This is a genomic window from Caulobacter sp. SRI_014 (assembly GCF_057586315.1).
Map to the genome: position 1 here is coordinate 217,666 of NZ_JBYCZQ010000004.1, position 109,793 is coordinate 327,458.

General features: G+C 68.3%; 109 protein-coding genes, 2 tRNA genes and 1 pseudogene (1 of these 112 running past the window's edge). 61 read left to right on the plus strand and 51 right to left on the minus strand.

The window, feature by feature from the left end; translation table 11 throughout:
* Window positions 1-982, minus strand: partial view of a glycosyltransferase family 4 protein gene (locus AC2YG9_RS12010; protein ID WP_487298207.1) — the 5' portion only. Its footprint begins 125 nt before the window's first position; 982 of the gene's 1,107 nt are visible here — the first part of the coding sequence; the start codon lies at window positions 980-982; the stop codon falls past the left edge of the window.
* A 243-nt stretch (window positions 983-1,225) separates the two neighbouring features.
* On the opposite strand from AC2YG9_RS12010, the gene AC2YG9_RS12015 reads away from it, so the two are divergent.
* From AC2YG9_RS12015 to AC2YG9_RS12040, 6 genes are read left to right on the plus strand one after another with little or no spacing between them, the layout of a single operon-like run.
* Window positions 1,226-1,834 carry a DUF4129 domain-containing protein gene (locus AC2YG9_RS12015; RefSeq protein WP_487298208.1) on the plus strand — a complete coding sequence of 203 codons (609 nt, stop codon included), beginning with the start codon at window positions 1,226-1,228 and terminating at the stop codon, window positions 1,832-1,834.
* Window positions 1,831-3,063, plus strand: coding sequence for a DUF4350 domain-containing protein (locus AC2YG9_RS12020; RefSeq protein ID WP_487298209.1), 1,233 nt, complete (start codon window positions 1,831-1,833; stop codon window positions 3,061-3,063). The genes AC2YG9_RS12015 and AC2YG9_RS12020 overlap by 4 nt, the downstream gene beginning before the upstream one ends.
* Entirely contained in the window at window positions 3,050-4,006 is a 957-nt protein-coding gene (locus AC2YG9_RS12025) for an AAA family ATPase (RefSeq protein ID WP_487298210.1), read from the plus strand. Before AC2YG9_RS12020 ends, AC2YG9_RS12025 begins: the two co-directional genes overlap by 14 nt.
* A complete protein-coding gene (locus AC2YG9_RS12030; protein ID WP_487298211.1) occupies window positions 4,003-5,316 on the plus strand; it encodes a DUF58 domain-containing protein in 1,314 nt (437 codons plus the stop codon). The genes AC2YG9_RS12025 and AC2YG9_RS12030 overlap by 4 nt, the downstream gene beginning before the upstream one ends.
* A 10-nt stretch (window positions 5,317-5,326) precedes the next feature.
* The gene (locus AC2YG9_RS12035; RefSeq protein ID WP_487298212.1) at window positions 5,327-6,337 is read left to right on the plus strand and encodes a stage II sporulation protein M; all 1,011 of its coding nucleotides are present in this window, start codon (window positions 5,327-5,329) and stop codon (window positions 6,335-6,337) included.
* On the plus strand, window positions 6,324-7,199 hold the full coding sequence (locus AC2YG9_RS12040) for an RDD family protein (RefSeq protein WP_487298213.1): 876 nt from the start codon (window positions 6,324-6,326) through the stop codon (window positions 7,197-7,199). The genes AC2YG9_RS12035 and AC2YG9_RS12040 overlap by 14 nt, the downstream gene beginning before the upstream one ends.
* A 255-nt stretch (window positions 7,200-7,454) precedes the next feature.
* Here the strand turns inward: AC2YG9_RS12040 and AC2YG9_RS12045 are convergent, their stop codons facing one another.
* Both AC2YG9_RS12045 and AC2YG9_RS12050 read right to left on the minus strand, forming a co-directional pair.
* The gene (locus tag AC2YG9_RS12045) at window positions 7,455-8,222 is read right to left on the minus strand and encodes an SDR family NAD(P)-dependent oxidoreductase (protein ID WP_487298214.1); all 768 of its coding nucleotides are present in this window, start codon (window positions 8,220-8,222) and stop codon (window positions 7,455-7,457) included.
* A 57-nt stretch (window positions 8,223-8,279) separates the two neighbouring features.
* Window positions 8,280-8,828: a pyridoxamine 5'-phosphate oxidase family protein gene (locus tag AC2YG9_RS12050; RefSeq protein ID WP_487298215.1), complete on the minus strand. Its 549-nt coding sequence runs from the start codon at window positions 8,826-8,828 to the stop codon at window positions 8,280-8,282.
* A gap of 66 nt (window positions 8,829-8,894) precedes the next feature.
* Here AC2YG9_RS12050 and AC2YG9_RS12055 point away from each other — a divergent pair, with 66 nt between their 5' ends.
* The 4 genes from AC2YG9_RS12055 to AC2YG9_RS12070 all read left to right on the plus strand — a co-directional run bounded on the left by AC2YG9_RS12055 (window position 8,895) and on the right by AC2YG9_RS12070 (window position 12,876).
* On the plus strand, window positions 8,895-9,212 hold the full coding sequence (locus tag AC2YG9_RS12055; protein WP_487298216.1) for an ArsR/SmtB family transcription factor: 318 nt from the start codon (window positions 8,895-8,897) through the stop codon (window positions 9,210-9,212).
* A complete protein-coding gene (locus AC2YG9_RS12060; RefSeq protein WP_487298217.1) occupies window positions 9,209-9,634 on the plus strand; it encodes an SRPBCC family protein in 426 nt (141 codons plus the stop codon). The genes AC2YG9_RS12055 and AC2YG9_RS12060 overlap by 4 nt, the downstream gene beginning before the upstream one ends.
* 61 nt (window positions 9,635-9,695) lie before the next feature.
* Window positions 9,696-10,700, plus strand: coding sequence for an acyltransferase family protein (locus AC2YG9_RS12065; protein WP_487298218.1), 1,005 nt, complete (start codon window positions 9,696-9,698; stop codon window positions 10,698-10,700).
* Between the two features lie 46 nt (window positions 10,701-10,746).
* Window positions 10,747-12,876, plus strand: coding sequence for a PQQ-dependent dehydrogenase, methanol/ethanol family (locus tag AC2YG9_RS12070; RefSeq protein ID WP_487298219.1), 2,130 nt, complete (start codon window positions 10,747-10,749; stop codon window positions 12,874-12,876).
* Between the two features lie 15 nt (window positions 12,877-12,891).
* Here AC2YG9_RS12070 and AC2YG9_RS12075 read toward each other — a convergent pair whose 3' ends face one another.
* Window positions 12,892-13,071, minus strand: a complete 180-nt coding sequence (locus tag AC2YG9_RS12075; RefSeq protein WP_487298220.1) for a hypothetical protein — start codon at window positions 13,069-13,071, stop codon at window positions 12,892-12,894.
* Between the two features lie 100 nt (window positions 13,072-13,171).
* Between AC2YG9_RS12075 and AC2YG9_RS12080 the strand changes: the two genes are divergently transcribed.
* Together AC2YG9_RS12080 and AC2YG9_RS12085 are read left to right on the plus strand one after the other, a co-directional pair.
* Window positions 13,172-14,071 (plus strand): LysR substrate-binding domain-containing protein, encoded by a 900-nt coding sequence (locus AC2YG9_RS12080; RefSeq protein ID WP_487298221.1) that lies wholly within the window; start codon window positions 13,172-13,174, stop codon window positions 14,069-14,071.
* A gap of 57 nt (window positions 14,072-14,128) precedes the next feature.
* Window positions 14,129-16,111, plus strand: a complete 1,983-nt coding sequence (locus AC2YG9_RS12085) for a TonB-dependent receptor (protein ID WP_487298222.1) — start codon at window positions 14,129-14,131, stop codon at window positions 16,109-16,111.
* Here AC2YG9_RS12085 and AC2YG9_RS12090 read toward each other — a convergent pair.
* A complete protein-coding gene (locus tag AC2YG9_RS12090; RefSeq protein WP_487298223.1) occupies window positions 16,101-16,628 on the minus strand; it encodes a CinA family protein in 528 nt (175 codons plus the stop codon). The two genes, AC2YG9_RS12085 and AC2YG9_RS12090, sit on opposite strands and share 11 nt — an antisense overlap.
* Window positions 16,629-16,728: 100 nt before the next feature.
* Here AC2YG9_RS12090 and AC2YG9_RS12095 point away from each other — a divergent pair, with 100 nt between their 5' ends.
* Window positions 16,729-17,721, plus strand: a complete 993-nt coding sequence (locus AC2YG9_RS12095; RefSeq protein WP_487298224.1) for an NAD(P)/FAD-dependent oxidoreductase — start codon at window positions 16,729-16,731, stop codon at window positions 17,719-17,721.
* A complete protein-coding gene (locus AC2YG9_RS12100) occupies window positions 17,721-18,890 on the plus strand; it encodes an acyl-CoA dehydrogenase family protein (protein WP_487298225.1) in 1,170 nt (389 codons plus the stop codon). The genes AC2YG9_RS12095 and AC2YG9_RS12100 overlap by 1 nt, the downstream gene beginning before the upstream one ends.
* Before the next feature lie 3 nt (window positions 18,891-18,893).
* Here AC2YG9_RS12100 and AC2YG9_RS12105 read toward each other — a convergent pair whose 3' ends face one another.
* Entirely contained in the window at window positions 18,894-19,616 is a 723-nt protein-coding gene (locus AC2YG9_RS12105) for an energy transducer TonB (protein WP_487298226.1), read from the minus strand.
* A 168-nt stretch (window positions 19,617-19,784) separates the two neighbouring features.
* Here AC2YG9_RS12105 and AC2YG9_RS12110 point away from each other — a divergent pair, with 168 nt between their 5' ends.
* The gene (locus AC2YG9_RS12110) at window positions 19,785-20,594 is read left to right on the plus strand and encodes a transglycosylase SLT domain-containing protein (protein WP_487298227.1); all 810 of its coding nucleotides are present in this window, start codon (window positions 19,785-19,787) and stop codon (window positions 20,592-20,594) included.
* Here AC2YG9_RS12110 and AC2YG9_RS12115 read toward each other — a convergent pair.
* Window positions 20,591-22,174: a hypothetical protein gene (locus AC2YG9_RS12115; RefSeq protein WP_487298228.1), complete on the minus strand. Its 1,584-nt coding sequence runs from the start codon at window positions 22,172-22,174 to the stop codon at window positions 20,591-20,593. The two genes, AC2YG9_RS12110 and AC2YG9_RS12115, sit on opposite strands and share 4 nt — an antisense overlap.
* A 96-nt stretch (window positions 22,175-22,270) precedes the next feature.
* On the opposite strand from AC2YG9_RS12115, the gene AC2YG9_RS12120 reads away from it, so the two are divergent.
* Both AC2YG9_RS12120 and AC2YG9_RS12125 read left to right on the plus strand, forming a co-directional pair.
* Window positions 22,271-23,536 (plus strand): hypothetical protein, encoded by a 1,266-nt coding sequence (locus tag AC2YG9_RS12120; protein WP_487298229.1) that lies wholly within the window; start codon window positions 22,271-22,273, stop codon window positions 23,534-23,536.
* 2 nt (window positions 23,537-23,538) lie between these two features.
* Entirely contained in the window at window positions 23,539-23,844 is a 306-nt protein-coding gene (locus AC2YG9_RS12125; RefSeq protein WP_487298230.1) for a hypothetical protein, read from the plus strand.
* Here the strand turns inward: AC2YG9_RS12125 and AC2YG9_RS12130 are convergent.
* The 3 genes from AC2YG9_RS12130 to AC2YG9_RS12140 form a co-directional block, all read right to left on the minus strand.
* Window positions 23,841-24,260: a DoxX family protein gene (locus tag AC2YG9_RS12130; RefSeq protein ID WP_487298231.1), complete on the minus strand. Its 420-nt coding sequence runs from the start codon at window positions 24,258-24,260 to the stop codon at window positions 23,841-23,843. The genes AC2YG9_RS12125 and AC2YG9_RS12130 overlap by 4 nt on opposite strands.
* A complete protein-coding gene (locus AC2YG9_RS12135) occupies window positions 24,257-25,450 on the minus strand; it encodes a CaiB/BaiF CoA transferase family protein (RefSeq protein WP_487298232.1) in 1,194 nt (397 codons plus the stop codon). The genes AC2YG9_RS12130 and AC2YG9_RS12135 overlap by 4 nt, the downstream gene beginning before the upstream one ends.
* A gap of 368 nt (window positions 25,451-25,818) precedes the next feature.
* Window positions 25,819-27,582, minus strand: coding sequence for an ATP-binding protein (locus AC2YG9_RS12140; protein WP_487298336.1), 1,764 nt, complete (start codon window positions 27,580-27,582; stop codon window positions 25,819-25,821).
* A 205-nt stretch (window positions 27,583-27,787) separates the two neighbouring features.
* Here AC2YG9_RS12140 and spbR point away from each other — a divergent pair, with 205 nt between their 5' ends.
* From spbR to AC2YG9_RS12155, 3 genes are read left to right on the plus strand one after another with little or no spacing between them, the layout of a single operon-like run.
* Window positions 27,788-28,936: a SpbR family protein gene (spbR, locus tag AC2YG9_RS12145; RefSeq protein WP_487298233.1), complete on the plus strand. Its 1,149-nt coding sequence runs from the start codon at window positions 27,788-27,790 to the stop codon at window positions 28,934-28,936.
* 49 nt (window positions 28,937-28,985) lie between these two features.
* Entirely contained in the window at window positions 28,986-29,393 is a 408-nt protein-coding gene (locus tag AC2YG9_RS12150; protein ID WP_487298234.1) for an SRPBCC family protein, read from the plus strand.
* A gap of 48 nt (window positions 29,394-29,441) precedes the next feature.
* Window positions 29,442-30,224, plus strand: coding sequence for an NUDIX hydrolase (locus AC2YG9_RS12155; RefSeq protein ID WP_487298235.1), 783 nt, complete (start codon window positions 29,442-29,444; stop codon window positions 30,222-30,224).
* A 213-nt stretch (window positions 30,225-30,437) separates the two neighbouring features.
* On the opposite strand, the gene AC2YG9_RS12160 is transcribed toward AC2YG9_RS12155, so the two are convergent.
* From AC2YG9_RS12160 to AC2YG9_RS12170, 3 genes are all read right to left on the minus strand, one after another.
* Window positions 30,438-30,929 carry an Hpt domain-containing protein gene (locus AC2YG9_RS12160; RefSeq protein ID WP_487298236.1) on the minus strand — a complete coding sequence of 164 codons (492 nt, stop codon included), beginning with the start codon at window positions 30,927-30,929 and terminating at the stop codon, window positions 30,438-30,440.
* A gap of 188 nt (window positions 30,930-31,117) precedes the next feature.
* Window positions 31,118-31,900, minus strand: a complete 783-nt coding sequence (locus tag AC2YG9_RS12165; RefSeq protein WP_487298237.1) for an NAD kinase — start codon at window positions 31,898-31,900, stop codon at window positions 31,118-31,120.
* A gap of 34 nt (window positions 31,901-31,934) precedes the next feature.
* The gene (locus AC2YG9_RS12170; RefSeq protein ID WP_487298238.1) at window positions 31,935-33,044 is read right to left on the minus strand and encodes a DUF2336 domain-containing protein; all 1,110 of its coding nucleotides are present in this window, start codon (window positions 33,042-33,044) and stop codon (window positions 31,935-31,937) included.
* 107 nt (window positions 33,045-33,151) lie between these two features.
* On the opposite strand from AC2YG9_RS12170, the gene glpK reads away from it, so the two are divergent.
* The 4 genes from glpK (at window position 33,152) to AC2YG9_RS12190 (ending at window position 40,149) form a co-directional block, all read left to right on the plus strand.
* Window positions 33,152-34,651: a glycerol kinase GlpK gene (glpK, locus tag AC2YG9_RS12175; protein ID WP_487298239.1), complete on the plus strand. Its 1,500-nt coding sequence runs from the start codon at window positions 33,152-33,154 to the stop codon at window positions 34,649-34,651.
* A 92-nt stretch (window positions 34,652-34,743) separates the two neighbouring features.
* Complete coding sequence (locus tag AC2YG9_RS12180) at window positions 34,744-35,520, plus strand: class II aldolase/adducin family protein (RefSeq protein WP_487298240.1); 777 nt, start codon at window positions 34,744-34,746, stop codon at window positions 35,518-35,520.
* Between the two features lie 265 nt (window positions 35,521-35,785).
* Window positions 35,786-36,913, plus strand: a complete 1,128-nt coding sequence (locus tag AC2YG9_RS12185; protein ID WP_487298241.1) for an efflux RND transporter periplasmic adaptor subunit — start codon at window positions 35,786-35,788, stop codon at window positions 36,911-36,913.
* Window positions 36,913-40,149: an efflux RND transporter permease subunit gene (locus tag AC2YG9_RS12190; RefSeq protein ID WP_487298242.1), complete on the plus strand. Its 3,237-nt coding sequence runs from the start codon at window positions 36,913-36,915 to the stop codon at window positions 40,147-40,149. Before AC2YG9_RS12185 ends, AC2YG9_RS12190 begins: the two co-directional genes overlap by 1 nt.
* A 10-nt stretch (window positions 40,150-40,159) precedes the next feature.
* Here AC2YG9_RS12190 and AC2YG9_RS12195 read toward each other — a convergent pair whose 3' ends face one another.
* The 3 genes from AC2YG9_RS12195 to AC2YG9_RS12205 all read right to left on the minus strand — a co-directional run bounded on the left by AC2YG9_RS12195 (window position 40,160) and on the right by AC2YG9_RS12205 (window position 42,967).
* Window positions 40,160-40,534 (minus strand): helix-turn-helix domain-containing protein, encoded by a 375-nt coding sequence (locus AC2YG9_RS12195; protein WP_487298243.1) that lies wholly within the window; start codon window positions 40,532-40,534, stop codon window positions 40,160-40,162.
* A 154-nt stretch (window positions 40,535-40,688) separates the two neighbouring features.
* Window positions 40,689-42,227, minus strand: a complete 1,539-nt coding sequence (locus AC2YG9_RS12200; protein ID WP_487298244.1) for a putative ABC transporter permease subunit — start codon at window positions 42,225-42,227, stop codon at window positions 40,689-40,691.
* Window positions 42,227-42,967: an ABC transporter ATP-binding protein gene (locus tag AC2YG9_RS12205; protein ID WP_487298245.1), complete on the minus strand. Its 741-nt coding sequence runs from the start codon at window positions 42,965-42,967 to the stop codon at window positions 42,227-42,229. The genes AC2YG9_RS12200 and AC2YG9_RS12205 overlap by 1 nt, the downstream gene beginning before the upstream one ends.
* A 169-nt stretch (window positions 42,968-43,136) precedes the next feature.
* Between AC2YG9_RS12205 and AC2YG9_RS12210 the strand changes: the two genes are divergently transcribed.
* Window positions 43,137-45,491 carry a transketolase gene (locus AC2YG9_RS12210; protein ID WP_487298246.1) on the plus strand — a complete coding sequence of 785 codons (2,355 nt, stop codon included), beginning with the start codon at window positions 43,137-43,139 and terminating at the stop codon, window positions 45,489-45,491.
* Here AC2YG9_RS12210 and AC2YG9_RS12215 read toward each other — a convergent pair.
* The 9 genes from AC2YG9_RS12215 to AC2YG9_RS12255 all read right to left on the minus strand — a co-directional run bounded on the left by AC2YG9_RS12215 (window position 45,488) and on the right by AC2YG9_RS12255 (window position 49,884).
* Window positions 45,488-45,856 (minus strand): nuclear transport factor 2 family protein, encoded by a 369-nt coding sequence (locus AC2YG9_RS12215; RefSeq protein WP_487298247.1) that lies wholly within the window; start codon window positions 45,854-45,856, stop codon window positions 45,488-45,490. The two genes, AC2YG9_RS12210 and AC2YG9_RS12215, sit on opposite strands and share 4 nt — an antisense overlap.
* Window positions 45,849-46,202 carry a nuclear transport factor 2 family protein gene (locus AC2YG9_RS12220; protein ID WP_487298248.1) on the minus strand — a complete coding sequence of 118 codons (354 nt, stop codon included), beginning with the start codon at window positions 46,200-46,202 and terminating at the stop codon, window positions 45,849-45,851. The genes AC2YG9_RS12215 and AC2YG9_RS12220 overlap by 8 nt, the downstream gene beginning before the upstream one ends.
* A 10-nt stretch (window positions 46,203-46,212) precedes the next feature.
* Window positions 46,213-46,725 (minus strand): c-type cytochrome, encoded by a 513-nt coding sequence (locus tag AC2YG9_RS12225; RefSeq protein WP_487298249.1) that lies wholly within the window; start codon window positions 46,723-46,725, stop codon window positions 46,213-46,215.
* A 79-nt stretch (window positions 46,726-46,804) separates the two neighbouring features.
* Complete coding sequence (gene arfB, locus AC2YG9_RS12230; protein ID WP_487298250.1) at window positions 46,805-47,230, minus strand: alternative ribosome rescue aminoacyl-tRNA hydrolase ArfB; 426 nt, start codon at window positions 47,228-47,230, stop codon at window positions 46,805-46,807.
* A gap of 53 nt (window positions 47,231-47,283) precedes the next feature.
* The gene (locus AC2YG9_RS12235; protein ID WP_487298251.1) at window positions 47,284-47,691 is read right to left on the minus strand and encodes a DUF805 domain-containing protein; all 408 of its coding nucleotides are present in this window, start codon (window positions 47,689-47,691) and stop codon (window positions 47,284-47,286) included.
* 101 nt (window positions 47,692-47,792) lie between these two features.
* Window positions 47,793-48,212 carry a DUF805 domain-containing protein gene (locus AC2YG9_RS12240; RefSeq protein ID WP_487298252.1) on the minus strand — a complete coding sequence of 140 codons (420 nt, stop codon included), beginning with the start codon at window positions 48,210-48,212 and terminating at the stop codon, window positions 47,793-47,795.
* Between the two features lie 78 nt (window positions 48,213-48,290).
* The gene (locus AC2YG9_RS12245) at window positions 48,291-49,094 is read right to left on the minus strand and encodes a hypothetical protein (RefSeq protein ID WP_487298253.1); all 804 of its coding nucleotides are present in this window, start codon (window positions 49,092-49,094) and stop codon (window positions 48,291-48,293) included.
* Between the two features lie 50 nt (window positions 49,095-49,144).
* The gene (locus tag AC2YG9_RS12250) at window positions 49,145-49,606 is read right to left on the minus strand and encodes a YaiI/YqxD family protein (RefSeq protein ID WP_487298254.1); all 462 of its coding nucleotides are present in this window, start codon (window positions 49,604-49,606) and stop codon (window positions 49,145-49,147) included.
* Window positions 49,607-49,809: 203 nt separating this feature from the next.
* Window positions 49,810-49,884 (minus strand) — tRNA-Thr (locus AC2YG9_RS12255).
* Between the two features lie 73 nt (window positions 49,885-49,957).
* Between AC2YG9_RS12255 and AC2YG9_RS12260 the strand changes: the two genes are divergently transcribed.
* Entirely contained in the window at window positions 49,958-50,278 is a 321-nt protein-coding gene (locus tag AC2YG9_RS12260; RefSeq protein WP_487298255.1) for a polyhydroxyalkanoic acid system family protein, read from the plus strand.
* A gap of 13 nt (window positions 50,279-50,291) precedes the next feature.
* Here the strand turns inward: AC2YG9_RS12260 and AC2YG9_RS12265 are convergent, their stop codons facing one another.
* From AC2YG9_RS12265 to AC2YG9_RS12285, 5 genes are all read right to left on the minus strand, one after another.
* Entirely contained in the window at window positions 50,292-50,711 is a 420-nt protein-coding gene (locus AC2YG9_RS12265; protein ID WP_487298256.1) for a hypothetical protein, read from the minus strand.
* 16 nt (window positions 50,712-50,727) lie between these two features.
* Window positions 50,728-51,531, minus strand: a complete 804-nt coding sequence (locus tag AC2YG9_RS12270; protein WP_487298257.1) for an ABC transporter permease — start codon at window positions 51,529-51,531, stop codon at window positions 50,728-50,730.
* Window positions 51,528-52,436 (minus strand): ABC transporter permease, encoded by a 909-nt coding sequence (locus AC2YG9_RS12275; RefSeq protein WP_487298258.1) that lies wholly within the window; start codon window positions 52,434-52,436, stop codon window positions 51,528-51,530. Before AC2YG9_RS12275 ends, AC2YG9_RS12270 begins: the two co-directional genes overlap by 4 nt.
* Entirely contained in the window at window positions 52,433-53,560 is a 1,128-nt protein-coding gene (locus tag AC2YG9_RS12280; RefSeq protein ID WP_487298259.1) for an ABC transporter ATP-binding protein, read from the minus strand. Before AC2YG9_RS12280 ends, AC2YG9_RS12275 begins: the two co-directional genes overlap by 4 nt.
* A gap of 74 nt (window positions 53,561-53,634) precedes the next feature.
* Window positions 53,635-54,750, minus strand: coding sequence for a polyamine ABC transporter substrate-binding protein (locus AC2YG9_RS12285; RefSeq protein ID WP_487298260.1), 1,116 nt, complete (start codon window positions 54,748-54,750; stop codon window positions 53,635-53,637).
* 113 nt (window positions 54,751-54,863) lie between these two features.
* Here AC2YG9_RS12285 and metG point away from each other — a divergent pair, with 113 nt between their 5' ends.
* Window positions 54,864-56,573, plus strand: coding sequence for a methionine--tRNA ligase (gene metG / locus AC2YG9_RS12290; protein WP_487298261.1), 1,710 nt, complete (start codon window positions 54,864-54,866; stop codon window positions 56,571-56,573).
* Between the two features lie 3 nt (window positions 56,574-56,576).
* Here metG and trpE read toward each other — a convergent pair whose 3' ends face one another.
* Both trpE and AC2YG9_RS12300 read right to left on the minus strand, forming a co-directional pair.
* Window positions 56,577-58,124 carry an anthranilate synthase component I gene (gene trpE, locus AC2YG9_RS12295; RefSeq protein WP_487298262.1) on the minus strand — a complete coding sequence of 516 codons (1,548 nt, stop codon included), beginning with the start codon at window positions 58,122-58,124 and terminating at the stop codon, window positions 56,577-56,579.
* The gene (locus AC2YG9_RS12300; RefSeq protein ID WP_487298263.1) at window positions 58,121-60,100 is read right to left on the minus strand and encodes a peptidyl-prolyl cis-trans isomerase; all 1,980 of its coding nucleotides are present in this window, start codon (window positions 60,098-60,100) and stop codon (window positions 58,121-58,123) included. Before AC2YG9_RS12300 ends, trpE begins: the two co-directional genes overlap by 4 nt.
* Before the next feature lie 159 nt (window positions 60,101-60,259).
* On the opposite strand from AC2YG9_RS12300, the gene tpiA reads away from it, so the two are divergent.
* On the plus strand, window positions 60,260-61,009 hold the full coding sequence (gene tpiA / locus AC2YG9_RS12305) for a triose-phosphate isomerase (protein WP_487298264.1): 750 nt from the start codon (window positions 60,260-60,262) through the stop codon (window positions 61,007-61,009).
* 280 nt (window positions 61,010-61,289) lie between these two features.
* Here the strand turns inward: tpiA and AC2YG9_RS12310 are convergent, their stop codons facing one another.
* The 3 genes from AC2YG9_RS12310 to AC2YG9_RS12320 all read right to left on the minus strand — a co-directional run bounded on the left by AC2YG9_RS12310 (window position 61,290) and on the right by AC2YG9_RS12320 (window position 63,889).
* A complete protein-coding gene (locus AC2YG9_RS12310) occupies window positions 61,290-61,946 on the minus strand; it encodes a DsbA family oxidoreductase (RefSeq protein WP_487298265.1) in 657 nt (218 codons plus the stop codon).
* Window positions 61,943-63,268: a diguanylate cyclase domain-containing protein gene (locus AC2YG9_RS12315; protein ID WP_487298266.1), complete on the minus strand. Its 1,326-nt coding sequence runs from the start codon at window positions 63,266-63,268 to the stop codon at window positions 61,943-61,945. Before AC2YG9_RS12315 ends, AC2YG9_RS12310 begins: the two co-directional genes overlap by 4 nt.
* Before the next feature lie 105 nt (window positions 63,269-63,373).
* Window positions 63,374-63,889: a GNAT family N-acetyltransferase gene (locus tag AC2YG9_RS12320; RefSeq protein WP_487298267.1), complete on the minus strand. Its 516-nt coding sequence runs from the start codon at window positions 63,887-63,889 to the stop codon at window positions 63,374-63,376.
* A gap of 119 nt (window positions 63,890-64,008) precedes the next feature.
* Between AC2YG9_RS12320 and secG the strand changes: the two genes are divergently transcribed.
* The 5 genes and pseudogenes from secG to rpmF all read left to right on the plus strand — a co-directional run bounded on the left by secG (window position 64,009) and on the right by rpmF (window position 67,162).
* Window positions 64,009-64,446, plus strand: a complete 438-nt coding sequence (gene secG, locus AC2YG9_RS12325; protein ID WP_487298268.1) for a preprotein translocase subunit SecG — start codon at window positions 64,009-64,011, stop codon at window positions 64,444-64,446.
* A 68-nt stretch (window positions 64,447-64,514) separates the two neighbouring features.
* On the plus strand, window positions 64,515-66,164 hold the full coding sequence (pyrG, locus tag AC2YG9_RS12330; protein ID WP_487298269.1) for a CTP synthase: 1,650 nt from the start codon (window positions 64,515-64,517) through the stop codon (window positions 66,162-66,164).
* Window positions 66,165-66,185: 21 nt separating this feature from the next.
* Window positions 66,186-66,311: pseudogene (locus tag AC2YG9_RS12335) on the plus strand (hypothetical protein); the annotation flags it as partial.
* Window positions 66,307-66,843 (plus strand): YkgJ family cysteine cluster protein, encoded by a 537-nt coding sequence (locus AC2YG9_RS12340; protein ID WP_487298270.1) that lies wholly within the window; start codon window positions 66,307-66,309, stop codon window positions 66,841-66,843. The pseudogene AC2YG9_RS12335 and the gene AC2YG9_RS12340, both read left to right, overlap by 5 nt.
* Window positions 66,844-66,979: 136 nt before the next feature.
* Window positions 66,980-67,162, plus strand: a complete 183-nt coding sequence (gene rpmF, locus AC2YG9_RS12345; protein WP_487298271.1) for a 50S ribosomal protein L32 — start codon at window positions 66,980-66,982, stop codon at window positions 67,160-67,162.
* Window positions 67,163-67,239: 77 nt separating this feature from the next.
* Here the strand turns inward: rpmF and AC2YG9_RS12350 are convergent, their stop codons facing one another.
* Complete coding sequence (locus AC2YG9_RS12350; protein ID WP_487298272.1) at window positions 67,240-68,013, minus strand: enoyl-CoA hydratase; 774 nt, start codon at window positions 68,011-68,013, stop codon at window positions 67,240-67,242.
* A gap of 121 nt (window positions 68,014-68,134) precedes the next feature.
* Between AC2YG9_RS12350 and eno the strand changes: the two genes are divergently transcribed.
* The gene (eno, locus tag AC2YG9_RS12355) at window positions 68,135-69,415 is read left to right on the plus strand and encodes a phosphopyruvate hydratase (RefSeq protein ID WP_487298273.1); all 1,281 of its coding nucleotides are present in this window, start codon (window positions 68,135-68,137) and stop codon (window positions 69,413-69,415) included.
* Between the two features lie 18 nt (window positions 69,416-69,433).
* Here eno and AC2YG9_RS12360 read toward each other — a convergent pair whose 3' ends face one another.
* Window positions 69,434-69,814 carry a hypothetical protein gene (locus tag AC2YG9_RS12360; protein ID WP_487298274.1) on the minus strand — a complete coding sequence of 127 codons (381 nt, stop codon included), beginning with the start codon at window positions 69,812-69,814 and terminating at the stop codon, window positions 69,434-69,436.
* 72 nt (window positions 69,815-69,886) lie between these two features.
* Between AC2YG9_RS12360 and AC2YG9_RS12365 the strand changes: the two genes are divergently transcribed.
* On the plus strand, window positions 69,887-70,639 hold the full coding sequence (locus AC2YG9_RS12365; RefSeq protein WP_487298275.1) for a LytTR family DNA-binding domain-containing protein: 753 nt from the start codon (window positions 69,887-69,889) through the stop codon (window positions 70,637-70,639).
* 21 nt (window positions 70,640-70,660) lie between these two features.
* Here AC2YG9_RS12365 and AC2YG9_RS12370 read toward each other — a convergent pair whose 3' ends face one another.
* The gene (locus tag AC2YG9_RS12370) at window positions 70,661-71,149 is read right to left on the minus strand and encodes a CinA family protein (protein WP_487298276.1); all 489 of its coding nucleotides are present in this window, start codon (window positions 71,147-71,149) and stop codon (window positions 70,661-70,663) included.
* Between the two features lie 83 nt (window positions 71,150-71,232).
* Between AC2YG9_RS12370 and AC2YG9_RS12375 the strand changes: the two genes are divergently transcribed.
* Window positions 71,233-74,061: a fused MFS/spermidine synthase gene (locus tag AC2YG9_RS12375; RefSeq protein WP_487298277.1), complete on the plus strand. Its 2,829-nt coding sequence runs from the start codon at window positions 71,233-71,235 to the stop codon at window positions 74,059-74,061.
* Here the strand turns inward: AC2YG9_RS12375 and AC2YG9_RS12380 are convergent.
* On the minus strand, window positions 74,000-75,145 hold the full coding sequence (locus AC2YG9_RS12380; protein ID WP_487298278.1) for a bifunctional 2-C-methyl-D-erythritol 4-phosphate cytidylyltransferase/2-C-methyl-D-erythritol 2,4-cyclodiphosphate synthase: 1,146 nt from the start codon (window positions 75,143-75,145) through the stop codon (window positions 74,000-74,002). The two genes, AC2YG9_RS12375 and AC2YG9_RS12380, sit on opposite strands and share 62 nt — an antisense overlap.
* Window positions 75,146-75,195: 50 nt before the next feature.
* Between AC2YG9_RS12380 and AC2YG9_RS12385 the strand changes: the two genes are divergently transcribed.
* Window positions 75,196-76,512 carry an MFS transporter gene (locus AC2YG9_RS12385; protein WP_487298279.1) on the plus strand — a complete coding sequence of 439 codons (1,317 nt, stop codon included), beginning with the start codon at window positions 75,196-75,198 and terminating at the stop codon, window positions 76,510-76,512.
* Here the strand turns inward: AC2YG9_RS12385 and AC2YG9_RS12390 are convergent.
* On the minus strand, window positions 76,499-77,935 hold the full coding sequence (locus AC2YG9_RS12390) for an alpha/beta fold hydrolase (protein ID WP_487298280.1): 1,437 nt from the start codon (window positions 77,933-77,935) through the stop codon (window positions 76,499-76,501). The genes AC2YG9_RS12385 and AC2YG9_RS12390 overlap by 14 nt on opposite strands.
* Window positions 77,936-78,050: 115 nt before the next feature.
* Between AC2YG9_RS12390 and AC2YG9_RS12395 the strand changes: the two genes are divergently transcribed.
* From AC2YG9_RS12395 to AC2YG9_RS12465, 15 genes are all read left to right on the plus strand, one after another.
* Window positions 78,051-79,457, plus strand: a complete 1,407-nt coding sequence (locus tag AC2YG9_RS12395; protein ID WP_487298281.1) for a LytTR family transcriptional regulator DNA-binding domain-containing protein — start codon at window positions 78,051-78,053, stop codon at window positions 79,455-79,457.
* 85 nt (window positions 79,458-79,542) lie between these two features.
* Window positions 79,543-80,547, plus strand: coding sequence for a tRNA dihydrouridine synthase DusB (gene dusB / locus AC2YG9_RS12400; protein WP_487298282.1), 1,005 nt, complete (start codon window positions 79,543-79,545; stop codon window positions 80,545-80,547).
* Window positions 80,544-81,653, plus strand: coding sequence for a two-component system sensor histidine kinase NtrB (locus AC2YG9_RS12405; protein ID WP_487298283.1), 1,110 nt, complete (start codon window positions 80,544-80,546; stop codon window positions 81,651-81,653). The genes dusB and AC2YG9_RS12405 overlap by 4 nt, the downstream gene beginning before the upstream one ends.
* Window positions 81,650-83,071 carry a sigma 54-interacting transcriptional regulator gene (locus AC2YG9_RS12410; RefSeq protein WP_487298284.1) on the plus strand — a complete coding sequence of 474 codons (1,422 nt, stop codon included), beginning with the start codon at window positions 81,650-81,652 and terminating at the stop codon, window positions 83,069-83,071. The genes AC2YG9_RS12405 and AC2YG9_RS12410 overlap by 4 nt, the downstream gene beginning before the upstream one ends.
* Before the next feature lie 92 nt (window positions 83,072-83,163).
* Window positions 83,164-85,404, plus strand: coding sequence for a sensor histidine kinase NtrY-like (locus AC2YG9_RS12415; RefSeq protein ID WP_487298285.1), 2,241 nt, complete (start codon window positions 83,164-83,166; stop codon window positions 85,402-85,404).
* Entirely contained in the window at window positions 85,394-86,785 is a 1,392-nt protein-coding gene (ntrX, locus tag AC2YG9_RS12420; RefSeq protein WP_487298286.1) for a nitrogen assimilation response regulator NtrX, read from the plus strand. Before AC2YG9_RS12415 ends, ntrX begins: the two co-directional genes overlap by 11 nt.
* Complete coding sequence (locus AC2YG9_RS12425) at window positions 86,785-87,648, plus strand: D-amino-acid transaminase (RefSeq protein ID WP_487298287.1); 864 nt, start codon at window positions 86,785-86,787, stop codon at window positions 87,646-87,648. Before ntrX ends, AC2YG9_RS12425 begins: the two co-directional genes overlap by 1 nt.
* A gap of 111 nt (window positions 87,649-87,759) precedes the next feature.
* The gene (gene hfq, locus AC2YG9_RS12430; protein WP_166576241.1) at window positions 87,760-88,005 is read left to right on the plus strand and encodes an RNA chaperone Hfq; all 246 of its coding nucleotides are present in this window, start codon (window positions 87,760-87,762) and stop codon (window positions 88,003-88,005) included.
* Entirely contained in the window at window positions 88,002-89,318 is a 1,317-nt protein-coding gene (gene hflX, locus AC2YG9_RS12435) for a GTPase HflX (RefSeq protein WP_487298288.1), read from the plus strand. Before hfq ends, hflX begins: the two co-directional genes overlap by 4 nt.
* Window positions 89,315-89,875, plus strand: a complete 561-nt coding sequence (locus AC2YG9_RS12440) for a GNAT family N-acetyltransferase (protein ID WP_487298289.1) — start codon at window positions 89,315-89,317, stop codon at window positions 89,873-89,875. Before hflX ends, AC2YG9_RS12440 begins: the two co-directional genes overlap by 4 nt.
* A 58-nt stretch (window positions 89,876-89,933) precedes the next feature.
* On the plus strand, window positions 89,934-90,329 hold the full coding sequence (locus AC2YG9_RS12445; RefSeq protein WP_487298290.1) for a hypothetical protein: 396 nt from the start codon (window positions 89,934-89,936) through the stop codon (window positions 90,327-90,329).
* Between the two features lie 136 nt (window positions 90,330-90,465).
* Complete coding sequence (locus AC2YG9_RS12450) at window positions 90,466-90,834, plus strand: BlaI/MecI/CopY family transcriptional regulator (RefSeq protein WP_487298291.1); 369 nt, start codon at window positions 90,466-90,468, stop codon at window positions 90,832-90,834.
* Complete coding sequence (locus tag AC2YG9_RS12455; RefSeq protein WP_487298292.1) at window positions 90,824-92,305, plus strand: M56 family metallopeptidase; 1,482 nt, start codon at window positions 90,824-90,826, stop codon at window positions 92,303-92,305. The genes AC2YG9_RS12450 and AC2YG9_RS12455 overlap by 11 nt, the downstream gene beginning before the upstream one ends.
* A 57-nt stretch (window positions 92,306-92,362) precedes the next feature.
* Window positions 92,363-93,898 carry an FAD-dependent oxidoreductase gene (locus tag AC2YG9_RS12460; protein ID WP_487298293.1) on the plus strand — a complete coding sequence of 512 codons (1,536 nt, stop codon included), beginning with the start codon at window positions 92,363-92,365 and terminating at the stop codon, window positions 93,896-93,898.
* Window positions 93,898-94,230 (plus strand): hypothetical protein, encoded by a 333-nt coding sequence (locus AC2YG9_RS12465; protein ID WP_487298294.1) that lies wholly within the window; start codon window positions 93,898-93,900, stop codon window positions 94,228-94,230. Before AC2YG9_RS12460 ends, AC2YG9_RS12465 begins: the two co-directional genes overlap by 1 nt.
* 125 nt (window positions 94,231-94,355) lie before the next feature.
* Here the strand turns inward: AC2YG9_RS12465 and mazG are convergent, their stop codons facing one another.
* From mazG to AC2YG9_RS12480, 3 genes are all read right to left on the minus strand, one after another.
* A complete protein-coding gene (gene mazG / locus AC2YG9_RS12470; RefSeq protein WP_487298295.1) occupies window positions 94,356-95,165 on the minus strand; it encodes a nucleoside triphosphate pyrophosphohydrolase in 810 nt (269 codons plus the stop codon).
* Complete coding sequence (locus tag AC2YG9_RS12475) at window positions 95,140-96,552, minus strand: MFS transporter (protein ID WP_487298296.1); 1,413 nt, start codon at window positions 96,550-96,552, stop codon at window positions 95,140-95,142. Before AC2YG9_RS12475 ends, mazG begins: the two co-directional genes overlap by 26 nt.
* A gap of 124 nt (window positions 96,553-96,676) precedes the next feature.
* Window positions 96,677-97,153: a hypothetical protein gene (locus AC2YG9_RS12480; RefSeq protein WP_487298297.1), complete on the minus strand. Its 477-nt coding sequence runs from the start codon at window positions 97,151-97,153 to the stop codon at window positions 96,677-96,679.
* A gap of 139 nt (window positions 97,154-97,292) precedes the next feature.
* On the opposite strand from AC2YG9_RS12480, the gene AC2YG9_RS12485 reads away from it, so the two are divergent.
* From AC2YG9_RS12485 to AC2YG9_RS12495, 3 genes are all read left to right on the plus strand, one after another.
* A complete protein-coding gene (locus tag AC2YG9_RS12485) occupies window positions 97,293-97,565 on the plus strand; it encodes an HU family DNA-binding protein (RefSeq protein WP_166576253.1) in 273 nt (90 codons plus the stop codon).
* Window positions 97,566-97,696: 131 nt separating this feature from the next.
* A complete protein-coding gene (locus tag AC2YG9_RS12490) occupies window positions 97,697-99,070 on the plus strand; it encodes an amidase family protein (protein ID WP_487298298.1) in 1,374 nt (457 codons plus the stop codon).
* Between the two features lie 38 nt (window positions 99,071-99,108).
* Complete coding sequence (locus tag AC2YG9_RS12495; protein ID WP_487298299.1) at window positions 99,109-99,387, plus strand: hypothetical protein; 279 nt, start codon at window positions 99,109-99,111, stop codon at window positions 99,385-99,387.
* Window positions 99,388-99,477: 90 nt separating this feature from the next.
* Here AC2YG9_RS12495 and AC2YG9_RS12500 read toward each other — a convergent pair whose 3' ends face one another.
* Genes AC2YG9_RS12500 through AC2YG9_RS12525 form a run of 6 tightly spaced genes read right to left on the minus strand, consistent with a single transcriptional unit; the run spans window position 99,478 to window position 103,826 of the window.
* The gene (locus tag AC2YG9_RS12500; protein WP_487298300.1) at window positions 99,478-99,765 is read right to left on the minus strand and encodes a DUF1330 domain-containing protein; all 288 of its coding nucleotides are present in this window, start codon (window positions 99,763-99,765) and stop codon (window positions 99,478-99,480) included.
* Window positions 99,762-100,574, minus strand: coding sequence for an MBL fold metallo-hydrolase (locus tag AC2YG9_RS12505; protein WP_487298301.1), 813 nt, complete (start codon window positions 100,572-100,574; stop codon window positions 99,762-99,764). The genes AC2YG9_RS12500 and AC2YG9_RS12505 overlap by 4 nt, the downstream gene beginning before the upstream one ends.
* Window positions 100,571-101,353, minus strand: a complete 783-nt coding sequence (locus AC2YG9_RS12510; protein WP_487298302.1) for a TatD family hydrolase — start codon at window positions 101,351-101,353, stop codon at window positions 100,571-100,573. Before AC2YG9_RS12510 ends, AC2YG9_RS12505 begins: the two co-directional genes overlap by 4 nt.
* Window positions 101,353-102,348: a DNA polymerase III subunit delta' gene (locus tag AC2YG9_RS12515; RefSeq protein WP_487298303.1), complete on the minus strand. Its 996-nt coding sequence runs from the start codon at window positions 102,346-102,348 to the stop codon at window positions 101,353-101,355. Before AC2YG9_RS12515 ends, AC2YG9_RS12510 begins: the two co-directional genes overlap by 1 nt.
* Window positions 102,341-102,979: a dTMP kinase gene (tmk, locus tag AC2YG9_RS12520; protein ID WP_487298304.1), complete on the minus strand. Its 639-nt coding sequence runs from the start codon at window positions 102,977-102,979 to the stop codon at window positions 102,341-102,343. The genes AC2YG9_RS12515 and tmk overlap by 8 nt, the downstream gene beginning before the upstream one ends.
* A 34-nt stretch (window positions 102,980-103,013) precedes the next feature.
* Entirely contained in the window at window positions 103,014-103,826 is an 813-nt protein-coding gene (locus AC2YG9_RS12525) for a septal ring lytic transglycosylase RlpA family protein (RefSeq protein ID WP_487298305.1), read from the minus strand.
* 117 nt (window positions 103,827-103,943) lie between these two features.
* Between AC2YG9_RS12525 and AC2YG9_RS12530 the strand changes: the two genes are divergently transcribed.
* The 3 genes from AC2YG9_RS12530 to AC2YG9_RS12540 all read left to right on the plus strand — a co-directional run bounded on the left by AC2YG9_RS12530 (window position 103,944) and on the right by AC2YG9_RS12540 (window position 105,929).
* Window positions 103,944-104,033: transfer RNA gene (locus AC2YG9_RS12530), tRNA-Ser, on the plus strand.
* Window positions 104,034-104,074: 41 nt separating this feature from the next.
* Window positions 104,075-104,986 (plus strand): alpha/beta fold hydrolase, encoded by a 912-nt coding sequence (locus tag AC2YG9_RS12535; protein WP_487298306.1) that lies wholly within the window; start codon window positions 104,075-104,077, stop codon window positions 104,984-104,986.
* A gap of 22 nt (window positions 104,987-105,008) precedes the next feature.
* Window positions 105,009-105,929 carry a hypothetical protein gene (locus AC2YG9_RS12540; RefSeq protein ID WP_487298307.1) on the plus strand — a complete coding sequence of 307 codons (921 nt, stop codon included), beginning with the start codon at window positions 105,009-105,011 and terminating at the stop codon, window positions 105,927-105,929.
* Here AC2YG9_RS12540 and AC2YG9_RS12545 read toward each other — a convergent pair.
* Entirely contained in the window at window positions 105,914-107,320 is a 1,407-nt protein-coding gene (locus AC2YG9_RS12545) for an ankyrin repeat domain-containing protein (protein ID WP_487298308.1), read from the minus strand. The two genes, AC2YG9_RS12540 and AC2YG9_RS12545, sit on opposite strands and share 16 nt — an antisense overlap.
* A gap of 174 nt (window positions 107,321-107,494) precedes the next feature.
* Between AC2YG9_RS12545 and AC2YG9_RS12550 the strand changes: the two genes are divergently transcribed.
* Genes AC2YG9_RS12550 through AC2YG9_RS12560 form a run of 3 tightly spaced genes read left to right on the plus strand, consistent with a single transcriptional unit; the run spans window position 107,495 to window position 109,426 of the window.
* Window positions 107,495-108,142, plus strand: a complete 648-nt coding sequence (locus AC2YG9_RS12550) for an FABP family protein (protein ID WP_487298309.1) — start codon at window positions 107,495-107,497, stop codon at window positions 108,140-108,142.
* Window positions 108,143-108,146: 4 nt separating this feature from the next.
* Window positions 108,147-108,668: a DinB family protein gene (locus tag AC2YG9_RS12555; RefSeq protein ID WP_487298310.1), complete on the plus strand. Its 522-nt coding sequence runs from the start codon at window positions 108,147-108,149 to the stop codon at window positions 108,666-108,668.
* Window positions 108,665-109,426, plus strand: coding sequence for a prepilin peptidase (locus AC2YG9_RS12560; RefSeq protein ID WP_487298311.1), 762 nt, complete (start codon window positions 108,665-108,667; stop codon window positions 109,424-109,426). Before AC2YG9_RS12555 ends, AC2YG9_RS12560 begins: the two co-directional genes overlap by 4 nt.
* 13 nt (window positions 109,427-109,439) lie before the next feature.
* On the opposite strand, the gene AC2YG9_RS12565 is transcribed toward AC2YG9_RS12560, so the two are convergent.
* A complete protein-coding gene (locus AC2YG9_RS12565) occupies window positions 109,440-109,730 on the minus strand; it encodes a hypothetical protein (protein ID WP_487298312.1) in 291 nt (96 codons plus the stop codon).
* Window positions 109,731-109,793 lie beyond the last annotated feature (63 nt).

Consider the following 109,793-nt stretch of genomic DNA (forward strand, 5'->3'; position numbering starts at 1 on the left):
CGACGGCCGAGAAGCGCAATTCGAAGCGGGCCCGGATGGCGGCGCGGTCGAGGGCGCGGGCCTCTGGGACGGCGGCGACGGCCTCTTCCAGGCTGCTCACCAGATAGCCGGTCTCGCCCGGTTCGATGACCTCGGTGGTCGAGCCGTTGCGCCAGGCGATGACCGGGGTTCCGCAGGCCATGGCCTCGATCATCACCAGGCCGAAGGGTTCGGGCCAGTCGATGGGAAAGAGCAGGGCCTCGGCGCCGCCCAGGAAGACAGACTTCTGCTGCTCGTTGATCTCGCCGATGAACTCGATGGAGGGGTCGTTCGCGATCAGCGGTTCGATGACCTCGGCGAAATACTGTTTGTCGGCGCCGTCGATCTTGGCGGCGATCTTGAGCGGCAGGCCGGCGGCCTTGGCGATGGCGATGGCGCGGTCGGGGCGCTTCTCAGGAGAGATGCGGCCGAGGAAGGCGAGATAGCCGCCGCCGCGTGGCGAGAAGTCCAGCAGATTGGCGGGCAGACCGTGCTGCACCGTGCCGGCGTAGTTGGCGAAGGGCAGGCCGCGGCGCTGGTCGTCGGAAATGGAGACCATCGGATACATCGGCCAGCGCTCGTAGACGGCGGGCAGGTCCTTTAGGTCCAGGCGGCCGTGCAGGGTGGTCAGGGTGCGATGCGCCATGTCCTCGAACAGCGGGAACTGGATCATGTCGGTGTGGAAGTGGATCAGGTCGAACTCATGGGCCCGGCGGCGGACCTCGCTGAGCATGGCCATGTGGGCGGCCAGGTCGGATTTCAGGGCGGCGGGGTCCAGGCGGATGGCCTGGTCTCGCCCAGGACAAAGGGTTGCCAGGGTCTTCGACTCGCCGCTCGCGAACAGGGTGACCTCGTGGCCGAGCTCGACCAGGGCGTCGGTGAGGTAGGCGACGACCCGCTCCGTTCCGCCGTAGAGCAGAGGGGGAACGGCCTCGTAGAGAGGGGCGACCTGGGCGATTTTCACTGGGGTTACTCCGTACGCAGCCGCCGAACCGGCCAAGGACTGCAATCGGCGACCCGGGGCATTGGTTCCGTCACGTTTTCACAAAACGGGTCGTGTCGTTGACAGCACGCGAAACGGGCAATCGGCGCCTTTCTATCGGGCGAAGCGAGGCCTGCGGTTGTGTTGCCGCGCCAGTCCCCTAGTATCGCCCCGGGGATGGTTCAGCCGACAAATTCCGTACCGAGCGTGCCAGCCGACGGGTCCATGGACCCGGCGGGGTTCGACCGCGCGCATGCGGCGATGATGGCCGACAAGACCCTGCAGCACAGTCTGCCGGCCGTGACCCCGCCCAAGCCACCGCCGGACTGGCTGAAGCCCCTGCTGGAGGCCCTGGGCGCCGCGGGAACGCCGATCAGCATTGCCGTCTGGACGGCCATCGGCATCGGCGTGGCGGTGGTCATCTTCTTCATCGTGCGCGAGCTCTATGGCGTGCAGCTGGGCTGGAAGCGCGACAAGACCGCCAAGAAGACAGGCGTCACCGACTGGCGGCCGGACCGCGAGAAGGCCCGCATCCTGCTGCTCGACGCCGACGCCCTGGCGGCGGAGGGTCGATTCGACGAGGCGGTGCACATGCTGCTGCTGCGCGGGGTGGCCGACATTACCGCCAGGCGTCCGCGCCTGATCGGCCCGGCCCTGACCAGCCGTGACATCGCCGCCCTGCCGGACCTGCCGGAGGCGGCGAGGCCCGCCTTTGCCCTGATCGCCGAAATCGTCGAGCGCAGCTTCTTCGGTGGCCGCCCGGTCGACGAGGCCGGCTGGCTGCAGGCGCGCGAAGCCTATGAGCGGCTGGTCTTCTCGGGGACCTGGTCATGACCCTCGTCCCCGGCCGTCGGACCGCCAAGCGCAGCATCAACCCCTTCTCGGCGGTGCTGGTCGTCTGGCTGCTGGTGATCGGCGTGCTCGCCTTCATCGGCAGCCTGGTGATGGGCGCCTTCGGCGACGATTTCAACAAGGGCGACAACGGCGGCTCCCACGCCCTGTCGCGCTCGGCCATCGGCTATGCCGGGATCATCGAATTGCTGCGGGCCAGCGGGGTTGAGGTGACCATCGACCGCACCGGCTACGGCGCCGACGGCGGGCGTCCGCTGCTGGTGCTTGCCCCGGAACCCTACGCCTCGACCCAGGCCCTCGACGAGGTCGTGTTCGAGGCCGAGCGCCTGATCGTCTTCCAGAAATGGGCGTCCGGCCGGCATGACACCCACCGGGGCTGGGTGCGCGGTCGCGACCTGATGCCCGGCGACATGGCTATCAGCGTCCTCGAAGAGATCACCAAGGACACCCAGCTGGGCCAGGACCGGGAAAACAAGCCCCGTCGCCTGCTGCGCCCGGACGGCAGCGTGTTCGCCACCACCGGCAAGATCGAGCACCTGCGGATGTTCAAGCTGGGCAAGGGCTGGCAGGCGGTGCTCACGGCCGACCAGGGCGGGGTGGTGCTGGCCCGCAAGGGCAACACCTGGCTGCTGTCCGACCCGGACCTGATCAACACCCACGGAATCAGCGACAAGGCGACGGCCCTGGCCGGGCTGAAGATCCTCAACATGGCGCGGGGTAGCGGCAGCGGGATGGTCTTCGACGTCTCGATGAACGGCCTGGCCAACCGCAAGTCCATGCTGGAGACCATGCTCAAGCCGCCGTTCCTGGGCGTCACCCTGGCGCTCGGCCTGGCGGCCCTGCTGCTGGCCATGCAGGCCATGGGCCGGTTCGGGCCGCCGATCGAGAAGGCGCGGGCCATCGCACTGGGCAAGCGCGGCCTGGCCGACAACACGGCCGCCCTGATCCGTCTGGCCCGGCGCGAGCACCGGATGGTCGAGCGATACGCCCTGTGGGTGCGGGCCGAGGCGGCCCGGGCCGTCGGGGCGCCGCACGCCCTCGGCGACGACGAGCTGGAAGCCCTGCTCGACCGGCTATCGGTTCAGGCCGAACTGACCCCCTTCACCCAGCTGCGCGCCAAGGCGGCCGCGGCCAAAGACATCGGCGAGGCGCTCATCGCGGCTCGCCAGCTGTATTCCTGGAGACTGGAGATGACCCGTGAACGTCGCTGACGTGCAAGGACTGGCGGCTCGCATCCGCGCCGAAATCGCCAAGACGGTGGTCGGGCAGACCGACACGGTCGACCTCATGCTGATCGCCCTCCTGGCGAAAGGCCACATCCTGCTGGAGGGACCGCCTGGAACGGCCAAGACCCTGCTGGCGCAGACCTTCGCCCGGACGCTGGGGGTGAGCTTCGGCCGCATCCAGTTCACGCCGGATCTGATGCCCGGCGACATCGTCGGGGCCAACATCTTCAACTTCCAAACCAGCAGCTTCACCCTGACCCGGGGGCCGATCTTCTGCGACCTCCTGCTGGCTGACGAAATCAACCGCACGCCGCCCAAGACCCAGGCCGCCCTGCTGGAAGCCATGCAGGAACGCACGGTGACCCTGGACGGCAAGCGTCATGAGCTGGGCGAGCGGTTCATGGTCGTAGCCACCCAGAACCCCATCGAGCAGCAGGGCGTCTATCCTCTGCCCGAGGCGCAGCTGGACCGTTTCCTGTTCAAACAGTCGCTGAGCTACCCCAGCGCCGAGGAAGAGAAGGCCATTGTCGCCCGCTTTGGCGGTCGCACCGGCCAGCCCGACCCAACCCAGATGGGCGTCCAGAAGGTCGTCGATGCGCCCGAGCTGGCCGAGGTCGAAGGGCTGCTCAGCAGTATCCGCCTGACCGACGAGATCGGCGCCTATGTGGTCGACATCGTTCGGGGCACCCGCGAGTCGGCCGATTTCGAGACCGGGGTGTCGCCGCGCTGCGCTGCATCCCTGGCGACGGCGGCCCGGGCCCGCGCCGTGCTCAACGGCCGTGACTACGTCATTCCCGACGACATCAAGGCTCTCAGCCTGCCGGCCCTGCGCCACCGGGTGATCCTGTCGCCGGCGGCGGAAATCGAAGGCCGTAAGGTCGATGACGCCCTGAACACCTTGATCGCCCAGATCGAGGCGCCTCGGTGATCTATCCGACGCGCACCGCTGTTGTGCTGACCGCCATGGGTGCGCCCCTGGCGGCGGCCGCCGGCGTGTTCGCGTCGAACTACTGGGTGCTGGGCGTCGGCTGGTCGGGACTGATGGTCCTGCTGATGCTGCTCGACGCCGGCCTGACCCGCCTGCGGCGCGCGCCGGAAATCGTTCTTGATGCGCCAGGCAGTCTGGCCATCGGGGCGGAAGGCGAGGCGAAGGCGGGCGTGCTGTTCAACAGCATCTTCACCCCGACCCGCGTCGAGATGATGCTGGAGGGCAACGAGATCGTCGCGGTCGCCCCGCGCCGGGCGACGGTCGAGGTCACCGCCAATGAAACCGCCGCCGCCTTCACCCTGACACCGCATCGCCGGGGCGAGGCGGTGCTGGAGAAGCTGTGGCTGCGCTGGCGAGGGCCGTTGGGCCTGGCCTGGTCCCAGATTGTCCACCCCCTGGACTACGCCGCTCCGGTGACGCCGAACATCGCGGCGGTGAAGGAAGAGGCCCTGCGGCTGTTCTCCCGCGACGCCCTGCACGGGCTGAAGGAGCAGATCGAGACCGGGGAGGGGACCGAGTTCCACGCCCTGCGCGACTTCGTGGCCGGGATGGACCACCGCACCATCGACTGGAAGCAATCGGCCCGCCACGGCAAGCTGGTCGCCCAGGAGCGGCGCACCGAGCGCAACCACACCATCGTCATGGCCATGGACACCGGCCGCACCATGGCCGAGCCGCTGGAGGGCCTGCCGCGCATCGACCGGGCGATCAATGCCGCCCTGCTGATGGCCTATGTCGGGCTGGCCACCGGCGATCGCATCGGGATGTTCGCCTTCGACGCCCGGCCGCGCCTGTCCACCGGCGCGACCAGCGGGGTGCAATCCTTTCCACTGATCCAGCGGCTGGTGTCGCGCCTCGACTACTCGGCGGAGGAGGCCAACTTTACGCTGGGCCTGACCACCCTGGCCGGCGACCTGGACCGCCGCAGCCTGATCGTCATGTTCACCGAGTTCACCGACAGCATCGGCGCCGAGCTGATGATGGAGAACCTGCGCCGCCTCCTGAAGCGCCACCTGGTGCTGTTCGTGCTGATGCGCGACGAGGAGCTGGAGACCCTGGCCCGGGCCGAGCCGGTCGACACCATCGACGTTTCCCGGGCGGTGACCGCCGCCACCCTGATCCGCGAGCGCGAGGTGGTGATGATGCGCCTGCGCCGCATGGGAGTGCAGTTGGTCGAGGCGCCGGCTGGCGCGGTCGGCCCGGCGCTGATCAACGCCTACCTCGACATCAAACGCCGTAACCTGCTGTAGGAGGAGAGACATGGCCGCCCTGCAGCTCAAAAGCGCCAAGTTCCGTGAGGAGCGCCAGCATGACTGGAGCCGGCTGTCGGGCCTGCTCGAGAAGGTCGAGTCGCGTGGCGCCCGGTCGCTGACCGACGATCAGCTTCTGGCCATTCCGGTGCTCTATCGCTCGGCCCTGTCCTCGCTTTCGGTGGCCCGCGCCACCTCGCTGGACCAGAGCCTGGTCGAATACCTGGAAGGGCTCTGCGCCCGGGCCTATTTCGTCGTCTACGGCACCCGGCCCTGGATCGGCCAGCGGCTGGGGAACTACTTCGTACGGGGCTGGTCCAACGCGGTCCGGGCGATCTGGAAAGAGACCCTGGCCTCGTTCCTGATCGTCGTCTGCAGCGTCCTGATCGGCTACTTCCTGGTGCGCCAGAACCCCGACATCTACTTCACCTTCGTCTCGCCAGAGATGGCCAGTGGCCGCGACCCGACGGCCAGCTATCAGATGCTGCGAGACACCATCTACGGCAACGGGGACCAGGCGGAGAAGGGAGCGTTCGCCGCCTACCTGTTCCAGAATAACGCCACGGTTTCCCTGTTCGCCTTTGCCCTGGGCTTCGCCTTCTGCGTCCCCACCGCCATGCTGCTGATCGCCAACAGCACCTCGCTCGGCGCCATGCTGGCGGTGTTCGCGGCCAAGGGGCTGGGCTGGCAGTTCGCCGGCTGGATCATGATCCACGGCGTGACCGAGATGTACGCCATCATCCTGTCCGGGGCGGCGGGCTTCAAGATCGGGTTGGCCGTCGCCTTCCCCGGAGACAAGACCCGGCTCGACGCCGCTTCGGAGGCGGGCCGGGCCTGCGGCGGGGTGATGGCCGGGGTGGTGCTCATGCTGGTCGTGGCCGGGATGCTGGAGGGCTTCGGCCGACAGCTGATCAACTCCGACGCCATCCGCTATTCGATCGGCATCGGAACGGGCCTGATGTGGATGGCCTATTTCTATCTGCCGCGTCGTCAAACGGGGGCCGCCGATGTCCGCCTATGACGCCAACGCCCGGTCGGAGGCGGCCCTCCGCCGCTCGCTGATCACGCCCGAGGGTATCGATCTGAACCTGCGGATCGGCGACGCGGGCCAGCGGATCGGCGCCTTCGTGATCGACTGGACCCTCCAGATCATCGCCATTGTCTTCTTCTGGTGGGCCATGGGGGCCACCTGGGCGGCGATGGGCGGCAAGAAGACCGAGCATATCGCGATCATTTTCTTCCTCGGCACATTCCTGCTGAACAACGGCTGGTTCATCGCCTTCGAGCTGTCGCCCCGGGCGGCGACCATCGGCAAGCGGATCATGGGGCTGCGGGTCGCGGCGCGAGACGGCGGCCGACTGACGGCCGAGGCGGTCATCACCCGCAATGTCATGCGCGAGATCGAGTTCGCCATGCCGGTCCGACTGATGCTCGCCGCCGCCTTCACGGGCGGGGCCGGCGGGCTGATGTATCTCTTCGTCGCGATCTGGATGGGGATTTTCCTGTTCTTCCCGCTGTTCAACAGGGATCGGCTGCGGGCCGGGGACCTGATCGCGGGCACCTGGGTGGTGCGGACGCCCAAGCGCACCCTGCTGCCCGATCTGTCGAACAACGAGGCCAGCGGCCAGTTCAAGTTCACCGACGCCCAACTGGCGGCGTACGGCATCAAGGAACTGCATGTGCTCGAGCAGGTGCTGCGCACCCGCGACCGCAAGACCATGACCGCCGTCGCCGACCGTATCCGGCGCAAGATCGGCTGGACGCCCGACCAGTACGAGAGCGACGAGCAGTTCCTGCAGGCCTACTACGCCGGCCTGCGCGCGCGGCTGGAACAGCGGATGCTGTTCGGGCACCGGCGCAAGGACAAGTTCGATACGGCATAGGCCGCAGGCCCTATCGAAGCGGCCATTATAGCAGAGCGGGACGTTGGATGGGGATTATTGTGCTGTAAATACAGCGCGATATGACCAACTGATAACCTTCTGGAGCGCCGCCTAGATACACCCTGCAGACCGCTTTGGCCCACAGTTCGACCTACCCGAAACCTATCCCGAACCAGCCGGATGGCTTGGCGCCGTGGCGCCGCGCCGCAGGCGCGTTCGACCGGGGCTTTGTATTTTCACCGGGTATAATTATTGTCAGATCGACTGGCCGTCATCGACGGTGACGACACTGCCGGTAACCGACTTCGAGGCGTCGGAGGTCAGCCAGCTGATCACCGGGTCGAGGTCCTCCTGGGACATCAGGCGGCGGCGCGGGAAGCCGGCCACCTGCTTCTTGCCGCCCTCGCTGGCGAACCAGTCGCTGTTGATCTCGGTCTCGATGTAGCCGGGGCAGACGACGTTGACGTTGATGCCCTTGTTGGCCCACTCGCGGGCCAGGGTCTTGCCCATGTGGGCGACGGCGGCCTTGGAGGCGCAGTAGACGGCGAGACCCGGCAGCACCTTGTGGGCGCCGATCGAGGCGATGATGACGATGCGGCCCCGGCCGGTGTCCTTCGAGCCGGCGGCCATCATCCGCCTGGCGCCCTCGCGCACCGTCAGGAAGGCCCCGGTGACGTTGATGTCGAGCACGGTGCGGAAGTCCTCGACGGGCAGGTCGACGGCCATGCCTTCGTTGTTCATGCCGGCATTGGCGATGACGGTGTCGATGGGGCCGAGTTCGGTCTCGGCGGCCTGATAGGCGGCGATGACGCTGGCCTCGTCCTGGACGTCCATGGCGTAGGCGGAGGCCGTGCCGCCGGCGGTGCGGATCTCGGCGACCAGGTCGGCCAGGCGGTCGGTGCGGCGGGCGCAGACGGCGACCTTTGCGCCCGAGGCGGCCAGCATCACGGCGAAGCGGCGGCCGAGGCCCGAGGAGGCGCCGGTGATCAGGATGGTGCGGCCGGCGTGGGTCTGGTCGGTCATCGGAGTCTCCTGGTTCGGAATGCCCTGTGCCCGCCTTCCGCAACGTCCGGCAAGGGGTCAGACGACCCCGGTCGGCAGGCCGTCGATGCTGACGGCGTTCTTCTCGGCGCGGTAGTCGACCAGGCCGTCCTCGCCCTTGGCCTCGGCCCAGCGGATCAGGCTGTCGCGCTCGCCCTGGTAGTCGTAGAGCGGCACGCCGAAGCCGCAGGAGGTCTGCACCAGGTCGACGGCAAGCCGGATGATCTGGCGTGCGCCGGGCGGCTCCTTGCCGTCGAAAGCCGAGGCGAGGAGGGCGGCGTAGGCGTCGGACCCGCGCGGCAGGATTTCGCCACGGCCGTACATCCGCAGGATCAGCGGCGGGCCCTGGAAGGCGCAGACCATCACCGTCAACCGGCCGTCATGGCGCATGTGGGCGGCGGTCTCGTGTCCGCTGCCGGTCAGGTCCAGCCAGCAGACGCTGTGCTCGTCCAGCACCCGCAGGGCGTCGAGGCCCTTGGGAGACAGGTTGATGCGGCTGTCGGCCGTGGCGCTGGCGGTGAAGAAGATGTGCTGCCTGGCGATGAAGTCGGCGTGCTGGGCGCTGATGTGGTCGAACTGCTTGGCCATGCCGCATCCTGACATAGGTGTAGCCGGTTGTTGACCCACGGCATTATTCACCCATATGGTTGAATAATGAAGCTCGACGCCACACTGACCGCGCTCGCCGATCCGACCCGCCGGGCCATCCTCAGCCGTTTGACGCTGGGCGAAGCGCGGGTGACGGAGCTGGCTCGGCCGTTCGATCTGTCGCTCAACGCTGTCTCCAAACACATCCGCATGCTGGAGCGCGGCGGGCTTGTGCGGCGGCGAAGGGCAGGGCGGGAGCACATCCTCGCCCTCGAGCCGACGGCGCTCGACGCGCCGGCCGACTGGATTGCCGCCCAGAAGGCCGCCTGGAGCGCCCGTCTGCAGCGGCTCGACGATATCCTGCGTGAGGAAGACGCCCGATGACCGACCTCGTCAAACTGACCGTCAGCCATACCTATGGTTCGTCCGCCGAGCGGGTGTTCGACGCCTGGCTCGACCCGGACAAGGCGGGCCGCTTCCTGTTCGCCACGCCGGATGGCGAGATGATCAAGGTCGAGATCGATCCGGTGGTGGGCGGCGGTTTCAACTTCACCGAACGGCGCGGGGCCGACGATGTCGCCCACATCGGCCAGTACCTGGAGATCGATCGGCCCCGTCGCCTGGTCTTCGAGTTCGGCGTGCCGATGTACTCCCCCGAACGCGGCCGGGTGGAGATCGACATCGAAGGCCTGGCGGAGGGTGGTTGCCGGCTGACCCTGACCGCCTGGGTCGATCCGGACCACGCCGAGCGGACGCAGCAGGGCTGGACGAAGATCCTGGCGGGCCTGGACCACGTCATCGGCTGACGGTTGCCCTGCGGCGGCAGACAGCGCATCACTGCACCTGCGCGCGGCCTGGGGAGGACGGATGCGGCCTCTGCTGTCGATCCAGTATCTGCGCGCCCTGGCGGCGTTGGCGGTGGCCAGCTTCCATGCCTTCCAGTGGGCCCGGCTCGACTTCGAGATCGGCGGGGCCGGGGTCGACATCTTCTTCGTCATCAGCGGCTTCATCATGTGGCGCACGACCGAGGGGACGGGCGTCAAGCCGCTCGAGTTCCTGCGCCGGCGGGCCGTGCGGATCGCGCCGCTCTACTGGGTCGTCACCCTGGGGCTGGTCGCCGCCGCCCTGTTGTACCCGCAGCGTTTTCCGGACGTACAGCCGACCTGGTCGCATGTGCTGCAGTCCCTGGCCTTCATCCAGCACCGCAACCCCGAGGGCCTGCCGTTCCCGGTCCTCGTGCCCGGCTGGACACTGAACTACGAGGCGGTCTTCTACCTGATCTTCGCGGTCGGCCTGCTCATCCCCCTGCAGCGGCGGCTGCTGGTCCTGACCTGCGCCCTGCTGGCGCTGGGTCTGGGCGGCTTCTTCTATCCGCCGGCCTACGTGATGCTGGCCAACCCCCTGATCCTTGAATTCCTGGCCGGGGTGCTGTTGGCCAGGGTGATGACCACCGACTTCCGCCCCGGGCGCGGCGCCGGCTGGCTGATGCTCAGCGCGGCCCTGGCCTGGTATGTCGGCATGGCCCTGTTCAAGAGCGAGTGGGACCTGTGGCGGCCGCTGTTCTGGGGCTTTCCGGCCCTGCTGATCGTCGCCGGCCTGACCGCCATCGAGGACGAGGGCGGGCTGCCGCGCATTCCGGTGCTGCTGGCGCTGGGCGACGCCAGCTACAGCCTCTACCTGACCCATCCGCTGGTCATCGGAGCGGTGGCGGTGCTGCTGGGGGTCTGGATCCCCTGGCTGTTCATCCCCCTGTCGCTGGCCCTGGCCTGCCTGGTCGGCTGGCTCAGCTGGCGATTGTTCGAAAAGCCGGTGACCCATGCTCTCAATGGGCCGTTGATTGACGCGGCGTCGGGCGCTCATACTCGCTCCTAACGTCGGGCGTCAGACCCGGCGACTCGAGGATATGGGAGACATCGGGATGGGCGCCAAACGCGCAATCTGGGCCGCCGTGGCGGTCGCTAGCCTGGCCTTGGCCGCCTGTGGCGGGCAAAAGCCCGTCGATGCTGCGCGCATCGCCGCCGCCGACAAGAATGCGGCCGAGTGGGTTACTCACGGCCGCAACTACGCCGAACAGCGGTTCAGTCCGCTGGAGAAGATCAACGCCGGCAACGTCGGTGAGCTGGGGCTGGCCTGGTCCTTCGACCTGCCGGAGAACCGGGGCATCGAGGCGACGCCGCTGGTCGCCGACGGGGTGATGTACACCACCAGCGCCTGGTCGGTGGTCCGCGCCTTCGACGCCAAGACCGGCAAGCTGCTCTGGGAGCACGACCCCAAGGTGCCCAAGTCGACGGGCGTCAAGGCCTGCTGCGACAGCGTCAACCGCGGCGTCGCCCTGTGGGGCGGCAAGGTGTTCTACGGCACGCTCGACGGCCGCCTGGAAGCGCTCGACGCCAAGACCGGCAAGGTCGTCTGGTCCAAGGTCACGGTGGACCAGTCCAAGCCCTACACCATCACCGGCGCCCCGCGCGTCGTGAAGGGCAAGGTGATGATCGGCAACGGCGGCGCCGAGCTGGGCGTGCGCGGTTACCTCTCGGCTTATGACGCCGAAACCGGCGACATGGCCTGGCGCTTCTACACTGTCCCCGGAAAGGCCGAGAGCGACGGCGCTGCCAGCGACAAGGCGATGAAAGACGTCGCCCGCAAGACCTGGAACGGCGACGAGTTCTGGAAGGTCGGCGGCGGCGGCACGGTCTGGGACTCGATGGCCTATGACCCCGAGCTCGACCTCCTCTACATCGGCGTCGGCAACGGCTCGCCCTGGAATCGCGACATCCGCAGCCCCGGCGGCGGCGACAACCTGTTCCTGTCGTCCATCGTGGCGCTCAAGCCGGAGACCGGCGAATACGTCTGGCACTACCAGACCACACCCGGCGAAACCTGGGACTACACCGCCACCCAGCACATCATCCTGGCCGACCTGACCATCGATGGTCAGCCGCGCAAGGTGCTGATGCAGGCGCCGAAGAACGGCTTCTTCTATGTGCTGGACCGGACCAACGGGAAGTTCATCTCAGCCGAGAAGTACGTTTCGGCGGTCAACTGGGCGACCGGCATCGACAAGGCCACCGGCCGGCCCATCGAGGCCCCCGGCGCCCGCTACGAGAAAACCATCCACCTGTCCAACCCGGGCCCGCTGGGCGCGCACAACTGGCACCCGATGGCCTTCAGCCCGAAGACGGGCCTGGTCTATATCCCGGCCCAGGAGATCCCGTTCCCCTACATGCAGCCGGGCGGCGACAAGGCTAACTTCAAGTACCGGCCGCAGGGCTGGAACGTCGGCATCGACTTCCTCGTGGCCGGCCTGCCGGACGACGAGGCCCAGCTGAAGGCCATCCGCGCCTCGCTGAAGGGCAAGCTGGTGGCCTGGGATCCGGTGACCCAGAAGGCCAAATGGACCGTCGACTATGACGGCCCGTGGAACGGCGGCGTGCTGGCCACCGGCGGCAACCTGGTCTTCCAGGGCAGCGCCACCGGCGAGTTCGCGGCCTATGACGCCGGCAGCGGCAAGAAGCTGTGGGGTTTCGACACCCAGACCGGCGTCGTCGCCCCGGCCATGACCTATGAGATCGACGGCGAGCAGTACGTCGCCCTGATGGCCGGCTATGGCGGCGGCTTCGCGGTTTCGGCCGGAGCCGGGGTCGACCCGCGCTCGGAAGGCCCGCGCCGGCTGCTGGTCTTCAAGCTCGGCGCCAAGGGCAAGCTTCCGGCGCGTCCGGTGTCGGAAAAGACGCCGCTGACCCTGCCGACCACGCCCGGCACGCCGCAGCAGATCGCCACCGGTACGGCGGTTTTCGCGGCCAACTGCGGCGTCTGTCACGGAGCCAGTGGGGTGTCGAACTTCTCGATCCCCGACCTGCGCTACTCGGCGGCGATCACCGATGCGGCGGTGTTCAAGAGCATCGTCATCGACGGCGACCGGAAGGAGCAGGGGATGGTGTCCTTCGCCAGCCTGATGACCGTCGATGAGGCGGAGTCGGTGCGCCAGTACCTACTCAACCTGTCGCGCCGTCAGCAGGACATGCAGAAGAAGGCGGCCGGCGCCAAATAGGCGCCGGCTGGCGGGTCAGTGAGGGCCCGCCAGGTTATGCAGATCGCCGGGCAGGCTCGGCAAAGAGAGGCGCGCGTTCCACTGGCGACGCGCGCCTTTCCGCATCCGACGGGCCGCCCGCTGGCGCAGGAAATCCTGCAGCATGGCGAGCCAGCCGAACGGAACGTCCTTATGCAGTCTGCTGAGCTCTTCCATCTCTTCTCTCCGTCCAATCTCTTTGTGGGGTAGGGAGAAGATCGCGCCGAGGGCCCCTCGTGACAAACGGGTCCTCCTGCTCTATCCATTAGTCACCCTTATGGCAGACGCTCTTGCAACCGTTCCGCTCAGCGCTATCCGCATCTTCGAGGCCGCCGCCCGCCTGAAGAGCTTCACCCGCGCGGCCGAAGAGCTGGGCGTCACCCAGGCAGCCGTCAGCTGGCAGGTGAAGGCGCTGGAGAAGCGGCTCGACCAGGCCCTGTTCCAGCGGCTGCCCCGGGAAGTGGTCCTGACCCCGTCCGGCGAGCGGCTGGCGCGGGCGGCCAGTGAGGCGATCAACCTCTTGCGGGCGGCGGTCGATGACCTGACCGAGACCGGCGAGGGCGTTCTGGCCATCACCACGGTCAACAGCCTGGCGGCCCATTGGCTGGCCCCGCGCATCGGCGCCTTCCAGGTCGCCCACCCCAGGATCGCCGTGCGGCTGGAGACCAGCAACCGGCTGGTCGATCTCGCCCACGACAGCATCGATGTCGCCATCCGGGCCGGAGCCGGCGACTGGCCAGGGCTGGAAGCCCGGTTCCTCTTCAGCAACATCCAGACCCCGCTCTGTACCCCACAGATGCGCGATGGCCTCGGAGGCCTGTCGCGGCCCGAAGACCTGCTGACTGCGCCCCGGATCGGCTCGGAGGAGGAATGGTCGGCCTGGTTCCAGGCCGCCGGGGTGATCTCGGCGCGGGGCCCGACCGAGCCGACCCGGTTGATGGCCGATACCCAGACCCTGGAAGTCGCCTCGGCGCTGGGGGGGCAGGGGGTGGCGCTGGGTTCGCCCATCCTCTTCGCGGCTGAGATCGCGGCCGGTCGGCTGGTGCGGCCATTCGAGGCGGTCATGCCGCTCGGTGGCGGCGGCTATTGGCTGGTCTATCCCAAGGACCGTCGGCGCTCCCCGAAGATCGCCGCCTTCCGCGAGTGGCTTCTGGCCGAGGCCGCGCCCTTCGCTTGAATCCCCTTCGCCTGAATCCTCTTCGCGGGCCGCGGCGGCCGCGCTAGACCCATGCCGATGTTCCAGGACCTGCCACCGACCGTCGACACCGTCACCGTCCAGGCCGCGCGCCTGACCCCGTCACCGGCCGACGCCGCCTTCTCGGTGGTCAAGGTGGACGAGGCTATTGCCACCGCACCCCGCCTGGACGAGGCCCTGACCTCTGTGCCAGGCGTGCAGCTGTTCCGGCGCACCTCCAGCTTCGCGGCCAATCCGACCACGCAGGGGCTGTCGGTCCGCTCCATCGCCGGGTCTGGCGCCGGCCGGGCCCTGGTCACCCTGGACGGAGCGCCGCAGAACGATCCGTTCGGCGGCTGGGTCATCTGGTCGGGCCTGCCGACGGTCAGCGTCGAGGGCGCCCTGATCGTGCGGGGAGCCGGGGCGGGTCCCTATGGCGCCGGCGCGCTGACCGGGGTGGTCCAGCTGTCCGAACGCACAGTCGTCCCCGCCCACGGCGAATACGAGATCTACGCCGGCGAGCGCTCGTCCTGGGGCGCCCAGGGCGCCTTCGCCACCGGCGATCTGTTCCTGGCCGGCGCCTGGCAGCAAACCGACGGCTGGACCCCCGTTCGCGCGGGTCGCGGGGCGGCTGACGCGCCGTTGGCCTATGAGTCGATGTCGGGCGTGGTGCGCTATGCGCCCAGCCTCGGCCCCATCGACCTGGCCCTGCGCGCCTCGGCCTATGAGGAAAGGCGCGACAGCGGCCTGGTCGGCGCCAGCTCGCGGGCCACGGGGGCGGCGGTGTCGCTGGCCGCCGTGGGGCGCTCGCCGGGTCTGGGAACCGAATGGCGGCTGCAGGTCTGGAGCCGGGTCTCGGATCTGGAGAATAGCTCCGTCGCCGTGGCGGCGGGCCGGGCGACGACCACACCGGCCAACGAGCAGTTCGCCACGCCCGCGGTCGGGGTCGGGGTCAACGCCGCCCTTCGCATGGACCGGGGGACGGGCGGCTGGGAGATCGGCGGCGATTTCCGCTACGCCGACGGCGAGACCCGGGAGCACTTCCGTTTCATCGGCGGGACATTCACCAGAGGACGCGTGGCCGGCGGTTCGCAGACGGTTGGCGGGGTCTATGGAGAGGCCTGGCAGGATTTTGGGCCCTGGCGGCTGACCGGCGGCGGACGTATCGACCATTGGGCCAGTTTCGATGGTGAACGCCGCGAGCGCGATCTGGCCAGCGGCGCCCCGACGCTGACCTTTGCGCCTGACGACGCCGACGGCTGGCAGCCGACCGCCCGCCTTGGCGTGCGCCGCGCCGGACCGCTGGTCTTCCGCGCCGCCGCCTACGCCGGTTTCCGGCCGCCGACCCTCAACGAACTGCACCGGCCGTTCCGGGTCGGCAACGACGTCACCGAGGCCAACGCCGGCCTCGAACCGGAGGTGCTCTACGGCGCCGAACTCGGCCTTGGCGGGGAAGGGGACTGGCGCTGGAGCGCCACCCTGTTCACCAGTCGGCTGGAAGGGGCGGTGACCAATGTCACCATCGGCGTCGGCCCGGGGACCTTTCCGGTGGCCGGCTTCATCCCGGCCGGCGGCGTGCTGCGCCAACGCCAGAACGCCGGCGACATCGATGCGGTCGGGATCGAGGCGCAAGTCTCCCGGCAGTGGGGCGATGTCTTCGGCATCCGCCTGGCCGGCGCCTGGACGCAGGCCGAGGTCGATGGCGGCAGCGCCGCGCCGCAGCTGACCGGCCTGCGCCCGGCCCAGACGCCGGAGGTCAGCCTCAACGCTGATCTGACCTGGCGGGTTGTCCCGCCGCTGAAGCTGACCGCCTCGGTCCGCTACGAGGGCCAGCGCTGGGAGGACGATCTCAACAGCCGCTCGCTGGGCGCCGCCACCACCCTGGACCTGCGGGCCGACTGGCGGATCTCGCGCCAGGCGGGGCTGTGGCTGGCGCTGGACAATGTGAGCGATGAGGCGGTCGAGACCGGCCAGACGGCGGACGGCATCGAGAGCTTCGACGCGCCGCGCACCCTGCGCATCGGTCTGAAGTTCACGCCCTGATCTGCAGGGCCTCGGCGATCAGGTCCAGGCCCGTTTCCAGGCAGCGCAGGCGCACCGCCGCGCGGCCGATGTCGCCGTAGAACTCGACCCGGGTCTTCAGGCCGCCCTCGCGGGTGGCGCAGGCGAAGTGGACCAGGCCGGCAACTGAATCCGGGTCCTCCGGTATCGCCTCGCAATAGCCGGTGACCGACAGGGTGATGTCCGCCTCGGAGGCCTTCAGGGCGCCCCTGGCCATGGCGGCGGCGACAGGCTGGCTGACCGCGCCTTCGTCTTCCAGCATGCGCTCGGGCACCGACAGGACCTCGACCTTGGCGGTATCGGTGTAGGTGATGAAGCCGCGCTCGAAGGCGTGGGAGCATCCGGGCACATCGGTCAGCAGGGAAGCCAGCAGGCCGCCCGTACAGCTTTCGGCGGTGGCCAGGGTGCGGCCCTGGGCGCAGGCGGCCTTGAGCACGCGAAGCGCCTTGCGGTCGATCGCCGAGGTCAGGGCAGGGGCAAGGGCTTCTGTCGCGCTCACTGGCGTGGTGTCCCGACGACGTGATCTGACCTTGCAAATCGCTCGGCGCACCGATTGGTTCCGGCTTGACCCCGCGGACGCAAGAGGGTTGCTGGCGACGATGGCGAGTCTCGACGGCAGGACGGTTCGGGTTGCCGGCGCGGGCGTGCTCGGGCTGGCGATCGCGGTTGACCTCGCGCAAGCCGGAGCGGCCGTGACGGTGCATGATCCCGATCCCGTTGCGACCGCTTCCGCGGTTGCCGCGGGGATGCTGGCCCCGGTCTTCGAGGCCGTTCTGGATCCGGCGTCCCGGGAGCATTTCCGGCTTCTGCTGGCCGCGCGGGACGCCTGGCCCGCCTTCGCTGACCGGACCGGAATCGCTCTTGATCGCAGCGGCGCGACATATGCCGGGGCCCGGGCGCCGGACGTGCGGCGGGCCATCGCCGACCTGGGGGTTGCCTGCGAACAGCGGGCGGGCGGCCTGTTCGTCGCCGACGACTGGCGGGTGGATGCCGAGGTGTCGCTGGCGAGACTCCGGGCTGTCGCGGAGGGGCTGGGCGTGGTGTTCGTCCAGGGTCGCCTGGACGGTCCCCAAGGCGGAGAGACGATCGCGGCGACCGGCTGGCAGGCCGTGGGCTGGGCGCCCGAAAGCAGCGTCATTTCGCCCATCAAGGGGCAGATCGGGAAGTCGACCTTCGGCTCCCTGGTGGGTCGGGAGACCGGACCGGTCGAGCGCAGGGACGGCGGCTACATCGCACCCGCGGCCGGCGGAGCCCTCGTCGGCGCAACGATGGAGGCGGGCAAGACCGATCTGGCCGCCGACAATTCGGTGCTCAACATCGTCGAACGGACGTTTCCGGAGCTGCTTGACGAGGGCTGGGCGGCAACGCCGCAGGTCGGTATTCGCGGCGCGACGCCGGACGGCCTGCCACTGGTGGGGCCCAGCGTGGTTCCCGGGGTGTGGCTGGCCATGGGGGCGCGGCGCAACGGCTGGCTGCTGGCCCCGCTTGTGGCGGCGATGATGCGGGCGTATCTCGCCGGCGAGGATACGGGGCCGTGGACGGCGATGCTCGATGCGCGCCGCTTCACCAACACTGAAAAATCGGAGGATTGATGTCGGGGTTCTGGCTGACCGAAGAGCAGGAAGCGATCCGCGAGGGCGTTTCCAAGGTGATGGCCGGCTTCGGCGACGAGTACTGGCGCAACGCCGACGAGACCGGCCGCTTCCCCGAGGAGTTCGTATCGGCCATGGCCGACGGCGGCTGGCTGGGCGTGGCCATGCCGGAGGAGTTCGGCGGTTCGGGCCTGGGGCTGACCGAGGCGGCCATCGTCATGCAGACAGTGGCGCAGTCGGGCGCGGCCTTCACCGGGGCCAGCGCGGTGCACCTCAACATCTTCGGCCTGATGCCGATCGTGAAGTTCGGGACCGAGGAGCAGAAGAAGCGCCACCTGCCGCGCACCATCGCCGGTCAGGACAAGGCCTGTTTCGCCGTCACCGAGCCCAACAGCGGCCTCGACACCGCCAGCCTGGAGACCCGGGCCGAGAAGCACGGCAACGGCTATCGCATCAACGGCCGCAAGATCTGGACGACCATGGCCCAGCGGGCCAACAAGATCCTGCTGATCGCCCGCACCACGCCCAAGGAACAGACAGCCAAGCCCATGCAGGGGCTCTCGCTATTCTACACCGACTTCGACCGGGCCCGGATCGACGCCAAGCCGATCCCCAAGATGGGCCGCAAAGCCGTTGAATGTAATATGCTTTTCATCGAGGACCTGCAGGTCCCGGCCGAGGATCTGATCGGCGAGGAAGGCAAGGGCTTCCAGTATCTTCTGGCGGGCCTGAACCCCGAGCGGGTGCTGTTCGGGGTCGAGGCGGTGGGCATCGGCCGGGCCGCCCTGGCCAAGGCGGCGACCTACGCCAAGGAGCGGATCGTCTTCGGCCGGCCCATAGGCCAGAACCAGGGGGTGCAGCATCCGCTGGCCAAATGCTGGGCCGAACTGGAGGCCGCCAACCTGCTCGCCTTCAAGGCGGCCGCCCTCTACGACGCCGGCCGCGACTGCGGGGCCGAGGCCAACGCCGCCAAATACCTGGGAGCCGAGGCCGGATTCCGGGCCGCCGAAGCCGCCGTGCTGGCGCACGGCGGCATGGGCTACGCCAAGGAGTATGACGTCGAGCGCTACATGCGGGAGGCGATGATCGCCCGCATCGCACCCGTCAGCCGCGAGATGATCCTCAACTTCATCGCTGAACGGGTGCTGCAGCTGCCCAAGAGCTACTAGGGCCTATTCCTCCAGGCGGAAGTTGAGGGGAATCTGCACAGTGGCCCCGTCGACGGCCTGACCATCGACCATCTGCGGCTTCATCTTGAAGTTTCGGCTGACCTTCACGGCGGCGGCGCCGAAGCCGTATTCCGACGGGGTTTCGCTGAGCACCACGCAGTCACGAACCGCGCCGGTCGTGGTCACCTTGCAGCTCAGTCGGGCCGTGCCGGAGATGTTGCCGCGCAGGGCCCGGTCCGGATAGGCGCCCATCATCTGGGCCGGCGTCGGCTTGCGCAGCCAGTCGGGCCTGGCGATCACCGACGGCGGCTTGGGCGGCAGCGGCGGGGTCGCGGGGCCGGCGTCGAGGTTGACCGGCGGCAGGCGCGGGCCCTCCGCCACCTCGACCTTCGGATCGGCCGGCAGGGGCGTGACGTCCACGAACGGCGGCGGCGTGATCGGGTCGTGCAGCTTGACTGTCGAGGTCGGACGCGGCTGGTCAGGCTGGGGTTTGGGCGGGTCCGGCTTCGGCTGCTCGGGCGGGATGGTTTCGATGATGAACCTTTCGTCCGGGGGCGTAACCAGCACGGGCATGACGAACTTCTTGTAGGCCAGGTAGGCGCCGACGCCGGCATGGGCGGCGACCGACAGGGTCAGGGCGACCACGAAGGGGGTGCTGAGACGCTTGCGGCCGCGGGGCTCGCCAGAGACGGGGAAGGGGTGGTCGGAGAGGGCGGCGACGGACATGTCATTCCTCAAGGCTACGGCGATCCCGACGAACCGGGAATGACATATGTAAGCCATGAGAGTTGACGACTGTAAAGTTGTTAGATGCACAATTGTCAAACGTGCGTTGGACGCCGACGTCATCGTGGTTAATCAGGTCTTAACCGAACCGGCGCAAACACCGGGGTCATGGCGGTAGAGTCCATCAGAGGGGTCGTCGAATCGGCGATCCAGCGGGCGTCCGAGGCGACCGGCGTCGACTTCTCCTTCCTGCTCGGCACGGCCCGGCGGGAAAGTGGACTGAAGCCGCACGCCAAGGCCCCGACGTCCTCGGCCGCCGGCCTGTTCCAGTTCGTCGAGCAGACCTGGCTGTCGACCCTCAAGCGCCACGGCAGCAAGTACGGCTACGCCCGCTATGCAGACCTGATCACGCAAGGATCCGACGGCCGCTACCGCGTCTCCAGCCCGGACGCGCGGGCAACGGTGATGAACCTGCGCTACGACCCCCGGGCCGCCTCTCTGATGGCCGGGGAGCTGACCAGCGACCATGCCGACTACCTGCGCGGCCGCATCGGCCGTTCGGCGACGGCCGGTGAACTCTACGCCGCCCACTTCCTGGGCCCGAAGGGTTCGGCGCGGCTGATCGAGGCGGCGCGGACCCAGCCCGGTGTCAGCGCGGCCGGCCTGTTCCCGGACGCCGCGGCGGCCAACCGCTCGCTGTTCTACAAGGCCGGCAGGCCGGTGACCGTGGCCGAACTCTACAACAACCTGACCGCCACCGGCGGCGCGGCATCGGCCCTGCGGGCCCGTCAGCCTGAACGGGACCAGGGCTTCCTGCAGTACGCCGCCCGCCGGGGCGACAGGCAGGCCGAGGAGGACGCCCTTGTTGCCCTCATCCTGCGCGGCTCGCAGGGCGCTGATGGCCGTGGCGGCGGTTCGGGCCTGGCCGGCTCTGTCTTCTCCTCCGAAATGCTGCGGGTCCTGTCGGAGTCGCGCTAGCGCTCCAGCGCGCCCCGCGCGGCGGCGGCGGCCTCTTCCCGCACCAGGGCGTTGGGGTCGCGGCGAGCCAGTTCCGCCAGAACGGCGGAGGCCGGACCCGCGCCGAGCATGAGCAACAACCGGACGGCCCGGCGGCGCGCGCCGATCTGGGCGTCACGCGACCAATCGAGGGCGGCGCGGAAGACCTTGTCGGCCGGCAGGCTGCGGATCGCGGGCCGCAGGGCTGTCACGGACTCGGGGGCCAGCAGGGCCGCAATGCCAAGGACGGCGCCCAGGGCATCGGGGACATCGTCGGGGTGCAGGGGCGTGTGGATGCACAGCCGACCAAGGGTCAGGGCGATGACCACGGCGTCTCCGGCCCGCCAGGCCCGGATTTCCGACGCCAGGGTGCTGGCCGCGTCGGGATTGTAGTCGAAATCGATCAGGGCCAGGGCCGCCAGCCCCGCCTGCCTCAGGTCGTAGTCCCGGGATCTCGCCGCATCGAGGGCCGATGCCTGCAAGACACCGGGCTGCAGCCGCTCCCAGGCGATCCCCACCGCCAGACCCAGCAGGGCCGCCGCCCGCCGAAAGGCCGGCGCATCGGTCGTTGCCGCGAGGGCGATCGCCGTCGGCTGCAGCCGCGGGCAATAGGCCGCCGCGATCCGGATGGCGGCCTCGGCCACCTGACTGTCGGAACAGGCCAACAGCGGAACGATGGCGTTCTCCAGCTCGGCCTCGCTCACCCCGCAGTGGGGCAGCCGGCGAATGGCCTCGAGCCTGTGTTCCTCGCGATCGTCGCCGGCGCACCTGGCCAGGGCGAGAAAGGCCTTGCGGCCGCCGATCATGACCAGGGCCTCCAGCGCGTTCAGCCGCTCGATCTGGTGGCCGCTGCGGTCCAGCTGGCGCGCCAGACGTCCGACGATCCCTGGACCGACGGCGAAGGCCAGGTTCGGGGTGAAGGGCAGGCGATCGATGGCTCGGGCGCTGCGGTTGAACGCCAGCGCCAGGGCCGGGAACAGCATGGCGAAAAAGGCCGCGTGGAGGGTTATCACCGCCCCGGCTTCAATCAGGGTGACGTCATGGTCCGGCTGATCAACGGCAAGATCGAGCAGCACGCCGATGAAGGGCAGGCTGGTCGCGGCCTCGACGAGCAGTGACCAGCCGGCGGCCCAGGGGTTCGCCTCCTGCTGCAGCAGGAATGGCGCGGCGCCGAGCAACGCCGCGGCGGTGGCCGTGACCGCACCGATCAGCAGCAGGCGGGACGAGCCCTCGCCGGACTCAAGCTCGTAGCCGAACCGCTCCGCCGCCAGCTCGGCGCCGATGCCATCGTCATAGAGCTCGACGAAGGCCCAACGGGTCCGCTCATAGAACAGCCAGCCGGCCAGGAAGCCGATGCCGTTCCAGGCGACCGCCCAGGCCAGGGTCGTGGCCAACCACAGAACCGGAATGGCGAAGATCAGGGCCGTTGCGACCCCATAGATCAAGGAAAGCCAAAGCCACTCCGGAAGCGGAATCCGCCGCCTGAGCGCAATGGCGGCATGGACCGGCATCCAGGTGATCCGGATCACCAGCCGCATCATGGCTGCCGCCAGTTTGCCCATTCCCCTGTCCTCATGCCCGCCCCACGCGAAAAGGTTAATCATTCCCGGCATCCGCCTGCTAGCTTTGGGGCAACGGGGACCGGGTTGGGGAATGACATGACAGTCGAGGTGTTGCTGATGAACCGCACGTCGGTCGCCATGGCGGCGGACAGCGCGGTGTCAGTCACCGACGGGTCGCGGCTGCTGATGAGTCAGTCGGGCGTGCAGAAGGTGTTCGTGCTGGACGGCCAGGCCGCTTCCGGCCTGATGATCTATGGCCTGGCCGAGTTCTGCGGCTGTCCGTGGGCGACCATTGTCGAGGCCTTTCGCCGCCGGGGCTTCGGGGCCGAGCCGACCCTGGCCGGGATCACCGCCTCGCTGCTGGGCCTGCTGACCTCGCTCTACCGGTCCGACCTCGTTTCCACCGAACAGACCACCCAGAACTTCCGGACCTTCGTCGCCTACGGCGCCCTCGACTTTTTCCTGCACTTCAATTCCGTCATGGCCGGCAACCAGGGCCAGGCCTTCGACGAACTGCTGACCAGGGCGCTGGAGAACCTCGACCACGATGTCCGGTACTCCATGGTCGACGAAGAGGATGGCCCCAAGGCCGTGGAACGCGGCCGCGTCGGGTCGGAGACGACGGTGCTGCGCGATCTGATCGACGAGCATCTGGACGATGTCCTCGGCCGTGTCTGCAAGGAGCTGTTCGGCGAGGGCTTCATCAATCGCGACGTCAGGGGGCGGCTCGCGCGGATCATCGTCGCCGGCCTGACCACCACCTGGATGCCCACGCGGCTGCCGGCGACGGGGATGGTGATCGCCGGCTTCGGCCGTGACGAGATTTCGCCCTGCTATTTCGAAATCCGCATGTTTGGCCTGGTGGGCGACCTTCTGAAGCACGAGTACACCGACAGCGGGCGGCTGGGGCCGGACCTGCCCGTGGTCATCCGCTCTTTCGCCCAGGACTCGGCGGTGACCCGGTTCCTGTACGGGGCGGACTGGTCCTACCAGAACGAGACCCTGACCGAGACCACGCGGATCGCCGAGCTGCTGACCCAGCACGTGGTCGAGAACTCCGAGTTCGACGCCAAGGCCCGCAAGACCATGGTCGGCCTGACGACCTTGATTGCCACCGAGGCGGTGCGGATGGCTCTGCAGCATGCGTCGGTGGCGCACTTCATCGAAATCCTGCAGACCTTCGGCCAGAGGGTGCGGTCCTCGACCAGCGTCGAGCCGCTCGGCGCGCTGGCCGGTCAATTGCTGGGCCTGCCCATCGCCGAGTCCGAGCTTACCGGGAACTCTACGGTGGCCCGGCCATTTTCAATCTTGCGTCTGTCCAAGGGCGGCGCGAGTCTGACGCTTGAGAAGGAGCTGGTCTGACCATGCGTCGTCCCAACAGCAAGCTTCCGCCGGCTCCGCCGTTGGACAGCCCCGAAAGCGCCAAGACCTTCGGTCAGGTAGCCGCCATCGTGAACCAGCCGGGTCATCCGGCGGGCAAGCGTCCCAAGGGTCTGCTGCACACCGTCCAGACCCTGTTCGCCAAGCCTGACGTGGCCAAGCAGACCGAGAACGTCTACCGCCGGGATGTCGCCTGGCGGCCGTTGGTGACGCCGTTCAATCAGTTGCCGGACGAGTCCGGTCAGGGCGGGCCGCAGATGGTGGTCCGCAAGGGGACCCGGAAGAGCTAGCCCGCTTTCCGACGTGGCCAGGCTTGCAGGCCGACCAGCAGCAGGCAGACGATCAGCAGGACGCTGTACTCCATGCCGTTGCGGCCGGCGCCGACGACGAACCAGCCGTGCGGCGCGTGCACCAGGACGATGCCCATCGTGTAGATGAAGGCGTAGCCAAGGGTCAGCGGCAGCACCAGGCGACCCCAGGCCAGCAGCGGTGTGCCGAGAATTTCGTAGGCGGTGATGGCCGCCGCGATCCAGAAGCCGAGCGGAAAGCCGGAGCTCTCCAGGAAGCCGCCGAACGGGACAACGCCACCCGTCAGGAAGCGGGACCAGCCGTGGGCGGCCAGCAGGCCGGCCAGGACACAGCGCAGGACCGTCAGAGCCAGCAGGGCGCGGCCAGGGTCGGGGGCGACGGGTCCCAGGAATTTCATGCGGCGGCTCCGGCCGCCCGCAGCGCGGCGATGGCCTCGGCCGAATAGCCCAGCTCTGCCAGAACCTCGTCGGTGTGCTCGCCGAGCTTTGGCGCGGGCCCGCGCGGCCCATCCTCGGCGCCCGGGAAGCGGGCCGGGGAGGCCGGGGTCTTGTTGAAGCCGCCTTTGCCGTCCGGAATTTCGGCGAAACAGCCGGCTGCGATGGCCTGTTCGTCCTGCACCACCTCGCGCGGGGTCTGGACCGGGGCCCAGGTCAGGTCCTCGGCGTCGAAGCGGGCGGTCAGCTCTTCCTGGGTCATGGCCCCGATGGCCTCGTCGATCAGGGTGACCAGGGCCTCGCCGTTGACGCGGCGGTCGCGGTTCTTGAGGAAGCGCGGATCCTCGACCCACTCGGGATGGCCAATGGCCTTGGCGATTTGCGGCCAGTCGGTGCCGCCGGTGCGGACCAGCAGGCAGATCCAGCGGCCGTCCGAGGTCTTGAAGAAGTTTGCCAGCGGATTGACCGCCGCATGCCGGGGCCGGGTCGAGGCCAGTTTTCCGAAACGCAGCTGGATCGCCATGTCCGAGCCGATGGAATAGACGCCGGTGCGCAGCAGGCTGGTTTCCACCAGCCGGCCGACGCCGGTCGTGTGCCGTTCGAACACCGCCGCCAGGATGGCCGAGACCGTGGCCATCGAGGTGACGTGGTCGCCCATGGCCGTGCGGATCGGGAAGGGCTCGACCCCCTTGGGCGTGGTGATCGAGGCGACGCCCGACCGCGACCAGTAGCTGGCGACATCCATGCCCGCCTTGTCGATGTCGGGGCCTTCCAGGCCGTAGCCGGTCAGGCTGGCGTAGATCAGGCGCGGATTTTCCTTCTTCAGGCTCTCGTAGTCGAAGCCCGAGCGGCTGAGCGATCCCGGCCGGTTGTTGGTCAGGAAGACGTCGGCCTCCCGCACCAGTTTCAGCGCCGCCTCACGGCCTTCCGGCTTGGTGATGTCGAGCACGACGCCGCGCTTGCCGCGGTTGTCCATGTCGAAGACCGGATTGTCGTTTTCGCCGGTGTCGAAGGCGTCGAAGAACATCCGCATCGGATCGCCCTTGGGCGACTCGATCTTGATCACCTGGGCGCCCCAGTCGGCCATGATGGCCGCGGCGCCGGGAGCAGCGATGTAGGTGGCCAGTTCGACGACCTTGAGACCTTCCAGCACTTTGAACGCTCTCCCGTTGTTTGGGCCATCATGGCGGGGCGGGCAGGGCGAGGGAAGGCTGTCTCAGGGGAAAGTCGTTCGGCCGACCCGGCCTGTCGAAGCCGCCAACGATTATACCGCACGCGCCTCGGAGCAAGTCCATGAATTCTCGCAAGCTCCTGATGCGACGTGATTTTTTGGTAGCGGGAGACGCGTGGAATGTAGACGCCCGCGTTGATGCGGCGTAGGCGCCGGGGCGGGAAATGTTGGCGCCGTGGTGAGGCCAGGCGCCTACGCGACAGCCCAAGGCGGCTCAGGTCGCGGTTTCTGGCCCGATCTCCCGGTGAATATGTCTAGACATATTCGAAAGATGTAATGATTTCCGGGATTTAGCCGGTCGCGAAGGCCGACAGATCGCGGCTACCCGCCGCATCCCGACCCTTGGCGGCGGCGTCGGCGACGGCGCGAGCGACGCCGGCGACGGTGACGGGCTTGCGCAGCACGGCGTCGGCGCCGGCCTCGAGGCACTCGCGGGCTTCATCGGCGTCGCCGCCGATGACGGCGATGATCGGCATCTCTCCGGCCGGGCCGTCCAGCTCGCGCAGGGCGGCGGCTGTGTGGGCGCCGTCGAGGCCGGGCATGCGGCCGTCCAGCATGACGAGGTCGAAGTCGACGGCGTTGGCCAGCTCGACCGCCCGCTTGCCGTTCTGGGCATGGACCACCTGGTGGCCGAGCTGTTCGAGGATGGCGCGCAGCATGGCGGCGTTGAGGGCGTCATCCTCGGCGACCAGCACGCGCATGGCGCGCTTGGAGGGGGCGATGGGGCTGCGCTGGGTCGACTCATCGGCCTCGGTCGGCGCCGCGGCGGAGACATCCCAGGGCAGTTCGAAGGTGAAGCAACTGCCGACGCCAAGTGCGCTCTGGCCCTTCAGCTCACCGCCCATCAGGGCGGCAAGCTGGCGGGACAGCGACAGGCCAAGGCCCGCGCCAGGCACGCCGGCGCCGGTGCGCTCGACCCGGCGGAAGGGTTCGAAGGCCAGCTCCAGCTCCTCGGCCGACAGGCCCGGGCCAGTGTCGGCGATGGCGATGACAACGCGGCTCTGCTCGTCGAGCGACAGCCGCACCTCGATGCGGCCGCGCAGGGTGTACTTCACGGCGTTGCCGATCAGGTTGGACAGCACCTGGCGGGCGCGGGTGACATCGCCGACCACGGCGCCATGGGCGTTCTCCAGCGCATCCTCGACATGGACGGCCAGCTCGACGCTCTTGGCCGAGGCGTGCGGGCGATTCAGCAGAACCAGCTCGCGGGCCAGGCGGACCGGATCGAAGGGCTGGCGATCGAGGGCCAGACGGCCGGCTTCGGCGGTCTCCGAATCGAGCGTGGCGTTAAGCACGGCGATCAGTTCGTTGGCGGCGGTGAGGGCGGCGCCCAGCTGTTCGCGGCTGGGGGCGGCGCGGCCGCCCTGACCGGCGGCGGCGGCCAGCACGTGGGTGACGCCGTTGAGGCCGTTGCGGATCTCGTGGCTGAGGGTCGAGACGATATCGGACTTGGAGCGGGCCAGCTTCTGGGCCCGTTCGAGGGTCTCGCCGCGCTCGGCGATCAGGACTTCACGTTCGGCGGCCAGGGCGAACTGCTGGCGCATCATCTGGTTGAGGATCAGGCACAGGGCCAGGGCCAGGGCCATGGCGCCCCAGACGGCGAGGCCCTGAGCGCGGCTGCTTTCGTGGCTGAAGAGCGCGATCAGGGGACCGGCGGCGGCCACCGGAGCCACGATCAGCAGGGAGGGCAGCAGCGGCGCGCTGAAGAAGAAGCAGACGATGGCGCCGGCGGCGGCCATCAGCAGCAGGGGCTCGCGGGCCGGACCCGCGCCGTCGGCGAGCGCCGCGACCTGGGCCACCGCGCCGGCCCACAGAAGGCCGGACAGGATGTGGATGCGGACGCGACGGGCGACCGGAACCTCGGGCGTCACCCGCATCCAGTTCACCACGGCGTAGAAGGCGCCCCAGTTCAGCGCGAAGATGGCGAAGCTGGCCGCCATCCACATGCTGTTGAGCGCGAACGACCCGGCCCAGACGAAGACCGGCAGGCTGACCGCGAAGCAGGCGAGGGCGTAGGGCATCAGACGCCGCTGGGCGTCGAGGCACTGGGCCATGAAGCTGGCGCCACCACGCGGTGTGGCGTCTATGTGTGCGGTCTCAAACACGCGATATTCCCCGCTTGCTGCTGGCGCACCATAAGGTTGTCAGGGTTTGCGAGCCGTTACCCCGCAGCGTTAATCCACAGGTCTTCTGGCAAGGGGTCATTAAGGCTAACCCGGCATTATCGTTTACCGACTCGGGGACCTTGAGACTGCACAGATGACCACGACGCGGGCCGCTCTGACCGACATCGATGTGCGCACCCTGTTGAAAGGGGCGACGGCCGACGAACGCGCCCTGGCCGCTCACAAGCTGTGCCGGGTGCTGGACCGAGAAGCGCTGACCGCCGACGACCGCGCCAAGGCGGCCGATATCCTGCGGGTGATGGCGGCCGACGCGGCCGAACTGGTCCGCCGGGCGCTGGCCGTGACCCTGAAATCCTCCCCCCTGGTGCCGCGTGACGTGGCCATGCGGCTGGCCAGGGACGTCGAGAGCATCTGCCTGCCGATGCTCAACTTCTCGCCGGCCTTCTCCGACGACGACCTGTCGGAAATCGTGCGGCTGGGCGGGCCGGTGCGCCAGGTCGCCATCGCCAAACGGCCGGTGATCTCCGAGAAGGTCACCGACGCCCTGGTCGAGCATGGCAGCGAGGCGGCCGTCGAGACGGCGGCGGCCAACGACAACGCCAACTTCTCCGAACGCACCCTGACCCGCGCCCTGCAACGCTTCGAGAAGTCGGAAAAGGTGCTGGCGGCGGTCGCCTATCGCCATGTGCTGCCGGCCTCGGTGACCGAGAAGCTGATCGATCTGGTCGGCGACCAGGTGCGCGAGCATCTCTTGACCCACCAGTCGGTGTCACCCGAGCTGGCCCTGCAGATCGCCATCGGGACCAAGGAACGGGCCATTGTCGACCTGGTCGACCAGGCCGGCCGCGCCGCCGATCCCAAGGCCTTCGCCCTGCACCTCAACCGGGCCAAGCGGTTGACCGCCAGCCTGCTGCTGCGGGCCCTGGCGCACGGCCATATGAGCTTCTTCGAATGCGCCCTGGCGGAACTGGCCGGGGTGCCGCACCACCGCACCTGGCTGATGATCCACGACGCCGGTCCGCTGGGCCTGCGCGCCATCTATGAGCGGGCCGGGCTGCCGGCGCGGCTTTATTCGGCCTTCCGGGTGGCGGTCGACACCTATCACACCATGGAATTCGACGGCGGGCCGCGCGACCGCGAACGCTTCCAGGAGCGGATGCTGCAACGCTTCCTGACCCAGGCCCAGACCAGCCAGCGCGAAGACGTCGACTACATGCTCGACAAGCTGGACAAGCTGGCCGCCGATCGGATGCGGCCGGTCCGCCAGGTCGGCGCGGCCTGAACCTCCGCCATCCGGCGACGTTCAGCCGAGGTCAGCGCAGGAGAACGCCATGGCCTTTCGCGACGTCCGCTTTGTGCATGTGAGCATTGCCGCGCCGCCGGACCGGGTGGCCGCCTATCTGCGTGATGCGCGCAAGCTGCCCGAGTGGGCGCCCAACTTTGGCGACGAGATCACCCCCGCCGGCGAACACTGGGTGATGCGGACCAAGGCCGGGCCGTTCAAGGTGCGGATGGCGCCGGATAACGATCTGGGGGTCGCCGACCACTGGGTGACGCCGCCGGGCGCGAGCGAAGAGCTGCACAACGCCATCCGGGTGACCGAGAACGGGGTCGGCTGTCTGGTGGTGTTTAACCTCTACCGCCAGGACGGGTTCGACGACGCCCGGTTCGACGAGGACGAGGCGCTGGTGTCGGCCGATCTTCGCCGGTTGAAGGGGCTGATCGAAGGCGAGGCCTGACCTTAGGTCAGACTTGCGACCGGGCGGGGCGGCGCTCATCCTGCGGGCATGTCAGAAAAGCCCCCCGTCGCCATCCGCCCCGCCTCGACCATCCTGCTGGTGCGGGACGATCCGTCGTTCGAAGTGCTGATGGTCAAGCGCCACCACCAGATCGACTTCGCCTCGGGCGCCCTGGTGTTTCCGGGCGGCAAGACCCATGAGGGGGACCACGATCCGGCCTGGGCCGACTGGTGCGTCGCCTGGGAGGCCGTCGAGGCCGACCAGCGGCCCCTGCGCATCTGCGCTATCCGCGAGGCCTATGAGGAGACCGGCATCATCCTGGGCCGCTACGAGAACGGCGAGCTGTTCCACGGCGACGACTGGGCGGCCTCGGTGCGGGGCGAGGTCGATCGCGGCGAGCTGCCGTTCATGGATGTGGTGCGCAAACTCGGTCTGCGGCTGGACCTCAGCTGCCTGACCGTCTTTGCCCGATGGATCACGCCGGACATGATGCCGAAGCGGTTCGACACCTGGTTCTATCTGGCGACCGCCACCGACGAGCAGTTGGCCTCCTGCGACGGCCGCGAGACGGTCGATGCCGAATGGATCCCGCCGCTGGAGGCCCTGCGCCTGGCCGAGACGGGTGAACGGACGATCATCTTTCCGACGCGGATGAATCTGCAGTTGCTCGGTGAGGCGTCGAGCGCGGAGGATGCGACGGCGCGGGCGGCGGGCCGGACCCTGGTGACGGTGTTGCCCAAGGTCGAGCGGCGGGAAGGCGGCGGGGTGCTGGTGATCCCGCCGGAGGCGGGGTACGGGGCCGTTGAGGAGCCGCTGTCGGCGGTGAGATAACCCACCCGTCATCCCGGCCGCAGCGAAGCGAACAGCCGGGACCCAGGGGCCGCCTCACCGATGCCCGCGGCTGCGAAAGCGAGTTCCGTCACCCCCTGGGTCCCGGATCGGCCTGCGGCCGTCCGGGATGACGGACTGTGGGCAGCCGCCAAACGAAAAAACCCCGGCCGGAGCCGGGGTTTCACTAAGCCTCGGGGGAGGGAACCCGAAGGCCTACTCCGGCGGCGCGATTTCGGCCACGCGGCGTTCGAGCTCGGTGATCAGGATTTTGCCAACCGGGTGGGTGTCGGTCTTGATGTCGTCGCGGACGGCGGCGCGGATGGCGTCGATGTGGGCGTCGACCAGGAACATCGGCGCCGACTGGCGGGTATCCGGATCGTCGATCAGCTTGCACAGCGAGGCGGCGATACGGGTGACCAGCGGGAATTCGTAGGTGGCGCCCAGACCCTTGAGATCATGGGCGCGGAAGTAAAGGCCTTCGGCGGTTTCAGCATTCAGGCCGGAAACCCGGATGGTTTGACGCGCGGCCTCAAGCTTGGTCAGCTCGTCCTGCATCCACTCGCTGAAGTTCCCGGAAAGGGACTTGAGCGCGGCTTCCGCCTTGGCGATGGCCGCGGCATCGATGCCGCCGAACTTTCCACCGCCAAGCCGAAGCTTGAGAGTGTTCGGGGCGTTGATGACCTGTACCGGGGTGTTGCTGCTCACGCGCGCCTCTCCAATTGGCGTTTACCGTCAGAAACTTACGGGGGCGGAGTTAACAACCCGTGAGACACCGGTTTCACCTGGGTTCGGTGCGTCAATGTGACTTATGCGTGTGGGAATGTCGTTTGCAGGGACGGTAAGATTACCGGGGGTGGTGGGGGCCAGCGGCGGGTGCACGCGGCGAGAAGGTCCTAGCCGCTGAATTGCTCGGCCAGCACCCGTTCTTCGAGGCTGCGGCCGGCGTCGAACATCATCGCCATGCTGATGCTGCGGTCCTCGCCGATGTGGACCTCGACGATATCGCGGACCTCGAAGTTGTCGGCGACGGCGCTGACCGGGCGTTTGTCGGCCTCCAGGACCTCGATGGTCACCCGGGCGGTGTGGGACAGCAGGGCGCCGCGCCAACGCCTGGGGCGGAAGGCGCTGATCGGGGTCAGGGCCAGGACGCGGGCGTCGATAGGGACGATCGGACCGTAGGCCGAGAGATTGTAGGCCGTCGAGCCGGCCGGGGTGGCGACCAGGACCCCGTCGCAGACCAGCTCGCTCATCCGCACCTTTCCGTCGATGGAGATCCGCAGTTTCGCGGTTTGGCGGGTCTGGCGCAGCATCGACACCTCGTTGAGGGCCAGGGCGCGGTGCTGGCGCCGGTGGGTGTCGATGGCGACCATGGTCAGGGGATGGATGACGGCGCGTTCCGCCGAGTTGATCCGGTCGATCAACCCTTCCTCGCTGTACTCGTTCATCAGGAAGCCGACCGAGCCGCGGTTCATGCCGTAGATCGGTTTGCCCAGGCTCAGCGTCCGGTGCATGGTTTCGAGCATGAAGCCGTCGCCGCCGAGGGCGACGATCACCTGGGCTTCGCTTTCCGGAACCGAGCCATAGCGCGCGATGAGCGCTTCCATGCCTTCTTGCGCTTCGGGCCGGTCACTGGCGGCGAAGGCGATGCGGGTCAGGGCGGGTTTGGCGTCGAACATCGGGGCGCAGAAAGGCCCGACCGATCGGCCGTTGTCAAACGATCGCGACAGCCTGGCGGAAGGCCATGCCCGCAACGTCCCGGTCAAACGGGCCAAAGGCGCCGACGGCGCGGCGCGTGCCTTCGGCGCCGCCCATCGGCCGGCCGCCGTTCAGGGCGCGGACCTGTTCGAGAATGTCGGGGAAGGCGCCCTTGTCGATGCCGACCGCGACGCAGGCCAGGGCCAGCAGTTCGGGACGGTCGCTGTCGATGGCCCGGCGGATGTGGTCGGCCTGGAAGCCGCCCAGGGTCGCCAGCGACAGGACGAAGATGTTGAGCTTGCGCTCGCGCAGCATGCGCAGAAGGAACCCGGGCCGAAGCTGGCCGGCGTCATGCAGCTTGCCGACCAGGCGGCGCTCGTTCTCGATCTCGTCCTTCCAGGACATGGCGACCAGCGTCTGGCCGGCGCCCGGACGGGCGTGAGCCTCGTTCACGGCCTCGGCCAGGGCGGCGTCGATGACGCCCGGCTCAAGGCGGAAACGGTCGGTCAGGGCGCCGCGCAGGGACTGGCCGACCCACAGGTAGAGACGCAGGGCCAGGTCCGAGGAGAGGCGCGGGTGACGGGCGAGCGGGCTGCGCAGGGCGGCGTGCCGGCGGCTGCTTTCGACCAGGCGGGCCATGCCCTCGTCGCTGACGGCGGCGCTGTCGTTGGCGGCCAGGGCGGTCAGCACGGCCGGTTCGTCATTGGCCAGGATGGCCTCGACGACGGTGGAGGTGATCTGGCCGCGGCGGGCGACGGCGATCTGGTGGTCCAGGGTGCTCTCGACCAGGATGCGGATCAGGTCATGGTCGCGCAGCACCGGGCTGTTGGCGATGACCGGCCCGGCGACGGCGATGTCGTCGAGGGCCAGGACATTGATCAGGGCCGGCGGCGCCCAGGCGGCGCCGGACAGCTTCTCCGACAGGCGGGCGCGGATGTCGCGTTCGGCCTCGGCCACCAGCTGCATGAAGATGGAGCCGAGCAGGCCCTGGACACTGTCGGTATCGACGATGTCGGAGGCGGCGTTGCACAGGCCGATGATGCTTTCGAGCAGCCGTTCGCGGGCATCCGGCGCGCGGTTACGGGCCAGGTCGAGTAGTTCGGCAGTCTGGGCGGCTAGCGCCACGGGCATCCCCGAATCTGTGCAGTGATCTTCACCGTGAACGGCGGGCGTGAAAACATGCTTAAAACCGAGAGCGAGTCTTTAGCTTCGCCGGGCCGGGAGAGACGAAAATGACGGGCAAGGTGCTTCTCGCGCTGGACCAGGGCACGACCAGCACCCGGGCGATCGTCTTCGGGCTGGACGGCAAGCCCCTGGCCGACGCCTCGCGACCGCTGCGCCAGAGCTATCCGGCCGATGGCTGGGTGGAGCATGACGCCGACGAGATCTGGACCGCCGCCCAGGCGGTGCTGCGCGAGGCGCTGAGCAAGTCCGGCAAGGCGGCCGGCGATGTGGCGGCCATCGGCATCACCAACCAGCGCGAGACGGTGGTGGTCTGGGACCGCAAGACCGGGCGGCCGATCCATCCGGCCATCGTCTGGCAGGACCGGCGGACGGCCGGCGTCTGCGAGGCCCTGGCCAAGGCCGGGGTGGAGCCCCGGGTGACGGAGGTCACCGGTCTGCTGCTCGATCCCTATTTCTCCGGCACCAAGATCGCCTGGCTGCTCGACAAGGTTCCGGGGGCGCGCAGGCGGGCCGAGGCCGGCGAGCTGCTGGCCGGGACGATGGATACCTGGTGCATCTGGAAACTGACCGGCGGCGCGGTCCATGCCACCGACGCCACCAACGCCTCGCGCACCCTGCTGTTCGACATCGAGGCCCAGGCCTGGTCGGACGAGATGCTGGAGATGTTCGAGGTTCCGGCGGCATTGCTGCCGACGGTGCTCGACTGCGCCGACGATTATGGAACGACAACGGCGGACATCCTCGGCGCGCCTGTGCCGATCCGCGGCGTGGCCGGCGACCAGCAGGCGGCGCTGATGGGGCAGGGCTGTATCCGGGCCGGCGAGATGAAGGCCACCTACGGCACCGGCTGCTTCATGCTGCTCAACACCGGCGAGGCGCGGCCCGTGTCGCGCTCGCGGCTGCTGACCACGGTGGCGGCGCGGGTCGGCGGCCGCACCACCTATGCCCTGGAAGGCTCGATCTTCGTCGCCGGCGCCGCGATCCAGTGGCTCGGCGAGGGGCTTGGCATGACCGGCGGGCCGGTCGCCGCTGAAGCGCTGGCGCGGACCGCCAAGCCCGGCAGCGGCGTGGTGGTTGTGCCGGCCTTCACCGGCCTTGGCGCGCCCTGGTGGGACGCCGACGCCCGCGGGGCTATCTTCGGGCTGACGCGGGACGCGGGCTTGGCCGAAATCGCAGCGGCGACCTTTGACGCCTGCGCCCTGCAGACCCGAGACCTGATCGAGGCCATGCAGGCCGATGCGCCGGAAGCCTTCGGCGAGGCGGCTGAACTGCGCATCGACGGCGGCATGTCGCGCAGCGCCTGGTTCAGCCAGCGCCTCGCCGACCTGACCAACCTGCCGGTCTGCCGGGTCAACTACGAAGAGACCACGGCCCTGGGCGCGGCGCTGTTCGCCGGGGTCGGGGCAGGGGTGTTCGCCTCGGTCGAGGAGGCGGCCAAGGCCCGCCCTGACGGCGAGGTGCTGAGGAGCACGATCGACGATCATGCCCGCGAAGGCGCCTACGCCAGGTGGCTGGATGCGGTGGCGCAGGTGCGCGGGACGGTCTGACCTTCATCTTGGTTATCGATGTAAACCTTGACGCAGGGGCGCACCGGCGCGACCCTCTCAAACAACAGTTCAAATCGGGAAGGAACACAGCCATGGCCGACGGGACCACGCTGCCATCGTCGCTGAAGGACAAGGTCTCCGCCGAGGAGTGGAAGGCCCGGGTCGATCTCGCCGCCCTCTACCGGCTGGTGGCGCTGCACGGGTGGGACGACATGATCTTCACCCACATCTCGGCCCGGATTCCGGGGCCCGAGCACCATTTCCTGATCAATCCCTACGGCATGTTCTTCGACGAGATCACCGCCAGCTCGCTGGTCAAGATCGACCTCGACGGCAAGGTGCTGCAGGAGACGCCGTTCTACATCAATCCGGCGGGCTTCACGATCCACTCGGCGGTGCACGCGGCCCGCGAGGACGCGATGTTCGTCATGCACCTGCATTCGGACCAGGGCGTCGCCGTCTCGGCCCAGAAGGAAGGCGTCCTGCCGCTCAGCCAGCATGCACTGATCGTGCTGCCCCAGCTGGCCTACCACGACTACGAGGGCATCGCCCTGAACCTCGACGAGCGCGAGCGGCTGGTGGCGGACCTTGGACCCACCAAGCGGCTGATGATGCTGCGCAACCACGGCACCCTGGCGGTCGGGGCGACGGCGGCCGAGTGCTGGCTGGGGATGTTCTACCTCGAGCGGGCCTGCCAGCAGCAGGTCATGGCCCTCAGCGGGGGCCGGGAGCATGTGCTGTTCGCCCCGGAGGCGGCTCAGGCCGAGGTGCGCGGCCAGATGGGCAACGGCATGGGACCGATCGGCAACCTCGCCTGGCCCGGCTGCCTGCGTCAGCTGGATCGCGGCTCGCCTGGGTACGACGCCTGAATCCACGACGCGGTTCGGTGAGTGAGTTCGGCGAAGGCGTCTGTCCCACGGGCCAGGCGCCTTTGTTCGTTGAGAAAATTGTTGCAGGCGTTGGGGCGCCCCGGCGTTGAAAAACCAGCGGCGGACGGGCATTGCGGACCTGATTGTTTCAGCACTGCAACAGGGCTGACACGCGTTCGGAACGGGGAAGGTCTTTACAGGCGCAGCCCTTGATCCAGATAGCGCGTTCAACGACCGCTCGTGACAGAGCGCCCGGGAGTGTTTTGTGGTCCGTCGTCATTTCTTTCTGATCGCCGCCGGCGCGGTTCTGCTGCTGATGGTGGTGCTCGGCGGCCTGAAGATGGCCACGGGCGGCGAGGCCAAGGGCAAGGGCGGTCCTGGCGGCGGCGGCGGCCGGGCGGCCAGCGTGGCCCCCGTCGTGGTTGCGGAGCGGCCGTTCGCGGACAAGATCTCCGTCCTCGGCGTCGCCAAGGGCCGCCAGTCGGTGACGATCACCTCCGATGCGGCCGAACTGGTGACGGCGGTGCACTTCCGCGACGGCCAGGCCGTCTCGCGCGGCCAGATCCTGGTCACCCTGAAGGCTACCGAACAGGACGCGGGCGTCGCCGAGGCCCAGGCCCGGCTGAACCAGGCCGAGCGTGACTACGTCCGCTGGAAAACCCTGGCCGACAAGGGCATCGCCCCGCGCGCCACGGCCGAACAGTATATGGCTGCGCTGGAAACCGCCCGCGCCAGCGTCAAGGCCGCCCAAGCCCGCAAGGGTGACCGGGTCATCCGCGCCCCGTTCGCCGGGGTCGTGGGCTTGAGCGACATCGCCCCGGGGGCCTTGATCAGCCCCGGATCACCGATCGTCAGCCTCGACGATTTGGGCCTCATCCGCGTCGACTTCGATGTTCCGGACCGCTACCTGTCGGTCCTTCGCCAGGGGGCGCCGATCACCGCGACCCCGGACGCCTATCCCGACCAGGCGATCAACGGCCGCATCGCCCAGGTCGACACCCGCATCGACACCGCCACCCGGGCCATCACTGCCCGGGCCGAGTTTGCCAACGCCGGTGGCCGCATCAAGCCCGGCATGATGATGCGGGTGAACGTCGAGCACGGTCAGCGCATGGCCCTGTCGGTGCCCGAGAGCGCCGTGCAGTACGAGGGCGACCAGGCCTTCGTCTTTGTCATCACCGCGCGCGACAAGGGCACGGTGGCCCGCAAGGTTCTGGTGGCGCCCGGCGTCAATGAAAGCGGCTTCGTTGAAATCCGGGAGGGTGTGAAGGCCGGCGACAAGGTGGTCGCCGACGGCCTCAACCGCCTTCAGGACGGCCAGCAGGTGCGGCTGCCAGGACAGGGCGGTGGGCCTGAAGGCAAGGGCGGAGCCAGCGCCAAGGGCCGCAACTGATGCTCTCGGACCTTTCCGTACGTCGTCCGATTTTCGCGGCCGTCGCCGCCATTATCCTCTGCGTCATCGGCCTGGCGGCCTTCACCGCCCTGCCGATCCGCGAGTTGCCTAACGTCGACCCGCCGGTGGTGTCGATCTCGACCAACTATCGCGGCGCTTCGGCCGAGGTCATCGAGGAGCGGATCACCCAGGTGATCGAGCGCCAGGTCTCGGGCGTGCAGGGCATCGACCGGGTCAACAGTTCCAGCCGTGACGGGACCAGCCGGGTCAACATCACCTTCACCCTGGACACCAATCTGGAAACGGCCGCCAACGACGTGCGCGACGCCGTCTCCCGCGTGACCGCCAACCTGCCCGACCAGGCAGACCCGCCGCAGATCGCCAAGGCCACGGCCGACGGCTCGCCGATCATCATCCTCAACATGACCTCCACGACGCTCAGCCGTCTGGAGATGGCCGACTACGCCGACCGCTATCTGGTCGAACGGCTGTCGACGATCCCGGGGGTTGCCACCGTCGGCCTGGCCGGGGCGCCGCTCTACTCCATGCGCATCTGGCTTGACGCCGACGCCATGGCGGCCCGGGGGCTGACGGTCGACGATGTCGAGACGGCCCTGAACAGCCAGAACGTCGAACTGCCGGCCGGCTCGTTGGAGAGCCAGAGCAAGGACTTCACGATCCGGGTGAACCGCGGCTACTCGCGGCCCGAGGACTTCGCCAAGCTGCCGGTCCGCGCCGCCAGCGCGGGCAGCCAGGCGAGCGTCGCCGCCACCGGCGTTGCCGGCGCCACCTCGACCAACGCCAACACCGGGCGCGTGCAGAGCGAGGGCATCGACAACCCCGCCTATGTCACCCGCCTGGGCGATATCGCTCGCATCGAGGAAGGCGCCGACGAGCGCCGCCGCGAATTTCGGGGCAACGGCATCGACCAGATCGGCATCGCCCTGACCCGCCAGTCCCAGGCCAACGATCTGAAGATCGCCGAGCTGGCCAAGGAAGAGGTCGCCAAGATCAACGAGACCCTGCCGGCCGGCACCGACCTGATCGTCGCCGTCGACAGCTCCGAATTCACCTCCGAGGCCATCCACGAGGTCTGGATCACCATGGGCATCGCCCTTTTCCTGGTGGCGCTGGTCAACTTCGTCTTCCTCGGCAGCTGGCGGGCGGCGATCATTCCGTCGGTCGTGGCCCCGATCTGCCTGCTGTCGACCTTCATTGTCCTGGCCCCCCTGGGGTTCTCGCTGAACCTCCTGACCCTGCTGGCCCTGGTGCTGAGCATCGGCCTGGTCGTCGACGACGCCATCGTCGTGGTCGAGAACATCCAGCGGCGGGTGGACGAGGGCGAGCCGCCGGCCGTCGCGGCCATGCGCGGCACGCGCCAAGTGTTCTTCGCCGTCGTGGCCACCACGGTGGTGCTGATCAGCGTGTTCGCGCCGTTGATGTTCCTGCCCGGCTACATCGGCCGCCTGTTCGTCGAGTTGGCTGTCGCCATCGCCTCGGCCGTGGCCTTCTCGGCTTTGCTGGCCCTCAGCCTGTCGCCGATGATGGCCTCCAAGCTGCTGCGCCCCGCCCAGAGCGAGGGGTGGCTGGCCCGCAAGGTCGACGCCGGCATGGCGCGGCTGCGCACCTCCTATCACGATAGCCTGGACATGATGCTGGGCTGGCGGGCGGCCAGCGTCGGGGCCATCGTCCTGGTCGTCGTGCTGCTTGGCCTGGCGGCCCTGCTGTTCAAGGTCGTGCCGCAGGAACTGGTGCCCAACGAGGACCGCGGCCGGGTCGATGTCAGCATCAACGGACCGGAAGGGGCCGGCTTCGAGTACACGATGAAGGCCGCCGACGAGGTCGAGAAGCAGCTGAAGAAATACTACGACCAGGGCGAGGCCGCCCGGTACATCATCAGCGTCCCGCGCTTCGGCCAGTCCCAGTTCAATACCGGCAACGGCGTCGTGGTCATGAAGGGCTGGGGCGAGCGCAAGATGACCTCGGACGAGGTCGCCGCCGAGCTCAACAAGTCCCTCAGCAGCATCACCGGCGTCCGCGCCGTGGCCAGTGTGCGCGGCCCTTTCCAGCGCGGTGGCGGCGGCGGTGGGGGCGGCGGCGCCAACGTCGACCTGATCGCGCTCGGCAACGACTACGCCGAGATCAATCGCTGGCTGCAGCCCGTCCTGGCCGCGGCGCAGGAGAACCCGGGCATGGCCCGGCCGCGCATCGACTACGAGCCGAACGCCCCGCGCCTGTCGGTCGACATCGACCGCGACAAGGCCGCCGCCGTCGGCGTCTCGGCCCAGGCCGTCGGCCGGGTGCTGGAGACGATGTTCGGCTCGCGCCGGGTCGGCACCTACATCAAGAACGGCCAGGAATATAACGTCATCGTCCAGACCGACCTTGAGCGGCGCCGGACGATCGACGACCTGAACACCCTCTATGTCCGCTCCGGCTCCGGCGCCCTGGTGCCGCTGTCGAGCGTGGTCACCACCCAGGTGCGCGGCGACGTGCCGGACCGGCCCCGCGTCGACCGCCTGCGGGCCATCACCCTGACCATGCAGCTGAACCCCGGCTACACCGTCGCCGACGCCATCGACTTCCTGAAGGCCGAGGCCGAGAAGCAGCAGAGCTCGTCGGTTACCATCGCCTGGGGCGGTCAGGCCCGCGACTTCCTGGAGGCGTCCGGGGCCGTCGGCCTGGCCTTCGGCCTGGCGCTGCTGCTGGTCTTCCTGGTGCTGGCGGCGCAGTTCGAAAGCTGGATACACCCGGCGGTGATCATGCTGACCGTGCCGCTGGCGGCGCTCGGCGGGCTGTTCGGCCTGCTGATCACCGGCTCGACGATCAACACCTACAGTCAGATCGGTCTGGTCATCCTGATTGGCATCGCCGCCAAGAACGGCATCCTGATCGTCGAATTCGCCAACCAGATGCGCGACGAGGGCAAGTCCATTCGCGAGGCCGTCATCGAGGCGGCCTCCCTGCGCTTGCGCCCGATCATCATGACCAGCATCTCGGCCGGCTTCGGCGCCCTGCCGCTGGTCCTCTGGGCAGGGGCTGGGGCCGAGAGCCGCAAGACCATCGGGGTGGTAATCTTCTTCGGGGTGCTGATCTCGACGATGCTGACCCTGTTCATCGTGCCGATCTTCTACAACCTGCTGGCCCGCTTCACGAAGTCGCCGGAGTACACCGCCAAGCAGATCGAGGCCTTCGAGGAACAGGAAGACGCCGGTCTCAAGAAGGCGGCGGAGTAGGGCTCGCCGTTCAGGCGCGAGGGCGCTTGAAGAACAGAGTGTGGACGACGCTCGTCATCATCGAGTTGAACATGGCGGTGGTGGAAACCAACTCCCAGCCGTCAACGCCGGCCTTGTCCAGCTCCGGCTGAAGAGCCTTGCGGTCCTTGGTCTCAACGACCTTGTATTCCCATGTCTGGGGCATTTTTTCTTCCTCGCATTCGAGGTCCTGAACATCGACGTCGAGCGCGGCGGCGAGCGCCTTTCTCGACTGAAGAGAGGCCGATCCATCGCGTTCAATGCGCTGGATGGTCCGGAGATTGAGTCCCGACGCGATGGCCAGTTCGTCCTGTGACCAGGACCTTTGCCGCCGCGCCTTGAGCACCATCACCGTGTTGATCTTCATCGACTGTCCTTGACCGGTTGATGCCCGGAGCGTCCGCCGCCCCGACGGACAGCGCTACGGCGTCCCATCGACGCGAAAGCGGCGAACAGACGACAGTGTACCGACAGTCTTGCGACAGCACAGCCCTCTTGGGCCTTTTCTGGTCAGAGCCCGCCTAGTCCGGCGTTCGCAGGCGCTCAAGGATCTGCGCATCGGTGCGGCGCAAGGCCAGCATTCCGACGGCCGCGAGGATGGCCGGCACGATGGCCCACATCATCTTGGCGGCGGCCAGGAAAGTCGCCCCGGCGATCAGGCCGCCGACCAGCAGGATCGGGATGACCAGCAGCCAGTGGACATTCCCCCGCCGCCGGAAGTCGGCCCGGCGGCCGGGACGCTGGTACCAGATGTTGAGCATGCCGCTGGCCCAGGCCGCGGCGAAGGCGCCAACGGCCGACACCAATCCCACCCAGGGCGACCAGACGGCGACACCGATGATGGGCAGGGCGATGATGACCATGGTCGGGATCAGCCCGGCCCAGAGCTTGGCGCGGGACACCACCGACATCGGGGCAGGGGAGGCGACGAGCAGCTCGGGGGAGTCCTCGGCCGAGACCGTGATCCAGGTGAAACTGGAGGACAGCTGGCCGGCCATCACCGCCAGGAAGGCCGCCCCGGAGGGCAGCAGCAGGATGTGGCCGGAGTTGGCGTTGCGCACGAGGATGAAGGCCGGGATCAGCAGATAGAGCACCCGCAGCAGCACCTGGCTGAACAGGGCGATGTCGCGGAATATCAGCCGCATCTCCTTGCGCAGGGTGGCGGCGAAGGCGCCCGATGCGAAGGCGGCGGTATTGCGGGCCTTCTTCTTGCCGGTGTCGCTGCCGATGGCCATGGAGGCGTCGCGGGCGAAGCGGCGGCCCAGACCCTGGGTGACCAGCAGGAAGGCGCCGAGGCAGACGGCGACGACGATCAGCAGCGGGACGGGCTCACCCAGGACCGCGCGAAGCAGCAGGTCGGCGTGCGGCGGCAGGTTGAGGTGGGCCTCGCCGGAGATATAGGGGCGAAGCCAGCTCATGCGGCCGTAGCTGTAGTCGGTGTCCCGCAACAGGTTCGGCATCTGGAAGGCGAGGAAGACAGCCGCCCCGATCACAGCCGACAGCACCTGGGCCAGCACCCTGGTCCGGCGCGGACCCAACAGGCGGAAGAGGACCGTGGTCAGCAGCAGCCCGACGGCGCTGGACAGCAGGCCGAGCGACAGCAGCACCGGCAACAGGGCCAGGACCCTGGGTTCGCCCAGGACGGCGATAGGAACCACAAGCCCGAAGGCGATGAACAGCCAGAAGACGGTGACGCTGAAGGCGATGCCGGTGAAGCGGACAGCCAAAATCTTGCGCGCCGGGATGGGGGAGCTGAACAGCAGATCCAGGTCGTCGCGCATGTAGAGGACCTGGGCGGCGCGGGCGAGGGTCGAGGAGACCATCATCGTGAACATCACCAGGACGACCAGGTCGACGATGGTGACGATCAACGGATTGATCGGCGGCAGGCCGAACTCCCGGACCAGGAAGCCGAGCCCGACTCCGCCGGCGATCAGGGCGCCCATGAAGATGACCAGCGCGACCAGCTGGACGACCCGCGCCCGGTCGCGGCGCATTTCGCGCGTCATCATGCGCAGCTCGTGCATCGCGAGCCAGGGGATGGAGCCGGCCTTGAACATCAGACGGCAGCCGGCTCGGTCAGCTGCAGGAACAGGTCTTCGAGGCTGGTATCGCCGCGGCCACCCTGGGCGCGCAGCTGTTCGAGGGTGCCCTCGGCCAGCAGGCGGCCGCCCTGGATGATGCCGATGCGGTCGGCCATCCGTTCGGCGACCTCGAGGATGTGGGTGGTCAGGATGACCGTGCCGCCCTGGCGCACCCGCTCCTGCAGCACGTCCTTGACCTGCCGGGCCATGGCGGCGTCGAGGCCGGTCAGGGGCTCGTCCAGCATCAGCAGCTTGGGATCATGAATCAGGGCGCCGGCCAGAGCGGTCTTCTGCTTCATGCCGCGCGAAAAGCCCTCGCAGCGCTGCGACCGCTCTTCCCACAGGCCCAGCCATTTCAGCAGTTCCTCGGCCTTCAAGCGGGCCGTCTTGCCGTCGACGCCCCACAGGCCGGCGACGAACTCAAGGTATTCCATCGGATTGAGCCGGTCGTAAAGCATCGGCTCGTCCGGGGCCCAGGCCGTGATGGCCTTGGCGGCGGCCGCGTCGCGGATCGCGTCGATGCCGAAGACGCTGATCGACCCGCTGGTCGGGGCCAACAGGCCGGCGACCATGCGCAGGGTGGTGGTCTTGCCCGCCCCGTTGGGGCCGAGCAGGGCGTAGAGCTCGCCCGATCGTACGGTCAGATCGAGATCGGCCACCGCCGTCTTGCCGCCGAAGGTCTTGTTCAGGCGGCTCAGCACTAGGGCGTCGGTCACGGGGCGGCTCAACCTCTGATGATGTGGAACCCGTTATGGCTGAAGGCTTTCGGCGCGGCTAGATTGAAGACAGCCCGGATGTCCCGTCAGAAGGCGCCGCAGCGGTAGCCTTTGCCATCGCTCGCGCCTATGAAGGGTCGAATTCTGCGGCTTTGGATGGCGTTTGAGCATGGATGACGGATCGGCGAGCCCGGAGCGGCAGGACATCGCTCTGTTGCGGCGGCTGGAGGAGCGGGTGCTCTGGCTGGCCAGCTGGACCATCCACAACGCCAACCATCTGCGCGAGAGCCGCGACGGCCTGAAGGTCGGCGGTCACCAGGCCAGTTGCGCCTCCATGACCACCTTGATGACGGCCCTCTATTTCCGCAGCCTTCGTCCGCAGGACCGGGTGGCGGTCAAGCCGCACGCCAGCCCGGTGTTCCACGCCATCCAGCACCTGTTCGGCCGTCAGACGATCGACCAGCTGCAGCGGTTCCGCTCGCTCGGCGGAGCGCAGTCCTACCCCTCGCGGACCAAGGACATCGACGACGTCGACTTCTCCACCGGTTCGGTCGGCCTGGGCGTGGCGATGACCGCCTTCGCCAGCCTGACGCAGGACTATCTGGCGGCGCGCGGGGCGATCAAGCCGGACGCCATGGGGCGGATGATCTCGCTGCTGGGCGACGCCGAGCTGGACGAGGGCAACATCTACGAGGCCCTGATCGAGGCCTGCAAACACGACGTCCGCAACACCTGGTGGATCGTCGACTACAACCGCCAGAGCCTGGACGCGACCACGTCCGACCGGATGTTCACCCGCTATGGCGAGATCTTCGAGGCCGCCGGCTGGCGGGTCGAGACGCTGAAGTGGTCCAAGCGTCAGCTGGCCGCCTTCGCCCGTCCCGGCGGCGAGGCGCTGCGCAGCTGGATCGAGACGGCCCCGAACGACCTCTACTCGGCCCTGACCTATCAGGGCGGCAAGGCCTGGCGCGAGCGGCTCAGCGCCGATCTGGCCGGCGACAGCAAGGCGCTGAAGCTGATCGAGAGCTACAGCGACGATGACTTGGCCATGGTCATGACCGAGCTCGGCGGCCATTGTCTGGAGACCATCCTGGAGGCCTTCGAACGCGCCGCCGAGGACGATGCTCCACGCTTCTTCATCGCCTACACCGTCAAGGGCTGGCGGCTGCCCTTCCAGGGCCACAAGGACAACCACTCGGGCCTGATGACCCCGACCCAGATCGCCGAGCTGCGCGGCCGGCTCGGCGTCGTCGAGGGCGAGGAGTGGGACATCTTCTCCGGCCTTGGCGACAACGAACGCACCGCCCTGCGCCACACGGTCGACACGGCCCCCTTCGCCGCCCGCAAGGACGGCCGCAAGGTGGCGCCAAGCGTGGCCCTGCCCGGCGCCGACGACCTATTGGCGGCGGTCGCGGCGGACCGCGAAATCTCGACCCAGGCGGCCTTCGGCAAGGTGATGTTCGAGATCGCCAAGCGGACCGACGATTTCTCGGGCCGGGTCGTCACCACCTCGCCCGACGTGACGGTGTCGACCAACCTCGGCGGCTTCGTGAACCGGCGCGGCGTCTTCCATCGCCGGGCCCATGAGGACGTGTTCAAGAACCGCCGCATCCCCTCGGCCCAGGTCTGGTCGATGGTCGAGACCGGCCAGCACGTCGAACTGGGCATCGCCGAGAACAACCTGTTCATCGCCCTGGCGGCGCTGGGGCTGTCGTCGTCGCTGTTCGGTGAGCGGCTGTTTCCGGTCGGCACCCTGTACGACCCCTTCATCGCCCGGGGCCTCGATGCCCTCAACTATGCCTGCTACCAGGACGCCCGCTTCCTGCTGGTCGCCACCCCAAGCGGCTTGACCCTGGCGCCGGAGGGCGGGGCCCACCAGTCGATCGGCACCCCGCTGATCGGCATGAGCCAGCCCGGCCTGGACAGCTACGAACCGGCCTTCGCCGACGAGACCGCCGTGCTGATGGCCCACGCCTTCGACCGCATCCAGCGCGAGGATGGCGGCTCGACCTACCTGCGCCTGTCGACCCGCAGCCTGGAACAGCCGGTCCGCGCGGACGACGCCTGGCGCAAGGGTGTCATCGCGGGCGCCTACTGGATGAAGCCACCGGCGCCCGGAGCCCGCATGGCCCTGGTCTACAGCGGCGCCATCGCCCCCGAAGCCCTGGCCGCCTTCGAGGCTATTCTCGAGGACCTGCCCGAGGCGGGCCTGCTGGCCGTCACCTCGCCCGACGTGCTGCACGCCGACTGGACCGCAGCCGGCCGCGCCCGCTGGACGGGCGGCGAGGCGCGCGCGTCGACGGCCGAAACCCTGCTCTCCTCGCTGGCCCCCGATGCGGTGCTGGTGACGGTGCTGGACGGCTCACCCGCCGCCCTGTCGTGGCTGGGCTCGGTGCGCGGTCAGCGCGTGCGCGCGCTGGGCATGGAAAGCTTCGGCCAGTCGGGAGACCTGCCCGACCTGTATGCGAAGTACCGTCTGGACGCCGACGCCATCGTCGACGCCTGCGCCGACCTCCTGGCCTAACTCGGGTCCATCCGCAGGATCAGGCCGTCGTCGCCGAAGGTGATGACGTGGGTGACCTTGTCGCTGCCCCACAGGGTCCCGTCCGGCCGCTTCATGGTCTGGGCGGCGGTGACCACAACCCGGCCGTCGGGCAGGCCGTCCATGGTTACGGGCGTGACTTCGAAGTCCATCAGCTTGAACTGTTCGGTCCAGTAGGCCCCGACCGCATCGCGGCCCTTGATCGGCACGCCCTCAAGCATGTCCATCCACTCGGCCTGCGGGTCCAAGCCGGCGACCATGGTCGGCACGTCACGCCGGTTGTAGGCCTCGTAGAGGGCCTCCAGGCTCGCCTTGCGGGCTTCCATGCTGACCATGGCCCTACGCATCCAAACGATCCAGCCGCGCGATCAGACCATCGCGAAAGCCGAAGCTGTAGTCGACAGGACCATCATGCCACAGAGCGCCGTCGAGGCTGGTCACATGGTGATGAACCCGCACCTCCATGGTCCCGTCGGGGCGGGGGTGGAAGGCGGTCGGGGTGCTCTCGCCGGCGATGATGCTGAAGGCCCTCTCGTAGTAGCCGCGCACAGCCGCGACGCCGATCAGGCGCCGGTCCTCGTTCAGCTGGTCGGGGAAATCGACCTCGGGATGCAACAGGGCCATGACCGCATCGACGTCCTTGGCGTCGAGAGCCTTGTAGAACCGCAGCAGGAGCGCTCTCCGTGCGTCCATGGCGTCCTGGCTATTCTCCCGGCTTGTAGCCTGTCTCGACCTTCAGATAGGCGATCAGGTCACGGCGTTTGGTGTCGTCCTTCAGGCCCACGAAGGTCATGCGGTTGCCGGGCAGGAAGGTCTTGGGGTTCGCCAGCCAGTGGTCCAGCTTCTCGGCGTCCCAGGTAAAGCCGGCGCCCTTGAGCGCGTCGGAATACTTGAAGCTGCCCTGCGTCCCCGCCGTGCGGCCGAACAGGCCGTAGAGGTTGGGCCCGGTCTTGTCGGGGCCGCCTTGCGTAATCGTATGGCAGGACTGGCAGAGGGCGAAGGTCTGCTTGCCGGCGGCCAGGTCGGCGGTGTTGTAGGGCGCGGGCAGGGTGGCCAGGATGGCCGCCTTCTCGGCGTCGGTCAGCTTGGGCGCGGGCGGCGCGGCCGGCGTTGCAGGGGCGGAGTCGGTCTTGCCCGGTTCCGGCGCGGTTGGACCGCAGGCGGCGGCGAGGGCCGCGAGGGCGATGATCCCGGAAGCGACGAAGGCGTTGCGCATCTAAAGTTTCCTGGCTGAAGAGTCAGATAGGTCGTGACTGTGAGGCTTTCAACGGCATCACAACGTTATGCGATTGAGGCTAATCATCGCCGCTCGGGCGTCCCCGCCCCGACTTGATCGTCCCCCGGCGCGACTTTGCCGAAAGCCGTCGCTCCTTGGAAGCCTTGGTGGGACGAGTCGGGCGACGTTTTGGCGGCGGCGGCTGCGCAGCCTCCGCAATCAGCGCGGTGAGGCGCTCGATGGCGTCCGCGCGATTGCGTTCCTGGGTGCGGAAACGGTTGGCGGTCAGCACGATGACGCCGTCGTTTGTCAGGCGCGATCCGGACAGCTTTTCCAGCCGCTCGCGGACGTAGTCGTTGAAGGACGGCGAGTTTCGAACGTCGAACCGCAGCTGCACCGCGGTCGCCACCTTGTTGACGTTCTGGCCGCCGGGCCCGGACGCGCGGATGAAGCTGAGCTCAACCTCGCTGTCGTCCAGATTGATGGCGGGGGTAACGGGGATCATGGCGGCGCACCGATAGACCGCGCCGCCATGATCCGCCAGCCGTTGGTTTCAGCTCAGTTGAGGGTGTCGCCGCCGCGACCCTTGGGATCGGGGCCGAACCGGTTGGGGCCCGGCGTTCCATCCAGCACCTCGAAGATCAGCAGGATGATGCCGCCGACGAATGGCACCAGGCTGATGAAGATCCACCAGCCGGAGCGGTCGGTATCGTGCAGCCGCCGGACGGTGACCGCGATGGACGGGATGAGCGTGCCCAAGGCGAGGACGCCGATGATCATCAGAAGCAGACCGGCGATCGGGCTCAACTCGCCCGTCACCTGAAAGTCGCCCATGAAGGCGAGCATGGGGACGTAGAGCACCATAAAGACGATCACCAGGAGCAGGGTGAACAGCCAGTACTCAGAGCGGCGAGCCCGACCCTGGAAGTCGGCGTATTTGCGCAGCGGCGCGAACATCAGATCCATGACAGCCCCTTTCAACCCGTTGATCCCCGCCTTGGGGATAATGGATCGAGCCTGCCCGACACTCGCCTGTCAGGCAACCACCGTTCTGTGAAGCTCAGCCGTCAGGCGACTATGCCGTCCTGTGCCCCCATGGCCAACCGGGGATCAGGGCCATGGCGGTTTGTTCCGGCCGTGCCCGGCAGCAGCATGAAGATGAAAAGCACCAGGTCGCCCAGCGGCGCCAGTTTGAGCAGGGCCAGCCAGCCGCTCATGTCCTGGTCGTGCAGACGTCGCACCGTCACCGCCAGTTCGGGCAGCAGCAGGGCCAGGTAAACCAGGAGCGCCGCCAGAAGGATGCCGATTGCAGTCGGGCTCGGATCTTCGATCCCCGCGGCGACGTCAACGCCGACGACGGCGAAGAAGGCTATGCAGAAGGCGATGGCCAGCAGGAACCGGAACAGGAAGAACAGCCAGAACTCTGTACGCGTGGCCCGACCATAGAAGTCGGCGTATTTGCGCAGCGGCGCGAACATCAAGTCCATGTAGCGGTCCTCCCACCCGATGGGTCGAAAGGCCGGAGCGTGCAGGAGGGACCGCCGTTCGGCAACGGCCAATCGCGGTCAGTCGAAGACCCGGCTCAGGCTCTCATTGGACTGATCCCGGCGCAGGGTGGCGTAGGCCGCCGAGGTGACCGACCCCAAGGCCAGAGGTATGGCCCCCATCAGGAAGATGTAGAGCGGGATGCCGACCACGATGAGGCCGATGATCAGGGCGACTGGCGGCCCACTCGATTGAGCGGCCGCGGCCCCCATGATGCTGCCGAGGGAGAGGGCGGCCAGCAGGAAGTACAGCACCACCAGGAGGACGATAAACATGATGTACGAGACGACGTAGTAGCCGAACAGCGCCAGCCTGCGGCCCTCACTGGCCCGAAAGCTGTCGCCGAAAGCCGCGAAGACGCCTCTGCGCTCGACCACCTGGGCCGCCGGCGCCATGCCGAACAGCACGCCGATGATCATCCCGGGAACGAGGAGGAAGGTCCAGCCGATGATCAGCATCAGCCACAGGAGGATCGTGATCCCCAGCTGCGGCAGGAAGCAGCGCCAGCCGGTGTTCCAAGCGCCGCTGAAGGTCGGCTTTTCACCGCGCAGTTCGAGCTGGGCCGCATAGCCGTTGACGCCGGAGACGAAGCTGGCCGAGGCGAGTGTGCCCAGCAGGCTGAAGAAGCCGCCGATCCCTGAGCCAGCGTCGCCAGTGGTCTCCAGCTGTCCGCCGTTGAAGACGAGGGTGGCGACGACCTGCAGGAGGGCGAAGCCGAAGCTGACGAGGGCGATGCAGCCACCAAGCCGCAGCAGGTTCCGCTGGAACATCGAGACGGCGCGCGTCAGGGCGTCACCGATTTCAAACTCAGGTACTATGGCCACCGGAACGCTCCCCCAGACTGCCGCGGACTATAGGACAGATTCGGCGCCCGTCATGGCCGTCGCTTGGCGATGTTCACCGCCTGGTCCAGCGCCTGGAGAAACCGGCTGCGGTCCTCACGGCCGAACGGCGGCGGCCCGCCGGTGATTTCGCCGGTCGAGCGGATGTGTTCCATGATCGAGCGGGTGGCCAGGGCCGAGCCGATACTGTCGGTGGTGAACTGCCGGCCATTGGGCTTCAGCACCTGGGCTCCGGCCTTGAGGCAGAGATCGGCCAGGGGGATGTCGTTGGTGATGACGATGTCCCGCGGCCCGCAACGCTCGGCGATCCAGGCGTCCGCGACATCGGGGCCGGCGTCGACGATGACCCGTTCGACCAGCGGCGACTGCGGGACCATCATGAAGCTGTTGGCGACGACGAAGGACTTCAGGCCATAGCGGCCGGCGACCTTGTAGATCTCGTCCTTCACCGGACAGGCGTCGGCGTCGATGAAGACGCGGATGGGGTTGGTCATGAGCCGTTCCTAGCAGCCGCCCCGGCTTTGTCAGCCATCGAACAGATGAAACCAATGTTCGTCGTTAACGTTTGGCCTCTGAACGCCCCGCTTTGAGGGGGCCAGGAGGGTCTCATGCGCAGGTTCTTCAAGCGGCTGGTGGCCAATTTCGACGCGCTGATCTGGAACCTGACGGCCGGCCCGCAACCGCGCCACTAGCAGGATGGTGCCGGCTGCAGGGATTGAACCCGCGACCTTCGGTTTACAAAACCGCTGCTCTACCGCTGAGCTAAGCCGGCGCGCTTGTGCCTGCAAGCGAGGGCGCCCACATGCGATAAACCGCGCGTTTCGTCCAGCCTGAAAGACCCGCCGATGTCCAAGCCCCTGACCATCACCATCCCCCACCAGCTTGGCCTGGCCGAGGCCCGCAAGCGGATCGAGGAAGGCTTCGGCAAGATCGAGCAACAGTTGGCCGGCGGCGGCCAGGCCAAGGTCGAGAAGACCTGGGCCGGCGACACGATGAATTTCACCGCCCTGGCCATGGGCCAGACGATCACCGGCGCGCTGCATGTGCTGGAGCAGGAGATCAAGCTCGACATCGTCCTGCCCGGCATCCTCGGAATGCTGGCCGGCAAGGTGAGGGACAAGGTGCAGCGCGAAGGCCAGTTGCTTCTGGAAAACAAGAGCAAGTAGGCGCCGGAGCGGGCTAGCCGGTCCTCACGCAGGTGAAGCCGTAGCGGACCGCAATGAACTTCCGACCCTCTCCGGTATAGACCTGCGCAATCTGCGGCGTTTTCCAGTCGACGTAATAGACTTCGGCGGGAAGAGGGTGAGCCGGGTCGAGCGGGTTGGGGTGCACGACGACGAAGGCCGACATCACCTCACCGTAGAACCGGCCTTCCGAGTGGTAGGTGACATTGAGCCACTGTTCCCCGCCCTTCATGACCGGGCCCGGCTCCTGCTTGCGCCAGAGGCTGGCCTTGCCGTTGTCGTCGACCTTGAACTTGAGGGTTTCCCTGAGTTCGCCGTTGTCAGCGGTCCGAAACTCGCAGGTCAGCCCGGCGGCATGAACTGGGCCTGCGAGAGCGGCCAACGCCAGGGCTGCACAGAGCAACTTGCCTTTCATCACGTCCTCCTCGGAACTACGCCTCCGCCTGTTTGACGGCGCCAGCGCGCCATTTCGAACCAATCGACCAGCAGATCACCCCGACGGCGACGATGCCGATCAGCAGCGTGCAGACGGCGTTGATCTCCGGCGACACGCCCAGGCGCACCTGGCTGTAGATGCGCATCGGCAGGGTGGTGGCGCCCGGGCCGCTGGTGAAGCTGGCGATAACCAGATCGTCGAGCGACAGGGTGAAGGCCAGCATCCAACCCGCCAGAATCGCTGGGAAAATATTGGGCAGTGTGACTTGCCAGAAGGCCCGGGTCGGGGTGCATCCGAGGTCCTGCGCGGCTTCCTCCAGCGCCTTGTCGAAGCTCGCCAAACGAGATTGCACGACCACGGCGACGTAAGCCATCGTCAGGGTGGTGTGGGCCAGGGTCACGGTCAGGAAGCCGCGGTCGATCTTCAGGGCGACGAACAGCAGCAGCAGGCTGAGCCCCATGATGACCTCCGGCATGACCAGCGGCGCGTAGCTCATTCCCGAAAACAGCGTCCGACCCCGGAAGCGGCCGTGGCGCGTGAGGGCGACTGCGGCCAGGGTTCCCAGGATTGTCGCCAGGGTGGCGCTGATCAGGCCGACGCGGACGGTGACCCAGGCGGCAGCCATCAGCTGGTCGTTCTGGAACAGGCTGCCGTACCATTTGGTTGAGAAGCCGCCCCAGACGGTGACCAGCTTGCTGGCGTTGAACGACCAGACGACCAGCAGCAGGATCGGCAGGTAGAGGAAGGTGAAGCCGAGGGTCAGGCTGACCAGATTGAAGGGGGAGGGGCCGCGTCTCATGCCGCCGCCTCCAGGGCCTTCACCTGCTGGCGCTGGTAGAGGACAATTGGCACGACCAGGGTCAGCAGCAGGACCACCGCCACCGCCGAGGCGAACGGCCAGTCCCGATTGGCGAAGAACTCCATCCAGATAGAGCGGCCGATCATCAGCGAGCCGGGCCCGCCCAGCAGATCGGGAATGACGAACTCGCCGACCATGGGGATGAAGCAGAGCAGGCAGCCGGCGATGACGCCCGGCAGTGAGAGCGGGAAGGTCACCTGCCAGAAGCTCTTCCACGGCGGCGAGCCGAGGTCGGCGGCGGCCTCCAGCAGGGTGTGGTCGAGCTTTTCGAGCACCGCGTAGAGCGGCAGGACCATGAAGGGCAGGTAGCTGTAGACCAGGCCGATCTGCACGGCGGCGGGCGTGTAGAGCAGATCCGCCGGCGGCAGGCCGATGAGGCCCAGCCCCGCGTTCAGCAGACCTTCGGGCTTGAGGATGCCGACCCAGGCGTAGACCCGGATCAGGAAGCTGGTCCAGAACGGCAGGATGACCAGCATGAGAAGCAGGCTGCGGGTCCCGGGTTTGCAGCGGGCCATGCCGTAGGCCATCGGATAGCCGACCAGCAGGGCCAGGATCGTGCCCTCGGCCGCGAACCGCAGGCTCGACACGTAGGACTTGGCGTAGAGGCTGTCGCTGCCCAGCTGCTTGTAGGTCTCGAGGTCGAGGCCGGCGAAGAAGGCCTTGATGCCGCCGATCCCGGCGCTCCAGTCGATCTGCGGCGCATAGGGCGGGATCGACAGGGCGCTGTCCGAAAGCGACAGCCGGAAGACCATCAGGAAGGGCAGGGCGAAGAAGACCAGCAGCCAGGCGTAGGGGATCAGCGCCGACAGCTTCGGCCACCGGCCCGGAGCCTTCTGCGTCTTCACGAGACCAGCACCACGCTGGCGTCGTCGGCGAAGGTCACAAAGACCTTGTCGTCCCAGCCGATGGGCCGCTCGACGATGCGGCTGGCGTTGGCCTTGGCGACCCGGATCAGCTTCTCGCCCGGCAGCTCGACGATGTAGTTGGTCCAGTCGCCGGTGTAGCCGATGTCCCAGATCTCGCCGGAGAGCACATTGTGGGTCCCGGCCGGCGGGGGTTCCAGGCTGATGCGCATCTTCTCGGGCCGCACCGCCAGGTTCACGGCGGTTCCGGCCGGCGGGCAGTCGTCGTCCAGCACATAGAAGCCGTCCGGGGCGCCTGCGGCTGACAGTCGGGCCATCGGATGCTCGATGGCGCTGACCCTGGCCTCGAACAGGTTCACGTCACCGAGGAACTCGGCCACGTAACGGTTGGCCGGGGTCTCATAGACCTCTTCCGGGCGGCCGATCTGGGCGATCTCGCCCTCGCGCATGACGGCGATGCGGTCCGCCATGACCATGGCCTCTTCCTGGTCGTGGGTGACGATCAGGAAGGTCATGCCGAGCTCGACCTGCAGGTCCATCAGTTCGAACTGGGTTTCCTCGCGCAGCTTCTTGTCCAGGGCCCCCAGCGGCTCGTCGAGCAGCAGCATCTGGGGCTTACGGGCCACCGCGCGGGCCAGGGCGACCCGCTGCTTCTGCCCACCCGACAGCTGGTCGGGCTTGCGCCGGGCAAACGGCTTCAGCTTCACCAGTTCAAGCATCTCGACCACGCGCGCGGCGATCTCACCCTTGGGCAAACCCTCCTGCTTGAGACCAAAGGCGATGTTCTGCTCGACGGTCAGGTGCGGGAACAGGGCGTAGGACTGGAACATCATGTTGATCGGCCGCTGGTGCGGCGGGATTCCGGCCAGGTCCTGTCCGGCCAGGGTGATGGTTCCGGCGTTGGGCGTCTCGAACCCGGCCAGCATCCGCATCAGGGTGGTCTTGCCACAGCCCGAGGGGCCGAGTAGGGCGAAAAACTCACCCGGATAGATGTCCAGCGACACGTCGTTGACCGCCGTCTGGTCGCCGAACCGCTTGGTCACGCCCTGAAAACGGACCAGCGGCGTGGCGGCCGGATCGTTCCAGGGCGCGAACGTGCTGCGCACCGCTCCGATGTTCAGCCTTTTGCCGGCGCCCTTTGCCGGCCGCCCCCCCCTTGGAGTGTTTTGGGCCGTTGTGTTCATTGCCCGGTGGTGACCTTGGTCCACTCGCGGTTCACCACCCGAACCAGCGCCTGGTCCTTGGTGGTGGTCACGAACAGTCGCTGGAAGACCTCCGGCGTCGGGTAGACGTTCGGATCATCCCGCACCTCGGCTTTGACCAGCTGGGTCGCCGGCAGGTTGGCGTTGGCGTAGTTGGTTGAGTTGGACGCCCGGGCGATGATCTCCGGCCGCATCATGAAGTCGAGGAACTTGTAGGCCGCCTCGGGGTTCGGTGCGTCCGCCGGAATGGTGAAGACGTCAAACCACACCTGGCTGCCTTCCTTGGGGATGAAGTAGCCCACTTCCACATTCTTCTTGGCCTCGTCGGCGCGGTCGCGGGCCTGCAGGATGTCGCCGCTGTAGCCGATGACCACACAGGCGTCGCCGTTGGCCAGGGCCTCGATGTACTCGCTCGAGTGGAACTTGCGCACATAGGGCCGCAGCTTCAGCAGCAACTGGGTCGCCGCCTCATAGTCGGCCGGGTTCTTCGAATTGGGGTCCTTGCCCAGGTAGTGCAGGGCGACCGCGTACATGTCCTCGGAGGCGTCCAGGAAGTAGACGCCACAGTCCTTCAGCTTGGCCAGGTTCTTGGGATCGAACACCACCGACCAGCTGTCGAGCGCCGCGCCCGGCAGCCGCTTGGCCACCTCGGCCTTGTTGTAGCCGACGCCCATCGTGCCCCACATGTAGGGGACGTTGTACTTCGCGCCGGGATCGAACGGCTCCATGCGGGCCATCAGATCCGGCCACAGGTTCTTGCGGTTCGGCAGCTTGGCGAAATCCAGCGGCTGGATGGCCTTGGCCGTGATGTAGCGGGGCAGGTTGTGGTTCGATGGGGCGACGATGTCGTAGCCGGTGCCGCCGGTCAGGACCTTGGTTTCCAGCACCTCGTTGGAATCGAAGGTGTCGTAGACGACCTTGTAGCCGGTCTCCTTGGTGAACTCCTCAAGCAGCGCCGGGTCGATGTAGTCCGACCAGTTGTAGATCTTCAGCGTATCGCTCTTGGCCTTCTCGCCGCCCTCGCAGGCGCCAAGTCCCAGAACCGCCACCGCCGTCATGGCCACGGCCAGCCGCCGCGTCATCGAACCAAGCATCGCGCCCTCCACAATTCGTCCCTGCCGGCATTTATAGGGTCAAGCCGCCCGGCGTTAAGCGGTTTTGCCGGATGACTGTCATTCAGGCGCGACCTCGCCTATATCCGCGCCCCATGACGCGCGTTCTGATCACCTCCGCCCTGCCGTACATCAACGGGATCAAGCACCTCGGCAATGTGGCCGGGTCGATGCTGCCCGCCGACGTCTTCGCGCGCTTCAAGCGGGCCACGGGCGCCGAGGTCCTCTACATCTGCGCCACTGACGAGCACGGCACCCCCGCCGAGCTGGCCGCCGCCGAGGCTGGCCAGGATGTGCGCACCTATTGCGACGAGCAGCACCAGCTGCAGCACGACATCGGCCGCGCCTTCGGCCTGTCGTTCGACTGGTTCGGCCGCAGCTCCAATCCGCCCAACCACCGGCTGACCCAGCACTTCGCCGAAGTTCTGGAATCCAAGGGGCTGATCGAAGAGCGGACCGACAAGATGGTCTACTCGGTCGATGACCGACGCTTCCTGCCCGACCGCTATGTCGAGGGGACCTGCCCCCACTGCGGCTTCGAGAAGGCGCGGGGCGACCAGTGCGACAACTGCGGCAACCTGCTGGACCCGGTCGACCTGATCAATCCCTACAGCAAGATCTCGGGCTCGCGGAACATCGAGGTTCGCGACACCAACCACCTTTACCTGCTGCAGACCAAGGTCGAGAGCCGCATCCGCCAGTGGGTGGACGGCAATTCGGCCAACTGGCCGCACCTGACCCGCTCCATCGCCTACAAGCACCTGGATGAGGGGCTGATCGACCGCGGCATCACCCGCGACCTCGCCTGGGGCATCCCGGTGGTCAAGGACGGCGCCCCGCGCGCCGGCTTCGAGGACAAGGTCTTCTACGTCTGGTTCGACGCCCCGATCGAATACATCGGCGCCACGGTCGAATGGTCGGAGGCCGGCAACGGCGACTGGGAGCGCTGGTGGCGCACCGACAAGGGCGCCGACGGGACCGAGTACGTCCAGTTCATGGGCAAGGACAACGTCGCTTTCCACACCGTCAGCTTCCCGGCCACCATCCTTGGCTCCGAAGAGCCCTGGAAGACGGTCGACCGGCTGAAGGCCTTCAACTGGCTCAACTGGTACGGCGGCAAGTTCTCGACCAGCGAGAAGCGCGGCGTCTTCATGGACACGGCGCTCGAGCTGCTGCCGCCCGACCTGTGGCGCTGGTACCTGACGGCCAACGCGCCGGAAGGGTCCGACACCGCCTTCACCTGGGAGCAGTTCCAGTCGGCGGTGAACAAGGACCTGGCCGACGTGCTGGGCAACTTCGTCAACCGCATCGCCAAGTTCGCCGAGAGCAAGTTCGAGGGCGTCGTGCCGGAGGGCGGGGAGCCGGGAGAACTGGAAGCCAAGCTCTGCGCCGACATCGACGCCGGCATTGCCGACCTGACGGCGCAGCTGGAGGCCATCGAGGTTCGCAAGGCCGCCCAGGCCCTGCGCGCCCTCTGGGTGCTGGGCAACGAGTACCTGCAGGTCGCCGCCCCCTGGACGGCGATCAAGACCGACCCCGTGCGGGCGGCGGTCGTCGTGCGCACGGCCCTCAACCTGGCGGCCCTCTACGCACGACTGTCGGCGCCGATCATTCCGTTCGCGGCCGAGAAGATCGCCGAGGCCTTCAACCAGGGCTGGCCCCTGGCCTGGCCGACCGAAGGCGCGGCGGTGGAACTGAACCGGCTGGCGGTCGGCCAGACGATCCGCGCGCCCGAGGTGCTGTTCAAGAAGATCGAGGACGAGCAGGTGGCCGAATGGGGCGAGCGGTTTGGCGGCGAAGCCTAGGGCCTACCGGAACCGCCAGGCCTCTTCCGCCGCCATCCGCAGCGCCCGGCTCTTGTGCAGGGTCTCGTCGTACTCGGCGTCGGCGTCGCTGTCGGCGACCACGCCGCCGCCGGCCTGGACGTACAGCATGCCGTCCTTGATCAGGCCGGTGCGCAGCACGATGCAGGTATCGACCGACCCGTCGGCCCCGAAATAGCCGACGGCGCCGGCGTAGGTCAGGCCGCGCTTGACGATCTCCATCTCGTCGATGATCTCCATCGCCCGCACCTTCGGCGCCCCTGACAGGGTGCCGGCGGGGAGGGCGGCCATCAGCACGTCCACCGGGTCGAGACCGTCCGGCGCATCACCCTCGACGTTCGAGACGATGTGCATGACGTGGCTGTAGCGCTCGATGAAGAAGCTCTGGGTGACGCGCACCGACGCCCCCTTGCCGGTCGGCGCGATGTCGTTGCGGCCGTCCTCGCGCAGACGGGCGACGCGGCCGACGTCATTGCGGCCCAGGTCCAGCAGCATCAGGTGCTCTGCCCGTTCCTTTGGATCGGCCAGCAGTTCGGCCTCCAGCGCCGCGTCCTCTTCCGGCGTCGCGCCACGCGGACGGGTGCCGGCGATGGGTCGGATGGTGATCTTGTTGTCGCGCAGCCGCACCAGGATTTCCGGGCTGGAACCGACCAGCTGGAAGGGCCCGAAGTTCAGGTAGAACAGGAAGGGCGAGGGGTTGGTCCGCCGCAGCGACCGGTAAAGGGCAAAGGGCTGGCCCGCGTAGGGGGCGCTGAACCGGTGGCTGGGCACCACCTGAAAGATGTCGCCGGCCTCGATGTAGTCGCGGCAGCGCTCGACGATCTCGCCGTACTGGCCCCGGCTGACGCCCGGCTCGAAAGTCACGGTCCCGGCCGTCATCGCCGGACCAGGGGCCGGCATCGGCCCTTCCAGATCGGCCAGCACCTCGGCCAGGGTCGCCTGCACCTCGTCCCAGGCCTGTTTGGCCGACACCCCGGCGCGGGGCCGGGCCGGGGCGACCAGCAGGATCTCCTGGGCGATGGCGTCGAAGACCGCCACCACCGACGGCCGGATCATCAGCCCGTCGGGCAGGTCCAGCGGATCGGGATTGACGTTCGGCAGCCGCTCGACCAGCCGCACCATGTCGTAGCCGATAGCCCCGAACACCCCGGCGCTCGGCGGCGGCAGTCCGGCCGGCAGCTCGATGCGCGAAGCGGCGACCAGGTCTCTCAAACTGTCCAGCGCCCCGCCGTCCTGGGGCGTGAAGCGGTCGGCGGCTATGTCCTCACCGGCCGCGATCTCGGCCTTGTCGCCGCGACAGCGCCAGACCAGGTCCGGCTTCATGGCCACGATGGAATAGCGGCCGCGCCAGGCGCCGCCCTCGACGCTTTCGAACAGGAAGGCGTAGGGACGGGCGCGGGCGATCTTCAGATAGGCCGAGACCGGCGTCTCGAGATCGTCGATCAGCCGGGTCCAGACGACCTGCGGCCGCCCGCCGTCCCAGGCCGCCGCAAACGCATCGAAAGAGGGTTCGAGGGCGGCCTGCTGGGTCACTTGGACTTGGCGTCCTTCGGCTTGTCCTTGTCGGCCTTGTCCTCATAGGCGGCCGGATCCTCACCCAGAGCCTTCAGGGCGCGGGTGCGGTCGGACTTCGGCTTGATCGTGTCCTTGGCCCAGGCGCGGGTCGTGGCGTCGATGTCGGTGTAGATATCGCGGGCGAAGCTCTGACGGCCCATCTCGGTAGCCTGGGCGATCTGGCCAACCTCGCCGGGGCGGATCGCCCCGATCCTGCCGACGGCCAGCCCGCCGCCTTCGCCCTGCACCGGAACGGCGAACACCTGGCCGGTGGCGCCGGTGAAGACGGTCGTCAGCAGTTCGTTGCCCAGCGCCGCATGTTGGCGCGCGCTCTGGCGGGTCATCTTCGGCAGCGAGACCAGCTTGTAGCCGCCGGACGCGGCGATGGCCGACAGGCTCTCGCCCTTGCGGGCGCGGTCCGACAGGGCCTTGGCGCGGTCCTGCATCATGCGGGCCTGCTTCTGACCGACCAGCAGCTTGGTCAGTTCCGGCCGCACCTCGTCCAGCGACGGCGGCGAAGGCGGAATGATCTTCTCGACGCGGACGAAGAACTGATCGCCGGCGCTGACCTCGATCAGGGTGCTGTCCGAACCGGCCGGCAGGCCGAAGGCGGTTTCCAGAACTTCCTTGGTCACGACCTTCGGATTGACCGGGTTCTTGGGGTCAAGGCCCTGACCCTGGGCGGTCATCGTCGGCAGGGTGACCACCGTGGCCCCGACCTTGGCGGCCGCCTGTTCCAGCGTCGCGCCCTGGCTGTGGACCTTGTCGAAGGCCTGGGCCTGCTCATAGGCCTTGTTGGCCGCGGCCGATTTCCTGACGTCCGCTTCCAGCTCGGCGCGGTGCTCTTCGAGCGAGGCGGTCTTGGCGGGGGTGACCTTGGTGACCTTGATCACCGATTGGCCCAGCTCGCCCTGCAGGCCGCCGCTGACGCCGCCGGCCGGCAGGCGGAAGGCCGCTTCGGCCACGGCCTTGTCGAAGATGGCCGACTTCGGCTTGTCGTTGTTGTTGATCACTTCCGCGCCGACCGACTTGGCGATGACCGCCGGGTCCTCGCCCTTGTTCAGGCGGGCGGCGACCTGGCTGGCCTGGCCGGCGTTCTTGACCGGGATCTGCACGAAGCTGCGCAGTTCCGGCGACGACAGCGAATCCTTGCGGAACTCGAAGCGCTTCTGGACCTCGGCCGGATCGGCCGTGACCTTGCCCTCGAACTCTTCGGCGTTGAAGCGGACCAGCTTGATGACCCGCATTTCCGGACGCATCAGTCGGGCGGCGTTTTCCTTCAGGAAGGCCTGCATCTCGGCGTCGGTCGGCGGCGGCACGGCGCCGACGCTGGCCGGGGTGACGATGAAGTACTCAAGGTCGCGCTCTTCCAGGCCGTAGGCGCCCTGCAGCGCCGAATAGATGCGCGGCGCCTTGAAGCCGGCCGTCAGCGAACCGACGAACTGGCTCTCGATGATCTGGCCCTCCAGACCCTTGCGGTAGGTTTCGAGGTCCAGACCGTTGTCGGTCAGAAGCCTGGCCAGCGCGTCGGTGTTCAGCTCGCCGGTGATCTCGTCGAACAGCCCCGGGTATTGCGCCAGCTGCTGCTTCATCTGTTCGTCGACCAGCGAGGCCGGAACCTTCAGGCCCATCTTCTTGAAGACCGCGCCCATCGCCTCGGTGCTCATGAGCTCCTCGAGCACCTGCTTGTCCAGACCGCCGCGAATGGCGTCGGGCGTGGTGATTTCACGCTGGTACTGCTGCTCGGCGTTCTTCCGGGCCCGTTCGAAGAGGGTCTTGAACTGCTGGGGCGTGACCGTGCTGTCGCCCGCCTTGACGATCCAGGTGCCGGCATTGCCGGTGATCGCGCCCAGCACGTCCATCTGCGTGCCCAGGAAGGCGGTGCTGATCATCACCAGTCCCAGCAGCACGGCTGCAAACCAGGACTTCATCAGCTTCTTCATCGTAGCGAGCATCGGGTCTTTTGAACCTTTGAGACGGGCGGCGTGCGAGGCCGTGAACGGCGGGTATAGTCGGCCCTTCCCGGAGCAGGCAAGCGCGGCGGATTGTTGGCGTGACATCGGCGGCTGGTGCGGCTAGTTGCGGCCATCGCATTTGAGAGGGATCGCCCGCCCATGACTGCCGCCCGCCCGCTGGTCGCCGGAAACTGGAAGATGAACGGTCTGGCGCTGTCGCTGGACGAGGCGAGGGCGGTTTCGGCCGCGGTCGACGCCCATCCGCCGGCCTGCCGCGTGGCCCTGTGCCCGCCGGCGACGCTGGTGGCGCGCATGGCCGAGCTGCTCAACGGCACGGGCGTCGGGGTCGGCGGCCAGGATTGCAGGGCCGAGGAAACCGGCGCCTACACCGGCGACATTTCCGCCGAAATGCTGGCCGACGCCGGCGCCGCCCTGGTCATCCTCGGCCACTCGGAGCGCCGGGCCGGATACGGCGAAAGCGACGCCCTGGTTTCCGCCAAGGCCGAGGCTGCCCTGCGCGCCGGCCTCGAACCCATCGTCTGCGTCGGCGAGACCCTGCAGCAGCGTGAAGCCGGCGATACGCTTCGCGTCGTCACCGGCCAGGTCCGCGGCAGCCTGCCCGCCGCCCTCGCCGGCAAGCCGTTCGCGGTGGCCTACGAGCCGGTCTGGGCCATCGGCACCGGCCTGACCCCGACCCTGGAGCAGATCGAGGAGGTGCATGTCGCCATCCGCGCCACGCTCGTCGAGGTGTTCGGCGAGGCCGGCATGGTTCCGCCGATCCTCTACGGCGGTTCGGTGAAGCCCTCGAACGCCGCCGAGATCCTGAAAGCCCGTGAGGTCGGCGGCGCGCTGGTCGGCGGGGCCTCGCTGAAGGCGGCGGACTTCCTCGGGATCGTGACGGCGGCCTGAGGCTTAGCGAAGCTGCCCACGATTATACCTGGCCCAGGCTTGGGAAGAGGGGCGTTTGCCGTAAGTCTCTGATCGGCAGTGATATTTCGGTTGCGGCCCAGGCTGGGAGAGTAGGCGCCGGCGTTGACAGGGCGTAGGCGCCGAGGCTGGGAATGTTGACGGCTCAGTGCGATGCGGCGCCTACGCAGGCGCCGGAACGTTCGGATGTCGCGGCGCGGCGGCCCGTTTTCAGGTGAATATGTCTAGACATATTGTCTAGGCCGTTGAACTTGAACGGTTTTCAGGCCGCTTCGAGGGCCCGGTCGATGGCCTTGCACAGACGCTCGGGCACATCGGCGCCCGAGATGGCGACCTTGCCGCCGAAGATGGTGAAGGGCACGCCGCTGACGCCGGCCTGGTGGGCCTGGTAGTGCTCGCGGGTGACGGTGTCCTTGTCGGCGCCCTCGGCCAGGGCCGTCAGCACCACATGGCGCTCCATGCCGATGGCCTCGGCGATGTCGGCCAGCACCACCGGATCGCCGATGTCGCGCAGCTCGACGAAATAGGCCTTCATGATCGCCTCCAGCGCGGCGGCCTGCAGACCCACGGTGTGGGCCCAGCGGATCAGCCGGTGAGCGGCGTTGGTGTTGGGCGAGATCGGGATTTCCGCCAGTTTCAGCTTGAGGCCGACGCTGGCGGCTTCCTTGTCCAGGGTCTCCAGGGCGGCGGCGCGGCGCTCGGCGTTGGGAAACTTGGCGGCCATGTAGTTGGCCCGGTCGACGCCTTCCTCGGGGATGGCGGGGTCGAGCTGGAACGGCCGCCACAGCACCTCGACCGGCACATCCGGCCGCTGGGCCAGCGCCAGTTTCAAACGCTCCCAGCCGATGTAGCACCAGGGACAGACCACATCGGCGATGAAGTCGATCTTCAGGGGGCCAGCGGCGGTCGCGTCTGTCATCCGGCTTCTCTCTGCAACGCCCGGGCGGCGGCCCGCTCCAGGGCGGTGGCGGCGTTTTCGCCCCTCTCGATCTGGGCGACGCCGATGTCGAAATCAACGGTGAAGGGCGTCTTTCCCTCACCGGCCTCGAAGGCGGTGCAGGCGATGACGGCGGCGATGCGCTCGGCGGCGGCCCTGGCCGAGGCCTGCGGCGTGCCGGGCAGGGCCAGGGCGAAGACCTCGGGCCCCAGACGGGCGGCTGTATCCTCCGCGCGGACCAGACGGCCGATCATCGAACCGATCTGCGGAATGGCCCGATCCAGCCAGCCGCCGGCCCGGGCGCTGCTGACCTCGGCCCGTTCGGACAGGCGCAGGACACAGACGCTCATCGGCCGGTTGCGGGTGCGCGCCGCCTGGGTCAGCCGCACAAGGTGGGCGGCGAACAGGTCGCGGGTGAAGAGGCCGGTGGCCGCGTCCATCAGGCCCGATGAGCGGGCCTTTTCCAGCGCCTTGCGGATGGCCGTCTGGCGTCGATAGCTGCGCGCCAGCTCGATGACCCGCTTGGCGGTCTCGGTCTCCGGCGTTTCCGGCGAAGCGACATCGGACACCCCCCGATGGAAGGCCTCCGAGGTGGTCACATAGGAATCGGCCGCCAGATAGAGCAGGGCAGGGATGTGATAGAGCCGGGTGTTGCGGCGCATACCCGCCGCGATGCTGAGCGCCTCGGCCTGGTTGTCGCCGGCCCACAGCACGACCGAATCGAAGGCCCGCTCATGCAGGTAGTCGAAGGCGGTGAAGGCGGTGAAGGCGCCGACCACATCGCAGCCGCCGCGCGACAGGGCGTTGCTGAGGGCCAGGAACTGCGGGGCCGGCTCGCCGACGGCCAGGATGCGATAGGGGCCCGGCGACTGCTCGGGCAGCTCCAGCCGGCGGCCCTTGTCGGCGAAGGTCTCGAGGCGGAGTTCGAACTCTTCCTCGGCGATGGCCATGCGGACCAGGCTTTCGAGCCGCAGCACGGCTTGGGCCGGGTGCAGGGGCGGGGCGAGGGTCAGGTCGAAGGCGAAGCTGTCCAGCTGCGGATCCGGATCGCCGATGGCGATGACCGGCAGGCGGCGCGGGGCACAGGCGGCCTTCAGGCGACGGGCGAGCGTAAGGGCGTCAGCTCCGCCGCTGGCGGTATCGACGATGGCGGCCTCGATCTGCAGGTCCCCCAGCGCCGCCAGGGCCGCATAGGGCCCACGCGCCGTGATGGTCCGCCAGCCAAGCCGGTCCAGCCCCTCGGCCAACGGCCCGGCCAGCGCGTCGTCGCGCGCCACGATCAAAATCCGGGCCTGAACCGTCAACCTGCCACCCTCGATCGGCCGCGCCCCCGCGGGCAGCCAGATTCGTCACACAAGCGAGTACAATAGCAAAGTGGCGGCGGGGAGATAGCGCGACATATCAAACCGCTACAGAAGCATGCCCCACAACCGCACATCCCGCCGCTCGCCGCCTCGATCTACGTGGCCCCGCAGATAGCCTTCCTCTTCGAACCCCAGCTTCAGCAGCAGCTTCTCAGACGCGTCGTTGCCCACATGCGTGCGCGCCCACAGCCGCTGGATGCCCTGGGTAACCGCGAAGTTCATCACCGCCTGCATGGCCTCATAGGCATAGCCCCGGCCCCAGCTGTCCTTGCCCAGGATGAACCCGACCTCCGCGCGATGATGGCGCCAGTCGATGTCCGACAGGTCGCACAGCCCCAGAAACGTCTGGTCGCCGGTCAGCCGCATGGCCCAGTAGAAGGCGCGGTCCTCGTCCATGGCCGCCATCTGGCTGCTCAGCACCTGGTCGACGATATCGGGATCGTCGATCTCGGCCACGTCCCAGTGAGCCATGACCTCCGGGTCGGCCATGATCGGATGGACCAGCGGCGCATCGGCGGGGGCCAGCGGGGTGAGGGTCAGGCGCTGCGTCTCGAGAATCACGGACGTTGAACTCCCACTGCTGCGCCCCCAGCTATGGCGTGGCCGTCTGCATGGTGCTAGAGGGGCCGACTTCATTTCGCGGGCTCGACGAGTCCGCCCCGACCAGAGACCGTTACGCCGTGCAATTCATCACCATCGCCCTGCTGTGCATCAACATCGTCGTCGCCGGTCTGCTGATCGGCGCGGTGCTGCTTCAAAAGTCCGAGGGCGGCGCGCTCGGCATGGGCGGCGGTCCGTCGAACTTCATGAGCGCCCGGGGCACCGGCGACCTGCTGACGCGGATCACCTGGATCCTGTTCGCCATCTTCCTGGGCATCTCGATCAGCCTGACCCTGCTGGCCGCCGCCAACCGCGCGCCGGCCGCGGGCACCAACCTGCGCATCGATCCCAACAGCATCAAGTCGGCCCCGGCCGACCTGCTGGCCCCGAAGACGCAGGCTCCGGCCACCAGCGACGGGCTGCCCTCCAGCATCACCGTCCCGGCCCAGCCGCCGGCCGATCTGATGCCGGGCGCCGCTCCGGCCCCGGCTCCGGCCACCACGCCCGAAAAGAAATAGCGTTCATTCACAGATTTGAGGCATCGCGGGGCGCGCGCTCCGCGAATCTCGCCTATATCTGACCTCCCATGGCCCGGTACATTTTCATCACCGGCGGCGTGGTCTCTTCCCTTGGAAAAGGTCTGGCGTCCGCCGCCCTCGGCGCGTTGCTGCAGGCACGCGGTTACAAGGTTCGACTGCGCAAGCTCGATCCCTATCTCAACGTCGATCCGGGGACGATGAGCCCCTATCAGCACGGCGAGGTCTTCGTGACCGACGACGGGGCCGAGACCGACCTCGACCTGGGGCACTACGAGCGCTTCACGGGGGTCAGCGCCAAACGCGCCGACAACATCACCACCGGCCAGATCTACAAGACCATCATCGAGAAGGAGCGGCGCGGCGACTACCTCGGCGCCACGGTCCAGGTGATTCCGCACGTCACCAACGAGATCAAGGAGTTCGTCCTCTCGCCCGCCATCGACGAGAACGGCGACGAGGCCGACTTCATCCTGGTCGAGATCGGCGGCACGGTCGGCGACATCGAGGGCCTGCCCTTCTTCGAGGCCATCCGCCAGCTGGGCCAGGAATTGCCGCGCGGCATGAGCTGCTTCGTGCACCTGACGCTGCTGCCGTTCATCAAGACGGCCGGCGAGATGAAGACCAAGCCGACCCAGCATTCGGTCAAGGAGCTGCGCTCGATCGGCATCCAGCCCGACATCCTGCTGTGCCGCTGCGAACAGCCGATTCCGGCCGAGGAAAAGCGCAAGATCGGCCTGTTCTGCAACGTCCGCGCCAGCGCCGTGGTCACCGCCATGGACAGCGCCAGCATCTACGCCGTGCCGCTCGATTATCACCGCGAGGGTCTCGACCGGGAAGTGCTCGACGTCTTCGGCCTGAGCGATGCGCCGGCGCCCGATCTGACCCGCTGGGAGCAGATCAACGACATCACCGTCAATCCGGACGGCGAGGTCACCATCGCCGTCGTCGGCAAGTACACGGTGCTCAAGGACGCCTACAAAAGCCTCATCGAGGCCCTGGCCCATGGCGGCGTCGCCAACCGGGTCAAGGTCAAGCTGGACTGGGTCGAGAGCGAGACCTTCGAGAACGAGGACGGCGCGGCCGCCAGCCGCCTGGAGGGGGTGCACGGCATCCTCGTCCCCGGCGGCTTCGGCGAACGGGGCGCGGAGGGCAAGATCCTCGCCGCCGAATTCGCCCGGGTCCGGAACGTACCCTACTTTGGAATCTGCTTCGGCATGCAGATGGCCGTCATCGAGGCCCTGCGGAACTGCGCCGGCATTCCCAATGCCAGCTCCACCGAGTTCGGCCCCACCGAAGAGCCGGCCGTCGGCCTGATGACCGAATGGACGCAGGGCAACGCACGGGTCCAGCGCAAGGAAGGCGACGACCTGGGCGGCACCATGCGGCTGGGCGCCTATCAGGCGGCCCTGACGCCCGGCTCGAAGGTGTCCGAAATCTACGGCTCGACCGACATCAGCGAGCGTCACCGCCACCGCTACGAGGTCAACATCAACTATCGCCAGGCCTTCGAGGACGCGGGGCTGAAGATGACCGGCGCGTCGCCAGACGGGGTGTTGCCCGAGATCGTCGAGCGCGAGGACCATCCCTGGTTCATCGGCGTCCAGTATCACCCGGAACTGAAGAGCCGCCCCTTCGCGCCGCATCCGCTGTTCGCCAGCTTCATCGCGGCGGCCAAGACGCAGAGCCGGCTGGTCTGATGGTTCAACGCTTTTCTCCGTCATCCCGGCCGGAGCGAAGCGCAGAGCCGGGACCCAGGGGCCGCCTCTTGAGTTGCGGCCGCTGCCTGGTCCGCGATCCGTCACCCCCTGGGTCCCGGGTCGCCCCTGCGGGCCGCCCGGGATGACGGCGGGGAGGGTATGTGGCCCCTGCACCCTCTGCTGCACCGTCCTCGACATCCCCGAGCTGTCGAAGCCGGCGGGCAAACCCTGCGTGCACCTGTGCGCCGGCTGCGGCGTCTATCCCGACCGCCCGACACCCTGCCGCACCTTCACCTGCGGCTGGCTCGCCACCGAGGCCCTGGGCGAGGCCTGGCGCCCGGACGTCGCCGGCTTCCTGATCCGCGATGAGCGAGCTGACGGTTTCCTCTGTATCGACGCCGATCCGGAGCGCCCGGAGGCCTGGCGCGCCGAGCCCTACCACAGCCAGATCCGCGCCTGGTCACGGATGGTCCATGACCAGACGGGCTGTGTCGTGGTCTATGTCGGTCAGGAGACGCTGGTGGTCTTCCCCGAGGAAGAGATCGCCCTGGGCGCCGTCGGCCCGGCGCCCACCCTGCAGGTCGGCTACATCCGGCGGGGCGGGGCGCGGCGGCCGCTGGTCAGGCTGCTGGAAGGCGAATCGATCCTGCGGGAATGGGTCGGAACGGCCAGCCGATAACCGGCCAGGACCAGGCGGGCGGGGCAAACCGCTGCGCACTTGCATCGCCGGGCCTGTTGAGGCATACACCCCCGCTCACGCGGCGGCCCCACCGGCCGCCGTACCCGTTTCATGCTCAGCGAGCAAAGATAGTCCGATGGCCGTTCCTAAACGCAAAACCTCGCCCTCCAAGCGCAACATGCGTCGTTCGCACCACGCCCTGGGCGCCAACTCCTTCGTCGAAGACAAGGACACCGGCGAGCTGCGCCGTCCGCACCACGTCGACCTGAAGACCGGCATGTACAACGGTCGTCAGATCATGACGCCGAAGGAAGACTAGTCTTTCCACCTCGCCTGAGGTCGTGACGCCGCCCGCGCCCCGCGCAGGCGGCGTTTCGCGTTTCTACCCCTGAGGCGCTAGCCTTGGCCCCGTCCCCGCGCCTGGATACCGGCCCGCCGCGCCTCGACGGCTTCGGGCGTGACCTTGCGATTGTGCTTGCTCGACCGCTTGTGCTCCAGAGCCATGCCGTCCTCGAAGCTGCGCCCGAAGCCGTCGTCGATCAGCCGCTTGTAGAAGCTCAGCGTCTCGACCGGGATCGTCGCCATGTCGGCGGCCAGCTTCATCGCCGCCGGCATCAACTCGTCGGCCGGCACGACCCGATTGACCAGCCCCCAGTCGGCCGCCGTCTTCGCATCCAGGAAGTTCCCGGTCAGGCTCAGTTCCTTGGCCCGGTAGACCCCGATCAGCCGCGACAGCTTCTGTGACAGCCCCCAGCCCGGCATGATCCCGACCCGCGCATGGGTGTCGGCGAACCGCGCGTTCTCCGAGGCGATCAGCACATCACAGGCCAGCGCCACCTCGAAGCCACCGGTGATCGCCACCCCGTTGATCGCCCCGATCACCGGCTTGGTGCACAGCTCGATCGCCTTGACCGGGTTCTCGTCCGCCCCTTCGGCGTTGGCCGCCCCCATGGCCTTGGCGTCGGAGCCCAGCTCCTTGAGGTCCAGCCCCGCGGTGAAGGCCCGCGTCCCGGCCCCGGTCAGCACCACCACCGAAACCTCCGGATCGCCGTCGATGTCGACCATCGCCTTGTAGAGTTCCGAGCGCAGCGCCTTGGAGAGGGCGTTCATCGCCTCGGGGCGGTTCAGGGTGACGACGGCGATGCCGTCCTTCTTCTCGACCAGCAGCATGGGAGTCTCCTTGTTGCGCACAGCCAAGCGCGCACGCCGCAAGGGTAGTCAAGCGCTCCCAAACCTTGCCCCGAGGCCCCTGCGCGGCTAAGCACCCGCCAGCCGCGCACAGGGAACCCCAATGGCCGAAATCATCGACATCATCGCCCGTGAAATCCTCGACAGCCGGGGCAACCCGACGGTCGAAGTCGATGTGGTCCTGGAAGACGGCTCGTTCGGCCGCGCCGCGGTGCCCTCCGGCGCCTCCACCGGCGCCCACGAGGCGGTCGAGCTGCGCGACGGCGACAAGAGCCGCTATCTCGGCAAGGGCGTCCAGAAGGCGGTCGATGCCGTCAACGGCGAGATCTTCGACGCCCTCAGCGGCATGGAAGCCGGCGACCAACGCCGCATCGACACCCTGCTGATCGGCCTCGACGGCACGCCCAACAAGGCCCGCCTGGGCGCCAACGCCATCCTCGGCGTCTCCCTCGCCACGGCAAAAGCCGCCGCCGTCAGCGCCGACCTGCCGCTCTACAAGTACGTCGGCGGTGTTTCCGCCCGCGTCCTGCCCGTGCCGATGATGAACATCATCAACGGCGGCGCCCACGCCGACAATCCGATCGACATCCAGGAATTCATGATCCTGCCGACCGGCGCGGAGTCCTTCAGGGAAGGGTTGCGCATGGGCGCCGAGATCTTCCACGCCCTGAAGAAGGCCCTGAAGGACGCCGGCCACAACACCAACGTCGGCGACGAAGGCGGCTTCGCGCCCAACCTGTCCTCGGCCGACGAGGCCCTGTCCTTCGTCATGAAGGCCGCCGAAGGCGCCGGCTATCGCGCCGGCGACGATTTCCTGCTCGGCCTCGACGTGGCCTCGACCGAGTTCTTCAAGAACGGCAAGTACGAGCTGGAAGGGGAGGGCAAGTCCTTCGATCCGGCCGGCATGGTCGGTTATCTCGAGGGTCTGGTTTCGCGCTTCCCCATCGCCAGCATTGAAGATGGTTGCGCCGAGGATGATTTCGACGGCTGGAAGCTGCTGACCGACGCGCTTGGCAAGAAGGTCCAGCTGGTCGGCGACGACCTGTTCGTGACCAACCCGGCCCGCCTCGGCGACGGCATAAAGCGGGGCCTGGGCAACTCCATCCTGGTCAAGGTCAACCAGATCGGCACCCTGTCGGAAACCCTCGACGCCGTCGATATGGCTCACCGCGCCGGCTACACCGCCGTGATGAGCCACCGCTCGGGCGAGACCGAGGACAGCACCATCGCCGACCTCGCCGTCGCCACCAACTGCGGTCAGATCAAGACCGGCTCCCTGGCCCGTTCGGACCGGACGGCGAAGTACAACCAGCTGCTGCGCATCGAGGAACAGCTGGACGACCAGGCCATCTACCTCGGCCGGGCGGCGATCAAGCAGCGCTGATCCCGGCGCGGGTTCCAGTCAGTTCGGCTGCCGGCGCCCGGTCATCGGGAAGCTCTGGCCGGTGTGGTAGACGACGACGCCTTCGAAACTGGCGGCGTCCGTTCCCAGCCTGCCTGAGAACACCACATCGCCCTGCGGCGAGCCGACGACGATCCTCAGCCGGGCGCCGCCCTGCTCGACGGCGCGGATCGGCAGCACCTCGCTACCCTGGTCGGTCGTCAGCGACCCGCCCAGGCGGTCTTCCGGTCCTTCGATGCGGATGACTCCGTTGGTGACGCCGCCAGGCGTCGGCACCTGGAAGGTCCAGGTCCCGCGAAGGCTGGCCGGCGGCGCGGGCGGGGCCGTCGCGCAAGCGGTCAGCAAGAGGGTGGCGGCGAGCGCGGCGATCAGGGTTTTCATGGGCATTGAACCTGTGGGAGATGTCGCGCTAGTCAGGTCGGACGCCGACCGCAGCAACCGACATTTCGCGAAATGACCGCAATAGCGCGCCAACGGTATGACGGGCCCGTCAGGCATCTTGCGACGGCGCTGGCGCTGGGCCTGCTGTTCGGTTGGTTCGCGCCGTTCGGCTCCAATCCCGCCCTCGAGCCCCCGGCTCGTTTCGCCTTCTGGCTGGTTCTCATTCCGCTCGGCTACGGCCTTGCACTCGCCGCCGGGCGTATCATCGGAGCCCGGCCCGCCCTGGCGCGTCTGCCGCTCGCCCTCCGACTGACGTTGATGGCCCTGGCCTCCGGCCTTGCGAACACCCTGGCGACCGCATTGGCCATGCGCCTGGCGCTGCCGGAGCGGGGCATAGCACCCGGGGAACTGCCGTTCCTGCTGCTCGCGGTGACCGGTGTGCAGCTGGTTCTCTCGGCCGTCGTCCTGGCATGGCCGGGTCGCGACTCTCCCAGGGGCCCCCAACCCGAAACGGCCGGAAAGCCGGCCTTCCTGACCCGGGTTCCCGCCAGACTTGGCCGCGACCTGATCGCCGTCGGATCGGAGGACCACTATGTGCGAGTCCACACTTTGCTGGGCTCGCACCTCCTGCTGATGACCTTCACCGAGGCGCTTCGGGAGCTCGATGGACAGGACGGCCTGCGAGTTCATCGCTGCTGGTGGGTGGCGCGGTCACGCATCGAGGCAGTCAACCGTCGGGGCGCCCGCACCGCCCTGGACCTGTCGACCGGCCTCCAGGTTCCGGTCAGCCGGCAATACCGCGCCGCCGTCCGCGCCCTGGTCTAGCGAGGCTCGCGCCGAGTTCCTTCAAATGGCCTCGCGCAGCATGGTCAGGGCCATGACCACGGCGGCCAGCTGCACATCGATGCGGTCCGGGCCGTCGAAGCGTTCGACCGCGTGGCGGATGCCCCGGTTGCTGCGGGCCGTGGCGAAGTGGACGGTGCCGACCGGCTTCATCGGGGTGCCGCCGCCGGGACCCGCGACGCCGGTGATGGCCACGGCGATGTGGGCCGTGCTGTTCTCCAGCGCCCCCTCGGCCATCATCCGCACCACCGGTTCGGACACCGCCCCGACATCGGCCAGCAAATCACCCGGAACCCCGAGCATCTCCTGCTTGGCGCGGTTGGAATAGGTGACGAACCCCCGCTCGATGACGTCCGAGGCCCCCGGGATGCTGCAAAGCGCCCCCGACACCAGCCCGCCGGTGCAGCTTTCGGCGGTCACGATCCGCAAACGCTGGTCGCGGCATTCTTCCAGCAGCAGCCGCGCCAGGGTCTGGATTTCCAGGGGAAACATGAGGGGTGGCGCTCCGGGCTGGTCAAAGGGCAGGGATAGCCCAACATCGCCCGGCTGGCTGTTCAAGACGATTCGGAAAATCCATGACTGACGCCGTTCCTCTTCCCGCCGAGCCCACCGATCCGGCGGCCCATCAGAAGCTGCCCTGGCTCTACGTGCTGGCGGTGTTCTGCGGCGCCTCGATGGTCTTCATGGTTCAGCCCATGGTGGCCAAGCTGGTGCTGCCCCAGCTCGGCGGCTCGCCGCAGGTGTGGAACACCTCCATGGCCTTCTTCCAGGGGGCGTTGCTGGTCGGCTATGGCTACGCCCACTTCCTGCAGAAGATCCCCCGGGCCCGGACCCAGGTGCTGATCCACCTGGGCGTCATGATCCTGGCGGCCACCCTGCTGCCCCTGCGCATCACCACCCTGTTCGGCGAGCCCGGCGCGACGCCGCCGGCCCTCTGGCTGCTCGGCGTCCTGGCCGTCTCGATCGGCGCCCCGTTCGCGGCCCTGTCGGCCACCGCCCCGCTGGTTCAGGCCTGGCACGCCAAGGTCCATGGCCGGGAAGGGGGGCCCGAACCGTGGGCGCTCTACGCCGCCAGCAATCTGGGCAGCCTGCTGGCTCTGCTGGCCTATCCGGCCATCTTTGAGCCGGCCCTGTTGCTGCACGACCAGCGCTGGGGATGGAGCGGCCTCTACGTCGCCTTCATCGGGGTCATGGTCCTGCTGGCCCTCAACATCCGCAAGAACGACACCGCCCCGGCGGCCACCGCCGAGCAGCCCGCCGCGCAGCCCGTGGCTGTCAGCTGGAAGCAGCGCCTGACCTGGATCGCGCTCGCCGCCCTGCCGTCCAGCCTGATGCTCGGCGTCACCGCCCACCTGACCACCGACGTGGCCAGCGCGCCCTTCCTGTGGGTGCTGCCGCTGTCGCTCTACCTCTTGACCTTCATCATCGCGTTTCAGACCCGGCCGATGATTTCGCCCCGGCTGGCGCTGATCCTGATGTCGACGGCGCTGATCGTGACCGTGGCGACCATGCCGTTCGGCTCCCCGAACGTGCTGTTCACCCTCGGCATACACCTGGCGACCTTCTTCCTCTGCGCTCTGGTCTGCCATCAGGCCCTGGTCGCGCGGCGGCCCGATCCCAGCCGGCTGACCGACTTCTATCTCTGCATGTCGATCGGCGGCGTGGTCGGCGGGGCGTTCAACGCCTTCGTCGCCCCGCTCGTGTTCAACACCGTGGCCGAGTACATCATCGTCCTCTGCCTCTGCGCCCTGGCGCGGCCGTTCGGGGCCCTGATGCCCAACCGCCGCCAGCTGATCCTCAGCGTGGTCATGGTGCTGGGCTTCGTCATCGCCCTTCTCTCGGTGACCGACAGGTTCTGGTATTTCTTCGCCGATCCCGATCACGCCTTCAGCGCCCTCGGCGTCCTTCGCTGGCTGTCCGTCCTTGGCCTGCTGGCCGTCGGTGGCCTGGCGACCGCCGCCTGGGCCCGCCGCAGCTCGGACACGCCCCCTCGCAAGCTCGAATGGGGCTTCCTCGTCATCGCCGGTGTTGCCTGGGCCCTGGCCCTGCTGGCCGCCCTGGTCCCCGGTACGGCCCTGCGGCCGCTTCAGGGGATGCAACTCATCGACCTCGTCATGGTGCTGGTGGTGATCAGCGCTCTGGCCATCGGAGCCGCCATCATCCTCTTCAAGCTGAAGCCGGAGCTTGCGGTGGAGCCCACCGCGCTGGAATGGCTGGTCATCGCCTTGGCCGTGATCGGCGCCGATCTCGCCTTCCTGGCCCTCGCCGGGCAGTTCACCACGGACAAGGTCGCTCCGCTGCTCATCGTCCGCGTCGCCGGCGCCGTCGGCGTGGTCAGCATCGCCGTCTGCGCCGTCTCCCTGCGCGAGCGGGCGCTGCTGTTCTTCGCCGCCATCTGCCTGCTGGCCTACGCGGCCTACACGATCGATCCGCACACAGACTACTACAAGAGCCGCCGCAGCTTCTTCGGCGTCGTCCACTTCGCCTACGCCGACATCCAGGGTTACGGGAAGATGGGAGCGGACTTCGACCCCAAGCTGCCGGGTAACGTCCGCGTCTTCTCCCACGGAACGACCCTGCACGGCGCCCAGGCGCTGGATCCGGCCTACAAATGCAGGCCTTTGGTCTACTACGCGCCCGAAACGCCGATCGGCCAGGTCTTCCGCCGGGTCCAGTCGGTCAAGCCGGCGGCGACCTATGGGGCCGTGGGTCTTGGCACCGGCGCGGTGGCGGCCTACGTCCGGCCCGGCGACCGCATGACCTTCTTCGAGATCGATCCCCATGTGATCGAAACCTCGAGTGACCCGAAAGTCTTCAGCTACACGACCGACTGCGCCAAGGGACCCGTCGACTATGTGCTCGGCGACGCCCGCCTCACCCTCGAGAAACAGCCGGCCGGCAAGTACGACATCCTGCTGATCGACGCCTTCTCTTCGGACGCCATCCCGGCCCACCTTCTGACGGTCGAGGCCATGAAGGGCTATCTGGCCCGGGTGAAGCCGGACGGCATCGTCATCCTGCACCTTTCCAATCGCCACCTGGAACTGATCTTCCCGGCCGCCTCCGTGGTTCACGCGGCCGGCGGCCATGCCCTGTTCCAGGGCCACAGCGCCGCCGACGGCAAGCCCAACTACTGGGAGTCTTCGGAGGATGTGATGATCGTCGCCAAGGACCCGGCCGTGCTCACCGCATACGCCGCCGAGCCGCAGTGGCTGCTCCCGCCGCCGCCGAAGGTGCGGGCCTGGACCGACGACTACACCAACCTGGTCGGAGCGATGATGGCCAGCGTCCGCTGGGGCGGCCAGCCGGGCCGGCGCTGGACCTGGCAGACCGAGGCCGAGGCTAGGCGGGCGTCTCGACCAGAGCCACAGCCTGCGCCGCCAGCCCCTCCTGCCGGCCGGTAAAGCCCATCCCCTCGGTCGTCGTCGCCTTGACGCTGACCCGGTCGAGGGGAAGGCCCAGCAACTCGGCGAGCCGGGCCCGCATGGCTGCCCGGTGCGGCTTGATCTTGGGCCGCTCGCAGATCAGCGTCAGGTCGACGTTGAGGATGTGGCCGCCCCGCGCCGTGACCATGTCGGCCGCGTGTTTGAGGAACAGGTCCGACGGCGCGCCCTTCCATTGCGGATCAGTCGGCGGGAAGTGGTCGCCGATGTCGCCCTCGCCGATGGCGCCCAGGATGGCGTCGGTCAGGGCGTGCAGCCCGGCGTCGGCGTCCGAATGACCGATCAGCGTCTGGTCGTGATCGATGCGCACCCCGCATAGCCACACCGCCTCGCCCGGCCCCCAGCGATGGGCGTCGAAGCCCTGGCCGATGCGGGTCACCCGCTGCGCGCCCGCCAGCAGTTCGGCCATCTGGAAATCCTCGGGATAGGTCAGTTTCATCAAGGCAGGATCGCCGGCGGTCAGGGCGATCCGGCCGCCATCGGCCTCGACCACGGCGGCGTCATCGGTCGGCTCACCCGAACCTGCCCAGTTCACATAGGCCTGCGCCAGTCGCCCGGCACGGGCTGCCTGCGGTGTCTGGGCCCGCCAGAGGCCATCCCGGGACACGGTTTCCGTCCGCCCCTCGGCGACCCGCCGGAGGGTATCTGCCACCGGCAGGGCGGGGAGGGCGGCGTCGGCGCTCTCAAGGGCCGCGAGAAGATCACGAACGTGGGTCTGGTTGACCAGCGGCCGGGCGGCATCGTGGACCAGCACCGGCATATCCGCATCAGCGGCCAGAGCGGCGAGACCCGCCTGCACCGACAGCGCCCGGGTGTTCCCGCCCGTCGCCAGCCGCCAACCGTTGAGGCCGGCCAGGACTTCGTCGGCCGTCACCCGCGCCTCATCGGCGACCACCACGACCACGTCAGCGGCGCCGGCGCCCAGCAGGCTCTCGACCGACCATCGCAGCACAGGCTTGCCGGCGAGATTGCGCCATTGCTTGGCGGCGCCGGGTCCGGCTCTAGTGCCGCTGCCGGCGGCGACGATGATGGCGGCGAAACGCATGGCCGTGTCATAGAGCGACGGCTGGCAAAGAGGAAACAGGGTTTGACGGGATGAAGCTCTTCCACCAGCTGCTGGCCAACAATCTGGTGGCCAACATCACCAACTACACCGTCTGGTTCGCCATCACCTTCTGGGTTTATCTGGAAACCCGGTCTGTGTTCGCCACCGGCGTGATCGGCGGCATCTATCTGGTGCTGACGGCTGGCCTCGGCTTCTGGTTCGGCAGCCTGGTCGATCACTTCCCCAAGAAGCGGGTCATGCTGGGCTCCAGCGCCGCCTCCTTCCTGTTCTACGCCGCCGCCTTCATCGCCTACGACCTGGCCCCGAAGGGCAGCCTGCACGACGTCGCCGGCTGGCGGCTGTGGCTGTTCATCGTCCTGGTCATGATGGGGGTCATCGCCGGCAACCTGCGCGGCATCGCCCTGCCGACCCTGGTCACCGCCCTGATCCCCGAGGACCGCCGTGACAAGGCCAATGGCCTGGTCGGAATGGTCAGCGGCATCGGCTTTCTGACCACCTCGGCGATCAGCGGCTTCCTCGTCGCCTGGGGCGGCATGGTCTACAGCTTGGCTTTCGCGCTCGGATTCACGGTCCTGGTCTTCCTGCACCTGCTGACCGTGCCGCTGACCGAACCGAAGCTCGAGACCAAGCCCGGCGAAGCGCCGCCGCTGCGCAAGATCGACATCCGGGGCACCATCGCCGTCATCGCCGCCGTCCCGGGCCTATTCGCCCTGATCTTCTTCGCCAGCTTCAACAACTTCCTGGGCGGCATCTACATGGCCCTGCTCGACGCCTATGGCCTGTCGCTGGTCAGCGTCCAGACCTGGGGCCTGCTCTGGGCGGTCGTCTCCTGTGGCTTCATCCTCAGCGGCCTCCTGATCTCCCGCGTCGGACTGGGCTCAAAGCCGCTGCGCACCCTGCTGCTGGTTAACCTCGCCGTCTGGACGGTCAGCGCCTTCTTCACTATCCAGGCCTCCATCATCCTGCTGACCATCGGCTGTTTTATCTGGCTCTTCCTCGGCCCCTTCGCCGAGGCGGCCGAACAGACCACCCTGCAGAAGGTCGTGCCCTACGAGCGCCAGGGCCGGGTGTTCGGCTTCGCCCAGTCGGTCGAACAGGCGGCTTCGCCGCTGACCGCCTTCCTGATCGGCCCGCTCACCCAGTTCGTCGTCATCCCCTTCATGACCGACGGGGCAGGGGCCGCGGCCATTGGCGGCTGGTTCGGCACGGGTCCGGCGCGCGGGATCGCCCTGGTGTTCACCATCGCGGGCCTGGCCGGGGTGCTGGTGACGGCGCTGGCTTTTGCCTCAAGCGCCTATCGCCGGCTGTCGGCGGCCTATGCCGAGGGTCCCGCTAACCCAGCTTGAAGGTCGGCGGCGGCAGGGTCAGACGGGTGTCGCCGACAGCCTCGCCCTTGAAGAAGCGGACCAGCAGGGCCTGAACCTCCGGGTGCGCTTCAAAGACATTGTGGCCGGCGTTCTCGACGATCACCCGCGCCCGACGTCGGAACTGGGCAGCGACCTCGGCCTGCTCCTCCAGCGGTGTACGCCCGTCGAGTGTGCCGGAAACCAGCAGGGCAGGGTGGTCGATCCGCATCGGGGCCCGGAAAGCTTCGCCGAGATCGACCCCGGGCACGGCCCCCAGCAGGTGCGGCATCGGGAAGTTCAGCGCATCGCCGAGCACGGCCGTCTTCGCCTCGCGCGCCACCAGGGCCCGCCGGCGCGGTGAAATCCCCGACGCCAGATCCATGGCTTCCGGCATGCCGTTCACCCCGGGCAGCCCGGCGATCTCGGCCATAAACGGGGTCAACACCGACATCTCTCCGGCATCAAGCGCCAGGTAGAGGCCGGGCAGCATGACCAGGGTCTCGGGATTGGCGATCAGACTGCCGGCCAGCAGCTGCACGGCAAAGCCGCCGACCACGACCTCCGTCGGCGTCCCGCGCACCGGAACGGTCATCCGGGCCGGGCTGGCTTCCAGCCGCTCATGCACCCGCCGCATCAGTGCGGGCAGGTCGGGGATCGCTGCCCGCATGGCCGGGTCGGCGCCGATCAGGGAGTCGATGCGGCGCAGATAGGCGTCGATACGGCCCGGCCGTTTCACCGTCTGGTCCTGGCCCTCAAGGCTGGCGAGGGCGACGCGGCCGACCCTCGGGCCATGGCGGCGCAACATCGACAATCCCAGATGCGAGCCATAGCTGATGCCCCAGAGATTGACCGTCTCCGCCCCCAGATGCCGCCGCAGGTCGTCGATGTCGTCGGCGCTCTGGGCGGAATTGTAGCCGCCCATCGCCACCCCGGCGGCGGTCCAGTCGGCCCAGGCCTTCTGGAACTCCGCCCGAACGTCGGCGGTCAGGCCCGCGCGGGTGAACGGCGGCAGCGGTGCGGTCGACGGCGGCCGCCTGGGGATTGCGTTCGACGCCCCGGTTCCGCGCTGGTCGAAGGCGATGACGTCGGCGACCTCGCGCAGCGCCATGAAGATCGGAAAGCGCCTGCCGGCCGCCGCCCCGGTGGCCGTCCCGCCCGGACCGCCGGCCAGATAGACGATCGGCGGGCCCGGCTTTGCCGCCGTCGACGGGAACCGCACATAGGTCAGGGTGATCCGCCGCGAGCGGGGGTCGCGGCGATCCTCAGGGACTTCGAAGGACCCGCGCTCCGCATCGGTCTCGACCCCGCGTGAACTCTTGAAACGGAAGGGCTCCGCCGCCCCGGCGCGCGAGGCCAGGGCATGGAAGGGAAGGGCGAGGCCGGCGGCGAGGACGGCCCGGCGGTCAATCTGCGTGTCGGTCATGGCCCCATTTCAGCCCATCGTTCGGACCGCCCCGCCAGCCGCGCTTCGGTCAACGGCCCGTGCTGCTCGGTCAATGGCGGCCCGGTTCGGCGAACGGCGCCCTATAGTCGGTCGCATGTGGCGGACACTTCTTCTCGCCGGCCTGCTCGCGGGTCTGGCGCCTATGGCTCATGCGCAGGTCAGCCCGTGGGAGCTGTGCCGGGCCGGCCCAACGCTCACCGACTGCCGACCGGCGCCGCACAACATCGATCCCCAGGGGCGCGACCTGTGGATCCGCTCCACCATCCAGGCGCCGGCGGATTCTCAACCGCGCGCCCTGTACGTCGTCGGCGCCGCCGCCTCCGAGGCGTGGCTCAATGGCGCGCGATTGGGCGTCAACGGCCGACCCGGCAAGACGGCCGCCGAGGAGGTCCCCGGCCGCTACCAGAAGGCATTCCCGATCCGCGAGACCGCCTGGCGTCCCGGCGCCAACGAGATCGTGCTGCACTTGTCATCCTTCCACGGACCCCTGCGGCTGGATCACCCGATGGCCCTGCTACAGGTCGCTCCATATCCCTTGCCGTCGAACGGCCCGATGCTGGCCATTACCTTCGTCGCCGCCGGGATGCTGTTCGCCGCGGCGTTCGGCTTCGCCGTCATCCACGCCATGCGCCGCACAGGCTCCAGCCTCCTGCTGTCAGCCATGGCCGGGGTCGCCGGCCTGCAGGCCATCGTCGAAAGCCTGCGCCCACTCTTCGCCTATGCCTATCCGCTGCACGCCTGGCGGCTGGGAGCCATCTGGCTGCTCTCAGCCGCCTTTGCCCTGCTACTGGTGGCCTATGTCGCAAGCCGGTTCCAGCCGGGGGCACGGACCCGGATCGTTCTCCTGACCCTGCCGGTTGTCGCCGCCACAGCCCTGGCTCCAGGTTTCGACTTCAAGACCGGCCTGGCGCTGCTCAGTGGCGTCGCCATTGCCTTGGCCGTCACGGTCCTGGGCGCCGTTCGGCTGCGGCAGCCCTCCGCCGCCATGACACTGGCATGGCTGACCCTGTTCCTGGTCCTCGGGCTGGGGTTTCCGCGATGGCTGGTCGATCTCTCCTTCTTCCTGCTGGCGGCAGGCCTCGTCCTGCCGCTGCTGATGGCGGAGGTGGTGCGCCTGGGCCGTGACGACAAAGGCCGTGAAGCCGCCCTGACTCGCGCCGTCGCGGTCCCTGATCGACTGACCGTCGCCTCGGCGCGCGGCGTCGATCTGGTGCCCATCGCCGACATTGTCGCCATCGTCGGCGCCGACGATTACGTCGAGCTGAGGCTGGTCGGCGGCCGCAGCCTGCTTCACGCCGCCCGGCTCGACCGCCTTGAGGCCGACCTGCCGCCGGGCTTCCTGCGTATCCACCGCTCGGCCATCGTCAACCTGGACCGGGCCGAGCGTCTCGAACGGGACGGCGACCGCTGGCGCCTCCGGCTCGGCGAACAGCTCCTGCCCGTCAGCCGCTCCCGACTTCCCGCCCTGCGCGAAACCCTGGAGCCACCGGCCCCGGCCTGACATCGCTGACGCATCGCCGCAGCGGCGCGCTCTTTACTGCGCCGCACAATCTGCCTAAAAAGGCGGCGATGGGGTTGAACAAGAAATGAGCAATCAGCTCGCAGTCGGGAACAAGGTGGTTGAGAGCCGGGTCTGGCTTGCGCCGATGACGGGCGTCTCGGACCTGCCGTTTCGCCGCACCGCCGCGCGTCTGGGCGCGGCCTATGTCGCCACCGAGATGGTCGCCTGCGCCGAGTTCGCCAAAGGGCGGCCCGACGTCGTGCGCCGCGCCGCGGTCGGCGAAGGCCTGCCGCTGATGGTCGTCCAGCTGGTTGGCCGCGACCCTGGCATGATGGCGGCCGGGGCCAGGATGGCCGCCGCCGCCGGGGCCGAAATCATCGACCTCAACTTCGGCTGCCCGGCCAAGGAAGTGACCGGCGTCCAGTCGGGCTCGGCCCTGATGCGCGACCTCGATCTGGCCGAGAGTCTGGTCGCCGCCGCCGTTGACGCCGTCGACCTGCCCGTCACCGTGAAGATGCGCCTGGGCTGGGACGACGCCAGCAAGAACGCCCCCGAGTTCGCCGCCCGCGCCCAGAAGGTCGGCGCCCGGGCCATCACCGTCCACGGCCGCACCCGCTGCCAGTTCTACAAGGGCGTCGCCGACTGGGCTGCTGTCGCGGCGGTGAAACGCGAGATCAATCTGCCGCTGATCGTCAACGGAGACATCGTCGACCTGGCCTCGGCTGAGGCCGCCCTCAGCGCCAGCGGCGCCGACGGCGTCATGATCGGTCGCGGCGCCTACGGCCGCCCCTGGATCGCCGCCCAGATTGACGCCGGCCTCAACGGCCGCACCCTGGCCGATCCCGACATGGAAACCCGCCTGGCCATCGCCATCGACCATTTCCGGGATGCCCTCAGCTTCTACGGCGAACGGGTTGGCCTGAAGATGTTCCGCAAACACCTGGCCAGCTACATCGATGCCGCGCCGGTTCCCGCCGGCCCCGAGGACCGCCGCGCCGCGCGCGCCGAGCTCTGCCGCCTGGAAACCCCGGCCGAGGTCGAGGCCGCTCTGACGCGCCTGTGGCTGACCGAGCGGAGGCTGGCCGCATGACCTTCTCCGGCAGACCGGTCCTCAACAGCCGCCAGGTCGAAACCCTGCGCGCCGCCGCCTTCGAGATGAGCCCTGACCCGGCCATGGTCATCGACGCCGACGGAGGCCTCGCGGCTGTCAACGAAGCCGCCGAAGGCCTGTTCGGCCAAGGCCTGGCCCTGCTGGCCAAGGGTCACTTCCGCGCCGTCCTTCCCGACGACTCGCCCCTGACCCGCCTGCTCGACCGGGCGGTGCAGGAGGACGCCCGGGTCCGAGAGCACGGTGTGCAGATCGGCCTCTTCGGCCAGCCGCCCTTCCTGGCCGACGGCGCCGCCACCCCGCTGGGCGACGGCTCGGTCCTGCTGACCCTGCATATCCGTGGCGGGGCCATGAGCTTCGAACGCGCCGCCGACCCCTCCGGCCTGCGCTCCGTGGTCGGCCTCGGCCAGATGCTGGCCCACGAGATCAAGAACCCTCTGGCCGGCATTCGCGGCGCCGCCCAGCTGCTCAAGACCGGCGCGGCGGCCGAGGACGCGCCCCTGGCCCAGCTGATCGTCGACGAGACCGAGCGCATCCGCCGCCTCGTCGACCGCATGGAAGCCTTCAGTGACGACGCCCTGCCGACGCCGGTGGCCGTCAACATCCACGAGGTGCTGGACCGCGTCCGCGCCCTGGTCGCCAACGGCGTCGCCGATGGCCTGACCATCAAGGAAAACTTCGATCCCTCCCTGCCGCCGGTGGCCGGCGACGAGGACCACCTGATCCAGATCTTCCTCAACCTGGTGAAGAACGCCGCCGAGGCCGCCCACGGCCGCCGCGATGGCCGGGGCGAGCTGACCATCTCCACCGCCTGGCGCCCGGGCGTGAAGGTGCGCGGGGCCGACGGCCGCATCCAGAAGGCCGCGCCGATCGAGATCCGGGTGCAGGACAACGGCACGGGCATCGCCGCCAGCGTGCGTGACCACCTGTTCCAGCCCTTCGTCACCTCAAAGGCCAGCGGCGCGGGTCTCGGCCTGCCGCTCGTCGCCAAGCTGGTCAACGGCCATGGCGGCCTGATCGATTTCGAGTCGGAGCCCGGTCGCACCGTGTTCCGTGTCCTGCTTCCCGTCGCGTCGGAGACCCCATGAACCCCGCCAACAAGAAGATCCTGATCGCCGACGACGACAGCTCCGTGCGTCTGGTGCTCAGCCAGGCCTTCACCCGGCTCGGCTATCAGGTGCGGGCGACCGGCAACGTCACCACCCTGATGAAGTGGATCCAGGACGGGGAGGGGGACCTGGTCGTCACCGACGTGGTGATGCCCGACGAGAACATCTTCAACGTCCTGCCGCGCATCCGCAAAGACCGGCCCAAGCTGCCGGTCATCGTGATGAGCGCCCAGAACACCCTGCTGACCGCCGTGAACGCCAGCGAGGGCGGGGCCTTCGAGTATGTCTCCAAGCCCTTCGACCTCGACGAGGTCACCGCCGCCGCCCGTCGCGCCCTCTCACGCCCGGCCGACAGCGAGGCCAGCAAGGCCCAGGCCCGGGCCATGAAGGACGAGCGCCTGCCCCTGATCGGCCGTTCGGCCCCGATGCAGGACGTCTATCGCACCATCGCCCGCCTGGTCGGCGCCGACCTGACCGTGTTGATCACCGGCGAGAGCGGCTCGGGCAAGGAACTGGTCGCCCGCGCCCTGCACGATCTCGGCCGCCGGCGGGACGGAAAGTTCGTGGTCATCAACCTGGCCGCCGTGCCGCGCGAGCGCGTCGAGACCGAACTCTTCGGCCGTGGCGACGGCGATCTGGGCAAGCTGGTCGAGGCCGACGGCGGCACCCTGTTCCTCGACGAGATCGGCGACATGCCGCTCGACGCCCAGAGCCGCCTGCTGCGGGTCATCGATGGGGCCGAGCCGGCCCTCAACCCCAAGACCAACCGCCGGCCCAACGTCCGGCTGATCGCGGCCACCAACCGCGACCTGCGCGGCCTGATCCGCCAGGGGCTGTTCCGCGAGGACCTGTTCTTCCGTCTCAACGTCGCCCCTCTGCGCCTGCCGCCGCTGCGCGACCGCACCGAGGACATCCCCGATCTCGCCCGCAGCTTCCTCCTGCGCGCCGCCCGTGAGGGCCTGCCGTCCAAGACCATCGACCAGGCGGCCCTCGAGCGCCTCAAGACCCACCCCTGGCCTGGCAACGTCCGCGAGCTGGAAAACCTGATCCGCCGCATCTGCGCCCTCTATGCCGAGGAGTTGATCAGCGCCCGCATCGTCGAGCGCGAACTGCAGGAACAGGCCCCGGTCGCCATCGGCGAGGATGGCCCCGCCACCCTCTCCACCCTGATCGAACGCCATCTGGCCAGCCACTTTGCCGACCAGCCCGACGGTGTCCCGCCGCCGGGCCTTTACGATCGCATCCTGGAAGAGGTGGAGCGTCCGTTGATCCGCCTGACCCTGGCCGCCACGCGCGGCAACCAGGTGAGGGCCGCTGACATCCTGGGCCTCAACCGCAACACGCTGCGCAAGAAGATCGTCGATCTGGGCGTCGAATTGACCCGCGGAAAGCGATAACGCCGGTCCCCCTTTTCGGGGGGAACGCAGATGACGCATTCGCGCCACATAGGTGTTGAATTTTTGGCACATCTCGCCGTACGGTGAGCGCCATGAGTGAAACTGCGTCCGCCATCGTCGCGCCGGGCGGGGGGCCAAGGTGGCTCGCCGTCGGGCGGCGTGTGATCGGCTCGCGGCTGTTCCTCGGCGCCGCCTTCACCGTTGCCGCGATCCTGACCGGCATCGGCGCCTTCCTGGCCAGCGCCCCGCCCAGCAATGAACTCGTCGGCCCGGCCAGCCAGACGGTGCTGATCGTGCTCGGGGTCAACCTGGTGCTGATCCTTGGCATCGCCGTGCTGATCGGCCGCCGGGTGACCCAGGTCATCGACGAAGGCCGCAGCGACGCCGGCGCCCGCCTGCACCGGCGGTTCCTGCTGCTGTTCGCCCTGGCCGCGCTGGCGCCGGCGCTGGTCGTCGCCCTGTTTTCGGGCGTTCTGGTCACCCAGGGGGTGGAGAACTGGTTCAGCCAGCGGGTCCGCTCGGTGGTCGAGAATTCCGGGGCCGTGGCCCGCTCCTACGTCGACGAGCAGACCACCGACATCCGCAACAACATCGGCCCGATGGCGGGCGACCTGAACGACAACGCGGTCTCCCTGAGCAGAAGGCCGGTGGCGTTCGGCCACTACATGGCGACCCAGGCCTCCTATCGCGGCTTCCCCGGCGCCTATGTGATCGACCGCGACGGCCGCATCCTGGCGCGGGCCGAAGCCGAGGACCCTCCGCCCTTCCTTGCTCCGCCCGAAGCCAGCTTCAAGGTCGCCGACGAGGGCGACATCTCCCTGCGCCCCTTCGAGTCGGCCGACCTGTTCCGCGCCCTCTACAAGCTGAAGGGTTTCGACGACGCCTACCTCTACGTCGTCCGTCCGGTCGACCGGGGCATCCTGGCCCACCTGCGCGAAACCGAGTCCTCGCTCGTCGCCTACCGCGACGCGGCCGAGCGGCGCGGCATGGTCCAGTCGGCCTTCGCCCTGTCCTTCCTCGAAACAGCGCTTCTGGTGCTGATCGCGGCTATCTGGCTGGCCATCACCGTCGCCAACTCCATCGCCGTGCCCATCGGCCGCGTGGTCCGCGCCGCCGGCCAGGTCGCCACCGGCCAGCTGGACGCCCGCGTGGAACTTGGCGACGAACCCGAAGACATTGCCGTCTTGTCCAAGGCTTTCAACAGCATGGCTGGCGATCTTCAAGCCCAGCAAGCGGCCCTTACCGCTGCCAGCCTGGACGCCGAGTCCCGCCGCATGTTCATCGAGACCGTGCTGCTCGGCGTCAGCGCCGGCGTCATCGGCGTCGACGCCTGCGGCAGCATCTCGGCCGTCAACCGCCAGGCCGCCCGCCTGCTCGACGTCGAGGGTGAGGCCATCCACGGCCGCAAGCTGTCCGAAATCGCCCCGGAGCTGGGCGAGGTCTGGGCCGCCGCCCTGGAGACCCGCATCGAGGCCGAGACCGAGGTCGACATCGTCCGCCACGGCGAGACCCTGCGCCTGCGTGTCCGCGCGGGCGTGGCCGGCGACGACGGCGTGGTCCTGACCTTCGATGACATCACCCGCCTGATCACCGCCCAGCGCAACGCCGCCTGGCGCGACGTCGCCCGCCGCATCGCCCATGAGATCAAGAACCCCCTGACGCCAATCCAGCTGTCGGCCGAACGCCTGCGCCGCAAGTACCGCAGCGAGATCACCGGCGACCTGGAAACCTTCGACCGCTGTACCGACACCATCATCCGGCAGGTCGGCGACATCGGCCGGATGGTCGACGAATTCAGCGCCTTCGCCCGCATGCCGACCCCCAAGTTCGGCAGCCACGACCCGGCCGAGATGCTGCGCGCCGCCGTCTTCGCCCAGCGCGTCGCCAGCCCGGACATCGCCGTCGAGATGGCCGAACCGCCGGAAGGCCTGACCTTCACCTGTGACGACCGCATGGTCGGCCAGGCTCTCACCAACGTGCTCAAGAACGCCGCCGAAGCGATTGCCGGGCGCGCCGGCGGCGACAAGGGCCGCATCCTCGCCACCTTGCACGCCGATGAAGAGGCCCTCTGCTTCGTCATCGAGGACAACGGCATCGGCCTGCCGACGCGCGACCGTGACCGCCTGACCGAACCCTATGTGACGACCCGCGAGAAGGGCACTGGCCTCGGCCTCGCGATCGTCAAACGCATTGCCGAAGAACACGGCGGCGAACTGCTGCTTTCCGACGCCCAGACCCTGAGCGGGGCCCGCGTCGTCCTGAAATTTCCGCCCGTGGGGACCTCGACCCCCGCGAAGCCGAAGAAAACGAAAAAGGTGACCGATGGCGTCTGACATTCTGGTGGTCGACGACGAGGCTGACATCCGCGAACTGGTCGCGGGGATCCTGACCGACGAAGGCCACGGCGTGCGAACGGCCGCCGACTCCGAACAGGCCCTGGCCGCCATCCGCGCCCGCAAGCCGGCGCTGCTGGTGCTCGACATCTGGATGCAGGGCGGAGGCATGGACGGGCTGGAACTGCTCGACATGGTCAAGGCCCTCGACCCCGACCTGCCCGTCGTCATGATCAGCGGCCACGGCAACATCGAGACCGCGGTCAGCGCCATCAAGCGCGGCGCCTACGAGTTCCTCGAAAAGCCCTTCAAGTCCGACCGTCTGTTGATGATCGTCGAGCGCGCCCTGGAGTCCGCCAACCTCAAGCGCGAGAACCGCCGTCTCCGGGCGCAAAGCCTGACCCCCGACGGCCTGATCGGCCGCTCCAGCGCCGCCCAGCAGCTGCGCCAGATGATCGCGAAGGTCGCCCCGGCCAACAGCCGCGTCCTGATCGCCGGTCCGCCTGGATCCGGCAAGGAGCTGGTCGCCCGCCTGATCCATGGCGCCAGTCCGCGCGGCAAGGGCGAGTTCGTCGCCATCAGCGCCGCCGGCATGGCCCCCGAGCGCATGGACCTCGAACTGTTCGGCGAGGAAGGGGAGGGCGGCCGCCCGCGCAAGATCGGGGTGTTCGAACACGCCCACGGCGGCACCCTCTATCTCGATGAGGTGGCCGAGATGCCGCGCGAGACCCAGAGCCGCATCCTGCGGGTCCTGGTCGAGCAACGCTTCCGCCGCGTCGGCGGCGATCAGGACGTCCAGGTCGATGTCCGCGTCATCAGCAGCTCCAGCCGCGACCTGCGCGAGGAAATCTCCGCCGGGCGTTTCCGCGAGGACCTGTTCCATCGCCTCAACGTCGTGCCGATCCGCGTGCCCGGCCTCTCCGAGCGCCGCGATGACGTGCCCGAGCTGATCGACTACTTCATCGACCGCATCGCGGGCACCACCGGCCTGCCGCGGCGCAAGCTGGCGGCCGACGCCTTGGCCACGCTGCAGGTCCACGACTGGCCCGGCAACGTCCGCCAGCTGCGCAACAATGTCGAACGCATGCTCATCCTCGCCTCCGGCGACCCGGCCGACGAGATCACCGCCGAGATGCTGCCCAGCGAGGTCAGCTCGGCCGCCCAGGCCGGCGCCATCGGCCCCGAACGGATCATCGCGCTTCCCTTGCGCGAGGCACGCGAACTGTTCGAGCGTGAGTACCTCAACGCCCAGATCCTGCGCTTCGGCGGCAACATCAGCCGCACCGCCGCCTTCATCGGCATGGAGCGCTCGGCCCTGCACCGAAAACTCAAATCGCTCGGCTTGACCAGCGCCCGGGTGGTCGAGGAAGAAGAGGCCTGATGTCCAGGCAAGCCTATGTCAACGGCCAGTTCGTTCCGCACGGACAGGCCTCCGTCCACATCGAGGATCGCGGCTACCAGCTGGCGGACGGCGTCTACGAGGTGTGGGCGGTGTTCGACGGCAAGCTGTCCGACGCCGAGGGCCACTTCGCCCGGCTCTGGAGAAGCCTGGACGAACTGCGCATCCCCCATCCCATGAGCCGCAAGGCCCTGGAGGTGGTGCTCAAGGAAACCCTGCGCCGCAACCGCGTCCGCGAGGGCCTGCTCTACCTCCAGGTCACCCGCGGTGTCGCCCGGCGCGACCACGCCTTCCCGACCGTGCCGACCGTCCCGAGCCTGGTCATCACCGCCAAGTCGCTGGACCGCGCGGTGAGTAACGCCAAGGCCGAGGGCGGCATCGGCGTCATCACCCTGCCCGAAAACCGCTGGGGCCGTTGCGACATCAAGACCGTCGGCCTGCTGCCCAACGTCCTCGCCAAGCAGGCCGCCCGTGAGCAGGGCAGCGCCGAGGCCTGGTTCGTCGACTCCGATGGCTTTGTCACCGAAGGCGCCTCGTCCAATGCCTGGATATTGCGCAAGGACGGCGTGCTGGTCACCCGCGACACCGGGGCCAACATCCTGCGCGGCATCACTCGTCACAGCCTGCTCGACGTCATCGCCAAGGCGGGCCTCAAGGTCGAGGAACGGGCCTTCACTCCCGCTGAAGCCATGGAAGCGCAAGAAGCCTTCATCACCGGCGCCGGAACCCTGGTGACGCCCGTCACCTCCATCGACGGCAAGCCCGTTGCAAATGGGCATCCAGGAGAGATGGCGCTGCGGCTTCGGGGCCTCTATATCCAGCATGCCCAGAATGCAGGCATCTGAAGCTTTGCACCCTGAGTGGCCGTTGCGGCGTTTACGACCGGCGGCCTAGGACTGAACTCGTGTGTGGTCTGCGCTGTGCCGGCCGAAACAAGAAAGAGGGATAATCCCCCGATGACCGACAAGAAGCAGAATCTGCAGGACACCTTCCTCAACAGCGTGCGCAAATCCAAGACGCCTCTGACCATCTTCCTGGTCAATGGCGTGAAGCTGCAGGGTGTGGTCAGCTGGTTCGATAATTTCTGCGTCCTGCTGCGGCGGGATGGTCAGAGCCAACTGGTCTACAAGCACGCCATTTCCACCATCATGCCGGCCCAGCCCGTTCAGCTCTACGAGCCGGGTCCCGAGCAGGACGATTGACCAACAAATCCATAGACCACGCCGTCCCGGTCCAGCGGGCCCTGATCATCCATCCGGTGCGATCAGGGACCGCCCAGCCGCGTGATCCCAAGACCCGTCTGGAAGAGGCCGTCGGCCTCGCCATGGCGCTCGACCTGGAGATCACCGAGACGCTCATCAGCCCGCTCCGCGGCCGCACCCCAGCCACCCTGTTCGGCAGCGGCAAGGTCGAGGAAATCCGCCTGCTGTGCGAGGTCGAGGAAATCGACGTCGCCGTCATCGACGACCAGCTGACCCCGGTCCAGCAGCGCAATCTGGAGAAGGCCTGGGGCGTCAAGGTCATCGACCGCACCGGCATGATCCTCGAGATCTTCGGCCGCCGGGCCCGCACCCGCGAAGGCAAGCTGCAGGTCGAACTGGCCCGGCTGGCCTACGAGAAGTCGCGCCTGGTCCGCACCTGGACCCACCTCGAACGCCAGGCCGGCGGTTTCGGCCGCACGGGCGGCCCGGGTGAAACCCAGATCGAACTCGACCGTCGCGGCATCGCCGACCGCATCGTCAAGATGAAGGCCGAGCTCAAGGAGGTGCGCCGCACCCGCACTCTGCACCGCACGGCCCGCCAGAAGGCGCCGTACCCGACCATCGCCCTGGTCGGCTACACCAACGCCGGCAAGTCGACGCTGTTCAACCGCGTGACCGAGGCGGAAGTCCTGGCCCAGGACATGCTGTTCGCCACCCTCGACCCGACCCTGCGGACTGTGAAATTGCCTGGCGGCCGCCCGGCCATCCTGTCCGACACGGTCGGCTTCATCAGCGATCTGCCGCACGAACTGGTCGAAGCCTTCCGCGCCACCCTCGAGGAAGTGCAGGAAGCCAACGTCATCCTGCATGTCCGCGACATCTCCAGCCCCGATTCCAACGCCCAGGCGGCGGATGTGGAAACGGTGCTCAGCGAGATCGGATTGGGCAAGGACGACGAGGACCGGGTCCTCATCGAAATCTGGAACAAGTTCGACCTGGTCCCCGAAAGCGAGCGCCCCGAACTCGAAGGCGCGGCGCGGCGCATGGGGGCCATGACGGTCTCGGCGGTGACAGGGGAGGGCTGCGAGGCCCTGCTCAACCACCTGGCGCTTCTGGTCGACGAGACGCCCGAGATCGACGTCCACCTCGATGCCGGCGCCGGCGAGGCCCTGGCCTGGCTCTACCGCCACGGCCGCGTCACCGACCGCCACGATGGCGAGGACGGCTCCCTGACGATCCGCGCCCGCCTCGACGGCCAGGCCCTGGGCCGCTTCGAGCGCCTGTTCCCGGGGGCCAGGGTGGGCGTGGCGTGATCGAGACGGCGCGACTGGTCCTGCGACCGGTCACGCCGGCCGACGCCGACGACCTCTACAGCCTCGAGCAGGACCCGGAGGTCATGCGCTACCTGAGCGGCGGCGCCCCGACCCCGCGCCATCCGAGGCCCGACGACGTCAAGCTGTTTCGCATGCCGCGCGGGACCGAACCGGACGTCTGGGCAGCGCGGACTTCGGCCGACGATCGCTTCATCGGCTGGTTCGCCCTGGGCGTCGACGACCAGGGCATCGGCAGCCTCGGCTATCGCCTGCACCGCCACGCCTGGGGCCAGGGCTTTGGGGTCGAGGGCGCCGCCGCCCTCGTCGATCACGGTTTCCGGACCCTCGGCCTGACCGCCATCCACGCCGACACCATGGCCGTGAACCTTGGCTCCCGCCGGATCATGGAAAAGCTCGGCATGCGCCACCTGCGCTCCTACGAGGAACCCGGCCAGGACCCCATTCCCGGCGCCGAACACGGCGAGGTCGAGTACGGCGTCACCGCCGCCGAATGGTTCGCCAAAACGCTGAGCAGGCCAAACACCGGTCTCGAATGAGGCCTTGCGCGGGTCCGGCCCGGGGGGCAGGGTCCGCCACCGCTTCAAAGGAATTCCAATGCGTTCTCTTCTTCTGACTGTCGCGTCCGTTGCCTGCCTGGCGGCCACCGCCGCCTTCGCCGGCGCGCCGCCGCCCCCCGTCAAGGCCCCCAAGGTCATCGACGGCGGCGCCAAGCTGACCTGGGTGCTCCGCCCCGACGCCGACAAGATCAGCGCCCTGGCCAATGACGACGGCGCCCGTCACGGCAGCGCCACGGTCGAATGCACCATCAACGGCGCAGGCCGTCCCAAGGACTGCACGGTCATCGCCGAAGACGGCAACAACTTCGGCAACTTCGTCAAGGACCTGGCCGGGACCTTCAAGGCCGCCAGCAAGGACAAGGACGGCGGTTCCAGCGAAGGCCGCAAGGTTCGGGTGACCTACGCGCTCGGCGGCACCGCGCTGCACCCGTAGGACGCCTGGTGACTGTCTCGCGCAGCGGGGCAGTCACCGCCTGCTTCGCATTACAAATCGATCACGTACGTAATCGGTCGTTGACCTCATCGTTCACGCATGTAATCGATAGCGCCTCACAACGAGGATGCATGGCGTGCGGATCAGCGGCGCGGAAAGTCAGGTCATGGAAGCCCTCTGGCGGCGCAGCCCCTGCGCGGCCGAGGACATCATCAGCGAGATCGCCGAGCCGCAGGGCTGGACCGAAGCGACGGTGAAGTCGCTGCTCAACCGCCTGCTCAAGAAGGGCGCCGTCGCCGCCGACAAGGACGGCCGGCGCTTCCTGTATCGCCCGACTGTCAGCCGCCAGGACTATGTCCAGTCCGAGAGCCAGGGCCTGCTCGACCGCCTGTTCGACGGCCGCCTGGCCCCGCTGGTCAGCCATCTGTCGCAGCGCCAGGCGCTGAGCGACGAGGACATCGCCGAACTGAAGCGCCTGGTGGAGGACCTCGACCATGGGCGCTGAGCTACTCGCCATCCTGATCAAGCTGAATCTGGCGGTCAGCGCCGCCATCCTGCTGGTGCTGGTCGCTCGCCGGTTCGTTCGCAAGCAGTTCGGCGCCCGCCTGGCCTACGCCCTCTGGACCGCCGTGCCGCTGGCCGCCGTGGCTGTGATGCTGCCGGCCCCGATCGAGCAGGCCCAGCCGCAGGCCACACCGACGGCAAGCCCGCGCGTGGCCCGGCCCGAGCCGACCTATACGCAGTCGCTGAACCTTCCCGTCGAGCGCACGGTGGTCGGCATTGTGCCGACGAACTACCGCTGGATGCTGGTCGCCGGCTGGCTGGCCGGGGCGGTCTTCACCCTGCTGCTGCTGGCGGGGCGCCAGGCGCGGTTCGTCGCTGCCCTGGGCCGCCTGCGCCGCACCGACGAGCAGGGGCTCTGGCTGGCCGAACGCCCCGGTGTCGGTCCGGCCGTCGTCGGCGCCATCTTCCCGCGCATCGTCGTCCCGGCCGACTTCAGCCAGCAGTTCGACGCCGACGAGCGCCGGGTGATCCTGGCCCATGAGCGCAATCATCTCGCCTCCGGCGACGCCCAGGTGAACGCCCTGGCCGCGCTTCTGCAGGGTCTGCTGTGGTGCAATCCCCTGGTCCATCTGGCCGTCTCGCGCCTGCGCATCGACCAGGAAATCGCCTGCGACGCCGCCGTCATCGCCCGCTTCCCCGATGAGCGCCGCCGCTACGGCGAGGTCATGCTCAAGACCCAGCTGGCGCCCCAGGCCCTGCCGCTCGGCTGCCGCTGGCCGCCGGCCCGGGTCAATCACCTCAAGGAGCGTATCGGCATGCTGAAGAGCGCCTCCCACGGCCCCGTCCGCCGCTGGACCGGCGCCGCCGCCATCGCCACGGCATCCTTGAGCCTCGCCGTCGCCGCCTGGGCCGCCCAGCCCCCGCGTCCGGCCGAACCCCCATCCGCTTCCGCCAGCCAGAAGGCCGCCAGCCGCGCCCTGTTCGTCGCCGTCCGCGAAGGCGACGCCGAGACCGTCCGCTCCCTCATCGCCCAGGGCGCCGACGTGAACCGGAAGCTGCCGGGTGACGGCACGCCGCTGATTGAAGCCGCCCGTCGGGGCCGCCTCGATCTCGTGGACCAGCTACTCGCCGGCGGCGCCGATCCCAACCTCGCCCTGAGCAGGGATGGCAACCCGTTGATTGTCGCTGCCGCCCGTGGCCGCCTCGACATCGTCAAGCGGCTGGTCGGGGCAGGGGCCAAGGTCGACGCCTTCGTGCTGTACGACGAGACCCCCCTGATCAACGCCGCCCGCGGGGGCTCGGTCGAGGTTGTCGCCTATCTTCTCGACCAGGGCGCCGACATCAACCTGGCGGTCCGGGCCGGCAACGCCCCGATCCAGTCCGACAAGATCCGCTCCCCGCTCAGCGAGGCCAGGCGTTTCAACCGCACCGACGTCGTCGCCTACCTCAAGTCCCGAGGCGCCGCCGGCTAACGGCCTCCTTCAAGATCCGCATCTCCCGGCCAGGGCCGGGACCTCACGAGGAAAGACATGGCTTTCATCGACGCCCGAACCTTGCCTGCAGACAGCCGCATCGAAGCCGATCTGATCATCATCGGCGGCGGCATGGCCGGCATCACCATCGCCCGCCAGTTCGCCGGAACCCCGGTCAAGGTCGCCATCCTCGAGGGTGGCGGCCGCGATCTCAGCGACACCGCCCAAGACCTCTACGACGCCGCCGGCGCCACGGTTCGCGCCCCGGGCAACGCCGACCGGCCGCTGAACGACTATCCGCGCAACTCCCGGGCCCGGGTGCTCGGCGGCTCGGGCATGGTCTGGGGCGGCAAATGCCGGCCGCTCGACGCCGCCGACTTCGCCAGGCGCGACTGGATTCCGCACAGCGGCTGGCCCATCTCCCGCGCCCAGCTCCAGCCCTTCTACGACCGCGCCTGCGACCTGCTGGAAATCCCGCGCTTCGACGGCGAAGAACTCAAGGACCCGGCCCGCCCTGTCCTCGACATCGGCCCCGACTTCATCGCTGCCCCCGTGGTCTTCACCAAATACTCCGGCGGCGTCGACGAGGGCGCCTTCGAGCGCTTCCGCACCGAGTTTGCCTCCGCCCACAACATCACCGTCTACCTCCACGCCAACGTCACCCGCATCGGCCTCTCGCCCTCCGGCGACCGCGTCCAGCAGCTCGACATCGCCTGCCTGGGCGGCCCCCGCCACACCGCCCGCGCCAAACGCTACATCCTCGCCGCCGGTGGCATCGAGAACGCCCGCCTGATGCTGGCCTCCAATGACGTTGCCCCCGCCGGCATCGGCAACCGCCACGACCTCGTCGGCCGCTTTTTCCAGGGCCATGTCACCTATTCCGTCGATGAAAACGACCAGGTCGAGGGCTCGGCCCTCTACCTGACCGTCGGCAAGCCCATGGGCCGCTACCTCAACCCCAACCGGCGCGGCGCCCATTCGGTGATCGCCTCGGACCTGCCGGGCCAGAAGCGCCTCAAGGCCGGCAACTTCACCGTCACCCTCTATCCCAGCGCACCCCCCGGTCCCAAAGCCGGCGCAAGAGGGGAGGAGACCCTCGCCGTCGGCGCCATGGCCTCCAAGGTCGACGGCCAGGCGCCCGTCCTCGCCGGCTGCTTCCTGATGTCCGAGCATTTCCCCAACCCCAACAGCCGCATCACCCTGGCCGAGGAGCGGGACGCCCTGAATATGCCCCGGGTAAAACTCGACTGGACCTACTCCGCCGCCGACCTCGACGGCCTGGAGCGCACCGCCGACCACTTCGGCGATGCCCTGGGCGCCGCCGCCAAGGGCCGCTTCTGCTGGCCGGGCGAGCGCAAGGACCTCGTCGCCATGTCCAACGCCTCGCGCCACCACATGGGCACGACCAGGATGCACGCCGATCCCCGCCAGGGCGTCGTCGACCCCGACGGCAAGGTCCACGGCCTCGGCAACCTGCACATCGCCGGCAGCTCGGTCTTCCCGACCTCCGGTATCGCCAACCCCACCCTGACCATCCTGGCCCTGGCCCTGCGGATGTCCGACCACCTCAAGCGCCAGATGGGAGCCGCCTGATGACCCAGATCGCCCGCCGCGAGCTCCTCGCCGCCCTGGCCGCCCTCGGCGCCCTCAGCCCAACCCTGGCCCAGGCCGCCTCATGGGATGGCCCAACTTCGCCCGGCGCCCAGCGCATCGGTCAGGCCTGGCTCGCCCAGCACCCCGGAACCACGGCCGCCGTGCTCACCCGCCGCCTGGCGCCGGCCGGCTGGTCCCCTGCGACCCTCGAACGCCTCCGCCTCGCCGTGGCCGCCGATTTCAGACAGGGCAGGGTGTTCCGCTACCGAGGCTGGCGCCTCTCCGACACCGAAGCCGCGCTTTTCGCTCTCACCGCGATGTCACCGCCATGAACAGCGACGTCAGGCCAACAAGAACGCGATGCGCCCGCCACACAACCGCGCCGCCAGACACATAAGATATGCCTGCTTAACCCTTTGAGTTTCTACAGTGTTTCACGCGTAACGCAGCGCAAACGTCAGCCCTTCTCGGCCGCCTTGGCCTCGTTCCACAGCCCGTCCATCTCGGCCAGGTCCGACTGCTCCGGCGTCCGCCCGTCCTCGGCCAACCGCGCCTCGATGAAGGCGAACCGGCGGGTGAACTTGGCATTGGTCGCCCGGATCGCATCCTCCGGCTCGACGTCCAGCTTGCGGGCCAGGTTGGCGACCACGAACAGCAGGTCGCCCATCTCCTGGCGCATCTTCTCCTGATCGCCGGCCTCGATCTCGGCCTGGAGTTCGTCCAGCTCCTCATGAAGCTTGGCGATCACCTCGGCGGGCGTGGGCCAATCGAACCCGACCCGCGCCGCCCGCTTGGTCAGCTTCACCGCCCGCGTCAGCCCCGGCAGCCCCGTTGGCACATCGGCCAGCACCCCGGTCTTGGCCTTCGCCGCCCGCTCGCCGGCCTTCATCACCTCCCAGGCCTGCACCTGCTCGCCGGCCGACCGCTCCCCGGCGTCGCCGAACACATGCGGATGACGGCGAAGCATCTTGTCGACGATGGCCTCTGCCACATCGTCGAATCCGAAAGCGCCTTCCTCCTCGGCCATGCGACTGTGGAAGACGACCTGGAACAGCAGGTCCCCCAGCTCCTCGCGCAGGTCCTTCAGGTCGCCGCGCTCGATGGCGTCGGCGACCTCATAGGCCTCCTCCACCGTATAGGGGGCGATGGTCGCGAAGCTCTGCTCCAGATCCCAGGCGCACCCCGTCTCCGGGGTCCGCAGGGCGGCCATGATCGCCAGCAGGCGGTCTATCGGTTTGGGTTCACTCGGCGGGGCGGGGGAGGACATCAGGGGTTACGGCCGCCAGGTCTTCGGGCTGAGGGGGCGGGGTCGCCGCGTCGCGTTCGCCAAGCTGGCGAAGAATCTCCGCGTGCTTCTCCTCCGTCAGGGGGTAGCCGATCATCACCGCCGCCGCCAGCAGGCCGATGACGCCCGGCGCGAAGGCATAGAGCGCCTGCAGGGCGTCCATCGACAGCTGTGTGCTCTTGGCGGCGCTCGCGCCATCGAAGCCCAGCATGCCCAGCACGATCAGGCTGGTGGCCGCCAGGGCCGAGCCGATCTTCACCGTCCCGGTGAGGATGGCATAGAGCAGGCCGGTGCGGTCATAGCCCGACGCCAGCCGTTCCTCGTCACTGTAGTCGGCCAGCATCGAGCGCAGCAGCAGGGCGCCGGCGGAGTAGGGGATACCCGCCGCGACCAGGAAGGGCGCGGCCAGCCAGAAGTTGCCGGCCGGCAGCAGAACCACGACGAACTGGACAATGGCATAGGTGACGCAGGCGGCGATCAGCGACCTGGCCTTGCCGAAGGTCTTGGCCAGCCGGGTCCAGATGAAGGCCCCGAACACGGCCGCGAGGAAATAGATCAGCAGCAGGCCGGACGACTCGACGAAGGTGAACTGCTTCACCCGGATGAAGAAGAAGAAGAACAGGGTGCCGGCGATGCCGGGGGCAAGGCCGGTCAGCAGATCGGCGATCAGGATGCGCACCACCGTCGGCCGGGCCAGCAGGCGGAAATAGTCCTTCAGACTGGCGTTGCGCTCGCCCGTCTTGACCGGCGGCGGCGCCTCGTCGGGCACGCGCCAGATGGCGAGGGCCAGCATGATGGGCAGCAGCAAGACGATGAACCATCCCTGGCCATGCAGGATGTCCGGCTCGGTGCTGCCCGGCCTGATGGCGTTGAGAAGCACCGGCAAGGCCAGGATCATGATCATTCCGACGACGTTGCCGGTTTGCCAGAAGGCGTAGATCCGCGATCGCTCGTGGTACTGGCTCGACAGCTTGGCCGCCCAGGAGGTGTGGGCCAGGACGGCGATCGAGTAGCCGATGTAGACGACCAGCAGCCAGGTCCACAGATAGCCGATGCCGACCCCCGGCTTGGCCATGAACAGCATCCAGATCGCCAGCATGAGAATAGGCCCGCTGATGGCCATCCAGCCGCGGAAGCGGCCGAAGCTCCAGCGGGTGCGGTCCAGCACGGTGCCGAAGATCGGGTCAAAGACGATGTCGATCGCCCGCACCAGCAGGAAGGCCAGACCGACCGCCGCGACATCGACCCCGAGCGTCTCGGAGTAGTAGTGCGGGATCGTGATGACCAGCGGCAGGCCGAACGCCGCGAGGGGCAGACAGGGTCCGGCGAACGCCGCCAGGGTCCAGATTGAACGTCGGCCTTCAGCCATGCTGCCTCACTAAGTGGAAGTCGACGCTTATGTGATCGTCGTTAAGCAGACTTCAGCCCGCTTCGGCGGTCCGCGCAAGTGAATTGCCGGACACGATGTCACGCCAAATTGAGCAGGGGCCTGACTACAGGTCCCTGTCGCGGGCCAGGCTGCGGGCGAAGCGGTCGAAGGTCTGCTCCGCATCGCTCCAGGTGCCGGACGGCCAGGCCCAGCGGATGTCGGTCTCGTACCAGCGGTAGCTGACCGGGCGGCTGGCGCCGTCGGCCAGGATGACGCGCCCGGAGATCGAAGCGCCGCCGACGCCGAAGCTCTCGTAGGAGAGGCCTGGCTTGTCCGACATCTGCTGGAAAGTCGGGCGGTTAGGCACCGCATCCTCCAGCACCAGCTCAATGCGGGCGCCGTCCAGGCTGGGGTTGCCGGCAGTCGCCTTGAGCACGGATTTGCGCAGGTCCTCGGCCAGACGGTCGACCTCGCGGGACCCGTACTCATCGATCTTCTTTTCCAGCTTGGGCCCGTAGGAGACGGTTACTTCCGGCTCCGCGGCCAAGGCCGGCGCGGCCAGCGACAGAGCGGCGATAGCGGCCAGAGTCACGATACGCATGGGTCATTCCTCATCAATTCGCGCCCTCGACAGCAAGATAGCGTATCGCTAGGGAACCGCCAGCCTGCTGTTGCCTAGTGACAGCGCTGCATAGCCTTGGCACGGTCCATGGCTGATTCTGATTTACGGAGAGATTCCATTGAATACCGCTGACATCATCGACGCCGTGGCGTCGAAGGACGACAAGCTGACCAAGGCTCAAGCCAAGGCCGTCGTCGACGGCGTCTTCGCTGCGATCCGCGACGCCGCGGTCAAGGGCGAAGAAGTCTCGATCCCCGGCTTCGGCAAGTTCAAGGTTCAGAACAAGCCGGCCCGCACCGGCCGCAACCCTTCGACCGGCGCGACGATTCAGATCGCCGCCAGCAAGAAGGTTTCCTTCCAGGCCGCCAAGGCCCTGAAGGACGCGCTCTAAGCGCTACGGCCTTTCAAGGCTAAAGACGCCCACGGCGGTTGACCGTCGTGGGCGTTTGCTTGTCCGGGGTTCGGCCGGAGACGACGCAAGGGGGCTGGCGCGGATCGAACCGTGTTCGCTATCCTCTTCCCATGACCCATCCCCTCGACAAATCCGCCACCGACCTTGCCGCTGATCTGGCCGCCCGCCGGATCGGAGCCCTCGAGCTGACCGAGGCGGCCATCGCCCGCATCGACGAGCGGGATCCGGCCCTCAACGCCGTGGTCGTGCGCGACTTCGACCGGGCCCGCGACGCCGCCCTGGCCGCCGACGCCGCCATCGCCAAGGGGCAGACCGGGCCGCTGCTCGGCGTTCCGATGACGGTCAAGGAGAGCAACAACGTCGCCGGTTTGCGGACCAGCTGGGGGACCGAACTGTTCGGCAACTGGACCGCCCCGACCGACGCGGTGGCCATCACCCGGCTGAAGAACGCCGGCGCCGTCATCCTCGGCAAGACCAACGTGCCGCCCTTCCTGGCCGACTGGCAGTCGGACAACCCCATCTACGGCCGCAGCCAGAACCCCTGGAACCTCGAGCGCACTCCGGGCGGCTCCTCCGGCGGCGCGGCGGCGGCGGTGGCGGCGGGCATGAGCCCCATCGAACTCGGCTCCGACATTGGCGGTTCGATCCGGGTGCCCGCCGCCTTCTGCGGCCTCTACGGCCACAAGCCGACCTGGGAACTGGTCCCCAGCCGAGGCCATCAGCCGCCCGGCATCGACAACACCCCCGTGCCCCTGGCCGTGGTCGGCCCCATCGCCCGCACGGCGAAGGATCTCGATCTGGTGCTTGGCGTCATAGCCGGCCCCAACGAGGACCTGGCCAAGGCCTACCGCCTTGATCTACCCAAACCGCGCGGCGCGACCCTCGCGGACTACCGGGTGCTGGTCGTCGACAGTCATCCCCTGGCCGCCACCGACAACGAGGTCCGCGGCTCCATCGACGCCCTGGCCGGCAAGCTCGAGCGGGCAGGGGCCCGTGTGGCCCGCGAAAGCGCCCTGCTGCCGGACCTCGGCGGCCTGCACCACCTCTACGGCGGCATGCTGAACACGGTCCTGAGCCGCGGCTCGCCCAGCCCATCGGCGCTGACCGCCCACGGCTGGATGGACATGCAGGACGGCCAGCTGGTCACCCGCCGCGCCTTCGCCCGCCTGTTCGAGGAGTTCGACGTCATTCTGGCGCCGAGCTATGGCCGCACCGCTTATCCGCACGACGCACGGCCGCAGGACCAGCGGACCCACCTGATCGACAACCAGGAAACCCCGTATTTCGACCAGTTGGCCTGGCCGGGCATCGCCACCCTGGCCAACCTGCCGTCAACCGCCGCGCCGATCGGCCTCTCCACCGACGGCATGCCGTTGGGGGTGCAGATCATCGGGGCCGCGTTCGAGGACCGTACGACCATCCACTTCGCCGGCTTGCTCGAACAGGCCTTCGGCGGCTTCCAGTTTCCGCCCGGGTACAGTTAGATCGTCCTGTGGTAGAGCAGGGGCAAGGGAGACGCGCCATGAGATCGATTCTGACCGTCCTGATGATCGCCGGTCTGGCCGGGCCGACCTTCGCCGCCGAGCCGACGGCGGCGCAAAAGCAGACCCGGGCTCAGCAGATCGCCGAATTCCAGGCGCGCTGCGCCTACCAGGCCGAGCGGGCGGTCAACCGTGACGTTCCCAAAGGCCCGGTGCGCCTGACCGAAGCGCCGCCGGCCCGCATGGAACTGGCGGTCAATCGGCGGATCTACGGCTGCCCCGTGCCGGTCATCGTCCGCAACGGCGTCGAACTCAAATAGGCAGCGACAGGCGGCGACCGGGCCATGGCCAAGCCGTTTCCGGTCACATCCATTTTGCGCCTAAGATATATTATCGGAAATATTTGATACTCAGAACCCGGTGATGCTCACGGCCACCGCCTTCGATCCCAGTTTCCGATCCACGGAAATCGCTTGGTATTCAGCGCTTTCGAACCAGGACCTAACAGCAGCGGCATCGTCGAACGCCATCAGGATCAGCTTGTCGAACGGCCATTCTCCCTCAAGAACTTCGGCGCCTTCGTCGGCGGCCAGCAGCCGGCCGCCATACTGCTTCAGCACCGGCATGAAGGCCGCCTGGTAGCGGCCGTAGGCTTCGCGGTCATGGATGGTGATCTGGGCGATGAGATACTGGGTCACAGCGGCAGCTCCAGGCTGAGGCCGTCGTAGGCCGGTTCGACGCCCTGTGGCAGTTCGCGGACCAGCCGGTTGTAGTCCAGGTCGATGTGCATATTGGTCAGAATGGCGCGGCGCGGCTTGATCCGGTCGATCCAGCCCAGGGTCCGCTCGAGGTTGGCATGGGTCGGATGCGGCGTGTAGCGCAGAGCATCGACAATCCACGTGTCGATTCCGGACAAAGCGGCGAAGGCTTCGTCCGGCAGACCGTTGACGTCAGGCGAATAAGCGATTGATCCAAAACGGAAACCTAGCGAGCGGATCTCGCCATGCTCCTGGTCGAAAGCCACCACCGGAATCGGGCCGGCCGGTCCGTCGACCTGGAAGCGGACGCCGAGGCCGGGCATCGGTTGCAGGTCGGCGATAGCCGGATAGCCGCCGGTGCTGTGGAAGATGTAGCCGAACCGGTGCTCCAGGCGGCGCCAGGTGGCGCCGTCCATCCAGGTCGGAATTCGGGCCCGCTGGTTCAGGGCGAAGGCGCGGATATCGTCCAGGCCGTGGGTCTGATCAGCGTGATCGTGTGTGAAGAGAACACCGTCAAGTCGCTGTATCTTTGCGGAAATCGACTGCTCACGGAAATCCGGCGAGGTGTCGACGACGAGGGTGGTCGGAGGCCCCTGCCCCCATCCCTGTTCGGGGGCGCGTTCGACCAGCAGGGAACAGCGGCGACGTCGGTTCTTCGGCTCGGCCGGATCACAGGCGCCCCAATTTCCATCAGCCCTCGGGACGCCGCCCGAGCTGCCGCAGCCGAGGACGGTGACCCGCAGCGTCACGGGCGCGGTATCCGATCGAACAGCGCGAAGAAGGCGTCTTCGGTGCGTTGTTCGGCCTCGTCGCGGGTCCAGCCCCGGATGTCGGCCAGTTTCTCAAGGATATGAGGTAGATAGGCCGGTTCGTTGCGGCGGCCGCGCATCGGAACCGGGGCCAGATAGGGGCAGTCGGTCTCGAGGATGATGCGGTCGGCCGGCATGATGTCTGCGATGGTGTCGCGCACCTCCTGCGCCGCCTTGAAGGTGGCGATGCCGCTGACCGAAAACCAGGCGCCCAGCGCCGCCGCCCGGCGGGCCAGATCCGGGCCGCTGGTGTAGCAGTGCATCAACAGCTTGAACGGACCGGCGGCGAATTCCTCTTCCAGGATGTCGCCCATGACCTCGTCGGCCTCGCGGGTGTGGACAACCAGCGGCAGGCCGGTCTCGCGGGCGGCGATGGCGTGCTGGCGGAAGACGGCGGCCTGGATGTCGCGCGGGCTGAGATCGTAGTGGAAGTCGAGGCCGCATTCGCCGATGCCGATGACCTTCGGCCGCTGCGCCAAGGCGATCAGATCATTGGCCTTAAGTGACGGACTTTCCTTGGCTTCGTGCGGGTGCGTTCCAACCGTCGCCCAGATGTCGTCATGGGCCATGGCGATGGCGTGCACCGCCTCGAAGCTGCTCACCTTGTCGCAGATGGTGACCATCATCTCGACGCCGGCGGCGCGGGCGCGGTCGATCACCTCTGCCTGGTCGTCGGCGAACTGGGGGGCGTGCAGGTTGACGTGGCTGTCGATGAGCATCAGGCGGCGGCGGCTCGCAGGGCGCGGACGGCCGTCCAGAAGCTGTCGGCGCGGTCCAGGTTTAGGGCTTCGGCCTCACGCGGCAGGCGCTCAAGCACCTCCCAGACGTCGGCCCAGCGGTCGAGGTCCTCACCCTGCCCGCTCATCGCCTGCTCGACGGCCATGGTGCGGACACGGTCGCTGAGCCGCTCGAACAGCATCTGGAAGCGCTCGGCGCCTTCCGCGCCGCGGAAACTGTCGGCCATGGCCAGCAGCGGGGCCGGATCAGGGTGTTTCAGGTGGTTGAGCAGCTCATGGGCGGTGTCGTCCATGGCCAGGACGCCGAGGTCGGCCATCTTCAGGGCCAGGCCCGGCGATCCGCCGGCCATCTTGACCAGGCGGGCGGTGTCATAGCCGTCCAGCTCCGACTGCCGGCGCACGATGATCTCGGCGGTGTCGGTGTCGGGAACCCGGAAGGCCAGGGTGCGGCAACGCGAGCGGATGGTCGGCAGCAGCCGGCCCGGCGCATGACTGACCAAGAACAGCACCCCGCGCGGCGGCGGCTCCTCCAGGGTCTTGAGGATGGCGTTGGCGGCGTTGACGTTGAGGTCGTCAGCCGCATCGATGATGGCCACCCGATAGGGGGCCTGGGCCGGCGACTTGGAGAAGAATTCGGGCAGCTGGCGAGCCTCGTCGACCGGGATCACCTTGCGCGGCTTGCCGTCCTCGCCGATCCGCTCCAGGGCCATGAAGTCGGGGTGGCTCTTGGCCGCCATCAGCCGGGCCGGAATGCTGTCCAGACTGGAAGACAGGCCCCCTGCCCCGTCCGGCGTCGCGCCGAGCAGCCGACGAGCGGCCATGTAGGCGAAGCTGGCCTTGCCGACGCCCTCCGGCCCGGTCAGCAGCCAGGCGTGGTGCAGCCGGCCGCTCTCCAGGGCCGAGACGAAGGCCGCCTCCTGGGCCTCGTGGCCCAGCAGCCTGTCGGTATCGCGCGGATGGCGCTGGCCGTCAGCCATCCACCCGCTCCAGGCGCGGCTCCACGGCGGCGCGGATGTCGGCTTCGACAGCCTCGGGCGTGCGATCGGCGCGCAGAACGACGCAGCGGTCGGGCTCGTTCGCCGCGATCTCGAGGAAGGCCTGGCGCAGCCGCTCGTGGAAGGCGCCGCCCTTGGTCTCGAAGCGATCCTCGCCGCCGCCCCGGCTAAGGGCGCGCGACAGACCCTCGGCGACGGGCAGGTCGAGAATCAGGGTCAGGTCGGGATGGACGCCCTCCAGCACCGTGGCTTCCAGGGTGTCGATCAGCCGGGTATCGACCTGGCCGCCGGCCCCCTGATAGGCCCGGGTCGAGTCGGCGAAGCGGTCGCAGAGCACCACCTTGCCAGCGTCGAGAGCCGGTTTGATCACCCGCTCGATGTGGTCGCGGCGCGAGGCGTACATCAACAGGGTCTCGGTCACCGCCGACCAGCGCTCGGGCGGGCCGTTGAGCACGATGTCGCGGATCGCCTCGGCGCCGGGCGAGCCGCCGGGCTCGCGCGTCAGCACCACCTGGTGGCCCAGCGCCTTCAGCCGCTCGGCCAATCGCCGGATCTGGGTCGATTTGCCGGCGCCCTCGCCGCCCTCGAAGGTGATGAAGAATCCCTTGGACATGGGCTCAACCCATCGGCTGAACCGCCCTTGATGTCTAGCGCTCGGCGATCAACTTCGCGTCGGGAAAGCCCAGCTGCGCCACCTGGTCACGCAGCCGCCCGGCCCCGGCCATGTCGCGGCCCGAGTCCAGGACAACCCGGTAGAGGGTGCGGCCATCGCGCTTCAGCGGCACGATCTTCGCCTTGCCGACGTCACGCAGGGAATTGACCGCCTTTTCGGCGTTATCGCGGTCGGCAAAGGCCCCGGCCTGCACCACCCAGCCGTCGTCGCCGAACGGGAAAGACAGCCGGTTCGGCTCCTCGTCCTTGGCCAGGCCCGCATACTGCAGAGTGCGATCCTTGCCGCGCGCCGGGGCCGGGCCGACGTAGCGCACCCGCACCTTTGCCGTGCCCTTGCCGGCGAAACCCAGCGCCTCGGCGCCGGCCCGCGACATGTCGATGATCCGGCCATCGACGAAGGGGCCGCGGTCATTGACCCGGACCTTTATCTTCTTGCCGTTGTCCAGGTTGGTCACCTCGACGATACAGGGTAGCGGCAACGTCTTGTGAGCCGCCGAAACCACCCACATGTCGAACATCTCGCCGTTGGCGGTCTGGCGGTTATGGAACTGCTGGCCGTACCAGCTGGCGATGCCGACCTCGTTGTAGTCGGTGTCTTCGCGCGGCGTGTACCAGCGGCCGCGCACTTGATAGGGCCGCATAGTGCCGGGAACGCGGCCACCAGGCTTGGTCGTGGGCTTGGCTTCGGCCCGAGGAGAGAGGCGCGGGGTCGCGCAGGCGGCCAGGCTGGCTGTCGCCAGCAGCGCCAGGGCCAGCCCCCCTGCCCGTTTCCAGATATGGCGCGGCATGCCGCCCCTCCCAGTGATCGCGGGCAGGATGGCCGGGGAGCGTCTTCGTTTCGGTTAACGGCGCGCAAATGGCTGTTTTGCCGCAACCACCCCTGCTATAGCGCCGGTCCGCTCAACGGACAGGTGGCCGAGCGGTTTAAGGCAGCGGTCTTGAAAACCGCCGTGGGTGCGAGCCCACCGTGGGTTCGAATCCCACCCTGTCCGCCATCGCGCTTGCAACGTGGCCCCGGCTCTGAAACGACGGAGCCATGAGCGATACATCCCGTTTCGACGACTCCGGCCCGACTTCGCACAGCTTCGTTTCCCAGCGGCTGCGGCTGAACTACCTCGACTGGGGCAACCCCGAGGCGCCGACCCTGATCCTGCAGCACGGCGGCCAGGACCACGCCCGCAGCTGGGACTGGGTGGCCCGGGCGCTGCGCCGCGACTGGCATGTGATCTGCCCCGACCTGCGAGGCCACGGCGACAGCGCCTGGTCCCCGGACGGCGCCTACATGATGCCCTACATGGTCTACGACCTGGCCCAGCTGATCCAGCAGACAGGCCGCGAGCAGGTTTCGATCATCGCCCACTCGCTCGGCGGCGCGGTGGCCCTGCGTTATGCCGGCCTCTATCCGGAGAAGGTGACCGCCCTGGTCGCCATCGAGGGCCTGGGCCCCAGCCCGAAGATGTACGCCGAACGTCGCCAGACGCCGGTCAGCAAACGCTGGCGTGACTGGATCGAGAAGCGCCGGGGTTTGAGCGCCCGCACCCACAAGCGCTACGCCAGCATCGACGAGGCCCTGCTGCGCATGCAGGCCGAGAACAGCCACCTCAGCGAAGACCAGGCGCGGCACCTGACCACCCATGGCGTCAGCCGCAACGAGGACGGCACATACAGCTGGAAGTTCGACAACTATTTGCGCTCCCCTCAACCCAGCGACCTGTCCGAGGAGGAGCTCAACGGCGTCTGGGCCCAGATCACCTGCCCGACCCTGCTGTGCGTCGGCCAGGACAGCTGGGCCTCGGATCCGTCGAAGGACGGGCGGGCGACGCACTTCCAGGACGCCAGGGTCGTGTCCTTCGAAAAGGCCGGCCACTGGCTGCACCATGACCAGCTCGACCGCTTTCTGGCCGAGGTGAAGGCCTTCCTGCCCGACCCCGCCAGCCTCAAGGCCTGACCCAAACTCCAAGGAGCCGCCCGTGACCTTCGATACGCCCCTCGCCCTGGTAGGTCCCCTGCGCAAGCCGCGCCAGATGCTGGGCGATCAGGAGTACGGCGGCCACGCCTCGATCCACGACGACGAGATGGCCGAGAAGCTGGGCTTCCGGGCCGGGCCAATCGAGGGGCCGACGCACTTCAGCCTGTTCCCGCCGCTGCTGGAGAAGATCTGGGGCAAGGCCTGGTTCGAGCAGGGCTGCATCTCCTCCCACTATCTGAACATGGTGGTCGAGGGCGAAGAGGTCCGCGCCTTTGCGCAGATCCCCGCCGAGGGGGCGAAGACCACGCGGGTCTGGGCCGAGAAGGCCGACGGCACGCCGGTGCTGGAGGCCAGCGCAAGCATCGGCCCGGACGCCGGCCCGACCCTGCTGGAACAGCGGATGGCGGCCCTGCGTCCGCCCGGCAAGCTCTTGATCCTCGAGGATCTCCACGTCGGCATGACCGGGGCGGCCGAGGAGCGGGTGCGGATGGATCCGGACCAGCACATGGGGAACCTCTATCCCTTCAGCCTCAATCAGAAGCTGGCCGGCATCACCGAAAACTCGGACTGGTACAGCCAGGGTTCGCCCTGGGGCCGGCCGATCATCCCGCTGGAGATGATCAGCGTGCTGGCAGAATACTCGAGCCACCAGGCGAAGTTCCCGGTCAAGGGACCCGCCGTCGGCCTGTTCGCCGACCAGGAAATCCGCCTGATTGACGGCCCGCTGTTCGTCGGCGAGGAGTACGTCCTGCGCCGCGAGATCGCCGCCCTGGCCGAGAGCAAGCGCACGGAATCCTACTGGGTGCGGACCCGCATCTTCGACGCATCGGGGACAAGGCAGGTGGCCGAGATGCTGCTCAACCACGCCACGCTGAAGCACAGCTACGCCGGCTACGCAGAGGCCGGTCAGGAGGCAGGCTGACCCAGCCGCTTCTCGAACCAGGCGACGGCCGAGGCCTGACCGCCGTGGATGGCCCAACCCCAGGGCACGCCGTCCCACAGGTCGTCGACCACCTGCAAGTCGGCGCCGGCGTCGGCCAGCAGGTCGAGGATGTCGGGGTTGTCGTTGAGCGCGGCCTGGTGGATCGGGTTGCCATGTCGGTGCTGCGATGAGCGGCGGTTGACCGTGGCGCCTGCCTGGAGCGCCATCCGCACACTTTCAGTCTGGCTGTTGATCACCGCCAGATCGAGGGCCGCCTCGACGTCAGCCTGAGAGGCGGCGGCCAGCAGCCCCGGCAGCACGTCGGTCCGGCCAAGCGCCGCAGCGACGGGAGCGGTCAGCGGCATGCCCTTGGCGACGAGGTGTTCGACGATCTGCGTCTCCTGATGGGCCAGGACGCCGCCCAGGTCGTCGGGCTTTGGCCGGGCGCCCGCACCGACGAGGACCTCGACCAGTGGGATCTGCAGCCCGTCCTTTCGGGCGGGGCTGGAGGTCATGACCAGGCCCAGGGTGTAGTCGAGGTCCTCCTGAGCGACGCCGCGCACGGTCAGGGCTCGGGCAATGTCCGGCATGTTGGCCGGCATGGTCTCGATCAGGGTCGGGTTGTTGGCCACGAACCACAAGAGCTTGGGATCGAGGAAGTACTGGTCGCGCCCGCTGTCGCGATAGCAGTCGGGCTCGCGGATGCGCTCGGTCAGCAGGCGCGGCTCGGCGTCGAGCAGCCGGTTCAGGATCGCGAGGTCGCCAACCTGGACGGCGTCGACGGCGGCGCGGAACGACGGGTCGCGGATCACTGGGCGGTCGAACAGCTCGACCATGGCGGCGGCGTCGCGGGCGCGGGAGCGACGGGCGATGTCGAGGGCGTTGCGGCCCTTTTCGTTGGGTTCCCATTCGATGGCGCCGTGCAGCAGCAGCAGTTCGGCCAGGGCGAGCGGTCCGCGCTCGGCCACCTTGTGCAGCGGCCGCTGGCCCGGCGTCGCCTTGCGGGCGCTGGCGCCGGCGTCGATCAGAGCCCGGACGATGGCGAGGCGAACATCGGGCCCGGCGGCGGAGCCACAGGCCTCCCAGACCGGGCTGGTCTGCGGCCCACCGTCGTTGGGGTCCTGGCCGGCGGCGAGCAGCGCCTGCACCCGGGGCAGGTCGCCATCACGGGCGGCCTGCGCCAGAGCGGTCAAAGGGCTCTGCGGCTCCAGCTTTCGCACCCGGGTGATCAGGGCCGCCCAGGTCGGGAAGCCGTACTCGCCGGCCACCTGGTGTTGCGCCAGGGCCAGCTTCAGGCCCTGCGCCCTGGCAAGCCGTTTTGCCTGCTTGCGCAGATGTTCGCTGGAGGGATTTTCTGGAAGCGCGCGCGGGGCGCGGTCGGGCGTGGTCATGGCATAGCCTTTCCTTCGCACCCTGGTGTCCGCCGACAGGGCAAGGAAAGGTGAGGATCACCGATCATATGGCGCTGAAGGCGGGCTGAGCCCTTTCCGCGGACGAGCGGCCGCCTTACCGACCGTGACTCATGCTAGGCCGATGACGCGCCAAGGCACAAGGAGCAACGCGGCATGGACATCCCGGACGACATCTTCACCGAGCCCGAGGACGTCGATCCCGAGACCCTGGCCAATCTGGGTCCGCTGCGCCGGCTGGCGGGCGTCTGGGAAGGTGAGCGCGGCGTCGATGTGAACCCCAAGGCCGACGGCCCCGAAACGCGCCGCTTCTACGAGCGCATCGAGATGCAGCCGATCGATCCCCAGGCCAACGGCCCCCAGCTGTTCTACGGCCTGCGCTACCACGTCCACGTCAACACGCGGGAAGAGGCACTGACATTCCACGATCAGGTCGGCTACTGGCTGTGGGAGCCTGCGACGGGGTTGATCCTGCAGACCCTGTCCATCCCGCGCGGCCAGGTGGCCATCGCCGCCGGCCATGCCGAACCGGACGCCCGGACCCTCGTCCTGACCGCCACCCGCGGCCAGACCGAGTACGGCATCTGCTCGACGACCTTCCTCGAACAGGCCTTCCGCACCGACGCATACCGTATCGAGGTGACCTTCCACGACGACGGGACGTGGAGCTACATCTCCAACACCACCCTGCAGGTCCGTGGACAGGACGAGCCCTTCCTGCACCGCGACAAGAACACCCTGAAGAAGATCGCCGAGCCCGACCTCAACCCCTGGGCCAACATCCTTCGCCAGACGCCGGCCTGACGCCATGACCGATACCCGCCGCCTCCTGCTGCGCCAGCTCGACACCGCCTGGGCCCTGGCTGACTATCACCTGCAGGGGCTGACGACGGACGCGTGCCTCTGGCGGCCGGCTTCGGCGGGCCTGCATGTGGCCCAGGACGCGAAAGGTGTCTGGCGCGCCGGCTGGCCCGAGCACGAAGGCTATGACCTGGGCCCGCCCAGCATCGCCTGGCTGACCTGGCACATGATTTTCTGGTGGTCGATGGTTCTCAACCACTGCTTCGGCGACGCCACCCTGACCCGAGATGCCGTCCCCTGGCCCGGTGACGCCAACGGCGCCCGCAGCCGCATCGAGGTGCTGCACTCCGAATGGCGCGCCGCCGTCGAGGGCCTCTCCGAAGCCGAGTTCGCCGCTGCCGACCGGACCCGTTGGCCCTTCTCCGGGCGGCCTTTCGCCGACGTCGTCGCCTGGGCCAATATCGAGCTCACCAAGAACGCCGCCGAACTCGGTTACGCCCGGTTTCTCCATGCGGTGCGCGCGCCATGACCTGGATCTGGGACCTCGCCGCCATCCTGCTCGGTCCCGTGGCCGGCAGCTTTCTTGGCCTGGTCAGCCTGCGCCTGCCGGAAGACAAGACGGTGATGAAAGGCCGCTCGGCCTGCGGGTCCTGCGGCCGCACCCTTGGCCCCATCGACCTTGTGCCGATCCTCAGCTTCCTGGCCCTGCGCGGCCGCTGCCGCACCTGCGGCGCCGCCATTCCACGCCGTTATCTGATGATGGAGCTGGGCTGCCTGGCCCTTGGGATCTGGTCCGCCTTCGCCTTCGACGGCCCGATGGCCCTGGTCAGCGCCCTGTTCGGCTGGTGGCTGCTCGTTCTGGCGGTGATTGACGGTGAGCATTTCTGGCTGCCCGACCGCCTGACCCTGCCCTTGGGCGCAGCCGGACTCATCCAGGCCGTCGCCTTCTCGCTGGCGGACATGACCAACACCCCCTGGACCGACAGCCTGATCGGGGCGGCAGCGGGCTTCGGCGCCCTTTGGCTGGTCGCTTTTGCCTATCGGCGCCTGCGCGGCCGCGAGGGCCTCGGCGGCGGCGATCCGATCTTGCTGGGCGCCATCGGCGCCTGGGTCGGCTGGCAGGGCCTGCCCAGCGTGGTGGTCTGGGCCGGCGTCGCCGGTCTCAGCGTCGTCATGGCCATGGTCATCGCCCGGCGCGGCGTTTCGGCCGAGATGAAGTTGCCGTTCGGCGTCTTCCTGGCCCTCGGCGGCTGGATGGTCTGGATCCTGGGGCCTCTAGGGCTTTAGCGCGCTCTGCCGCTCAATCCTTGACCCAGCGCACGTCGCCGACCAATGCCGTCAGGCGCTTGTATTCGGCGGCGGTGATGCAGCGCGGAGCGTCCCACCCTCGGCTGCTGGCCGCTTCCTTGGCCGAGACGAAGATGACCTGGCCATGTTCTCGCTTGAACGCCCGGCGCGAGGCGTCGTCCCGCGCGCAGACGTAGAGCTCGCGGCTGGCGCGGGGGCCGGTATCGGACTCCATGACCGCCTTCACAGGCATGGCCTCGGCGCCCGCTGAGAGCATCGCGACGACCAGAGACATAACGATCATGAGATCCTCCTCCATGCCCGGCTCGAACGGCCAGGTTCCCAGGGGATGCTACGCCTTTGCGAC

What these genes read in the sequence shown, in the direction of transcription:
- AC2YG9_RS12380 (WP_487298278.1), bottom strand. Translation starts at nt 75,145, where the DNA reads ATGCGTTTCGCCGCCATCATCGTCGCCGCCGGCAGCGGCACTAGAGCC.
- AC2YG9_RS12300 (WP_487298263.1), bottom strand. Translation starts at nt 60,100, where the DNA reads ATGCTCGCTACGATGAAGAAGCTGATGAAGTCCTGGTTTGCAGCCGTG.
- AC2YG9_RS12140 (WP_487298336.1), bottom strand. Translation starts at nt 27,582, where the DNA reads ATGGCCCAGTGCCTCGACGCCCAGCGGCGTCTGATGCCCTACGCCCTC.
- AC2YG9_RS12050 (WP_487298215.1), bottom strand. Translation starts at nt 8,828, where the DNA reads ATGGCCAAGCAGTTCGACCACATCAGCGCCCAGCACGCCGACTTCATC.
- AC2YG9_RS12550 (WP_487298309.1), top strand. Translation starts at nt 107,495, where the DNA reads ATGGACATCCCGGACGACATCTTCACCGAGCCCGAGGACGTCGATCCC.
- AC2YG9_RS12150 (WP_487298234.1), top strand. Translation starts at nt 28,986, where the DNA reads ATGGCCTTTCGCGACGTCCGCTTTGTGCATGTGAGCATTGCCGCGCCG.
- AC2YG9_RS12310 (WP_487298265.1), bottom strand. Translation starts at nt 61,946, where the DNA reads ATGACAGACGCGACCGCCGCTGGCCCCCTGAAGATCGACTTCATCGCC.
- AC2YG9_RS12235 (WP_487298251.1), bottom strand. Translation starts at nt 47,691, where the DNA reads ATGGATCTGATGTTCGCGCCGCTGCGCAAATACGCCGACTTCCAGGGT.
- AC2YG9_RS12510 (WP_487298302.1), bottom strand. Translation starts at nt 101,353, where the DNA reads ATGCTCATCGACAGCCACGTCAACCTGCACGCCCCCCAGTTCGCCGAC.
- AC2YG9_RS12515 (WP_487298303.1), bottom strand. Translation starts at nt 102,348, where the DNA reads ATGGCTGACGGCCAGCGCCATCCGCGCGATACCGACAGGCTGCTGGGC.
- AC2YG9_RS12125 (WP_487298230.1), top strand. Translation starts at nt 23,539, where the DNA reads ATGCGTCGTCCCAACAGCAAGCTTCCGCCGGCTCCGCCGTTGGACAGC.
- AC2YG9_RS12190 (WP_487298242.1), top strand. Translation starts at nt 36,913, where the DNA reads ATGCTCTCGGACCTTTCCGTACGTCGTCCGATTTTCGCGGCCGTCGCC.
- AC2YG9_RS12395 (WP_487298281.1), top strand. Translation starts at nt 78,051, where the DNA reads ATGTGGCGGACACTTCTTCTCGCCGGCCTGCTCGCGGGTCTGGCGCCT.
- AC2YG9_RS12375 (WP_487298277.1), top strand. Translation starts at nt 71,233, where the DNA reads ATGACTGACGCCGTTCCTCTTCCCGCCGAGCCCACCGATCCGGCGGCC.
- AC2YG9_RS12065 (WP_487298218.1), top strand. Translation starts at nt 9,696, where the DNA reads ATGCGGCCTCTGCTGTCGATCCAGTATCTGCGCGCCCTGGCGGCGTTG.
- AC2YG9_RS12180 (WP_487298240.1), top strand. Translation starts at nt 34,744, where the DNA reads ATGGCCGACGGGACCACGCTGCCATCGTCGCTGAAGGACAAGGTCTCC.
- AC2YG9_RS12465 (WP_487298294.1), top strand. Translation starts at nt 93,898, where the DNA reads ATGACCCAGATCGCCCGCCGCGAGCTCCTCGCCGCCCTGGCCGCCCTC.
- AC2YG9_RS12130 (WP_487298231.1), bottom strand. Translation starts at nt 24,260, where the DNA reads ATGAAATTCCTGGGACCCGTCGCCCCCGACCCTGGCCGCGCCCTGCTG.
- AC2YG9_RS12495 (WP_487298299.1), top strand. Translation starts at nt 99,109, where the DNA reads ATGAGATCGATTCTGACCGTCCTGATGATCGCCGGTCTGGCCGGGCCG.
- AC2YG9_RS12555 (WP_487298310.1), top strand. Translation starts at nt 108,147, where the DNA reads ATGACCGATACCCGCCGCCTCCTGCTGCGCCAGCTCGACACCGCCTGG.
- AC2YG9_RS12270 (WP_487298257.1), bottom strand. Translation starts at nt 51,531, where the DNA reads ATGAGACGCGGCCCCTCCCCCTTCAATCTGGTCAGCCTGACCCTCGGC.
- AC2YG9_RS12155 (WP_487298235.1), top strand. Translation starts at nt 29,442, where the DNA reads ATGTCAGAAAAGCCCCCCGTCGCCATCCGCCCCGCCTCGACCATCCTG.
- AC2YG9_RS12445 (WP_487298290.1), top strand. Translation starts at nt 89,934, where the DNA reads ATGCGTTCTCTTCTTCTGACTGTCGCGTCCGTTGCCTGCCTGGCGGCC.
- arfB (WP_487298250.1), bottom strand. Translation starts at nt 47,230, where the DNA reads ATGATCCCCGTTACCCCCGCCATCAATCTGGACGACAGCGAGGTTGAG.
- AC2YG9_RS12475 (WP_487298296.1), bottom strand. Translation starts at nt 96,552, where the DNA reads ATGGCTGAAGGCCGACGTTCAATCTGGACCCTGGCGGCGTTCGCCGGA.
- AC2YG9_RS12415 (WP_487298285.1), top strand. Translation starts at nt 83,164, where the DNA reads ATGAGTGAAACTGCGTCCGCCATCGTCGCGCCGGGCGGGGGGCCAAGG.
- AC2YG9_RS12075 (WP_487298220.1), bottom strand. Translation starts at nt 13,071, where the DNA reads ATGGAAGAGCTCAGCAGACTGCATAAGGACGTTCCGTTCGGCTGGCTC.
- AC2YG9_RS12260 (WP_487298255.1), top strand. Translation starts at nt 49,958, where the DNA reads ATGTCCAAGCCCCTGACCATCACCATCCCCCACCAGCTTGGCCTGGCC.
- AC2YG9_RS12060 (WP_487298217.1), top strand. Translation starts at nt 9,209, where the DNA reads ATGACCGACCTCGTCAAACTGACCGTCAGCCATACCTATGGTTCGTCC.
- metG (WP_487298261.1), top strand. Translation starts at nt 54,864, where the DNA reads ATGACGCGCGTTCTGATCACCTCCGCCCTGCCGTACATCAACGGGATC.
- AC2YG9_RS12225 (WP_487298249.1), bottom strand. Translation starts at nt 46,725, where the DNA reads ATGCGCAACGCCTTCGTCGCTTCCGGGATCATCGCCCTCGCGGCCCTC.
- pyrG (WP_487298269.1), top strand. Translation starts at nt 64,515, where the DNA reads ATGGCCCGGTACATTTTCATCACCGGCGGCGTGGTCTCTTCCCTTGGA.
- tpiA (WP_487298264.1), top strand. Translation starts at nt 60,260, where the DNA reads ATGACTGCCGCCCGCCCGCTGGTCGCCGGAAACTGGAAGATGAACGGT.
- mazG (WP_487298295.1), bottom strand. Translation starts at nt 95,165, where the DNA reads ATGTCCTCCCCCGCCCCGCCGAGTGAACCCAAACCGATAGACCGCCTG.
- AC2YG9_RS12020 (WP_487298209.1), top strand. Translation starts at nt 1,831, where the DNA reads ATGACCCTCGTCCCCGGCCGTCGGACCGCCAAGCGCAGCATCAACCCC.
- AC2YG9_RS12565 (WP_487298312.1), bottom strand. Translation starts at nt 109,730, where the DNA reads ATGATCGTTATGTCTCTGGTCGTCGCGATGCTCTCAGCGGGCGCCGAG.
- AC2YG9_RS12120 (WP_487298229.1), top strand. Translation starts at nt 22,271, where the DNA reads ATGACAGTCGAGGTGTTGCTGATGAACCGCACGTCGGTCGCCATGGCG.
- AC2YG9_RS12210 (WP_487298246.1), top strand. Translation starts at nt 43,137, where the DNA reads ATGGATGACGGATCGGCGAGCCCGGAGCGGCAGGACATCGCTCTGTTG.
- rpmF (WP_487298271.1), top strand. Translation starts at nt 66,980, where the DNA reads ATGGCCGTTCCTAAACGCAAAACCTCGCCCTCCAAGCGCAACATGCGT.
- AC2YG9_RS12215 (WP_487298247.1), bottom strand. Translation starts at nt 45,856, where the DNA reads ATGCGTAGGGCCATGGTCAGCATGGAAGCCCGCAAGGCGAGCCTGGAG.
- AC2YG9_RS12285 (WP_487298260.1), bottom strand. Translation starts at nt 54,750, where the DNA reads ATGCTTGGTTCGATGACGCGGCGGCTGGCCGTGGCCATGACGGCGGTG.
- AC2YG9_RS12195 (WP_487298243.1), bottom strand. Translation starts at nt 40,534, where the DNA reads ATGAAGATCAACACGGTGATGGTGCTCAAGGCGCGGCGGCAAAGGTCC.
- spbR (WP_487298233.1), top strand. Translation starts at nt 27,788, where the DNA reads ATGACCACGACGCGGGCCGCTCTGACCGACATCGATGTGCGCACCCTG.
- AC2YG9_RS12360 (WP_487298274.1), bottom strand. Translation starts at nt 69,814, where the DNA reads ATGAAAACCCTGATCGCCGCGCTCGCCGCCACCCTCTTGCTGACCGCT.
- AC2YG9_RS12040 (WP_487298213.1), top strand. Translation starts at nt 6,324, where the DNA reads ATGTCCGCCTATGACGCCAACGCCCGGTCGGAGGCGGCCCTCCGCCGC.
- AC2YG9_RS12365 (WP_487298275.1), top strand. Translation starts at nt 69,887, where the DNA reads ATGACCGCAATAGCGCGCCAACGGTATGACGGGCCCGTCAGGCATCTT.
- AC2YG9_RS12165 (WP_487298237.1), bottom strand. Translation starts at nt 31,900, where the DNA reads ATGTTCGACGCCAAACCCGCCCTGACCCGCATCGCCTTCGCCGCCAGT.
- AC2YG9_RS12525 (WP_487298305.1), bottom strand. Translation starts at nt 103,826, where the DNA reads ATGCCGCGCCATATCTGGAAACGGGCAGGGGGGCTGGCCCTGGCGCTG.
- AC2YG9_RS12490 (WP_487298298.1), top strand. Translation starts at nt 97,697, where the DNA reads ATGACCCATCCCCTCGACAAATCCGCCACCGACCTTGCCGCTGATCTG.
- AC2YG9_RS12405 (WP_487298283.1), top strand. Translation starts at nt 80,544, where the DNA reads ATGACCTTCTCCGGCAGACCGGTCCTCAACAGCCGCCAGGTCGAAACC.
- AC2YG9_RS12350 (WP_487298272.1), bottom strand. Translation starts at nt 68,013, where the DNA reads ATGCTGCTGGTCGAGAAGAAGGACGGCATCGCCGTCGTCACCCTGAAC.
- AC2YG9_RS12015 (WP_487298208.1), top strand. Translation starts at nt 1,226, where the DNA reads ATGGACCCGGCGGGGTTCGACCGCGCGCATGCGGCGATGATGGCCGAC.
- AC2YG9_RS12250 (WP_487298254.1), bottom strand. Translation starts at nt 49,606, where the DNA reads ATGACCAACCCCATCCGCGTCTTCATCGACGCCGACGCCTGTCCGGTG.
- AC2YG9_RS12390 (WP_487298280.1), bottom strand. Translation starts at nt 77,935, where the DNA reads ATGACCGACACGCAGATTGACCGCCGGGCCGTCCTCGCCGCCGGCCTC.
- AC2YG9_RS12095 (WP_487298224.1), top strand. Translation starts at nt 16,729, where the DNA reads ATGGCGAGTCTCGACGGCAGGACGGTTCGGGTTGCCGGCGCGGGCGTG.
- AC2YG9_RS12105 (WP_487298226.1), bottom strand. Translation starts at nt 19,616, where the DNA reads ATGTCCGTCGCCGCCCTCTCCGACCACCCCTTCCCCGTCTCTGGCGAG.
- AC2YG9_RS12340 (WP_487298270.1), top strand. Translation starts at nt 66,307, where the DNA reads ATGACGGCGGGGAGGGTATGTGGCCCCTGCACCCTCTGCTGCACCGTC.
- hfq (WP_166576241.1), top strand. Translation starts at nt 87,760, where the DNA reads ATGACCGACAAGAAGCAGAATCTGCAGGACACCTTCCTCAACAGCGTG.
- AC2YG9_RS12460 (WP_487298293.1), top strand. Translation starts at nt 92,363, where the DNA reads ATGGCTTTCATCGACGCCCGAACCTTGCCTGCAGACAGCCGCATCGAA.
- eno (WP_487298273.1), top strand. Translation starts at nt 68,135, where the DNA reads ATGGCCGAAATCATCGACATCATCGCCCGTGAAATCCTCGACAGCCGG.
- AC2YG9_RS12080 (WP_487298221.1), top strand. Translation starts at nt 13,172, where the DNA reads ATGGCAGACGCTCTTGCAACCGTTCCGCTCAGCGCTATCCGCATCTTC.
- AC2YG9_RS12410 (WP_487298284.1), top strand. Translation starts at nt 81,650, where the DNA reads ATGAACCCCGCCAACAAGAAGATCCTGATCGCCGACGACGACAGCTCC.
- AC2YG9_RS12070 (WP_487298219.1), top strand. Translation starts at nt 10,747, where the DNA reads ATGGGCGCCAAACGCGCAATCTGGGCCGCCGTGGCGGTCGCTAGCCTG.
- AC2YG9_RS12035 (WP_487298212.1), top strand. Translation starts at nt 5,327, where the DNA reads ATGGCCGCCCTGCAGCTCAAAAGCGCCAAGTTCCGTGAGGAGCGCCAG.
- AC2YG9_RS12385 (WP_487298279.1), top strand. Translation starts at nt 75,196, where the DNA reads ATGAAGCTCTTCCACCAGCTGCTGGCCAACAATCTGGTGGCCAACATC.
- AC2YG9_RS12115 (WP_487298228.1), bottom strand. Translation starts at nt 22,174, where the DNA reads ATGGGCAAACTGGCGGCAGCCATGATGCGGCTGGTGATCCGGATCACC.
- glpK (WP_487298239.1), top strand. Translation starts at nt 33,152, where the DNA reads ATGACGGGCAAGGTGCTTCTCGCGCTGGACCAGGGCACGACCAGCACC.
- AC2YG9_RS12100 (WP_487298225.1), top strand. Translation starts at nt 17,721, where the DNA reads ATGTCGGGGTTCTGGCTGACCGAAGAGCAGGAAGCGATCCGCGAGGGC.
- AC2YG9_RS12425 (WP_487298287.1), top strand. Translation starts at nt 86,785, where the DNA reads ATGTCCAGGCAAGCCTATGTCAACGGCCAGTTCGTTCCGCACGGACAG.
- AC2YG9_RS12110 (WP_487298227.1), top strand. Translation starts at nt 19,785, where the DNA reads ATGGCGGTAGAGTCCATCAGAGGGGTCGTCGAATCGGCGATCCAGCGG.
- ntrX (WP_487298286.1), top strand. Translation starts at nt 85,394, where the DNA reads ATGGCGTCTGACATTCTGGTGGTCGACGACGAGGCTGACATCCGCGAA.
- AC2YG9_RS12220 (WP_487298248.1), bottom strand. Translation starts at nt 46,202, where the DNA reads ATGGACGCACGGAGAGCGCTCCTGCTGCGGTTCTACAAGGCTCTCGAC.
- AC2YG9_RS12265 (WP_487298256.1), bottom strand. Translation starts at nt 50,711, where the DNA reads ATGAAAGGCAAGTTGCTCTGTGCAGCCCTGGCGTTGGCCGCTCTCGCA.
- AC2YG9_RS12545 (WP_487298308.1), bottom strand. Translation starts at nt 107,320, where the DNA reads ATGACCACGCCCGACCGCGCCCCGCGCGCGCTTCCAGAAAATCCCTCC.
- AC2YG9_RS12045 (WP_487298214.1), bottom strand. Translation starts at nt 8,222, where the DNA reads ATGACCGACCAGACCCACGCCGGCCGCACCATCCTGATCACCGGCGCC.
- AC2YG9_RS12455 (WP_487298292.1), top strand. Translation starts at nt 90,824, where the DNA reads ATGGGCGCTGAGCTACTCGCCATCCTGATCAAGCTGAATCTGGCGGTC.
- AC2YG9_RS12240 (WP_487298252.1), bottom strand. Translation starts at nt 48,212, where the DNA reads ATGGACTTGATGTTCGCGCCGCTGCGCAAATACGCCGACTTCTATGGT.
- AC2YG9_RS12370 (WP_487298276.1), bottom strand. Translation starts at nt 71,149, where the DNA reads ATGTTTCCCCTGGAAATCCAGACCCTGGCGCGGCTGCTGCTGGAAGAA.
- dusB (WP_487298282.1), top strand. Translation starts at nt 79,543, where the DNA reads ATGAGCAATCAGCTCGCAGTCGGGAACAAGGTGGTTGAGAGCCGGGTC.
- tmk (WP_487298304.1), bottom strand. Translation starts at nt 102,979, where the DNA reads ATGTCCAAGGGATTCTTCATCACCTTCGAGGGCGGCGAGGGCGCCGGC.
- AC2YG9_RS12200 (WP_487298244.1), bottom strand. Translation starts at nt 42,227, where the DNA reads ATGTTCAAGGCCGGCTCCATCCCCTGGCTCGCGATGCACGAGCTGCGC.
- AC2YG9_RS12055 (WP_487298216.1), top strand. Translation starts at nt 8,895, where the DNA reads ATGAAGCTCGACGCCACACTGACCGCGCTCGCCGATCCGACCCGCCGG.
- AC2YG9_RS12560 (WP_487298311.1), top strand. Translation starts at nt 108,665, where the DNA reads ATGACCTGGATCTGGGACCTCGCCGCCATCCTGCTCGGTCCCGTGGCC.
- AC2YG9_RS12535 (WP_487298306.1), top strand. Translation starts at nt 104,075, where the DNA reads ATGAGCGATACATCCCGTTTCGACGACTCCGGCCCGACTTCGCACAGC.
- AC2YG9_RS12480 (WP_487298297.1), bottom strand. Translation starts at nt 97,153, where the DNA reads ATGCGTATCGTGACTCTGGCCGCTATCGCCGCTCTGTCGCTGGCCGCG.
- AC2YG9_RS12085 (WP_487298222.1), top strand. Translation starts at nt 14,129, where the DNA reads ATGTTCCAGGACCTGCCACCGACCGTCGACACCGTCACCGTCCAGGCC.